Genomic DNA, 104726 nt, shown 5'->3' with positions numbered 1-104726 from the left:
GGGGGAGGATCTAGAAGCGCCGCACCAAGAAGATGCTCCCCCTCTGGGGGAGCTGTCGCGGAGCGACTGAGGGGGCCGCCGCAGGCGGCTACTTCCCTTCATCCGCGTAGATCGCCGTCCCCCTGCCCTTGCCGCTGGCCCAGCCGCGATACATGCCCGAGCTGTTCATCGGGAAGGCCACCTCGCCCTTGGCGTTCATGGTGATCATGCCGCCGTCGCCGCCGATGTCGCCGATGGACTTGATGGTCGCCGCGCCGGCGGCTTTGAGGTCCTGGCCGGCGAAGGCGATGCGGGCGCAGACCTGGTGGGCGGCGCTGGTGCGGATGAAGTATTCGCCCGAGCCGGTGGCCGACACCGCGCAGACGCCGTCCTGGGCGTAGGTTCCCGCGCCGATGATGGGTGAATCGCCGACCCGGCCCCACTTCTTGCCGGTCATGCCGCCCGTAGAGGTCGCCGCCGCCAGGTGACCCTTGGCGTCGATCGCCACCGCGCCGACCGTGCCGTAGAGGTGGGTCGGGTCCAGCGCCGCCTTTTGCCTGGCGCGCCAAGCCTCAAGCTGCTTCCAGCGCTCCTCGGTGCGGAAGTACGAGGGATCCACCTGCTCCAGGCCCTGCGCCACCGAGAAGGCGTCGGCGCCCTCGCGGGCCAGCATCACGTGCGGCGACTTCTCCATCACCGCCCGGGCCAGGCTGATCGGATGCCTGGTGCGGGTGACGCCCGCCACCGCGCCGGCCTTGAGGGTCGCGCCGTCCATGATCGAGGCGTCCAGTTCGTTCCTGCCGTCGGCGGTGAAGACCGCGCCCTTGCCGGCGTTGAACAGCGGGTTGTCCTCCAGCACCTTCACGGCCGCCTCGACGGCGTCGAGGCTGGAGCCGCCCTTTTCCAGCACCTCCGAGCCGGCCTTCAGCGCCGCCTCGAGCCCGGCGCGATAGGCCGCGTCCTTCTCGGGCGACAGGTCGCCGCGATTGATCACGCCCGCCCCGCCGTGGATGGCCAGCGACCAGTCGGCCGCCAGGGCGGCGGGGGCGGCGGCGAGCGAGGCCGCCAGGACGGCGGCGAGCAGGACGGACTTGGACATGGCGACTCTCCGGGGGATCACCGCCCCGATAAGAGCACCTTCGCCGCCCGGTTTCACTGGCGGACAAGGCGAAGCTCGTCCTAGACTCGCCGCATGCTCGAAGACGCAAGCGGCGCCGCGCCTCCCTCCGCAACATCCAGAAAGGCCGCGAAGCACCTGAGCCTGGCCGCCGTGGCGCTGGCGCTGTGGACGGCCTTCGCGCCCTATCCCTATCCCGTCGTGGTCACCCTGTGCGCCGCCGCGCCCTGGGCCGCGATCCTGATCGCGCGGGCGAGGCGGGACCTGCCGCTGCTCGGCCTGCCCGGCGAGGCCGGCCTCGGCCTGGTCTGGGCCGCGCCGTCGGCGGCGCTGTTCTGGCGGGTCTTCGATCGCCATCTGGAGGACTATGTCGGCCTGATCGTGCTGGGGGCCTTCGCGGGCGCGGGCCTGCTCGTGGCGATGCTGCGCACCGATCCCCGCGACCACGGCACCAACAGCCTGTTCGCCGCCGCCGCCGTTTCGGCGCTGTGGGGCTGGGGCGCGCTGGTCCAGGCCGACGCCGCCCTGGCCATGACCCGGTTCCAGCTGGTCGAGGGCGTCATGCTGAACGTGCACCACCGCACGGTGGTCAGGGTCCGGAACGGAGACGACGTCGTCGAGACCCTGATGGACGTCGCCATCCCCAAGGAGCGGCTGTTGAACATCCCGCTGCCGCGCAGCTACGACGCCCCCAAGCGCCCCGGCGACCCGATCTGCCTGGAAATCCATCGCGGCTTCATCGGCGCCCGCTACGTCTATCCGGTCGCCTGCCCGCTGTTCTGAGCCTCGCCGAAACGACGAAGGGCCCGGCGTCGCCGCCGGGCCCTCGCTGGCTCATCGAGGATGAACCCTACTTGCGGGTCAGCACCACCGGCTGGCCGTCGTACTCGACGGTCAGGTCGGCCGCCGCGTCGAAGTCGGTCGGCTTGGCGCCCTTGCCGATGAAGCGGACCTTGAAGACGCGCTTCTCGACCAGGCCCTTGAAGCTTCCCGAGCGGGCGCCGATGGTCACCCGGCCGCTGGCGTCGTCATAGGAGATCGGCGTGCGGGCCCAGGCGCCGCGGGCGTAGCCGTTGGACAGGCCGTCGTCTTCATAGAGCTCGTACTTGCCGTCCTTGCCGGTGAAGACCAGCAGGGTGATCGGCGCGTCGGGCTTCTCGCCGACATACTGCTGGACGTCGGTGGTCGGCACGATGGCGCCGGCCTTGACGAACAGCGGCATGCGGGCCAGCGGCGCGTCTGCCTTGACCGTCTGGCCGCCCTTGAAGGCCTTGCCGGTCTCGAAGTCGTACCATGTGCCGGCCGGCAGATAGACGCCGCGCGAGCGGGCCTTGAACGCCGTCACCGGGGCCACCAGGAAGTCGTCGCCGAACAGGTACTGGTCGTCGACCGTGCGGGCCTTGGCGTCGGTCGGATAGTCCATCACCAGGCCGCGCATCATGCTGCCGTCGCGGTGATAGGTGTCGGCCGCCAGGGTGTAGACGTAAGGCATCAGCCGGTAGCGAAGCTCGTCGTACCAGGCCAGCGACTTGTAGACGTCGCTGCCTTCGTCGGCGAGTTCGTAGATCTCGCGGAACGGCAGCTCGCCGTGGCTGCGGAACAGCGGGCTGAAGGCGCCGAACTGGAACCAGCGCAGGTTCAGCTCCTGCCACTCGGCCCAGTGGGCCGGGTCCTTGCTCTCGTAGCGCTTCTCGACCGAGAAGCCGCCGATGTCGGTGGTCCAGTTGGGAATGCCCGACATCGACAGGTTCACCCCGGCCGAGATCTGGTCGCGGAAGTCGTCCCAGCGCGCCACGACGTCGCCGCTCCACACCGCCGAGGCGTTGCGTTGCAGCCCGCCGAAGCCCGAGCGGGTCAGGATGAACGGACGGACGTCCGGGTTGTCCTTGATCTCGCCCTCATAGACGCCGCGGGTGTGCTCCAGGGCGTAGCTGTTGAAGTATTCCGCGCCCGGGCCGAGCGCCGTCGGGCTCATGCGCAGGGTGCGCTCGGGCACGTCGACGTTGGAGTGCAGGTCAGGCTCGGAGGCGTCCATCCACCAGGCGTCGACGCCATAGACCTTCAGGTTCTTCTTCACCTGGCGCCAATAGATGTCGCGGGCTTCCTGGGTGTAGGGGTCGTAGAACGAGTTCAGGTAGCCGGGGCCCACCCAGTCCAGCGCGCCCTGTTCGACATTGCGGTGGTACATGTGACCGGCCGCGTCGAGCTCCTTGTAGTTGTCCGTGGTCGGATAGAACTTCGGCCAGATCGAGATCATGAAGTGGGCGTTCAGCCCGTGGATGTCGTCGATCATCTTCTGCGGGTCGGGGAAGCGCGTCTCGTCGAACTTGTGCGTGCCCCACTCGGGGTCCTTCCAGTAGCGCCAGTCCATGACGATGTTGTCGAGCGGCAGGCCGCGCTTGCGGTACTCCTTCACCACGCCGACGATCTGGTCCTGGGTCTCGTAGCGCTGGCGCGACTGCCAGAAGCCGTAGGCCCAGCGCGGCATCATCACCGCAGACCCGGTCAGGTCGCGATAGCCGGCCACCACCTGATCCAGGTCGTCGCCGCCGACATAGTAGTAGTCGATGGCCTTGCCGACTTCCGAGGTGAACTGCAGCGAGTGGCGGTCGGCGCTCGGCATCGGATCGTTGTGCAGCAGGCCGATATAGCCGTCGTCCGGCGTCCACTCGACGCGGATCTTGTGCTTCTTGCCCGGCGTCAGCTTGGCGTCGAAGTTGTGGTACCAGGGGTTCCAGTTCTGGCGCCAGCGGTCGATGACCAGGTGACCGTCCAGCCAGACCTTGGCGTAGCTGCTGGAATAGAGCTTGAAATTGTGCTCGCCGGCCTTGTCGGTCTGGATCGCGCCTTCCCACACCACGGTCTGGCCGGGCTGGAGCTTCTTCTCGGCCGTCTGGAGTTCAGAGGGCCAATTGGGCAGGTCCTTGAGGAAGCGGTAGTCGATGTCCTTCTCGACCCGCGTCACCTTCAGTTGGCCGTTCTGGTAGTACTTGGCCGTGAAGCCGCCGGCCTTGCCGTCGGCGTCGAAGATCTTCAGGTCGCGCGAGGCGACGTCGTAGGGGATCGGGTTGCCGAACCGGGTGATCGAGTTGTTGTCCCACAGCAGGCCGTAACCGCGCGAGGACAGCAGCATCGGCACCGCGATCGCGCGGTTGTACTGCAGCAGTTCGACGTCCTGGCCATTGTAGTCCATCTGGCCGTTCTGGTGCTGGCCCAGGCCATAGAAGGCTTCGTCCGTACCCGGATTGAACTGCTGGCGGACAACGTAGAAGTCCTGACCCTCGACCTTGGTCGGGGTGAAGGCGCCGCGGTCGCGCTCGCCCAGGATCTTGCGGCCCTTGGCGTCGAGGAAGTCGACCGTGCCGTCGCTCAGCGAGACCTGCGCGGTGGCCTTGGCCGTCTTCAGCGTCAGCACCCCGCCCTTGGCGTCGACCGTGAAGCCGGTCGTGACCGGCTTGGCCGTGACCATCAGGCTGGGCGGCGCGTCCAAGGTTTCGGTCGGCGAGGCGGTGACGTGGATGATCCGCTCGCCCATCACCTGCAGCCGAACCTTCTTGGCCGGGCCCGAGGCGGGGGTGACCACCACGCCGTCGGCGGTCTTCTCGAAGGCCCCGTCGAGGGCGAAGGCGCTGGTCGAGGCCAGCAGGGAGAGGGCCAGGCCCGCATAGAGGCTGCGCATGTCTTCGTTCTTCCCTGTTCTCGTTGTCTTTTTGTGGGGTTGAACCAGCGACCTAGTAGGTCGCCAGCTTCACCTTCAGGATCTGGGGCAAGGTGGTCAGGTTCAGGCCGTAGTCGACTTGGTCGCCGTTCCAGACGCGGTCGAACACCCACTGACCCGCCGCATCGAAGTGGCCTTCCTCGACCCGCGAGACCATGAACTGCTCGCCCTTGGCCGAGCCGAAGGTCAGGCGGGCGCGGTAGCCGGTGATCAGGAACTCGTCGGGACCGAGCTGGGCGATCAGGGCGCCGGCGTCGGGGATCTCGCGGTCGGGCTGCTTCTCGGCCTTGGCCATCCACGGGGCCTCGATCGAGCCGAACTGCCATTCGCCGTAGGTGACGCGCACGTTCCAGCGGCCGCCCAGGTCGATGGTCTCGGGCTTGCCGCCCTCCTGCTCGCCCACGCCCCAGACCTTGCCCTCGAACGAGAGCTTGGCCCATTCGCGAGCCATCGGCGAGAGCAGGCGGTAGTGGACGCCGAAGTTCTCCAGCGTCTTGGCGTCGACCGTCTTGGCGCCGAGCGGGTAGTTGGAATAGCCGGTGTAGTCGAGGCCGAACGGGGCGAAGCCGATGCCCTGATGGCCCAGCACGTCGTAGATGTAGCGGGCATAGGCCTTATCGCTGCCGATCTCGGGCACGAACAGGGCGTTGTCCGGGCGACCGTACTGCTCCAGCGTCTTTCGGACCTTGTCGCTCTCGCGCATGTAGATGTCGGGGGCCAGGGCGTCGATCGACGGCGCCGCGGCCTTCCAGACATCGAGCACGTTCCAGGTCGGGCCGCCCGACGAGTAGGTGAACGGGTCCTGGTCGTGGAAGGGGTCGCGCAGGGCGGCGTTGACGTACATCGGCAGCGACAGCTCGCGCTTGCCGGCTTCCGCGATCTCATTGACGTAGCGGCCGATCGACCAGGCGTAGAAGAACTCGTCGGCGTCCTTGCCGAACACCGCCTTCCAGGTCCCGGGCTTCTTGCTCAGGGCCTTGACCAGCGCCGCGGGAACCGGCCCGTCGAAGATCTTCTGGGCGGTCGGCGAGAAGTCGCGGATGGCGCTGTAGGCCCCGACCTCGTTCTCGGGCTGGACCATGATCACGGTGTGGTCGGGGTCGGCGGCCTTCAGGTGGCGCATCAGCGCGACGAAGGCCTTCTTGTCGGCCTCGAGCGTCGCGCGGAAGTGCGGCGACAGCGAGTTCTTCATCTCGCCCTTGCCGTTGATCAGCCGGGGGAAGCGCTTGTTGTCGAGCTTGACCCATTCGGGGGCGTACTGCGGGCCGTTGTTCTTCCAGGTGGCGAACCACAGGATCACCAGCTTGGTGTCGTTCTCGCGCGCCTGCTTGAGCAGCAGGTCGACATAGGAGAAGTCGAACCTGCCCTCGACCGGCTCGATCTGCTCCCAGGCGACCGGGATCTCCAGGGTGTTGGCGTTCAGGGCCTTCACGGCCGGCCACACCTTGGGCAGTTGCGAGGGATAGTTGGCGGCGTTGTTGGCCTGGACGCCCAGCATCAGGAACGGCTTGCCGTCGACCAGCAGGGCGTGACGGCCGTTCCTGGTCACCAGCTTTGGCAGTTGGCCTTGCGCGAAGGCCGGGGCGGCCAGCGACAGGCTGAGGATCGCGCCAAGGGCGGCGAGCCCGCATCTACGGGTTCGAAACGTCACGCGAAAACCTCCTGCTGGCCGGCCGGTCGGACCTTAAGCCTGCATCGCGCGTTCGCCGCGGAAGTAAGCGCTGTCAAAGGGATTGGACATCCCCTCGCCTCCTCCCGATCCGGCGGTCGCGCGAGAGACTTCAGCCCCGCCAACTCGTTACCGCTACCATTCTTATAAATAGGACAATTAGCCGAGGCGGCCGCGATTGCAACCGGTTTTCATGCGCGCGCACGCCGGCCGCAAAACCAGCAACTGTTTGTAACAGTTGGGTAAAAGGCAAAAAAATCCGCGCATCGCCCGCAGGAGGCGATGCGCGGTTGAAAAGACTTCGCGCGAGACCGGGGAGGTGGTTCGCGCGGCGCGCTGGCAGACCTCGCAGGAGATCCGCACGGCCGAACAGTCGCTTTCGCGACCTCGGCGCCACTCGTCATATGTATAATCATACAAATGAAGACGCAAGGGAATTGATAGCGTTGTCAGCCCATTTTTTGCGGGATCACGCCTCCGCGCGGCAATGACTGGCGATGAAGGCCTCGTGGGAGGGCAAGGCCTGCGCGGTCTGGCGCACCGCCGCCTGGATCGCGCCCAGCTGGCCGCGCAGGGCCGCGCCGTCGATCAGGCTCGCCAGTGGGTCCAGGCGCTCGGGCCGCGCCCCCTGCCCTTCCAGAACCGCCAGCCAGCTGTGCTCCTTGAAGAGCTCGTTGGGCAGGACGTGGATGCGCCCATGGCCGCGATAGAGGTCGATCTTGCGCCGCAGGCTGTCGGGCAGGCTCATCGCCTGGCAGTAGCGCCACAGCTCGGTGTCGTCGCGCTCGCCGACGGCGTAGTGCAGGATTACGAAGTCGCGCGCCTCCTCGAACTCCTGCGCCGACAGCCGGTTGTACTCGTCGACCGTGGCCGGATCGAAATCGCGGTCGGGAAAGTAGCTGAACAGCCGCGTGATCGCCGTCTGGATCAGGTGGATGCTGGTCGACTCCAGCGGCTCGATGAAGCCCGACGCCAGGCCCAGGGCCAGGACGTTGCGGTTCCAGGCCTTGCGCCGGCGGCCGGGCGTGAAGCGCAGCGGACGCGGATCGGCCAGGGCCTCGCCGTCGAGCCCCGCCAGCAGGGCGGAGGCGGCCTCGTCGTCGCTGATATGGGCGCTGCAATAGACATGGCCGTTGCCGGTGCGGTGCTGCAGCGGGATGCGCCAGCGCCAGCCGGCCGCCTCGGCGGTTGATCGGGTATAGGGCGTCAGCGGGCCGGCGTTGGCGCTGGGAACCGCCAGGGCCCGGTCGCACGGCAGCCAATGGCTCCAGTCCTCGTAGCCGGTCTTCAGGGCCTGCTCGATCAGCAGCCCCCGGAATCCCGAGCAGTCGATGAAGAAGTCGCCTTCGATGCGGCGGCCGTCCTCCAGCGTCACGACCTCGACGAAACCGTCCCCGTCGCGCAGGGCGACGTCGACGATCTTGCCCTCCGTCCGCCGCGCGCCCCGCGCCTCGGCGAAGCGGCGCAGGAACTTTGCATAGAGCGAGGCGTCGAAATGGAAGGCGTAGCCAAAGGTCGAGAACACCGGCGGCGCCTGGCCGGCCGGCGGGCGCACGAAGCGGTTCAGGGCCGCGGCGCTGGCCGCCAGATTGTAGGCGTCGAGGTCATCCGCCACGCCCTCGGCCCTGGCCCGCAGCCAGGTCTGGTGGAACGGCGACAACCCCATCGGCGCGCCATAGGCCCCGAACGGGTGGAAGTAGCGCCCGCCCTTGCGGCCCCAGTCGCGAAACTCGATGCCGAGCTTGAACGCCCCCTGGGTGGCTCGGACGAAGGCGTTCTCGTCGATACCGAGCAAGGCGTGGAACAGATGCAGCGGCGGGATCGTCGCCTCCCCCACCCCGACCGTGCCGATCTCGTCGGACTCGATCACCTCGATCGCGCCGAAACGGCCGCCGACCAGCTGCGACAGGGCCGCGGCGGCCATCCAGCCGGCCGTGCCCCCGCCGACGACCACGATCTTGCGAAGGCTGCGGTCGGTGTCCTGCATGTCTCCCTCCCCCAAGGGTTCCTGCCGTTATCTCAGCCGATCGGCTCGGCCGCGCAATGCTGGGCGATGAACGCCGCCTGGGTCGGGATCGACTGGGCGGCATGGCGGATCACCGCCCGCCGGTGATCCATCAGTCGGCGCAGCTCGGCCTCGGGAATGCGGTCGGCCAGCGGATCATAGGTCTCGGGCACCACGCCCAGGCCGTTGTAGATCGAGATCCAGCTGGGCCGCGCGAAGCCGTCGCCCTCGTGGATCGCCACGTGGCCGCGCGCCTTGTAGAGCGCGATCTTGGCCCGCAGGCTGTCAGGCAGCTCGACCTCGCGGACCTGCCGCCACATCGGCTCGTCCCGCTGGTTGATGCAGTAGTGCAGGATGATGAAGTCGCGGATGCGCTCGTACTCCTGGGCCGAGACGCGGTTGAACTCGTCGGCCAGCAGCGGATCGCAGCGGCGGTCGGGGAAGAATTCCAAGAGCCGCGCGATCCCGTTCTGGATCAGGGCGATCGAGGTGGATTCCAGCGGCTCCAGGAAGCCGCCCGACAGGCCCACGGCCACGACGTTGCGATCCCAGAACTTCTTGCGGCGACCGGCCAGGAAGCGCAGCGGACGCGGATCGTCCAGGGCCGCGCCGTCGAGGTTCGACATCAGGGTATCGGCTGCCCGCTGGTCGTCGACGAAGGCGCTGGAATAGACGTAGCCGTTGCCGATGCGGTGCTGAAGCGGGATCCGCCACTGCCAGCCGGCCTCGCGGGCGGTCGAGCGGGTGTAGGGCGTCAGGCCGTCGCCGCCCAGCTTGCACGGCACGGCCAGCGCGCGGTCGCACGGCAGCCAGCGCGACCAGTCCTCGAACCCGGCCTTCAAGGTTCCTTCGATCAGCAGGGCGCGGAAGCCCGAGCAGTCGACGAAGAGGTCGCCCTCCACCCGCCGGCCGCCTTCCAGCACCACCGCCTCGACGAAGCCGTCCTCGCCGCGCAGGGCGACGTCGACGATCCTGCCCTCGGTGCGCACGACGCCGCGCGCCTCGGCGTAGCGGCGCAGGAAGGCGGCGTAGAGCCCGGCGTCGAAATGGTAGGCGTAGGAATAGTCGTGCAGCGGCGAGCGCGGATCGGGGCTGGGCGGAATGAAGCGGTTCAGCGCCGCCGCCGCCGTCGGCAGCGACCAGTCCTCCAGGCTGCTGTCGTCGCCCAGGGCCCGCAGGCGCCGCCACAGCTGGTGAGCCTGCACCTGCTCGTGGTCGGCCCCGAAGTCCCCGAAGCCGTGGAAATAGCGGTGGCCGACCCGGCCCCAGTCGCGGAAGTCGATGCCCAGCTTGAAGCTGGCCTGGGTCTGGCGGATGAACTCGACCTCGTCGAGGCCCAGCTTTTCGTTGAAGTTGCGGATGGTCGGGATGGTGGCCTCGCCGACGCCGACCGTGCCGATGGCCTCGGACTCCACGACCTCGACCTGCACCGTCGGGCCGACCAGCAGGCGGCTGAACGCGGCGGCCGTCATCCAGCCGGCGGTGCCCCCGCCCACGACGACGACCTTGCGAATAGGCTGATCCAACACGCGCCCTCCCACACGGGCGTCCTCTTGCGCGACGCCCCTCAACAAAAAAGCCCTCCGACGGCCCCGACCATAGCTGGTCCGGATCGTCGGAGGGCCCTTTTTCAGGTCAAGTCAGACCGCCTCAGAAGGCGGCGCGGACCGCGAAGGCCACGCGACGGTCGGTCTCCACCCAGTTGTAGGGGGCGACGCGTTCCGGATAGCCGACCTCGAGGACGGTGCGTTCCTTGAGGATGTTCGTGGCCTGGACGCCGACCTTGTACTGCTTGTTGATGCTGTAGAAGATCGAGCCGTCCAACTGGCCGTAGTCACGCGACCAGACCGGAGCGTTGACGTTGGCCGCCGAGCTGGTCAGCAGGTAGCGCTGACGCCAGTTGTAGGCCAGACGGGCCGAGACGCCGTACTTCTCGTACATCACGGCCACGTTGTAGCTGCGGCCCGACATGCCTTCGATCGGCAGCTTGGAGTTGGCCGCGCCGACCTGGGTGCTGTCGAACACGCTGGCCGGAGCGTTGGCGCCGCCCTCGTTGTCGATGAAGGTGTAGTTGGCCTGCACGCCGATGCCCGACAGGGCGCCCGGCAGGAAGTCGTAGAACTGCTGGTAGCCGATCTCGAAGCCCTGGACCGAACCGTCCGAACCGTTGGCGTAACGGGTGACGGCGAAGTCGATCGACTGGCCGTTCTGGACGTAGGTCTCGGTGCTGGTGGCGGTGTAGATGTAGTCTTTGATGTTCTTGCGGAACAGCGCCAGCGTCAGGCTGCCGGTCGGCGCGAAGTACCATTCGGCGCTGAGGTCGAACTGGTTGGCCTTGGTCGGGCGCAGGTTCGGGTTGCCGCCGGTGCCGGTCGCCCACAGGGTGGTCGCCGTGGTGCCGCTGGTGGCGAAGTTGAAGCCCAGGGTCGTGTAGGGCTGCAGCTGCACCATCGTCGGACGAACGACGGCCTTGGACGCGGCGAAGCGGATCTGCAGTTGCGGCGTCACGTGCCAGCGCAGGTTCAGGCTGGGCAGGACGTCGGTGTAGTCGTTGCTGGCGCCCGCGGTGGTCAGGGTGCCGGTGCCGAAGGCCACGGCGGCGTTGCAGTGCGCGAGGTCGGCGGCGATGACGCCGGTGGCGCAGCTGGTGGTCGGGGCGCTCGAAACCGCGGCGCCGGCGCCGGCGGTGGCTTCGGTCTTCACGATCCGGACGCCGATGTTGCCGTCGAGCGGCATGTTCACGCCGAACGGGGTGTCGGAACCGAAGCGCAGCAGGCCGTAGCCAGCGTAGGTCTTTTCGTTCTGATTGTTGTTGTTGGCGTCGGCGTAGCCGGTCACCGGCGACCAGCCCCAGCCGGCCGTCTCGGTCGACTTCAGCAGGTTGTAGGCGTTCTGCGAGCCGTTGGTGACGACGCTGGCGGTCGGGAACCAGGCCACGCCCGGCACCTGCACGTCGCCGCCGAAGAAGTTCTTGAAGGTGTAGAGCTCGGACAGGTTCGAGGTGGCGCTGTCGGTCAGGTAGACCGGCGTGCCGCCGCCCCAGTACTGGGCGCTCAGCAGGCTCCAGTTCCAGCTCGACTCGCGGGATTCGAATTCCTTGTCGGTGGCGCGGACGCCGAACCGGAAGGTCTTCAGCCAGCCGTCTTCCGGGAACTCGTAGGTCACGTCGAGGCGGGCGGCCTTTTCGGAGGCTTCGCTCTCGTCGATGTGGTCCATGGCCGCGGCCCAGTAGTACTGGGACTTGATGTAGGTGTTGTTGGCGCCGACCGTCGTGACCGTGGGCACGCTGGTGTTGAGGTTCCAGTTGACGTCCGGCAGGTCGCCGTCGGTGTTGGCGATGTCCTGCAGCTGGGTGAAGACGGTCAGGCTCGAGGTCTTCGAGGTCGACTTCACGTATTGCAGGTCGCCCGAGATCGTCCAGGCGTCGTTGACGAACCACTTGCCGTTCAGGGCGATGTCGCCCGTCTTCTTGTGGCCTTCGCCGGCGCGGGTGTCGGCGGTGTACTGGGCGTCATAGACGGTGCCGCCGGTGAACACGCCGTCCGAGTTGTAGGTGTAGCCGTTGGCGTTGGTCTGGCTCATCGTGTTTTCCACGAGAGCGGCGCGCTCCAGATCCTTCGGATCGGCCTTCGAGCCCATGGCCTGCAGGGTGAACTCGAACTTGTCGTTCGGGCGCCATTGGGCGGCGAAGGCCAGGGATTGGCGCTTCTGCTCCCAGTCGACCGAACGCCAGCCCATGGCCTTGGGCACATAGACGGTCTTGCCGTTGACCGTCATCGGGTCGTAGCGGTCGACCGAGATGCTGTTGGTGCGGTTGCCGACGCTGCCGTAGCTGTAGGCCAGCAGGGCGCCGAATTCGCCGATGTTGGTGTCCCAACGATCGCTGGCGATCACGTTGCCCGAGTAATAGCCCTTCTTCTGCAGCTCGCCGTAGTTGTAGTCGCCCGAGAAGGCGAACAGGCGGCCCTTCTGGTCGAACGGCGTGCGGGTGCGCAGGTTGACGGTGCCGCCGATGCCGCCTTCGATCATGTCGGCCGACGGGTTCTTGTAGACGTCGACGCCGGCCAGCAGGTCGGCCGACACGTCTTCGAAGCTCAGGCCGCGGCCGTTCTTGGCCGAGAAGATGTCACGGCCGTTGGTTTCAGAACGCACCCACGACAGGCCGCGAATGGCCACGCCGCCGCCTTCCGCGGCCATCCGGGCCGGGTCGCGCGCTTCGTTGGTGCGTTGCAGGGTGATGCCCGAGATGCGCTGCAGGGCTTCAGAGACCGAACGGTCCGGCAGGGCGCCGATGTCGACGGCGGTGATCGAGTCGACGATCACTTCGGCGTTCTGCTTGATCTTCTGGGCCGACTGGATCTGGGCCCGCTGACCGGTGACCACGATTTCTTCGACCTGGGTGTTCTCGGTGGTCGTTCCGGCGGTCTGCGCCAGCGCTGTCAACGGAGCCACGGCGCACAGCGCCACGACCGAAGCGCCGAACATGAAACGATGTGAGTTATTGAGGCGTCGCATGCCTGTTTCCTTCCCCGCGAGTGAAAGCCGCCCCGGCGTTCTTGAATCGGCGCCGGTGACGTGCGGAACAACCAGCCCCGCACAATCTGATTGATAGCTATAGTCATATAATTGTGGTCATCAAGCCAAAATTGATAGCGCTATCATTTCCGCTATAGGCGCTGCTTTTCGGCCACAGGAGCAAGCGCTACAAACCTAAACCCTTAGGCGAAACAATGGTCTGACCACACTCGCAGGAGGCTGGATCACCCTGCTGTTTGCACCGATCATTATTATATTATAAATGCCTTGCGACCCGGCGTGAAAGACTCTCGCCAGGCGCGCGTTTAGGGACGAACATGACGCAGGCTGACGACTCCGGACGGCTTCACCAGGGAAGCGCTCGAAACGGGGGAGCCTGCTGATGGTCGCGTCCGACCCTTCCATCACCATCTTCGGCGACTGGGGCACCTCGCGCCTGCGCCTCTATCTGCGCCAGGGCAAGAGCGTGCTCGACCGTCGCGACGGTCCCGGCATCGGCTCGCTGACCGCCTCGCCCGAGCAGACCTTCCTCGACCTCGTCGGCGACTGGCGTGAGGCCGGCCCGGAGACGATCCTGCTGTGCGGCATGGTCGGCTCGCGCAACGGCTGGGTCGAAGCCCCCTACGCCCCCTGCCCCGCCAACGCCGCAGCGATCACCGAGCGGCTGGTCAAGGTAGCGGCCCAGGGCCTGACCGTCTCGATCGTGCCGGGCCTGTCGTGCACCAACCCGCTGGGCGGTCCCGACGTGATGCGCGGCGAGGAGACCCAGATCCTCGGCGCCCTGGCGCTGAACCCGGAACTCAAGACCGGCCGCCATCTGCTGGCCATGCCCGGCACCCACACCAAGTGGGTCGTGGTCGAGGACGGGGCGATCACCTCGTTCCTGACCGCCCCGGTCGGCGAGGTCTTCGCCATCCTGCGCGAGCACTCGATCCTGGCCAAGGCCGCCGCCGGCGACGCGCCCGCGACGCCGGAAGGCTTCGACCTGGGCGTGTCGCGGATCACCGACAAGGGCGCGGCCCTGCTGCCCCACCTGCTGTTCGAGACCCGCAGCCGCCAGTTGATCGACGGCCTGCCCAAGGCCGACGCCATGGGCTTCCTGTCGGGCCTGCTGATCGGCGCCGACGCGGCCGGCGCGGCCGGCTGGTTCGGCCGGCTCGGCAAGGTCGCCCTGATCGGCGCCCCGGCGCTGAACGTCCTCTACGCCAAGGCCATCGCCGCCGCCGGCGGCGACAGCTTCGAGATCGACGGCGACGCCGCCGTTCTCGCCGGCCTATCCTCCCTGTCCACCTCATTGACGCGTGATGCCCATGTCCTTGCCTGACGCCCCGCCCATCGTCGCCATCCTGCGCGGTGTGAAGCCCGACGAAATCGTCGAGATCGCAGGCGCGCTCGTCGACGCCGGCATCGGCTACATCGAGATCCCGCTGAACTCGCCCGATCCGCTGATCAGCATCGGCAAGCTGTGCGAGGCCTTCGGCGACAAGGCCCTGTGCGGCGCCGGCACCGTCCTGACCCCGCAGGCGGTCGACGACGTGGCCGCGGTCGGCGGCAAGCTGATCGTCACCCCCAACATCGATCCGGACGTCATCGCCCGCGCCGTCGAGCTGGGCCTGACCGTCATGCCCGGCTTCTCCACGCCGACCGAGGCGTTCATCGCCGTGAAGGCGGGCGCCAAGGCGCTGAAGCTCTATCCGGCCGGCTCGTTCGGCCCGGGCCACCTGAAGGCCGTGCGCGACGTGCTGCCCAAGGACATCGCGGTCTATGCGGTCGGCGGCGTCGGCGCGGCCAACCTCAAGCCCTGGCTCGACATCGGCGTGGCCGGCATCGGCGTCGGCGGCGAACTCTACCGTCCGGGCTACACGGCGGCGGAAGTCGGCGAGCGCGCCCGCGCCCTGGTCGCGGCCTGGACTGCGCAGACCGGCGGCTGAGCCGTCTTACGATCATAACGAAGAGCAGCCCTAAAGGGGGGAAGCCCACGTGAACCTAGCAACCATCGATCTCGCGATCCTCGCGATCTACGCCGTGGCCATCTTCGGCCTGGCGCAGTGGGTTTCCCGCGACAAGGGCGGGCAGAAGAAGAACTCGACCGACTACTTCCTCGCGTCGAAGGCTCTTCCCTGGTGGGCGATCGGCGCCTCGCTGATCGCCGCCAACATCTCGGCCGAACAGATCATCGGCATGAGCGGCTCGGGCTACGCCATCGGCCTGGCCATCGCCTCCTACGAGTGGATGGCGGCCCTGACCCTGCTGATCGTCGGCAAGTTCTTCCTGCCGGTGTTCCTGAAGAACGGCATCGTGACGATGCCGCAGTTCCTGGAGCAGCGGTACGGCCCCAGCGTGCGGACCATCATGGCCGTGTTCTGGCTGGGCCTGTACGTCTTCGTGAACCTGACCTCGATCCTGTGGCTGGGCTCGATCGCCGTGCACACCGTGACCGGCATGGACCAGATGATGGCCCTGGCCGCCATCGGCGTCTTCGCCCTGGCCTACCAGCTGTGGGGCGGCCTCAAGGCCGTGGCCCTGACCGACATCGTCCAGGTGGCCCTGCTGGTCATGGGCGGCCTGATCATCGCCTGGCTGTCGCTCGACAAGATCGGCGGCGCGGGCGGCGTCATCGGCGGCTTCCACCACCTGACCACCCAGTTCCCCGAACACTTCGACATGATCCTCGACAAGGCCAGCCCGCACTACAAGGACCTGCCGGGCCTGTCCGTGCTGTTCGGCGGCCTGTGGATCATGAACATCAGCTACTGGGGCTTCAACCAGTACATCATCCAGCGCGCCCTCGGCGCCAAGGACCTGCCGGAAGCCCAGAAGGGCATCGCCCTGGCCGCCTATCTGAAGCTGCTGATGCCGGTCATCGTGGTGCTGCCGGGCATCGCCGCCCTGGTGCTGGTGCCGGGCTCGATCAAGCCCGACCAGGCCTATCCGGAGATGATGAAGCTGCTGCCGCCCGGCCTGCTGGGCCTGGTGTTCGCCGCCCTGGTTGCCGCGATCGTCGCGTCGCTGGCCGCCAAGATCAACTCGATCGCCACCATCTTCACTCTCGACCTCTACGCCAAGGCCAAGCCCCAGTCGTCCGAGCAGCACCTGGTGCTGGTCGGCCGCATCACCGCCGTCGTCGCGGTGGTGATCGGCATCCTGACCGCCAAGCCGCTGCTGGGCGGCGCCGAGCAGGCCTTCCAGTTCATCCAGGACTTCACCGGCTTCTTCACGCCGGGGATCGTGGTGATCTTCATGCTGGGCCTGTTCTGGAAGCGCGCGACCACGGCCTCGGCCCTGGTGGCCGCGATCGGCGGCGCGGCCCTGTCGGGCCTGTTCTTCTTCCTCAACAAGCTGGGCATGTTCGGCATGCCGTTCATGAACCGCGTGGGCCTGGTGTTCCTGCTGACCCTGGCCGCGGCCGTGATCGTCTCGCTGGTCGCCCCGCAGAAGAAGGAGGTCAACGTCGTGACCCTCGAGGGCGTCAGCTACAAGACGACCAAGGGCTTCAACATCGCCGGCGTGGGCGTGATCCTGATCCTCATCGCCCTGTACGCCACGTGGTGGTGATCTCAAGCAAGCAGCCGGCCGCGATCATCGCGGCCGGCGACGTGCTCGGCGAGGGGCCGGTGTGGGACACCGGCCGCCTGCTGTGGACCGACATCCAGAGCCGCCGCCTGCGCGCCTTCGACCCCGCCAGCGGCGCGGTCGAGACCTTCGCCGCCCCCGAGCGCATCGGCTCCATCGCCCTCCTTCCGGATGAGACCGGCCGCGTCATCGCCGCCTTCGAGACGGGCCTTGGCCTGTTCGACCTCGCCTCGGGCCAGGTCGAGTGGCTGCACCGCGTCGAGGCGCAGGCCAACGGCCGCCGCTTCAACGACGGCCGCGTCGATCGCTCGGGCCGCTTCTGGGCCGGGACCATGGTCGAGGACGAGGCCATCCGACATCTGGCCGAAGCCAGCGTCTGGCGGCTGGACCACGCCGGCGACTTCACCGCCCACTTCGGCGGCGTGCAGATCGCCAACGGCCTGGCCTTCAGCCCCGACGGCAGGACCGCCTATTTTTCCGACAGCCCGCTGCAGACCATCTTCGCCTTCGACCTCGACGAGGACGGGACCCTGAGCAACCGCCGGGTCTTCGCAGAGGTGAGCGAGGGCTATCCCGACGGCGCCACGGTCGATTCCGAAGGCTGCCTGTGGAGCGCCCGTTGGGCCGCCGGAACCGTTGTGCGCCATGCGCCCGACGGCCGCGTGCTGGAGACCCTGCACGTCCCCGCCAGCCAGCCCACCTGCGTGGCGTTCGGGGGCGACGACCTGCGTACGCTGTACGTCACTTCGGCCCGCGACGAGCTCTCGGAAGACGAATTGGTCAGACAACCGCACGCTGGCGATGTATTCGCTTATGACGTTAGCGTTCCTGGCTTGCCCGAACCACGATACACAGGGGCGATTCGTTTCGCGTCCGACGTATAGAAAAGAAGACTTTGGCGATGCGCACCCAGCCTGGACTGAGCCTCACCTACGGCCTCGTGGAATCGCTTGGTCAGGCCATCGTCACCGGCGAATACGCCGAGATCGGTTTTCCGACCGAAGGCGAACTGTCCAAGAAGTTCGGGGCCAGCCGCACGGTGACGCGCGAGGCGGTGAAGATGCTCACCGCCAAGGGCCTGCTCAGCGCCCGTCCCCGCCACGGCACGGTGGTCGAGCCGGAAGCCAACTGGAACCTGCTCGATCCCGACGTGCTGCGCTGGCTGCTGGAGCGCAAGTTCAGCCTGCGCCTGCTGTCCGACTTCACCGAGATGCGCCTGGGGATCGAGCCGGTGGCCGCGGCCCTGGCCGCCCGCAACGCCGACGAGGCGGGCCTGGACGCGATCCGCAAGGGCCTGGCCCGGATGAAGGCCGCCGGCGAGGGCGAGGACGACCCGCTGACCGCCGACATCGCCTTCCACATCGCCATCCTCAGCGCGACCAAGAACCCGTTCTACAGCGAGCTGCACGAGCTGGTGAACACGGCGCTGCGGATCTCGATCCGCTTCACCAACCGCATCAAGGGCCGCACGGCCTCGATCCCCTCGCACGAGGACGTGGCCAACGCCATCATCGCCCGCGACGCCGTGGCCGCCCAGACCGCCATGCAGGCGATCATCGTCGACGTGCTGGAGCTGATCCGCGCGGCCTCGGCGACCGAGGCGCAGGGCGCGCGCAAGGAAGCCTGACCCTTCAGCACGCGCCTTACCCCGATTTAATTCGGCGAACCCGGTTTCTCGTCTAGAAGACCCAGCTGGGACTTTGACGAAAAAGGGGCAGGTCGTGGGTTACGGGTTCAAGGGGTCTTTCGGGCGCACGACGGCGCTGGCCCTGGTTCTGACGGTTTCCACTGTCGGCCTTTCCGCCTGCGGCAAGGAAAAGAAGGCCGAGGCCAAGGGCAAGAAGCCCGTCGCCGCCCAGACGGTCAGCGTCGCGCCCGTCGCCGTGCTGCCCCTGCCCCGCGTGGTCAACGCCTCCGGCACCATCTCGGCCTGGGAAGAGGTGCCGGTCGGCGCCGAGACCGGCGGCCTGACCGCCGTGGCCGTCAACGCCGAGGAAGGCCAGTTCGTCCAGCAGGGCCAAGTGCTCGTCGCGCTCAACGATGCGCTGCTGCGCGCCCAGCTGCGCCAGCAGGAAGCCGCCGTCGCCAGCGCCCGCGCCACCCTGGCCGAAGCCGAAGCCTCGCTGCGCCGCTCGCGCGAGCTGCAGGCCAAGGGCTTCCTGTCGGCCTCCTCGCTCGACACCGCCACGGCCAAGCAGGCCACCGCCGCCGCCCAGCTGGCCTCGGCCCAGGCCTCCCAGGGCGAGACCGCCGCCCGCGTCGCCCAGGCCTCGATCCGCGCCCCGGTCTCGGGCCTGATCGTCCGCCGCAGCGTCACCAAGGGCCAGATCGTCAGCGCCGGCAGCGAGCTCTTCCGCATCGTCCGCGACGGCCGCCTGGAGCTGGACGCCGAGATCCCCGAGACCGACCTCGGCGTGGTCAAGGCCGGCATGCCCGCCCGCATCGCCTCCGAGCAGGTCGGTCAGGCCGAGGGCCGCGTGCGCATCGTCACCTCCGAGGTCGACACCCAGACCCGCCTGGGCGTGGCGCGCATCGCCCTGTCGTCGATGGGCGCCTTCCGCCCGGGGATGTTCGCCCGCGCCCAGATCCAGGCCGGCGACCAGGCCTCGCCCGTCGTGCCCAGCGCCTCGATCCTCTACCGCCAGAACCAGGCGGGGGTGTTCCTGATCGACGCCCAGCACAAGGCCCAGTTCCGCAAGGTCGCCGTCCTCGCCCGCACGGGCGAGGTCACGGCCGTCGACGGCGTGCAGGCCGGCGAGCGGGTGATCGTGCAGGGCGCCGGCTTCCTGGGCGACGGCGATGCGGTGCGGGTGTCGGGCGTGCTGCCCGCCCCCACCCTTTCCGCCGCCAAACGCTAGGGCCCGGCGATGAACACCAACAACATCTCGCGCTGGGCGATCAAGAACCCGATCCCCGTCCTGATGCTCTTCGTGATGCTGACGATCACCGGGATCTCCGGCTTCGCCAGCATGCGGATCAACAACAACCCCGACGTCGACCTGCCGCTGGTGGTGATCTCGGCCTCGCGCCCGGGCGCCGCGCCCAGCGAGCTGGAGACCCAGGTCACCCGCCTGATCGAGGACTCGGTCGCGGGCCTGGGCCAGGTGCGCCACATCACCTCGACCGTGGGCGACGGCTACTCGTCGACCATGATCGAGTTCGAGCTGGGGGTCGACCACGAGCGCGTCACCAACGACGTGCGCAACGCCATGTCCAACCTGCAGTCCGCCCTGCCGCAGGACATGCAGATCCCCAACGTCACCCGCATCGACATCTCCGGCGACCCGCTGATCACCTACGTGGTCAAGGGCCCGAACATGACGCCCGAGCAGCGCAGCTGGTTCGTCGACAACGACGTCGCCCGCACCCTGCTGGCCATCAAGGGCATCGGCGAGGTCAATCGTCTCGGGGGTGTCAGCCGCGAGATCCAGGTCGCCCTGGATCCCGACCGCCTGTCCGCGCGCGGCGTCACCGCCGCCGCCGTCAGCCAGGCCCTGGCCAGCACCAACGCCGACCTGCCCGGCGGCCGGGTGACCGTCTCGGGCTCCGAGCGCGCCATCCGCACCCTGGGCGCGGCCGGTTCGGTGGACCAGCTTCGCGAGACCCGCATCCCGCTGTCGTCGGGCGGCACCGTGCGCCTGGGTGACCTGGGCGAGGTCACCGACCGCTGGGCCGAACCGCGCAACCGCGCCCGCGCCGACAACCAGGAAGTCGTGACCTTCAACATGGTCCGCTCGCGCGGCGCCAGCGAGGTCAAGGTCGCCGAGAAGGTCCGCAAGGCCATCGAGAAGCTCGACAAGGAGCATCCCGAGCTGACGATCACCGAGCTGACCTCGAACGTGAAGTACATCGAGGAAAGCTACTGGGCCTCGATGGAGGCCCTGATCCTCGGCGCCGTGCTGGCCGTGCTGGTGGTGCTGCTGTTCCTGCGCGACTGGCGCGCCACTTTCCTGGCGGCGGTGGCCATCCCGCTTTCGCTGCTGCCGACCTTCGCGATCATGGCCCCGCTGGGCCAGTCGCTGAACGGCGTCACCCTGCTGGCCCTGTCGCTGACCGTGGGCATCCTGGTCGACGACGCCATCGTCGAGATCGAGAACATCGTCCGCCACATGCGCGGCGGCAAGTCGCCCTACAACGCGGCGATGGAGGCCGCCGACGAGATCGGCCTGGCCGTCGTCGCCACCACCTTCACCATCGTGGCGGTGTTCGCCCCGACCGGCTTCATGCCCGGGATCATCGGCCAGTTCTTCAAGGCCTTCGCCCTGGCCGCCTGCGTCTCGGTGCTGTTCTCGCTGCTGGTCGCCCGCATGCTGACGCCGCTGATGGGCGCCTACATGCTCAAGCCGCACCACAAGCCCGACACCGATCCGTTCTGGATGCCGGGCTACCTGCGCGCCCTGAACTGGTCGCTGCGCAACAAGTGGAAGGTGCTGGTCATCGGCTTCTTCAGCTTCGCCGCGTCGCTGGCCCTGATCCCGCTGCTGCCGTTCGAGTTCCAGCCGGCGGCCGACCGCGGCCGCGCGCCGTTCTCGATCGAGCTGCCGCCCGGCTCCACCCTCGACGAGACCGACGCCGTCGCCCAGCGCGTCTCGCGCGAGCTGAAGGCCCGTCCGGAAGTGAAGAGCGTCTACGCCTCGGTCGGCAACGACGGGGTCAACAAGGCGCGCGTCACCGCCGACCTGGTGCCCAAGGGCGAGCGGATGAACCAGCAGCTGTTCACGCGCCAGATGGTCGACCAGTTCAAGGCGATCCCCGGCGCCCGCATCGGCGCCGGCAGCAACAGCGGCGGCGGCCCCGGCGACGGCGGCAGCTACACCCTGCGCCTGGTGGGCGACGACGGCCCCGAACTGGAAGCCGCGGCCCGCAAGGTCGAGGCCGAGATGCGCACCGTCCCGGGCCTGGCCAACGTGGTCAACACCGCCTCGATCGCCCGTCCGGAGATCATCGTCACCCCGCGTCCCGACCAGGCCGCCCGCATGGGCGTCTCGGCCGGCGCGATCTCGCAGGCCGTGCGGGTGGCGACCATCGGCGACGTCGACCAGTCGCTGCCCAAGTACAATCTGGGCGACCGCCAGGTGCCGATCCGCCTGCGCCTGACGGAAAATGCGCTCGAGGACCTGTCGGTCCTGGAGACCCTCAAGGTGCCGTCGTCCAGCGGAGCCTCGGTGCCGCTGAACGCGGTGGCCGACATCCGCTTCGGCGCCGGTCCCTCGCAGATCAACCGCCAGGACCGCTCGCGCGTCGCCGAGATCACCGCCGAACTCGACGGCATCGTGGTCGGCGACGCCTCCAAGCGGGTGCACGCCCTGCCCTCGGTCAAGTCGCTGCCCAACGGCGTCAAGGAAGTGGCCGCCGGCGACGCCGAGTTCATCGCCGAGATGATCTCCGGCTTCGTCATGGCCCTCGTGACCGGCCTGCTGCTGATGTACGTCGTGCTGGTGCTGCTGTTCCGCAGCTTCGCCCACCCGGTGACCATCATGGCCGCCCTGCCGCTGGCCATCGGCGGCGCCTTCGCCCTCTTGAAGCTGGTCAACAGCAGCTTCTCGATGTCGAGCCTGATCGGCATCCTGATGCTGATGGGCATCGCCGCCAAGAACTCGATCCTGCTGGTCGAGTACGCGATCATGGCGATGAAGGGCGGCATGACCCGGCGCGAGGCCCTGATCGACGCGGCCCACAAGCGGGCCCGCCCGATCCTGATGACCACCGTGGCCATGGGTGCGGGCATGGTGCCGGTCGCCGTAGGCTTCGGCGCCGACGTCGAGTTCCGGGCCCCGATGGCGATCACCGTCATCGGCGGCCTGATCACCTCGACCTTCCTGTCGCTGCTCTACATCCCGGTGGTGTTCGTGTTCATGGACCAGGTGAAGAACTGGTCGAACAAGCAGATGGGGCGGTTCTTCCACCACTCGCACCACGCGCCGGCCCCGACCGGCGAAGCGGCGCCCGCCGGTCACGGGCCGCAGGGACCGCTGGTCGGCTGAGCCGGCCAAAGACGATCGAAGGGGCGGACTTCCGGGTCCGCCCCTTTTTCGTGGCTTCAGGCCAGCCGCCGCAGGGCCGAGGCCAGCACCGCCCGCTTGCCCGGCGCGCCCAGCGACAGCCGCGCGCCCTCCATGGCGATTTCTGGGGCGGCGATCCCCGGCGCGGCGAACAGGGCGGCGGGCGCCAGCGACAGCCCCTCGGGCGCGCGCGCCTCCGTCCGATCCAGCCAGACGTGCAGGCAGCCGGCCGGGCCGATCGCCCGCGGCAGGATCTCGGCGGCCAGGGCGCGGCGGGCCAGCGCCTCGGCCCGCACCCCGGCCAGGATCGCCTGAGCCGTCCCCTCGCGGATCCAGGCCGTGGCCACGGCCGCCATCAGCGGCGCGGGCATCTGGCACAGGGCGTGGCCGGCGGCGGCCAGGCGCTCGGCGGCGGCCGCGTCGGGCGCGGCGACATAGGCGATGCGCAGGCCCGGCGTCAGGGCCTTGGCCAGGGTCGCCACGTGCCAGGTCCGCTCGGGCGCCAGGCCGGCCAGGGCCGCCGGCGCGGGATCGGGCAGCCGGCCGTAGGCGTCGTCCTCGACGATGCGGACGCCGGCCCGGGCGCAGACCTCGACGATCGCCGCCCGCCGCGCGGGGCTCATCGTCGCCGTGGTCGGGTTCTGCCAGGTCGGGGTGACGACCACGAGCCGCGCGCCGCTCTCGGCCAGGCGCTCGGCCAGGACTTCGGGAACGATCCCCTCCCCGTCCATCGGACAGGCGACGGCGCGCAGGCCCCGCGCGGCCAGGGCCGCCAGCAGGCCGGGATAGGTCAGGGCCTCGACCACCACGGCGTCGCCGGGCGCGGTCTCCACCGCCAGGATCGCCGACAGCGCCGCCTGGGCCCCGGCGCAGACCACGACCCGTTCGGGATCCACGGCGCCCAGGCCCGGCGCCAGCCAGGCCGCCCCCGCCGCCCGCTGCGCCAGCGAGCCAGGACCGGCATGATAGGCCATCAGGGTCGAAGGATCGGTGCGGGCCAGCACCGCCGCCGTCGTCTCGCGCAGCAGGGCCGCCAGCGACAGGCCCTCCGGCTGCGGCGGCAGGTTCATCGACAGATCGACCCGCCCGGCCTCCTCCTCGCCCGCCCGCCGGCGCACGAAGGTGCCGCGCCCGGCCGTGCCCTCCACCAGCCCCTGCTCGCGGGCCAGGGCGTAGGCGCGGGTGACGGTGGTGAAGTCGACGCCCAGCAGGCCCGCCACCGTCCGCTGCGGCGGCAGCTGTTCGCCGGCCGACAGCTCGCCATCGGCGATCGCGCCGCGCAGGGCCTCGAACAGCCGCCGATAGATCGGCCCCTCGCCCGCGGCCACGCGCCGCAGCCAGGCCGCGCCCACCGGAAGATCCCTTGCGTCGCCCATCATTGATCCATACATTTACCGCACAATGTATGGATCAATTTTCGGATTGTAGGTAGGGGTCATGACGCCCGCTGACGAGTTTTTCGATCCGCCGCCGCCGGTGATCAGCGGCCTGCGCCAGCGCTGCCCGCGCTGCGGCGAGGGCAAGCTGTTCAAGGGTTTCCTGGCCCTGGCCCCGTCGTGCGACCGCTGCGGCCTGGACTACGGCTTCGCCGAGCCGGCCGACGGCCCGGCCTTCTTCGTGATGAGCGGCGTCGGCATCCTGGTCACCTTCGTCTTCGCCTGGGTCGAGGTCGCCTACCACCCGCCGGTCTGGGCGCACTTCGTCACCACCTTCCCGGCCCTGATCATCGGCTGCCTGGCCACCCTGCGGCCGGTGAAGGCCTGGCTGGTGGCCGCCCAGTTCGTCAACAAGGCCGAGGAAGGCAAGTTCGAGAGCGTGGGCCGCCACGACCACGATCCCAGACGGCTCTGAAGCAGGCTCTGAACGAAGCCGGCCACGGCGGCGTTTGACTGGAAAGCGCCAGGAGCCCGCCGTGGACAAATTCTTCGCCAAGTTCGCCAACGCCACAGCCCAGGTGACCGGCCGCCCGGTCACTTTCCTGGCCTGCCTGGGCCTGGTGATCCTGTGGGCGGTCTCCGGGCCGGTGTTCAAGTTCTCCGAGACCTGGCAGCTGGTGATCAACACCGGCACCACGATCATCACCTTCCTGATGGTGTTTCTGATCCAGAACACCCAGAACCGCGACAGCGAGGCGGTGCAGGCCAAGCTCGACGAGCTGATCCTGACCTCGACCGCCGACAACGACTTCGTCGGCATCGAGAAGCTGTCGGAGAAGGAGCTCGACGCCTACCACGCCCAGTGCAAGGCGGCGGCCGAGCGGGCGCACGACCGGCTGGAGAAGGTCACGGCCCTGCGCGAGAAGAAGGGCAAGACGACGCCCGCGAAGAAACCCGCGGCCAAGGCCGCGCCCCGCAAGCGAACGGCCGCGAAGGGATAGCGTATCGTCCCTCTTCCATAGGGAGAGGGAGGGGCCCGCCGCGAAGCGGTGGGAGGGTGAGGGGTTTCACCGTCGGCCGGGAAACCCCGACACGAAACCCGACCCTTGCGGGCCGAACAGAGGCCGCACGACCGCGCTCAATTCGGAGAGAGTGTAACCTCTCACCCTCCCACGCCTTCGGCGCGGGCCCCTCCCTCTCTCAAAGAGAGAGGGGTGTGAAACGCCCCTACTTCTTCTCCAGCAGCAGCGTGCCCTGCTTCTTGACCTGCCCCGTGATCTTGCTGGCGATCATCCCCAGGAAGCCCGGCAGCACGATCTCGACCAGCACCACATTGGCCGCGACGTTGAGCTTGCCGGTGATGGTCTGGCCCATGATCACGGCCGAGAAGTCCATGACGTCGTCGCGCCAGGCCTTGGTGACGTTGGCCAGGCCGCCGGGGATCTGGGCGCCCAGCTGCTCGAAGCCGCTCTCGATCCGCCGCCTGGCCTCGGCCACGCCGAGTTCGTGGGGGATGTTGATGGTGACCGGCTTCGACATGGGAACTCCAAAAGTCGTATTTCGCCCCAGACATAGGGACGACCGGGCGGTTCGGCTATACGTCCGGTTCTGACGCATCGAAGGCGCAGGTTCGGCGGCGTCCACGGAGGAAGCCATGACCGACATCGCCATGACCCAGTACTTCGACGCCCCCGTCCGCACCGCCCGCCGCACGCGCGTGGCCCGCCCGGGTCGTCCGACCGGGGTTTGGGGGTCGATCACCTATGCCGGCGTGCTGCTGGTCTGGGCCGGCCTGTTCGTGATCCGTCCGCGCCTGGCGCTGCAGGTGATGGCCCAACGCCGCGCCGACTCGCCGATCCGCCGCCGCGCCCAACCCTGAGCCTTCCGCCCCAGAGCCTCTCGCCAAACGCCTCGAACGGCGCCAAGCCAACGGCATGAGCCGTCTCGTCGCCGTCCGCCCCGTCAGCCACCCGCTCGCCGCCCCGTTCCGCATCTCGCGCGGGGTCAAGACCGCCGCCGAGGTCGTGGTGGTCGAGATCGCCGAAGGCGGCCATATCGGCCGAGGCGAGAGCGTGCCCTACGCCCGCTATGGCGAGACGGTCGCGGGCGTCGAGGCGCAGTTGGCCCCCGCCGCCCGCCTGATCGCCATGGGCGCGGACCTTTCCGAGGCCCTGGCCCTGCTGCCGGCCGGCGCCGCGCGCAACGCCCTGGACTGCGCGATCTGGGACCTGCGGGCCAAGATCTCGGGCGTGTCGGTCGCCGCCGGCACGGGCCTTGCCGTTCCGCCTTCGCTGATCACCGCCGTCACCGTCAGCCTGGATACGCCGGACGCCATGGCCGCCGCCGCCCGCAAGGTCGCCGACGCCCCGCTGATCAAGATCAAGCTGTCGGCCGAAGACCCCGCCGCGCGCCTGGCCGCGGTGGCCGACGCCGCTCCCGACGCCGCCCTGATCGTCGATCCCAACGAGGGCTGGACCTTCGACATCCTGCGCGGCCTGGAAGACCAGCTGTCGCGCCTCAACATCGCCCTGGTCGAGCAACCCCTGCCGGCCGGCGAGGACGCCGCGCTGGAAGGCTACGCTCCGCCCTTCCCGATCTGCGCCGACGAGTCGGTGCACACCGCCGCCGACCTGCCGGCCCTGCGCGCCCGCTACCAGGCCGTGAACCTCAAGCTCGACAAGTCCGGCGGCCTGACCGAGGCGCTGTCGATGCTGCGCGCGGCCAAGGCCCTTGGCTTCACCCTGATGACCGGCTGCATGGTCGCCTCGTCCCTGGCTGTCGCCCCGGCCCTGCACCTGGCCGCCGAATGCGCCTTCGCCGACCTCGACGGGCCGTGGTGGCTGAAGGAAGACCACCCGGGCGGCCTGCGCGTCGAGGCCGGGCGGATCGTGCCGCCGACGGCGGGATTCTGGGGGGATGCGATCGACGCCGAGGGGTTGTGGCTGTGAGGCGATAAGCTCCCCCTTTCCCATTTTTCTTCCCGTCATTCCCGCCCTTGTGGCGGGAAACCCTGGTTCCGCTTGCACGGGCAGAGTCAGCGGCGTGCTCAGCACGCCGCCCCTGCTGTCTTTGCGGCTGACAGAGGGTTTCCCGCCACAAGGGCGGGAATGACGGGAGTTAAAAAAGAGGCCCCCTTGACCCACCTCGCATAACACCGTGCTCTCTGCGGCATGACCGACGCCCTCGCCGCCGCGCCGCCTCCGCCCTCGCCCCCTGGCCGCAGGGACCCGCTGCAGGTCTGGTTCGGGATCTCGCTGTGGAAACGGATCCTGGCCGCCCTCGTGGTCGGGGCCGTGGTCGGCTATTTCTGGGGCGAAGGCGCCACCAGCCTCAAATGGATCGGCGAGATCTTCGTGCGGCTGATCCGCATGATGGTGGCGCCGCTGGTGTTCGTGATCATCGCCTCGGGCGTGGCCCAGCTGGGCGACGCCAAGCGGCTGGGCGGCATCGGCGTCAAGACCATCGCCATGTACGTGCTGACCACCCTGATCGCGGTGACCATCGGCCTGATCATCGCCAGCCTGCTGGGTCCCGGCGTCGGCGCCGACCTGCACAACGCCGCCCCCCAGGCGGTGGCCACGCCCAAGTCGCCGGCCGAGCTGTTCATCGGCATCGTGCCGCTCAACCCGATCAAGGCCCTGGCGGAAGGCGAGACCCTGGCGATCATCTTCTTCGCCGTGCTGGTCGGGGCCGGGGTGATCGTGGCCGGCGAGAGCGGCGAGCCCGTCGCCAAGCTGCTGGCCAGCGCCAGCGAGGTGATGCTGCGCATCGTCGGCTTCGTGATGGAGGCCGCGCCGTTCGGGGTCTTCGCCCTGATCGCCGTGGTCATGGGCACCAACGGACCCGAGACCTTCCTGCACGTGGCCAAGCTGGGGGTCTGCGTGATCATCGGCGCGGCGATCCAGACCTTCGTCACCCACGCGGCCGTGGTGCGGCTGGGGGCCTGGCTGCCGCTGGTTCCATTCTATCGCGGGTGCATGGACGCGATCCTGGTCGGCTTCTCCACCTCGTCCAGCTCGGCGACCCTGCCGGTGGCGATCCGGGTAGCCGAGGACAATCTGGGCATCAAGCCGTCGATCTCGTCGACCGTCCTGCCGCTGGGGGCGACCATCGGCATGGACGGCACGGCCATGTACGTGGCCATGCTGACCCTGTTCGCCGCCCAGGCCTTCGGCGTGCCCCTGACCCTGGCCGACTACGTCCTGGTGGCGGTGACCACCACCATCGTCGCCATGGGCGTGGCGCCGGTGCCGTCGGGCTCGCTGTTCGTGCTGGCTGCGGTGCTGGCCACGATCGGCATCGGCCCGACCCAGACGGCGATCATCGTCGGCTTCATCCTGCCTTTCGACCGCATCCTCGACATGATCCGCACCGTGCCGAACGTCACCTGCGACCTGTCGATCGCCACGGCCGTGGCCCGGTGGGAGAAGGAGATCGACGTGGAGGAGTATCTGTCGAAGAAGGATGTGTGAGGTCGGCGAAAGCCCCCTCCGGCCCTCCGGGCCACCTCCCCCAGAGGGGGAGGATCTACTCAGCGCCGCGGTTCAAGATGCTCCCCCTCTGGGGGAGCTGTCGCGGAGCGACTGAGGGGGCCGTCAGGCCGGACGCCCGATCCGCTTGATTTCCCAGTCCAGCTGGACGCCGGTCTTGGCCAGCACGTCGGCGCGGACGGTGTCGCCCAGGCCTTCCAAGTCGGCCGCGGTGGCCTCGCCGGTGTTGATCAGGAAGTTGCTGTGCAAGGGCGAGAACATCGCGCCGCCCTCCTTCCCACTTACGGAGAACAGCTTCCCCCGCCAGCCGGCCTCGTCGACCAGCTTCCACGACGAGTGGCCCGGCGGGTTCTTGAAGGTCGAGCCGCCGGTCTTTTCGCGGATCGGCTGGGTGGTCTCGCGGCGCGAGGTGATCTCGGACATGCGGGCCTTGATCGCGGCCGGCTCGTCGGCGGTCCCTTCATAGATCGCGTCGAGCACGATGACGGTCTCGCCGTCCTGCAGGGCGCTGTGGCGATAGGTGTAGTGCAGCTCTTCCACCGCCAGTTCGCGCACCTGGCCGGCGCGGTCCATGACGCGGACCGACTTGACCACGTTGACCGTCTCGGAGCCGTAGCAGCCGGCGTTCATGATCACCGCGCCGCCGATCGTGCCGGGGATGCCGGCGTAGAACTCCAGCCCGGCGATGCCGGCCTCAGCCGCCTTGCGGGCCAGGATGGCGTCGGGAACCGCCGAGCCGGCCTTGATGCGGTTGTCGCCCAGGGCCTCGACGCCGTTGAAGCCCTTGCCCAGGCGGATGATCACGCCCTCGACCCCGCCGTCGCGGACCAGCAGGTTGGAGCCGACGCCGATGGCCATGACCGGCACGGCCGGATCCAGAGCCTTCAGGAAGTCGGCCAGGTCCTGCTCGTCGGCCGGCAGGAACACCACGTCGGCCGGTCCGCCGACGCGGAACCAAGTGAACGGGGCCAGGACCTCGTCGATCAGCAGCTTGCCGCGGACGGCGGGGAGATTGGTCTTCCAGGTCATCGCTTCGTCTCCCCTTCTCCCCTTGCGGGAGAAGGTGTCGTCCGGAGGACGACGGATGAGGGGTTTCTCGGCCTCGCCGCGCGACCCCTCATCCGACCGCTACGCGGCCACCTTCTCCCGCAAGGGGAGAAGGAAGGGATCGAGCGAAAACTATTTCGCCAGCGCTTCCAGCTGGCCCGGCAGGGCGTAGGCCCAGGACGTGATGTCCCCGGCCCCCAGCAGCACGACGAGGTCGCCGCTGGTCGCCTCGGCCGCGATCAGGGCCGGCAGGGCCGCCGGGCTTTCCAGCGGCAGGGCGCGGCGGTGGCCGAACTTCTTGAGCCCCTCGACCAAGTGGTCGCGGTCGACGCCCTCGATCGGCTGCTCGCCGGCGGTGTAGACGTCGGCGACGACCACGGTGTCGGCGTCGTTGAAGCAGCTGCTGAACTCGGTCATCAGGTCGCGCAGGCGGGTGTAGCGGTGCGGCTGGACCACGGCGATCACCTTGCCCTGGCTGACCGCGCGGGCGGCTTTCAGCACGGCGGCGATCTCGACCGGGTGGTGGCCGTAGTCGTCGACCACGCGGATCCCGTTGGCGACGCCCGTGGTGGTGAAACGGCGCTTGACCCCGCCGAAGGCCGCCAGGCCGGCGCGGATGCTGTCGGCGTCGACGCCCAGCTCGCGGGCCACGGCCACGGCGGCGGTGGCGTTGAGCACGTTGTGGTGGCCGGCCATCGGCATCTTCAGGCCCTCATAGCGGACCTGATCGCCTTCCAGCGGCGAGATGACGATGTCGAAGCTGGCGCCCTCGGGGCCCATCTCGACGTTGGAGACGCGGACCTCGGCCTGCGGGTTGGTCCCGTAGGTCACCAGGCGACGGTTCTCGATCCGCGAGGTCAGGGCCTGCACTTCCGGATGGTCGGTGCAGACAGCGGCGAAGCCGTAGAACGGGATGTTCTCGATGAAGTCCTGGAAGCCGCGCTTGACCGCGTCGAAGTCGCCCCAGTGGTCCAGGTGCTCGGCGTCGATGTTGGTGACGATGGCCACGGTCGACTTCAGCTTCAGGAACGAGCCGTCGCTCTCGTCGGCCTCGACGACGATCCAGTCGCCCTCGCCGACCTTGGCGTTGGTGCCGTAGGCGTTGATGATGCCGCCGTTGACCACGGTCGGGTCCAGGCCGCCGGCGTCGAGCAGGGCCGCCACCATCGAGGTGGTGGTCGTCTTGCCGTGGGTGCCGCCCACGGCGACCGAGAACTGAAGACGCATCAGCTCGGCCAGCATCTCGGCGCGCCTGACGAGGGGAAGGCGCTTGTCGCGGCCGGCGACCATCTCGGGGTTATCGGCCTTCACCGCCGTCGAATAGACGATGGCCGAGGCGCCTTCGACATTGGCCGCGTCATGGCCGACGAAGATGCGCGCGCCGAGCTTCTCGAGCCGCTCGGTATTGGCGCTGGCTTTCGCATCGCTGCCCTGCACGGTGTAGCCGATGCGGATCATGATCTCGGCGATGCCGGACATGCCGATGCCGCCGATGCCGATGAAGTGCACGGGGCCGAGTTCGAAGGGGACGGGTCGTCGACGCTGGATCATCGGGTCGGATTAGACGATTTGACGCCCGCCGTGAACGGGGTCGATGACGCAAATCCGTCACGGCCCCTCGCGAAGCGGATCAAATGTGATAGACGCACGCGCATGAGCTCTACGCCCCTGGATAAAATCCGCAATTTCTCGATCGTGGCCCACATCGACCACGGCAAGTCGACCCTGTCCGATCGCCTGATCCAGACCACGGGCGGCCTGACCGCGCGGGAGATGAGCGCCCAGGTTCTCGACAACATGGACATCGAGAAGGAGCGCGGCATCACCATCAAGGCGCAGACCGTGCGCCTGAACTACAAGGCCAATGACGGCGAGACCTATGTCCTCAACCTGATGGACACGCCCGGGCACGTCGACTTCGCCTATGAAGTCAGCCGCTCGCTGGCCGCCTGCGAAGGTTCGATCCTGGTCGTCGACGCCTCGCAGGGCGTGGAAGCCCAGACCCTGGCCAACGTCTACCAGGCCATCGACAACAACCACGAGATCGTTCCGGTCCTCAACAAGGTCGACCTGCCGGCCGCCGACGTCGAACGGGTCAAGGCCCAGATCGAGGACGTCATCGGCCTGGACGCCTCGGACGCCGTCGAATGCTCGGCCAAGACCGGCGTCGGCATCCCCGACGTGCTGGAAGCCATCGTCAAGCGCCTGCCCGCCCCCAAGGGCGACCGCAGCGCCCCGCTGAAGGCCCTGCTGGTCGACGCCTGGTACGACGCCTATCTGGGCGTGGTCGTGCTGGTGCGGATCTTCGACGGCACGCTGAAGGCCGGCCAGCAGGTCCGCATGATGCAGACCGGCGCCACCCACCGCATCGACAAGGTCGGGGTGTTCACGCCCAAGGCCACCGACGTCGCGGAACTGGGCCCGGGCGAGGTCGGCTTCTTCACCGCCTCGATCAAGGAAGTGGCCGACGCCGCCGTCGGCGACACCATCACCGACGAGAAGAAGCAGACGGCCGAAGCCCTGAAGGGCTTCAAGGAAGTCGTGCCGGTGGTGTTCTGCGGCCTGTTCCCGGTCGACGCCGCCGACTTCGAGGATCTGCGCGCCGCCGTCGGCAAGCTGCGTCTCAACGACGCCAGCTTCACCTACGAGATGGAAAGCAGCGCGGCCCTCGGCTTCGGCTTCCGCTGCGGGTTCCTCGGCCTGCTGCACCTGGAGATCATCCAGGAGCGCCTGTCGCGCGAGTTCGACCTCGACCTGATCGCGACCGCCCCGTCGGTGGTCTACAAGATCAAGATGCGCAACGGCGAAGAGATCGAGCTGCACAACCCGGCCGACCTGCCGGACGTCATGCAGATCGAAGAGATCGCCGAGCCCTGGATCAAGGCCACGATCTTCACCCCGGACGAGTTCCTGGGCGGCGTGATCAAGCTCTGCCAGGACCGTCGCGGCATGCAGCGCGAGCTCAGCTACGTCGGCAACCGCGCCATGGTCGTCTACGACCTGCCGCTGAACGAAGTGGTGTTCGACTTCTACGATCGCCTCAAGTCGATCTCGAAGGGCTACGCCAGCTTCGACTACGCGCTGGAGGACTACCGCGCCGGCGACCTGGTGAAGATGTCGATCCTGGTCAACAGCGAGCCGGTCGACGCCCTGTCGATGCTGGTCCACCGCAGCCGCGCCGAAAGCCGCGGCCGCGGCATGTGCGAGAAGATGAAGGACCTCATCCCGCAGCACATGTTCGTCATCCCGATCCAGGCGGCCATCGGCGGCCGGATCATCGCCCGCGAGACCGTCCGCGCCCTGCGCAAGGACGTGACCGCCAAGTGCTACGGCGGCGACGCCTCGCGTAAGCGCAAACTTCTGGACAAGCAGAAGGAAGGCAAGAAGCGGATGCGCCAGTTCGGCAAGGTCGAGATCCCGCAGGAAGCCTTCATCGCCGCCCTGAAGATGGACGAGGATTGATCGGCGGAGGGCCTAGCCCTCCCAGCCCCGTGCAATGTTTCCGGACGCCGCGGCCATTCGCAAGGATGAGCCGCGGTTTTCGTTTTGAGACGTGGAGCCAGGCTTAACCGCTCGGGCTGTCTTGTTCGACGATATCGACCGCGCCGCTGCCCCCGTCGTAGATCAGGCGATATCCTCGCAAGAAAGAGCGTCCGAGGATCACGCGATGCCACTGCTCGCCCTCGTGCAGCCGGACGCCGGTGAAGGGCTGAAACAGCAACCGGTCCAGCCGCGGAATGTAGATCCTGGCCGTGTAGATGAAGGCGCGATGCCTTCCGCCTACACCGCTGATCTCGCCCTCGTCGGTGATGGGGAGCTTCAGTCGCCTGGCGAGTTCGTCGTCTATGCAGTCGCCGCCTGCGCCGGTGTCGATCAACGCCTTGACCTCTTTCTCCGGCAAGTCCGGCGTCGTCCCGGCGACGGAGCGGGATTTCAGGCCGATATCGACCCTGATCGTCGGGCCAATCCGAACGAGCAGGTCCGCCGGACTTTCTCCGGCGCGCCCCGACTTAAAGCCCGCCGGTATCGAGCGCATGCGCCGGTCGGAAGATCATGCCGCCAGGCAGTTGCACCGGACCTGCGCCGACCTGCCGAATGAGATAGGGACCGCTGTCAAAGCAATCTACGGCCATCGTCGCAGCCGCCTCGAAGTCCTCGAAGGCGTCGATGAACTCGCCGTCGCGAAACACCACCCACTCGTGAAGATGCTCGGTTTCGAGTTGAGCCTTCATACGGTCGAAGGCGGCAATGTCTTCGCTGAGATCAGCCATCTGACGACTCCCCACTTCGCCGTTGAAGCACAGGCTGCGAGTCTCCACCAATCACTTCAAGGGCTGTGGAAAACTTGTGGGCTGAATCGTCCACGCAGGGGTTAACACTGCCATCGAAGCCGAAGGATGCGCCAGCGCCCGACGGCAACCACCACGCGCACAATGTGCTAAAATTACTATTTCGCGAGCTTCGGCGAAGCCTAGGGTTCGGCCGCGCTCGATCGGGAGAACGGTCGCGCGCTCGTCAGACAAAGAGCCGGAGGAACGACCATGGCCTTCCCTACCGCCGTCAACAGCCAGATCACCGACGCCGTCACCCAGGCCAACGTCAACGTGCTGGGCGACGCCCCGGCCATCGCCATGGGCAACCTCTTCCAGGCCACCGCCCAGGCCCTGGCCAATGCGGCCCACAACGCCACCAACGCCCAGCAGCAGAGCTATGTGACCGCACAGGCGGCCACCACCCAGGGCGTGGCCACGCTCTACTCGCTCGACACCGCCTCGACCGGTATCGCGACGCAGCGGATCTTCGCCGCCGACGCCAAGACCGGCGGCTGAGGAGCGCGACCATGGCTTACCCGACCGCCATCAACAGCCAGATCACCGACGCGATCACCCAGACCTCGGTGCAGAACCTCGGCTCGGCCACGGCCCTGTCGTTCGGACAGTTCGCCCAGTCCACCGCCCACGCCCTCAGCCTGGCGGCGCACAACGCCACCCTCGGCCAGCAGCACCTGGCCATCCTCAGCCAGGCCGTGATCGCCCAGGGCGTGGCCCTGATCTATGCCGGCCAGAGGCGCCTCGATGTCTAGGCCTCCGTCCAGCAAGGCGCCCGCCCGGACGCCGCCCGCCTCGGACGTCGAGTCGGCCGCTCCGCCGAGCGACCCCGTCATCGACCCGGCCATCGCAGCCGCCCTCGCAACCACCCAGGCGGAGATGGAGCAGGCCGCCGCAGCCGCGGAAGCGGCCATGGCCGCCGCCGAGGGGGCCATCACCGGCAGCCTCTCGCAGCCGCCCGCCCTCGAAGCGCCCGCTTCGGAAGGCGCCGCGGAGGTCGCGGCCGAACCGCTGCTGAAGCAGGCCCGGCCGTCGCCCCATCCTCAATCGGCGGCGACCTCGACGGTCAACAGCCAGATCCTCGACGCCGTCGCCGAGGCGGCCCGGACGCCGGAGGCCGCGCCGGTCCTCGCCGCCGCCCTGCTGAAGGTGGCCGGCGCGCAGAGCCTGGGCCTGGCGATGCACAACGCCGTGGCCCGCCAGCAGGCCGACCGGGTGGTGGGCCAGGCCGCCATCGCCGCCGCCTGCGCCAGGATCCTCGAACACGCCGGCGGCGTGCTCGTCACGCCCAAGCCCGAACCTCAGCCCGAGGGGACAAGCGCATGAACGCCGAAACGCCCTTCCCGGAAGACGTGGTCGCCTCGCTCAACGACGCCGGCCGACGCCTGATGGATGTCGACACCGGCGGCCTGACGGGCGCCGGCAAGGCCTATGAGATGGTGGCCCAGTCGGCCGCCCTGGCCTTGCAGGACGCCGTGGACAGCCTGCGCAATGTCAGCCTGCTGGCCGACACCGCCGCGGGCGTGGCCCTGTCGCAGTTGCTGGCCACCGGCGACGCGCGCTACGCGACCGTCCTGACCGCCACCCAGCAGATGAAGGCCTCTGCCGCCGACGCCTTCGGCAAGATCTCGGCCGTCGCCGCCAATGCGGTGGAGACCTTCCCGAAGGTCTAGGATCAGCACCCGGCCTTGGGCAGCGACAGCCTCGGGTCGGTGACGAACCGCTCGTCGGTCAGGGTGTGCAGGAAGGCGACGAGGCCTTCGATCTCGTCGTCGCCCAGCCCCATCGCCGCGCGGTGTCGGCGGATCGCCTGCTCCAGGGTGCGGGCCGAGCCGTCGTGCAGGTAGGGATCGCTCAGCGCCACGTTGCGAAGCGACGGCGTGCGGAAGCGGCCCTTGTCGGCCGCCCTGCCGGTGACGTCGGCCAGGCCCTGGTCGCCGCTGAGCGGGGCGTCGATGCGGTGGAAGCGGGGCCTGTCGGCGTCGGTGAACAGCGGGCCGGCGTGGCAGCCGGCGCAGCGGCTCTTGAACAGCCGCTCGCCGCGCAGGGTTTCGGGCGAGACCGCCACCGCCTCGCCACGCTTGCGGCGGTCATAGGGGCTGTCGAACGAGACGAGCGTGCGTTCGAAGGCGGCCAGGGCCTTGCCGATCGTCGCCATGCTCACCGCCCCGCCCTCGTCCGGGAACGCGTCGGCGAACATCCGGCGATAGCAGACCTGCCCGGAGAGGCGGGCAGTCAGCACCGCTTCCTGGCCCGCGAAGCCCATCTCGACCGGCTTGGTCCCGGCGATCGGGATCAGCGCCTGGTCCTCCAGGCGCTTCACGCCGGCGTCGCCCCAGGTCAGGGCGCGGAACCAGCCGACATTGGCCAGGGTCTGGATGTTGCGCCGACCCGGATCGCCGTGAACGCCCGGGTGGGTCGCATTGCCGTCGGTGAAGCCGCGCCGCTGCTCATGGCAGGTGGCGCACGACATGGTGCCGTCGATCGACAGGTCGGCGTCGTAGAACAGCTTCCGGCCAAGGGCGACCTTGGCGTCCGACATGGGATTGTCGGCCGGGACCGGCGGCGGGGTGACGCCCGCCGGCAACTTCCAGTCGAAGGCCGACAGGACGGGCGGGGCAAAGGCGGCGGTCAGCAGCAGGCCGGCCGCGAGGGCCAGGGCCTTGCCGTAGAGATCCAGCGGCACGCCCTCTCCTTCCGGTCAGGGCTTGCGCGCGACGAGGATCGGCAAGGTCGCCTCGGCGTTGGCCGAGATCTGCACCACGTAGTCGCCGGGCGTCAGGTCGAAGGTCACCATCTTGCGCACGGTCGAGCAGGCCGGGCCGCGGCCGTGGGCGGTCGAGCGCTGGGCCGCGCCGTCCTTCAACACGTCGATCCAGGCGCCGGCGCCCAGAGCGACGACGTAGGATCCCGCCGTCTCGATCTTCAGCGAGAAGAGGCCGCCCTTGCTGACCGTGCCGCCCGGCTTTTCCGGCTGGACGACATAGGCCACCTCCGGCGTCGGCGACAGGGTCGCGGCATAGGCCTGGCCGGGGACCAGCAGCGCCTTGGGCAGATCGGCGGCCGAGGTCGCCGCCGTCAGCGGAACTTTGGCCGACCAGGCGGCCAGATCCGCCGGCAGGTCGGCGTCGCGGGCGGCGCAGACCGGCTCGGCAGGCGTCTGGGCGAAGGCGGCGGGACCGACGAGGGCCAGGCCGGCCGCCAGGAGAACGACAAATCGCATGGCTCTGCTCCCTAGAACCGGACGCGCAGGTCGGCACGGAAATTGCGGCCTTCCTCGGGGAAGCCGTCGACCAGCTGGTACTTCTGGTCCAGCAGGTTGCGGGCCCCGACCACCACGTCGATCTTCGGCGTCACGCTCACCTGGGCCGTCAGGTTGGCCAGGATGTAGTCGCCGGTGCGGTAGTAGCGGGCCGGGCTGACCAGCGAGCTCGACGTCACCGTCCAGCGCTTGGACGCCGCCTCGACGCTGGGCGTCACGGTCAAGCGGTCGCTGACGCTCCAGTCGGCGTAGAGAAACAGCTTGTGGGTCGGCACGCCCGTAGGACGGAAGGCGGCGTTGGTCGGGTCGGTCAGCTCGCGGTGCAGGTAGGTGTAGTTGCCGCCGAAGGTGAGCTTGTCGCCCGCCTTGAAGGTCGCCCCGCCTTCCAGGCCGTAATACTCGCCGTCGCCGGCGTTCCTGGTCTGGTTGACCGTGCCGAAGGGCGCGCCCAGGGCCACCGGAATCAGGATCAGAGCGTCGCGCACGTCGCTGTAGAACACCGCCCCCTCGATCTTCAGCAGCGGCGTGAAGTCGACGGCCGCGCCCAGTTCGTAGTTCACCGCCCGCTCAGCCTTGATGTCCGGGTTGGGCGCCACCATGCCGAACCGCGAGCTGTAGCGCTCGAACAGGGTCGGGAAGCGGGCGCGCGACGAGACGCTGCCGTGCAGCTGAACGTCGGCGATCGGCCGCCAGACCAGGGCCGCCTGGCCGTTCCAGGCCACGTCGTCGGTCAGCGGGTAGAAGACGAAGGCGCCCGAATTGTAGTCCTGGGCCTGTTTCAGGTCGCGGCGATCGCGCGAGACGCCAACCACCAGGTCGACCTTGTCGCCGAACCGCTGGGTGTCCTCCAGAGCCAGCGAGGTGGTGTCTTCGATCACCGTCTGGCGGGGCTCGGTCGAGGCAGGGCTGAAGCTCTGCTGCCACTCCACATGCTTGTCGCGGCGATAGAAGGCAGCGGCCTTGAGGGTGTTGGACGCGGTGACGTCGACGTCCAGCTCCAGGTTCCCGCCATAGGCCAGGTCGTCATAGTACGAACGGAAGGCGCGCCCCAGGGTCTGGCTGTTCTGGCGGGCGTTGTCCCACGAGTAGAGGGCGTTCTCGAAGCTGTTGCGGTAGAAGCGCGTCTTCAGCCAGGCGTTGTCGGCGATCCTGGTCCGGGTCAGCAGGGCGAGGCTGTCGAGGTTCCAGTAGGGCCAGCTCCAGTAACGCGTGCTGGCCGTGTCGGTGACGTGATAGGGCGCGTTCTTCTCGCCCTCCTGGCGGGTGTAGGTGATCGAGTATTCGTCGGTGGCGTTGGGCGTGAAGCCGGCCTTCAGATTGACCCGCCAGTCCTCGCTTTCCGAGTGATCGCGGTTGCCGCCGTTCTCCAGCGTGGTGGCCGTGTAGTCGTCCGGCAGCTTCCAGTGGGTACGCTCGCTGCGCGCGCCGCTGACCTGGGCGTAGAACCGGTCGCCGCGCCCGCCGATGCGGCCCGACACCGTGTTTCCGTTCAGCGAGCCGTCGCCGTCGAGGCCCACGCCCACCCGCACCTCGCCCTCGAAGGGCGCCGAGGGCTTGCGGGTCACTAGGTTGATCGCCCCGCCCAGGCCGCCCGGCCCGTCGAGAACCGAGACATAGCCCTTGGAGACCTGAACCTCGGAAAGGTCGGCGGTCAGGAAACGCGCGAAGTCGATGCGGTTGTCGGCCGGCAGGAACACCCGCACGCCGTCGATCGACAGGGTCGTCTGGAAGCGGTCGAAGCCGCGGATGAAAACGAGGCGCTCGTTGCGCGAGCCGCCGCTGTTTCCCGCCGCCGCGCCGGGGATCAGGTCCAGCGCCTGATCGACGCTGGCCTTGTCGAACTTGCGCAAGTCTTCGCCCGAAACCGTCGCTCCGCCGATCGTCTCGCCGGCCGCGTTGCGTGCTGTCACCTGCACCTCGCCCAGGGCGTAGACATCCGATCCTTGGGCATGGGCGACGCCGGCCAGCAGCGTGCCGGCGAGAAGCGCGGTTCGAAACAGCATTGAGACCCCTCGTTATGTAGTGATGGTACATATCGATTCGAACTCGTCTTGACCTTGCAGATTTTCTTCCAGACGCCCCTTCGGTCGAAATGCTACCCATCGCAGCGCCGACGGAGGCCCGCATGCTCGAGATCCCCCATGCTTAAGATATTGGGCCGCACCTCGTCGCTGAACGTGCGCAAGGTGCTGTGGACCTGCGACGAGCTCGCCCTGCCCTACGACCGCGAGGACTGGGGAACGGGCTACGCCTCGACGCATGACCCCGCCTTCCTGGCGCTCAATCCCAACGCCCTGGTGCCGGTGATCCTCGACGAGCACGGGCCGCTGTGGGAGTCGAACACCATCTGCCGCTACCTGGCCTCGCGCCACGACATCGGCCAGGCCCTGCTGCCGGCGGAGCCGCGCGCCCGGGCCGGGGTCGAGCAGTGGATGGACTGGCAGGCCACCGAGCTCAACACCGCCTGGCGCTACGCCTTCGCCGGCCTGGTGCGGCGCATGCCCGGCTTCGACGACCCTGAGCAGATCGCCGCCAGCATCCGCGCCTGGAACGCCGCCATGACCGTGCTGGAACGCCAGCTGGAGCGCACCGGCGCCTTCGCGGCCGGCGAGACCTTCACCCTGGCCGACATCGTCCTGGGCGTCTCCGTCCACCGCTGGGCCGCCTCGCCCATCGACCGCGACATGCTTCCGGCCGTCGCCGCCTACTACATCCGCCTGCGCGGCCGCCCCGCCTTCCAGCCCTGGGCGCTGGACGAGGTGCCTTGAGAAGCCCGAGAAACGTTGCGGCGATCGCCTCGAAAGACTATCTTTTCACGCAAATGGACTGGGGTTTCTCGGTCGGCGTCGGGCTCCTGGGATTTCTCGGGGGCCCTTCTGCTTTCAGGGAAAAGTCTTCAGGCCTCCGAACGCAAGTTTCGGTCGAAGGACCTCGAACGCGCGGTTCTCCTGCATCGGACGCAAGACCTTCAATCCGATCGGCCTGGCCATCATGTCCGCAAGCTGCAGGCCCGACGAGTTGCTCTTCTTGTCGACGAAGAGCGGCTCCCAGCGGATTTGCCTGAAATCGGGTCGGCGATAACCCCAGCGCACTTCGTTGGCGACAATACGCCGGAAGTGCAGCTCCAAAGCTGCATCCTCCTTCCGCCCACGGCCTTCGAAGACGACGTGTACGAGCAGCCCGGCTTGGCCCAGTGCGAGAAGGCGCTCCAGCAACTTCTCCAGGCAAAAGTGCAGCGCGAGCTCGTAGGGGCTCCAAGGCTCAGCATAGCGGTCAACCAGCCGGACCTTGTCGATCACCGCCGCGACGATCTCGAAATCACTCGTCGCCACGATCTCGTTGATGCGCTCGATAAAAGTCTCTCGCTTTTCCACGCTCGTCTGCAGAAAGGCGAAGGCGTTCTGCTGACGCCGGATATCGCGTTCATGCAAGATCAGCTGATCGTGGCCGACGAAGTCGAACTTAAGCCGCTGCAGGCAAGGTACGATCGTTTCCGCATAGGCCTTCTTGCCGACTAAGACGGCATTCAGGACGAACAGCGGAAAGGTTGGGTCCGGATTGTCCAGGACCGGTGACCCACTCTCGTCGGCGAACACGATGTAGTCCGCGAAGCTCAAGATCAACTCCCGCCCAACGGGAATGAACTTAACCAAGGCGAGCCGCCGCTTCTACCCCTGCCCGTTTCCTGCGCAGCCCGATCGTCCGAACGCTGCGGAACGGTGGTCCGCGAAGGCTTCCGCTCGCCTGGTGAACAAAGTGGAGAGCCGACGCGGCGACGCGCCTGCTTAGCTCGGTCCCGTCAGGCCGCCCGGTCGCGGGCGGCGGCGAAGGGGATAGGGCCGTACATATGCCAGAGGGCGTCCGCTTACCGACCAGACGACAACTGCTGACCGCCATCGCCCAAGTGGGCGGAACGGCGGCGCTTTACCAGGCGATGACCAGCCTCGGCCACGCGGCCGAGACCCAGTTCCACGGACCTCCGAACCTCGCCGGCGCCCGGCCGGGGGCGTCGGTGGTGGTGCTGGGCGCGGGTCTGGCCGGCATGCTTGCGGCCTATGAGCTGACCCAGGCCGGCTACAAGGTGCGGGTCCTCGAATACCAGAACCGCCCCGGCGGCCGGAACTGGAGCCTGCGCGGCGGCGACACCTATACGGAGTTGGGCGGCGCAACCCAGAAGATCGGCTTTTCGCCCGGCAACTACCTCAACCCCGGCCCGTGGCGGATCCCCCACCATCACCGCACCCTGCTGCACTACTGCAGGCAGTTCGGCGTGGCGCTGGAGCCGTTCATCCAGTTCAACCACAACACCTGGATCCACTCCTCGACGGCGTTCGGCGGCAAGCCGGTGCGCTTCAAGGCCGCGGCGGCCGACTTCGAGGGCAATGTCGCCGAACTGCTGGCCAAGTCGATCAACACCAAGGCCCTGGACGAGACCGTCACGCTCGAGGATCGCGAGAAGCTGCTGGAGGCCCTGAAGGGCTGGGGCATGCTCGACAAGGACTACCGCTACGCCAAGAACCTGCGCAGCGCCTCGCACCGAGGCTACGACCGCCCGCCCGGCGGCGGCATAGACGGCGCGCCGATCCCGTCGGATCTCTACGCCCTGCACGACGTGCTCGACCCGCAGGTCTGGACCTCGATGGCCTTCTTCATGGGCCACGAGATGCAGACCACCATGTTCCAGCCGGTGGGCGGCATGGACATGATCGGCAAGGGCTTCGCCAAGCAGGTCGAGGGGCTGATCACCTACAACGCCAAGGTCAGCAAGATCGCCCAGGACGACAAGGGCGTGGCCGTCACCTTCGCCGACACCGCCACGGGCAAGGTCGAGACGACCAAGGCAGACTGGTGCGTTTGCACGATCCCGCTGTCGATCCTGGGCCAGATCGAAAGCGAGATCAGCGACGACCTGGCCGCGGCCATCAAGGCCGTGCCCTACTCCGGCCAGGTGAAGATCGGCCTGGAGATGAAGCGGCGGTTCTGGGAGGAGGACGACTCCATCTACGGCGGCCACAGCTTCACAGACCAGGAGATCGCCCTGATCTCCTATCCCAACAACAATCTCTTCGGGAACGGGCCGGCCGTGCTGCTGGGGGCCTTCGCCCGCGAGATGGGGGCCTATCGCCTGGCCGGCATGACGCCGGAGCAGCGGATCGAGGTCGCCCTGCAGCAGGGCTCCGTCCTGCACCCCGGCAGCTACCGCAAGGAGTTCGCCAGCGGCGCCTCGGTGGCCTGGAGCCGCGTGCCCTGGACGCTGGGCTGCTGCGCCCGTTGGACCGAGGAGACCCGCAAGCAGCACTACCAGACCCTGGTGGCCATGGACCGCCGCGTCGTGCTGGCCGGCGAGCACGCTTCTTACGTCGGCTGCTGGATGGAGGGCGCCCTGCTCTCGTCGCTGGACGCCATCACCCGCCTGCACAAGCGCGCCCTGGAGGCCTGAGCATGACCCGCCTTACCCTCATCGCGGCGTCCGGCCTGGCCGCCGCCCTCGCCTGCGCGATCCCCGCCGTCGCCCAGGCCCCTGCCGGCGGAGACACCGGCGGCGGCGTGGTCCGCGTCGCCAAGCCCGTCACCGGTCAGCAGGTCTATGAAGCCGTCTGCCAGGCCTGCCACATGGCCGATGCAAAAGGGGGGAGCGGCGCGGGGACCATCCCCGCCCTCGCCGCCAATCCGAAGATGGCCGCGGCCGCCTACCCGACCATGATCGTCGTGCGCGGCCAGGGCGGCATGCCCAGCTTCGCCGGAACCCTCGACGACGCCCAGATCGCCGAGGTCGTCACCTATGTCCGCACCCGCTTCGGCAACGCCTACGCCAAGCCGGTGACGGCGGCCGACGTGGCGAAGATCCCCCATCCGGACCTCTCCGGCGGGCACTAATCGGGGACGCGGGGCGTCGCGGCGTGCTAAAGGCGGCCGATGACCGACGAGACCGACGCCCCGCCGCCGAACGAAACCCCGATGCAGCGCGCCCTGCGCCTGAAGAAGGCCGCGCAGGGCCGCCATGGCCACGGCCCCAAGGCCTCCAGCGGCAAGGTCGATCGGGCCGACGCCGTCGCCCCGACCGGCAAGTCCCGGCCCTGGATGACGCGCTAGGACCACAAAGGGAGATCAGGGCCCATGACTATCCGCCCCGAACGCCCGGAAGACATCGCCGCCATCCGCGCCGTGACCACGGCCGCCTTCGAGGGCCGGCCCTACAGCAGCCAGACCGAGGCCCTGATCGTCGACGCCCTGCGCGCGGCCGGCGCCCTGTCGCTGTCGCTGGTGGCGCAGGCCGACGACGGCCAGGTCGTCGGCCACATCGCCTTCTCGCCGGTCGACATCGAGATCTCGGACGGCGCCTGGTATGGCCTGGGCCCCGTCTCGGTGGCGCCCGACCGCCAGAAGGAAGGCCACGGCCAGGCCCTGATCCGCGAGGGCCTGGAGCGCCTGAAGGCCATGGGCGCGACCGGCTGCGTGCTGCTGGGCTCGCCGCTCTACTACGCCCGCTTCGGCTTCGAGACCGACGAGGCCCTGACCTACGGCGGCGAGACTTCGCCTTACCTGCAGCGCCTGGTGTTCAAGGGCCGGTCGCCGCGCGGGGCGGTGACCTATCACATGGCGTTCGGGGCTTAAGAGCTCCCCCCTTAAACTCCCGTCATTCCCGCCCTTGTGGCGGGAATGACGGGAGGATTGGGAGGCAGCGCCCTCTCCCTACTTCCCCGAGAACCACGCCTTCAGCCGCGCCACCTCGGCCGGGCTGACCGGGATCACCGCCCCGTGCTTGGGGCTCTGAAAGTTGGTCGCCTTCATCGGCGAGCCGGGGTCGTTGAAGCGGCCGAGGTTCCTGTAGTGGATGAAGTCGGTCGTCTCGGAGAAGCCCATGTTGTTCGGCTTGGCCCCGAACACGTCGTACATCAGGACGTAGGTCTCGGTTCCCGTCCGCCGCCACAGGGTCGGGGCCTCGGCGGCCACGGCTTCGGGATCGATCTTGCCGGGTTCGTAGACATAGCCGCCGGTCAGGCTCTTCGACGTGGCGTGGCGGATGCCGGCCGGATTGTCGTAGCCGACCGCGAACAGGTGATAGGTGTCGCCCACCTTGGTGATGTCGCCGTCGATCAGGCTCTGGGCCGGATCCGGATGGGCCAGCAGCGGCTTGGGCTCGGTGGTCAGGGTGGTGAAGGCGTCATCAGCGTAGGCGTAGACTAGGGAGTTGCGGCCGGCGCCGATGCGGGTCGTGAAATAGACCATCATCGCCTTGCGGGCCGGATCGTAGATCGTCTCCGGCGCCCAGCCGCAGCCGATGTCGCCCATCTGCGGAAACAGCTTGTCGACCCGGGCGATCGAATGCGTCCAGTGGACCAGGTCGTACGACTTCATCAGGATCAGGCCGCGGTTGTTGCCCCAGCCATAGCCGTTCTCCGGCCGCTCCCATTTGTCTGAGCGAAGCCCCTTCTCCTGGGCGAAGATGTGCAGGTCGGTCATCGCCAGATAGAAGGCCCCGTCCGGGCCACGGGCGATGTGCGGGTCGCGCAGGCCCTTCTGCTCGGCCACGCCCCGCCCCTCCAGCACCGGCGCACCGTCGTTGACGTCGGTGAAGCTGTAGCCGTCGGACGAGACGGCGAAGTGCAGGGAATGGGTCTCGTCCTTGAAATAGGCCAGCAGATAGGCGGTCTGGTCCTTTACCGCCGGGGCCTTGCCGGGCTTCAGGCGCTTGACGATCTCGACCTGTTTCGCGGGCGCGGCCCAGGCGGGCGCGGCGCCCAGCAGGCCCAGCGCCAGAACCGATGCGCAGGCCCCGAGCGAGCGGCGGCGCCAGGCGTTGAAGCCCATCTGAAGTCCTCCCGTCACGCGTGGACGTTCCCACGGTGACGGGTATTTGTCTGACTTATTCCGGGAAGTGCAAGAGGGACCGCGACGCTCGCACATTGTGGCCAGGCCCCGCGAGGACTAGCAAGGACGCAGCCTTTCGTAGGAGTCGGCTTTGCGCCTCACCCTTTGCCTCGCCCTGCTGCTCGTCGCGACGGGCTGCACGACCATCACCTACAACTGCAACGTCCCAGGCGCCTGCCCGGGCGTCGATAAGCCCGGCGTCTCGGTCTCGGTGATCAACAAGCCGGCCCGGCCGTAAGGCCGGCCTAGGGCGGATCGACATTCGGCGTTTGAGACGAAAACCTCGTCCTTCGACAAGCTCAGGATGAGGTTTTTCTGCTGCCTGGGCCTGTAAATGGTCCTCATCCTGAGCTTGTCGAAGGACGAGGACCACGCACCGAGCCTGAATGTCGATTGGCCCTAGACCATCCCCACCGTCTTCAGGCGGGCGCGGGGGTGGATCTCGTTCTGGCTCATCACCACGGTCTGGCCGCGGAAGCGCTCGATGATCGAGCGCACATAGGGGCGGATGGCCGGGCTGGTCAGCAGCACCGGCGACTCGCCCTGCAGGGCGGCCCGCTCGAAGGTGTCGCGCACGCCGCGGATGAAGTCCTGCAGGCGCGACGGGGCCAGGGCCAGCTGCTTGTCGTCGCCGGGGCCGATCAGGGCGTCGGCGAAGGCCTGCTCCCAATCGGCCGACAGGGTGATGATCGGCAGGGCGCCGTCGTCGCCGCGATTGGCCCAGCACAGCTGGCGGGCCAGGCGGGCGCGGACCTGCTCGACCAGCTGGGTGACCGAGCTGGTGTGCGGAGCGGCCTCGCCGATGCCTTCCAGGATCTGCGGCAGGTCGCGGATCGAGACGCGCTCCTTGAGCAGGGCCTGCAGCACGCGCTGGATCGTGGCGGCGTTGACCACGCCGGGGATCAGGTCGTCGACGAGCTTCTTCTGGTTCTCCGGCAGCTCCTTCAGGAGCTTCTGCACCTCGGCGTAGGAGAGCAGGTCGGCCATGTTCTCCTTGAGAATCTCGGTCAGGTGCGTGGTCAGCACGGTGGCCGGATCGACGACGGTGTAGCCGCGGAACGTCGCCTCTTCGCGCAGGTCGTCGGCGACCCAGGTGGCGGGCAGGCCGAAGGCGGGTTCGCGCACGTGCTCGCCGGGCAGCTCCACCTGGCCGCCGCGCGGGTCCATGGCCATCAGGTGGCCCAGGCGCACCTCGCCGAGGCCCGCCTCCATCTCCTTGATACGGATCGCGTAGCCCTGGTTGGCCAGGCGCATGTTGTCGAGGATACGCACGGGCGGCATGACGAAGCCGAACTCGGTGGCCAGGGTCTTGCGCAGGGCGCGGATCTGGTCGGTCAGGCGGCGGCCTTCCAGGTCGTTGATCAGGGTCAGCAGGCCGTAGCCCAGCTCGATCTTGACGTCGTCGATGGCCAGGGCCGCGCTGATCGGCTCCTCTTCCGGCTCGGCCGGCGCGTCGGCGGCGGCCTTGGCCGCTGCCTCTGCGGCCTCCCTGGCGGGAGCCAGCTTGGCCTGCTGGGCGCGGCGATAGGCCAGCAGGCCCGCGCCGACCGCCAGGCCCGCGAACGGAATGATCGGCATGCCCGGGATCAGGGCGATGACGCCCGACGAGGCCGAGACCATGCCCAGCGCGACCGGGTTCATGGCCAGCTGGGTGGTCAGGGCCTTGTCGGCGCTGCCCTCGACGCCGGCCTTCGACACCACCAGACCGGCGGCGATCGAGATGACCAGGGCCGGGATCTGGCTGACAAGGCCGTCGCCGATGGTCATCAGGGTGTAGGTCGAGGCGGCCTCGCCGATCGGCACCTTGTGCTGGACGACGCCGATCAGGATGCCGCCGACGATGTTGATGGCGGTGATGATCAGGCCGGCGACGGCGTCGCCCTTCACGAACTTGCTGGCGCCGTCCATGGCGCCGAAGAAGGTGCTTTCCTGCTCCAGCTCCTTGCGGCGGATCTTGGCGGTGTCCTGGTCGATCAGGCCGGTCGACAGGTCGGCGTCGATAGCCATCTGCTTGCCGGGCATGGCGTCCAGGGTGAAGCGGGCGGCCACTTCGGCGATCCGGCCCGAACCCTTGGTCACGACCATGAAGTTCACCACCACCAGGATGATGAACACGATCACGCCGATGACGAAGTTGCCCTGCATCATCAGGTTGCCGAAGGCGGCGATGACCGCGCCGGCCCCGTGGCCGCCCTCGTGACCGTTGCCCAGGATCAGGCGGGTCGAGGCGATGTTGAGGCCCAGGCGGTAGAGCGTCGCGACCAGCAGCACGGTCGGGAACGAGGTGAATTCCAGCGGCTTCTTGATCAGCACCGCGGTCATCAGGATCAGCACCGAGCCGGTCAGCGACACGGCCAGCAGCACGTCCAGCAGGAACGGCGGCACGGGCAGGATCAGCAGCACGATGATGCCGACGACGCCCAGGGCCAGACCCATCTCACCGCGCAGGATCCCTTCCCACAGCGATTTGGCGCTGGGGATCGAGCTTGCGGCCTTGGGGGCGGCGGCGTCAGCCATGGAAAGCCTTGCTGCTGTGTCTAGGATCGGACCGTCCCGCTTGGAGCGATTTGGAGCGGCCCGCCATCTCCTTAATCGAAATTAGCCATGTTCGGCGCCGGACCGATCGTCGCGGGCGCCGAACGGCGTTCCATACTCCAGGTTTAGGCCGCCGCGCCCACGCCGCCCTGCGGGGGCGGAACGCTGACGCCGGCGTCGCCGTATTCCTTGAGCTTGTTGCGCAGGGTGCGGATCGAGATGCCCAGGATGTTGGCCGCGTGGGTGCGGTTGCCCAGGCAGTGCTCGAGCGTGTCGATGATCAGGGTCTGCTCCATCTCGGCGACCGTCTGGCCGACGAAATTGCGGGTGGCCGCCGAAGCCACGGCCTCGGCCGCCGCCATCGAGGCGCCGCGGGCCACGGCCGCGTCGGGGGCCGGGGCCAGGGGCTGGCCGTCCGGCAGGCGGATGGCGAACTCCTCGATCTCCGGACCGGTCGACAGCAGCACCGCGCGGTGCATGGCGTTTTCCAGCTCGCGAACGTTGCCCGGCCAGCGGTGGGCGATCAGGCGGCGCTTGGCCTCGGCCGAGATCGGCTTCAGGTCGATGCCGTTGGCGGCCGAGTACTTCTTCACGAAGTGCTCGCACAGATTGATGATGTCGCCCGGGCGTTCGCGCAGCGGCGGCAGGGCCAGGTTCACGACGTTCAGGCGGTAGAGCAGGTCTTCGCGGAACACGCCTTCCTTGACCGCCTCGGCCAGGTTGCGGTTGCTGGTCGCGAGGATGCGGATGTCGACCTTCACCGGCTTGGTGCCGCCGACGCGGTCGATCTCGCGCTCCTGGATGGCGCGCAGCAGCTTGGCCTGCAGGCGCACGTCCATTTCCGAGATTTCGTCCAGCAGCAGGGTGCCGCCGTTGGCTTCCTCGAACTTGCCGATGCGGCGGGCCAGGGCGCCGGTGAAGGCCCCCTTCTCGTGGCCGAACAGCTCGCTTTCCAGCAGGTTCTCGGGGATGGCGGCGCAGTTGACGCTGATGAACGGCGCCTTGGCCCGACGCGACTTGGCGTGGACGTGGCGGGCCATCACCTCCTTGCCCGAGCCGCTTTCGCCGGTGATCAGGATCGAGGCGTCCGACGGCGCGACCTGGTCGGCCAGCTTGATCACCTGCTCCATGTTGGGGTCGCGGGCGATCATCGGGCGGTTGTCGTCGGTCACCGCGGCCAGGACGGCGGCGATCAGCTCGGCGTCCGGCGGCAGCGGGATGAATTCCTTGGCCCCGGCCTTGATGGCCCCGGCCGCGCGCATCGGGTCGGCGTCGACGCCGCAAGCCACGACCGGCACCCGGATCCGCTCGCTCTCGTTGGCGGCGATAAGGCCGGCGATGTCGAGACCGTAGTCGACCATCATCAGGTCGGCGCCCTGACCGGCCCGCAGCGCGTTGGTCGCCTGCTCCGTGGTCTCGACGTGCGAGACCTTGGCGCCCGCGTTCATCGCCATCTTCACGGCGACCGAGAGCTGACCGTTCAGTTTTCCAACGACCAAGAGGCGCATTGTCTTCTCTCCGGGCGGCCCTTCCGGACCGATCTTCTACTGCTTCGCCCTGTTTTCGAAGGGCGCGGACTACTGGGGACTTTCGAAACCGAGGCTTAGCCCGCGGCGTCGCCGTCCTTGATGATTTCCGTCATGGTCACGCCCAGGCGCTCGTCGACGACGACGACCTCGCCCCGGGCGACCAGGCGGTTGTTGACGTAGATGTCGATCGCCTCGCCGACCTTGCGGTCGAGCTCGAGGATCGAGCCGGCCTGCAGCTGCAGCAGCTGGGCGACCGACATGTTGGAGCGGCCGAGCACCGCCGAGATGTTGACGGGGACATCGAACACCGGCGCCAGGTCGGAGGCGATCTTGTCGCTCAGCTCGACCGGGATCTCCGAGGCGAGCATGCCGCCGTTGAAATCGTTGAGGGTCAGGTCGTCGGACATGGCGGTCAGCCTTCGCTAGGAAGCAGGGGTTCGGCGTGCAGCCCTTCGGCCGCGATGGCGGCTTCGAGGGCCTGGGCGACGCGTTGCGCCGCCTCGTCCGGATTGAATTCCGCCCGGCCGTCGCCCCAGTCGAGGACGAAGGCGGCGGGCGGTTGGGCCGCATCGGCCCGGGCGATGATCGCGCCAGGGAAACCGACCGCGTGGGCGGTCTGTTCCAAGGCGGCCTGGGTGCGCTCGACCAGATGCGGCGCGACCCGGACGGAAAGCTTGGGCTGGGCCTCGACCTCGCGGGCCAGGGCCAGCAGGGCGGCCGAGGCCGGAGCCTCGGGGAACTGGTCCAGGGCCGCGTCGGCGATCTTGTTGGCGCAGGCCAGGGCCAGGCGCGCCGAGCTTTCGCGGTGCTCGTGGGCGACGGCGGCCAGGGTCGACATCGCGCCGTGCACGGCGTGGGCGATGGCGTTCATGGCCTGGGCGGCTTCCTGCTCGGCGCGGGCCACGGCCGAACGCTCGCCCTGCGCGAAGGCCTCGGCCTTGGCGGCCTCGACTTCCTCGGGCGTGAAGCTCTTCTTCACCTTGGGGGCCTCGTAGGCCACCCCGCCACGGTCGTCGAAGACCGTGTCGAAGGCGAAGCGCTGATAGGTTCCGTTGGTCATCCCGCGCGCCTCAGTAGATCAGTTCGTCGTCGCTGCCCGAACCGGCCAGCATGATCTCGCCCTTGGCGGCGAGGTCCTTGGCGATCTGGACCATGGCGACCTGGGCCTGGTCGACGTCCTTCAGACGCACCGGACCCATGCTTTCCATGTCTTCGCGCATGATCTTCGAGGCGCGTTCGGACATGTTGGAGAAGAACATCTCGCGCAGCTTGTCCGAGGCGCCCTTCAGGGCCAGGGCCAGCTGTTCCTTGCCGGTGGCGCGCAGCAGGGTCTGCACGCCGCCCGGATCCAGCTTCGACAGGTCCTCGAACACGAACATCAGGGCCCGGATGCGCTCGGCCGCCTCGCGGTTGCGCTCTTCCAGGGCGGCGATGAAGCGGGCCTCGGTCTGGCGATCGAAGTTGTTGAAGATCTCGGCCATCATCTCGTGGCTGTCGCGCTTGGAGGTGCGCGCCAGGTTCGACATGAACTCGATCCGCAGGGTCTGCTCGATCTTGTCGAGGATCTCGCGCTGCACCGGCTCCATGCGCAGCATGCGGGTGACGCATTCCAGCGCGAAGTCTTCCGGCAGGCAGGCCAGCACGCGGGCGGCGTGGTCGCTCTTCACCTTCGACAGCACGACGGCGACGGTCTGCGGGTATTCGTTCTTCAGGTAGTTGGCGAGCACGGCCTCGTTCACGTTGCCGAGCTTGTCCCACATGGTTCGACCCGCCGGACCGCGGATCTCCTCCATCAGGGCGTCGACCTTCTCGGGCGGCATGAACGACTGCAGCAGGCGCTGGGTCTGCTCGTACGAGCCCATGATCGCGCCGGTCGAGCTCATGCCCGAGACAAACTCGACCAGCAGCTCTTCCACGACGCTGGCCGAGACCGTGCCGAGGCTGGCCATGGCCTGCGAGACTTCCTTGATCTCCTCGTCGTCCAGAGCTTCCCAGATCTTGGTGTGCTCTTCGCCCAGGGCGAGCAGGACGATGGCCGCCTTTTCAGGCCCGGCCAGCTTGGAGATGTCGTTGACGGCCGCCTTCATTCCGTCACTCCGACTCGTGCAGCCAGTTGCGCAGGATCGCGACCGACTCTTCGGGGTGCTTCTCGACGAACTCCGAGACGCGCTTGATCGACGAAGCCTTCACCTGGCCTTCGATCTTGGCGATGTCGATGCGCTGATCGATGTCGCTGGTCGGGCCGGCGATGGCGATCGGCTCGCCCGACTGGTCGACGACGACCTGCTGGGTGGAGCCGTCCGACAGGGTGATCAGGCGGGTCACGGGCTGACCCTCCTGGCCCAGGGCCATCTGGATCGGGTGGGTGGCCGGCTGGCTCAGGCTCTTCAGGAACGGACGCACCGCGAACAGCAGGATCAGCAGGGCGACGACCGCCAGGACGCCGATCTCGGCGATGCGCATCAGGTCGTCCTTGTCGAAGCCCGACATCAGGCCGCCTTCGGTCAGGCCCTGGTCCTCGGCCGTGGGGAAGCGGATGTTGGTGACCTTCACCTGGTCGCCGCGGGCGGCGTCGTAACCGATGGCGGTCTTCACCAGCTCTTCGATCTGGGCGATCTCCTCGGCGGAGCGCGGGGTGTAGGCGCCCGCCTTGCCGTCCTTGCCCGGGGCGGCGGTGACGCCGTCCACGGCCACGGCCACGGCCAGCTTCTTCATGGCGCCCGGCTCGACGACCTCGGTGCGGACCGACTCGGAGATCTCGTAGTTGGTGGTGGTCTCGTTGCCGCCCGAGGTCGAGCCGACGGGCTGAGCGCCGCCAGGCTGGCCGCCCGGGATGTTCTGGGTGGCGGTGACGCCGCTGTTGTCTTCGTTCTTGGTCTCGGAGGCGTTGTTGGCGCTGGTGCTTTCCGAGCGCACGACCTGGCCGTCCGGATCGTACTTCTTTTCCTGGGTGGTGACGCGGTTCAGGTCGATGTCGGCGGTGACCGTGACGCGGGCCTTGCCCGGGCCGAGGACGCCGTCGAGCATTTCCTTGACGCTCTTGCCGATGCGGGCCTCGGCTTCCGACTTGCGGTCCTGGGCCAGCTTGCCGGCCAGGCTCTCGTCGCCGCCGGCCGACAGGGTCTTGCCGCGCTCGTCGATGACGTTGACGCGCTCGCCCTTCATGCCCGGGACCGAGCCCGAGATCAGGTTCTGGATGGCCGAGACCATGTCGGCCGAGGCTTCGCGGCCCGCGGTGCCGATGGTGACGGCGGCCGACGGCTGCTCGGCGTCTTCCTCGAACAGCTGGCGCTTGGGCAGCACCAGGTGGACGCGGACGTCGCGGACGCCCTGCCAGCCGCGGATGGTGCGCTCCAGCTCGCCCTGCAGGGCGCGCTGGCGGTTCAGCTGCTGAACGAAGTCGGTCTGGCCGATGGCGTTGGAATTGTCGAAGATCTCGTAGCCGATCGAGCCCGAGGTCACGAGGCCCTTGCCCGAAACCAGCAGGCGGGCGGAATTGACCTTGTCGCGGGCGACCATGATGGTCGAGCCGTCGCCCTTGGTCTCGTACTTGATGCCGGCCTGGTCCAGCGCCTGGGTGACCGACGAAGCTTCCTTGAGGTCGAGGTTCGAATACAGCAGCTCGTTCGGCTGCTTGCCCAGCATCATGACGACCGCGGCGAGCACGGCGATGGAGCCGACGGCGACGCCCGCCAGGGCGGCCAGACGACCGACGCCGAATCTCTGAATCGCGCTCAGGAATTTATCCACTGGGCCTGTCCCTCAAACTGCGTCCGAACGGGGCGCAAACGAGACGGATGGAAGTCCGCCGTCGCTAGGCAGGATTTACCCAGTCGATGGTTAACGCCGCATTTAGATCCAGGGCGGGAAGCGGACGTCGAAGGCGCCAAATGGTCGCGGCCGCGTCCTGGGGGACGCGGCCGCTGAACAGACCGTTCGGGCGCTTTGTGGAGCATAACTCCTCGCGCCCTTTCAGTTTTTCCGCCGTTTAGCGGTACTGCTGAAGCCGGGTGGTCCGAAGACCCGCCAGGCCGTGCCGGTCGATAGACTGCTGCCAGGCGAGGAATTCCTCGTTGGTCAGCTTGTAACGATCGCACGCCTCGTCGAGCGAGAGGAGACCACCGCGAACGGCGGCCACCACCTCAGCCTTACGCCGGATCACCCAACGCTGGGTTTCCGGAGGCGGCAAATCCGACAGGGTAAGAGGCGCACCGGTCGGACCGATGACGTACTTTTCACCCCGGCTGTTCGTGCGCTGCTGCTGCAACATGGCTTTACGCCTTTCCCACAACCATCACTGTTGATGAGGAATATAGGCGCCGGGAAATAACAGCGGCTTAATTCCAGTAGTAAAGAAAGACCTAAACACGGGACTTCCTCCAGCGATCAGAGTGTATCGATGTGACACACTCTGATTAAAACCAGTTAATACCTATGATCAGCGCTTAATGCTCAGAAGTTCTTCCAGCATCTGATCGGCGGTGGTGATGATTTTCGACGACGCCGAGTAGGCGCGTTGCGTAGTGATGAGGCCGGTGAACTCAGTCGACAGGTCGACAGTCGAAGCTTCCAGCGTCGAAGGAGCCAGAGAACCGGCGCCGCCCGAGCCCGGGGTCTTCAGGCTGTAGGTGCCGCTTTCATTGGTGACGCGATAAGCGTTGCCGTTGACGCCCTTCAATCCGTTCGGATTCGAGAAGGTCGCGACCGCCACCTGGGCGATGCGGCGGGTGACGCCGTTGTCGAAGATGGCCGAGACGTAGCCGTCCTCGTCGACCTCGATGTTGGTCAGGTTGCCGAACGCCGTACCGTTGGTGTTCACCGACTGCACGACCGACTGGCTGTTGTACTGGGTCAGGCCGCCGGCGGCGTTGGCCAGGTCGATCTGCACCGACTGGCTGTCGATGCCCAGGCTGTCGGCCCAGCGCGGACCCGTGCCGGTCGCGGCCGGGTCGGACGCGGCGATGGTGATCGAGGTCGGATCGGTGCCGCCGAACAGGTTGCCGACCGAAGACAGCTTGCCGTCGGTGGTGAAGGTGATCTTGCCCGAGCTGATCAGGCCGTTGGCGTTGTTGTCCAGGTCGCCCGGCTTGGCGCGCAGTTCGGCGTACCACTCGTTCGGGCCGGGGCCCTTGAGCAGCGACAGGGTGACGTTGCGCTGGCCGCCCTTGGAGTCCGAGATCGGAACCTGGATCTCGAAGTCCGGCTTCACGCCGGTGGTGCTGTCGAGCGCGTAGTCCGACATCGAGTTGCTGGTCGGGTCATAGACGCCGCCGGCCGCCACTTCGGTCTTGGTGTTGACGCCCAGCGAGGCGAAGGAGACCGTCGTGCCGCCGCCGATGTCGATGGCCGCCGACGGGGTCGTCGTGCCGCTCGGGGTGTAGGTGGTCAGGGCGCCGGTGGTCGGGTCGTAGGCGGCCGTGCCGGTCGAGACCAGGTTCGTGCCTTCGTACAGCTTGACGTCATAGGTGTCGCCCGCGCCCGTCGGGGAATAGGCGACCGTGTAGTTGTGCGAGGCGCCGGCGCTGTCGGTCACGGTCTTGACGCCCGTGGTGAAGTTGGCCGAGGCCGAGACCGGCTGTTCCGACCGCAGGTTGGCGTTGACGCCGACGCGGGTGGTCTTCTCGGCGGTGCCGCCGACGCTGCCGACGTTGATCGACGACAGCTGGGTCAGGTCCGACGGGTCGGGCGTGATGGAGCCGGTGACCGGATCGGCCAGCCAGCCCTGCAGGTAGAGACCGGCGTCGTTCTTCAGGTAGCCGAGGTTGTCCAGCTGGAACGAACCGGCGCGGGTGAACGAGCGGGTGTCGGTGGCCGTCAGGCCTTCCGGCTTCTCGGTGGTGACGAAGAAGCCCGAACCCGAGATCGACAGGTCGAGGTTCGAGGTCGTCGACTGGGTCAGGCCCTGCTGGCTGATGAACTGGTGCGTCAGCGCCTTCACGCCGCCGGCGCTGTAGGTGCTGTTCTTGCTCTGCGAGGTGACCAGGGTCGAGAAGTTGGCCGACGAACGCTTGTAGCCGACGGTGTTGACGTTGGCGATGTTGTCCGAGATCGCGGCCAGGGCCGAGGAGTTGGCGACCAGGCCGGAGACGCCGGCGAGCATGGCGCTGTTGATGGACATGACTGAATTCCTGCTCGTGAAGTTTGTGTCGAGGGGTTCAGCGCTGTTTGCGTTTGGGTCCGGGTCGGCCGTCTGGCTCGGGGGGACCGCGTCGGCGTCTTTCTGACGCCCGGTTCATTCGGTAGAGGCCGGCGGGGCCTTAGCTGGTGGTGGTCGCCGGCGGGTTGGTGACGCCGATCACCGAACTGATCGGGACCTTGACCCCGCCGATGGTGACCATGTTCTGGCCGCTCTCGTTGGTCACCGCGGTCACGATGCCTTCGATCCGGCCCTTGGAGCTGGTGACGATCTTCGCGCCGTCCGCGTTGGTGGCGGTGATCTTCAGGGTGTATTCGCCGCCCTCGGCCTGGGCCGTGCCGTTGTCGGACTTGCCGTCCCAGGTGAAGGTGTGGTCGCCCTTGGACATGTCGTCCGGGTACTTGGTGGCGATGGTGGCGCCGTACTTGTCGAGGACCTCGATCTTCACCGCGGTGCCGGCCTGGGCCTGGGTGTAGCTCCAGTCGGCCTTGCCGTTCTTGATGGTGGCCTTGTCGGTCTCGGCCGTGGCCAGCTTGTCCATCATGCCCAGGGCGTTGGTCAGGCCGCCGTCGTTCATGCCGACCAGGGCCGCCAGCAGGTCGTTGGTGACCAGCTGCTGCTCGACGCCCGTCATCTGCACGATCTGGCCGGTGAAGGCGTTGGAATCCATCGGCGACAACGGGTCCTGGTTCTTCATCTGGGTGGTCAGCAGCTTCAGGAAGGTCTCTTCGCTGCTGGCGAGCGAGTTCCTGGAGTTGTTGATCTTGTCGAGCACCGAAGTGCTGCTGGACGTCGCGGTCGTGGTGGCCATGACGCTTGCTCCTAGATCTTGACGTCGACGCCGCTGGCTTCCGCGAGGCGGTAGCCAGGGATCAGCGACGCAGCTGAAACGGTGGGGATGTCCTCGACGGCGGCGCCCGCGAAGGCGCGGCCGGCGAAGGCGCGGCGGCCGTGGTCGCCGCCCTGGAAGTCGAAGAAGGCGTTCTGCTGCTGGCCCTGGCCGCTGTTGCCGCCCTGGCTCGACACGTCGAACTTCAGGGCGCCGTCGGCGACGTCGAAGCCGGCCTGGCTGAGGGCCTGGCGCAGCTCGCCGGCGCGGTGGCGCAGGTCGGCGGCGGCTTGCGGATTGTCGAAGGCCAGGGTCGCGGTCAGCTTGCCCTCGGCGCCGATGCGCACCTGCACGTCGACCTTGCCCAGGCCTTCCGGCGTCAGGACGATGTCGAAGCGGGTCGACTTGGCCTCGAGCTTCTTGCTGATCTCGGCCGACAGGGCCGCGACCGTCTCGGGCGAGCCGCGGACGATGGTCTCGGCCGGAGCCTGGGCCGTTTGCGCGGCCTGGGTCTGGACGGTCGGGGTGAAGGTCGCGTCGATCTTGGCGGCCGGCGCGTCGCTGGGGGCGGTGTCGGTCGCCATCTTGGCGAAGGCGTCGGCGCCGCTCTTGTCGCCGTCGCTGTTGGTCGCGGCGTCATGGGCGGCCTGGTCGGCGGCGACAGCCTGGGCGGTGACCACGGCCTCGCCCTTGGCGGCGACCTCGGTCTTGCCGGCCTGCGGCGCGGGCGTCGCGACCTCGGCCGGCTTGGCGGCCTGGGCCTGGGCGGCCGGAACGGCGGCTTCGGCGGTGTCGGTGACGACGGCCTGAGCGTCGGCCACGGCGGTCGCCGCGTCCTCGGCCGAGGTCTGCACGGCGGTCAGGCTGGCGATCTCGTCGCCCAGCGAGGCGGCGGCCGGCTGGGCGGCGTCGGTCGCCGACCTGGCGGCTTCGGGCGCGGCGGACTTGTCGGTCGTCTTGCCGGCGGTCTTACTGGTCTGGGCGGCCAGGGCGGCCTGCTCGGCCAGCTTGGTCATGTCGGCGGAGGCCGGCCCCTGCTCGCTCGGCGACAGGGCCTGCAGCGCCGACAGGTCGACGGTCGCGACCGGGGCGGCCTCGCCTTCCGTCGCCGGAGCGGCGGCGACAGCGTCGGACGTCAGGTCGGCGGCGGCGGCGACCGCCGTGGCCGCGGCGGCGACGGGAGCCGCGCCGGCCAGCTTGGCGACGTCGGCGACGGTCTCGGCCACGTCGCCGACCAGGTCGGCGGCCTTGGCCAGCAGGCCTCCGCCCGCCGCTGCGGTCTGGGACGCGGCTTGGGCGGCGGCCTGGGCGTCGGCTTGAGCGCCGGCCTGAGCCGAAGCCTCGGCGGCGGCGGCGGCGGCCGTGGCGTCGTCGCCCTGGGCCGGCTTGGCCGGTTGTTTCTGAACGGTCATGGCGGCGACCACGGCCGCGCCCACCTGGGCGGCGGCGGCGTCCTGGCCGGCGGTCTGGCCCGAGGTCTGGTCGGCGTCCTTGCGGTCGCTGTCGGCCTTGGTCGCCGGCTTGGCCTGCGACTTGCCGCCGGCGGCCGGACGGGCTTCGGCCTGCTCGGCGCCGCCTTCATCGCCCGACGCGGCCAGCAGCGCGCCGAACACGTCGCCGGCGCCGGAAGCGTCGGAAACGCCGGCGGCGCCCGGGGCGGGCGTCGGAAGCGGAAGAGAGGCGGCGATCGCGGTCATGCGGGTCGGTACGCTCGGGCTGGATGACGGCTCGGATGGAGCACGCCTTGATCCGCCGTTCCCTGAGCAATCGCCGGGCCAACCCGGAAATTTCTTACAAGCCTTTGATTTTAAATATTTTAACTCCTGATTTACCCTTTTATTTCGGCAGCTTGCGGCGCTTTTTGCCGAGCGGAAACGGAAAGAATGACCCCTCGTTTGCCGCGTCGGCGCGCCGCAGCCCGGCCAGGACCGGGGTTGGCGCCATCCTTGCGCTCACCTTTTCATCGTCCGCACGGCGCATGGAACCCAACGCCTTGTATTTCAACGGTTTGCACATCGGTAACGAGACGCACTCGACCCGGACCCGGCAAGTTTCGCCGGGCAAGGTCGCGTCGCGTGGTCCGTGCTTTGCCGGGCGGACAGGAGACTTCTGATGTCCCTCAACACCATCCTGAACACCGCGACTTCGGGGATGATGGCCGCCCAGACGGGCCTGCGCGTCGTCTCCGACAACATCGCCAACGTCAACACCGCCGGCTACGTCCGCAAGACCGTCAGCCAGTCGAACCTCGTGTCGAACGGCATGGGGGTGGGCGTCAACATCGACGCGATCAAGCGCGCGACCGACCGCTTCCTGCAGTCGGCCAGCCTGAACGCCGCCTCGGACTCGGGTCGGGCGTCGGCCTTGGCCAGCGCGCTCGACAACGCCCAGAAGCTGTTCGGCGACCCCAGCGCCAGCACCAACTTCTTCTCGATGCTCGACAGCGTGTACTCGGCCTTCTCGCAGGCCGCGGACGAGCCGTCCTCGTCGCTGCTGCGCACCCAGGCCCTGACCAAGGTCGAGGACTTCCTCGGCGAGTCGAGCCGCATCACCGCCGGCCTGTCGAACCTGGGCAAGGACGCCGACACCAAGATCTCGGCCGATGTCGACCGGGTGAACGTCCTGCTCAAGCAGATCGACGAGCTGAACACCGACATCACCCGCGCCAAGACCACCGGCGTCGACTCGACCGGCTCGGAGAACATCCAGGGCGGCCTGATCGACGAACTGTCGGGCCTGATGAACGTGCAGGTCAGCCAGCGCGCCAACGGCGGCGTGCTGATCCGCTCGACCGAGGGCCTGAGCCTGGCCGGCGACGGCGCGGCCACCGTCAAGTACGAGCAGTCGCCCACCGCCAACGGCTACCTGACCGTCACCCTGCCCAACAGCGGCGGCCAGCCCAGCCCGCTCTACATCAGCAGCGGCGAGCTGAAGGGCCTGATGGAGCTGCGCAACACCGAGCTGCCGGCCCTGTCCGACCAGCTGGGCGAGTTCGTCACCCGCGCCACCGAAGAGCTGAACCGCGCCTCCAACGCCAACTCGTCGGTCCCCGCCCCCGCCAGCATGACCGGCCGCGACACCGGCCTGGACGCCACGACCGCCTTCTCGGGCTTCACCGGCAAGACGACGATCGCCCTGACCGACTCCAGCGGCGTCATCCAGCGCCGCATCGACGTCGACTTCAGCGCCGGCTCGATGACGGTCGACGGCGTCGCCGGCCCGGCCTTCACGCCCGGCAACTTCCTGACCCAGCTGAACAGCGCCCTGGGAACCGACGGCCAGGCGACCTTCTCGAACGGCGCGCTCAGCCTGTCGGCCAACGGCGGCCTGGGCGTGGCCATCGCCGACGACGCGACCACCCCGTCCACCAAGGCCGGCAAGGGCTTCAGCCAGTTCTTCGGCATGAACGACATCGTCCGCTCGACCGGCTACTCGCCGTACGAGACGGGGATGACCACGGCCTCGCAGCACGGCTTCACCGCCGGCGACACGATCACCCTGCGCCTGACCGACGTCGAGGGCGGCCGCATCCGCGACGTGAAGGTCACCGTCCCGACGGGCGGCACGATGCAGGACCTGCTGACCGCCATGAACTCGCGCAGCGACGGCGCGGGCCAGTACGGGACCTTCGCGCTCGACTCCAAGGGCGCGCTGAACTTCAGCTCCAACAACGCCGCCCCGGTCACCCTGTCGGTGGTCGAGGACAACACCGAGCGCGGCACCGGCGGCCCCACGCTGAGCCAGCTGTTCGGCCTGGGCCCGTCCGAGCGCAGCACCCGCGCTTCGAGCTACTCGGTCGATGCGACCCTGGAGCAGAACCCCAGCCGCCTGGCCTTCGCCAAGCTGGACCTGACCGCCGCGGCCGGCACCCCCGCGCTGGCGGTCGGCGACGCCCGCGGCGCCCTGGCCCTGGCCAAGGCCGGCGACAGCACGGTCAACTTCTCGTCCGCCGGCGGCGTCGGCGCCTCGACCAGCAGCGTGCTGCGCTACGCCGCCGACTTCTCCGGTTCGATCGGCCGCAAGGCCGCCGCCGCCGAGTCCAGGAAGGACGCCACCGCTTCGGTCAAGACCGAGGTCGACACCCAGCGCCAGTCGCAGGAAGGCGTCAATCTCGACGAAGAACTCATCAATCTGACGACGTACCAGCAGGCGTTCAACGCCTCGGCCCGCCTGATCCAGGCGAGCAAAGACATGTACGACGTTCTGACCAACCTCATCTGAGGCCGCCCATGACCCGCGTCTCCACCTCCAGCAACTACGGCGTGATGACCTCCAATCTGATGCTGGCGCAGGTGCGCCAGAACCAGATCGGCGAGCAGGTCTCCAGCCAGAAGATCGCCAGCGACCTGAAGGGCTACGCCACCAACGCCGAGATGCTGACGGCGATGAAGAGCGCCCAGGCCAAGATCGACGGCTTCCTCGACCAGACCAAGCTGGTCTCCAACCGGCTGGACATGCAGGACACCGGCATCGGCCAGGTGGCCGACGCGGCCGGCGACGCCCGCGAGGCGATCGCCAACGCCCTGGCGGCCGGCAACGCCACCACCCTGATGGAGCAGCTGCAGAACGCCTTCGGCGACTCGGTGCGGGGCCTCAACACCAAGTCCAACGGCTACTACGTGTTCTCGGGCGCCAAGACCGACACGCCGACGACCACGGCCACCAGCATGGCCGACCTTACGTCCGCACCCAGCACGGCCTCGCTGTTCCAGAACGACCAGTACATCACCACCAACCGCATCGACGAGTCGACGACGGTGAAGACCGGCGTGCTGGGCGACGCCCTGGGCACGGGCCTGTTCGACGCCTTCAAGCAGATCCAGGCCTATGTCGACGCCAACGGCCCGTTCACCGGCAACCTGACCGAGGCCCAGACCACCTTCCTCAAAGGCGCCCTGCCCTCGTTCGACACCGCCCAGAAGAACCTGACCACGGCCCAGGGCAAGAACGGCCTGAACCAGAGCCGCTTCGAAGACGCCCAGACCGCGCTGCAGAACCAGTCCGACAGCCTGACGGTGATGATCGGCGGCGTCGTCGACGTCGACATGGCCGAGGCCGTCACCCGCCTCCAGGCCGCCCAGCTGGCGGTCCAGGCCTCGGCCCAGGTGTTCTCGTCGCTGCAGAGCTCGTCGCTGCTGAACGTGCTGAAGTAAGGTCTCGCCTAGGCGTCGGGACTTGGGATGACCGCCGTGTGCAGGCGGCCCTCGAACCGCCAGCCGAGCGCCTCGTAGAGCGCCCGCCCTTCGACCGTGGCGGCCAGGACGCCCTCCTCCGCCCCGCGGGCGACAGCCTCGGCGCCGAGGCGCGTCATCACGGCCCGGCCGAGACCTCGCCTCTGGTGGGCCGGATCGGTGACGATCTTGTCGAACACCGCGAACGGTCCGGTCAGCGCCGCGCGCCCGGACGCCGCAAGCGTCCCGTCCGGAGCCGTCGCGGCGATGACCAGGACCGCGCCTTCGAGGGCCGTCGACAGGTGGTATGCGGGATCGGGCTCGGCCGCCGGGGCGCCGTCCAGGGCCGTCGCCATCAGGTCGGCGAAGCTTTCCAGCCGCCAGCGCTCGTCGAGCGCCGCGATCAGCGCCTCGGGCGGACAGAACGCCTTCAGGAACACGCCCGGCTGATCGATCCCCCGCCCCAGACGGCGAAGCGCGGCCGCATCGAGCGCGGGAAAGACGTAGCGGGCCAGATGCCCCGGCTCGCCCACCGTCAGGTGGAAGCCGCCCGCGATCCGCGCGGGGCGCGCCACGCCGCGCGACAGCGCCCAGCCGTCGACCCAGGCCTCGACCAGTCTCGGATCCGCCATGTGATCGTCCGCCGCCATCGCCTCTCCCCTGGCCCGAACGCCGCGGATACCCCGCCCCGCCGCCGCTATTTGTCAGCATGATTGCAGGCCGGCTCGACCTGCGACGCTGCTCAGCCTCGCAAAACCGTCGCTCAGGGCCTAAATAGCCGCGATGGACGCCGACCTCGCCCGTTTCGACCCCGCCCACGCCCCCGTCGCCGAGGGCGACGCCCTGATCGCGCAGGCCGCGCAGGCGGTGAAGCAGGCCGTCGGTCTTCCCGAGGGAACCCGGATCGTGGCGGCCATGTCCGGCGGCGTGGATTCGACCGTCACCGCCGCCCTGCTGGCCCGCGCGGGCTATGACGTGGTGGGCGTGACACTGCAGCTCTACGACCACGGCGCGGCGATCTCGAAGAAGGGCGCCTGCTGCGCCGGCCAGGACATCATGGACGCCCGCATGGCGGCCGAGCGGATCGGCATCCCGCACTACGTGCTGGACTACGAAAGCCGCTTCAAGGAACAGGTCATCGAGGAGTTCGCCGACGCCTATCTGCGCGGCGAGACGCCGATCCCCTGCGTGCGCTGCAACCAGACCGTCAAGTTCCGCGACCTGCTGGACGTGGCCCGCGACCTCGGCGCCGAGGCCATGGCGACCGGCCACTATGTGCAGCGCGGCTTTGTCAGCGGCGGCAACCGTCCGCAGCTGCGCCGCGCGGCCGACCCGGGCAAGGACCAGTCCTACTTCCTGTTCGCCACCACGCGCGAGCAGCTCGACTTCCTGCGCTTCCCGCTGGGCGGCTTCGCCAAGCCTCAGGTGCGCGCCGTCGCGGCCGCCCTGGGCCTTTCGGTGGCCGACAAGCCCGACAGCCAGGACATCTGCTTCGTGCCCGAGGGCAAGTACACCACGGTGATCGACCGCATCCGCCCGCAGGGGGCGGAAGCCGGCGACATCGTGCACCTGGACGGCAAGGTGCTGGGCCGCCACGAGGGCGTCACCCGCTACACCATCGGCCAGCGACGCGGCCTCAATGTCGGCGGCGGCACGGGCGAGCCGCTGTTCGTGGTCCGCATCGACGCCGAAAAGCGCCACGTCGTGGTCGGCCCGCGCGAGGCGCTGCTGACCAAGTCGCTGACCCTGAAGGAAGACAACTGGCTGGGCGGCGAGGACGACCTGATCGAGGCCGCCAAGGCCCACGCGCCGGTCCTGGCCCGCGTCCGCTCGACCCGCGAGCCGGTCGCCGGCCGCCTGTCGCTGGAAGACGGCGGCGTGCGGCTGGTGTTCGACGGCCTGGAAGAAGGCGTCGCCCCCGGCCAGGCCTGCGTGCTCTACGACCCCGCGGATCCGGAGCGCGTGCTCGGCGGCGGGTTCATCGCGACGACGGTCAGGGTGATGGACTGAGCGAATCCCTCTCCCCTTGCGGGAGAGGGTGGCCTCCCGGAGGGAGGTCGGGTGAGGGGTCGCACCTACAGAAACGCCGCGAAAGCCGATCAGCTTTCGCGGCGTTTTGCGTCTGAGAAACCCCTCATCCGTCGGCTTCGCCGACACCTTCTCCCGCAAGGGGAGAAGGACCAGGGGGCTTAGTCCAGCGCGCCGATGTACGGCAGGCCGCGGCTCTTGCCTTCGTCGTCCAGGCCGTAGCCGACGAGGTAGCGGGCCGGGGCTTCCCAGGCCACGAAATCGGGCTCCATGCCGCGCGAGGTCGGCCAGGGCTTGCGGGCGAAGACGGCGGTCAGCACTTCGCTGGCGCCGGCGTCCTTCACCAGGCGGGCGGCTTCCGACAGCGACAGGCCGGTGTCGAACACGTCGTCGACCACCAGGGCGCGACGGCCGACCAGCGGGCGCTGGAGGTCGGCGCGCACTTCGCAGCGGCCGGTGCTCTTGCGCTCGTCATGGTACGAGGCCAGCCACAGGGCGTCGAAGCGGACGTTGCGGCCGGCCTTCCACAGGGCGCGGGTCAGGTCGGCGGCGAACCACAGGCCGCCGGTCAGCAGGCAGACGGCGACGGTGTCGTCGTCGATGCGCGGCGCGATCTGACGGGCCAGGGCCTCGACCCGCTCGGCGATTTCTTGCTCTGAAATGAGCACTTCGGGGCGGGCGGGATCGGTCATGTCAGGGGATCTTGGTCAATGATGCTCGGCAGGAGCCGCTTCGGCCGCTCCGGTCTCATGACCAGGGGCGTCGTGTCCAGCCCCTTCGGCCGCGGAATCCTCCGTATGCCCCTCGGCGGCGGCATGATCCTGCGTCGGCGTGTCCTGGGCGCCGCGCAGTTCCGGCTCGCCGTGGCCGGCCTCGGCCGCGTGCAGGCCGGTCTTCACGGCATGGCCCGCGCCCTTCTCGACCGCGAAGGCGATCTCCAGCACCTGGGCGCTGGACGGCGGGTTCAGCAGGACGACCGAGAAGTGGCGGGTCTGGCCCGGCGGGATCATCGGGTCGGCGGCGGCGGCCAGCTGGCCGGCCACGCGCTTCTGGGCCTTGTTGAGCAGGGCGATGCGCAGCGGCGGCGCCTCGACCGGCTTTTCGGTGATGTTGCGGATCACGCCGGTGATGGTCAGGGCGGCGTGGCCGTCCTGCATCGTGGGCTCGGCGCGGATGCTGTTTTCCTCGACGATCAGGCCGATGGTGTTGATCGGCGCGCCGACCATGGCGTAGGCGCCGGCAGTGCTCGGCCAGAGCTTGCCGATGTTGAGGCGGAACACCCCGGCCCCGACCAGCACCACCACCATCACCGCGACCATGCCGCCCCAGACGATGCCGGTGGTCTTGGCCTCGCGCAGGCGGCGTTCGGCGTCGGCGCGGGCGCGGAACACCTTGGGCAGCTCTTCGCCCGGCAGGGCGCTGACCGGCGGCTCGGGTTCGGGCGTGTCGTCGAGGGCGTGCAAGGGGTCCAGCGCCGCGGCCGCGGCGGCCCCGTCGTTGGCCGCTCCGGGGGGCGTCCCGGCGGCCGACGGCGCATCGAACAGCTCTTCGTCGGCGGCGTTTTCGTTACGCGCGGTCCAGCGCGCGCCGCACGAGGCGCAACGCACGACACGACCGGTCGAACCGACCTTGGCGTCGTCGACGAAATAGCGGCTGGCGCACTCCGGACAGGTCAGTATCATGGCCGCGAATCGGTCATCCCCGCTTTACAGCATTGGAGGTCGCCGATTTTAACCCTGATGTCCAGAAACCCCATCGACACACCCGTGCGGACCGGCGCAGATCAGGACCTCGACGCCGTTCCCGTGGTCCGTTTCGAAGGCGTCTCGATGCGCTACGGACGGGGTCCCGAAACCCTGCGCGACGTCGGGTTTTCCCTTGCCCCGGGGTCGTTTCACTTCCTCACCGGCGCCTCGGGCGCGGGCAAGAGCTCGCTGCTCAAGCTGATCTATCTGGCCCATCGTGCGTCACGGGGTCGCGTCGAGCTGTTCGGGCGCGACATCAGCCTGGTCCACGCCGGCGACCTGCCCTTCCTGCGCCGCCGCATCGGCGTGGTGTTCCAGGAATTCCGGCTGCTCGAGCACCTGTCGGTGTTCGACAACGCCGCCCTGCCCCTGCGCATCGCCGGCCGCAAGCCGGCTGCCTATCGCGACGACGTCGCCGAGCTGCTGCACTGGGTGGGCCTGGGCGAGCGCATGCACGCCCTGCCGGCCACCCTGTCGGGCGGCGAGAAGCAGCGCCTGGCCATCGCCCGCGCCGTGGTCGACCGGCCCGACGTGCTGCTGGCCGACGAACCGACCGGCAATGTCGACCCGGCGATGTCGCTGCGCCTGCTGCGCCTCTTCGTCGAACTCAACCGCCTGGGCACCACGGTGCTGATCGCCACCCACGACGAGGAGCTGGTCGCCCGCGCCGCCCGCCCGGTGCTGCACCTGGAGCACGGCCGCCTGATCGAGCCGGGCGAGGCGTGATGAGCGGTCCCTTCGACATCAACCGCTGGAAGCCCGGCCCGCTGCTGCCGCCGCGCGACGCCCGCGACGGAGCGCTGGTCTTCGTCGTGGCCGTGCTGTGCTTCCTGGCCTGCCTGACCGCCCTGGCCGCCCTGGCCGCCAACCGCGCCGCCGAGGGCTGGAGCGCCCAGCTGACCGGCTCGGCCACCGTCGTGGTGCGCGCCAAGGCCGGCGAGACGCCCGACAGCGCCGCCGCCCGCGCCGCCGAGACCCTGGCCGGGGTCAAGGGCGTGACCCAGGCCCAGGCGCTGACCAAGGACAAGGCCGAGGCCCTGCTGGAGCCGTGGATCGGCCGCGACGCCCTGGTCGCCGACCTGCCGACCCCGCGCCTGGTGACCCTCGACCTCGACCCCAAGGCTCCGGCTACCGCCGACGCCCTGACCAAGGCCCTGCGCGAGGCCGCGGTCGACGCCATAGTCGACGACCACAGCCGCTGGATCTCCGACATCGAGCGCGGCGCGGGCCTGGCCCGCTGGGCGGCGCTGGGCGTCTTCGCCCTGATCGCCGCCGCCGCCGCCGCCGTCATCACCTTTGCGACACGGGCAGGCCTGGCCGCCCGTCACGAGGTGATCGAGGTGCTGCACCTTTCCGGAGCCGAGGCCGGCTTCATCGCCAGGCTGTTCCAGAACCGTTTCGCGGCCATGGCCGCCAGCGCGGGCTTGCTCGGCGGCGCGGCCGCGGTCATCGTCGGGGTGACGGCGCGGCTGGCGGGGGGCGGCACGGGCCTCACGCCGGTGTTGCCGCTGGCGTGGATCGACCTTCTGGCGCCCCTGCCCTGCCCGCTGATCGCCGCCCTGGTCGCGGGGCTGGCCGCGCGCGCCGCGGCCCTCCGCCTGCTGAAGGACATGCCGTGAAGAGCATCGCCGCCTTTCTGATCGTGGTGATGATCTGGACCCTGGGCCTTCTGGCCTTCACCTCGCGGGTGGAGCGCTCGACCCCGGCGGCCGATCCCCCCGTCTCTGACGGCGTCGTGGTGCTGACCGGCGCCTCGAACCTGCGCCTGGAGGCGGCCACCAAGCTGCTGGAGGCCGGCAAGGGCAAGCGCCTGCTGATCTCGGGCGTCAACAAAGAGGCCACCCGCGCCGACGTCCAGGACGTCACCAAGGCCGTCAAGCCGATCTACGACTGCTGCGTGGACTTAGGGTTCGCCGCCGCCGACACCGTCGGCAACGCCCGCGAGACGGCCGAGTGGGCCAAGGCCCGCGGCTATGAGAGCCTGATCGTCGTCACCGCCGACTACCACATGCCGCGCTCGATGCTGGAGCTGCACGCCACCATGCCGGACGTGACCCTGCACGCCTATCCGGTGGCCACCGAAAGCCTCAACGCCCGCCGCTGGTGGAAGCGCAGCCACACCGCCCGCCGGATGATCGTGGAATACTGCAAGTACCTGGCGATCCTGGGACGCGAGGCGTTCCTGAACCTGGGTCCGAAGGAAAAACCCGCCGAGACCTCGGCAAAAGGGAAAGACTCTTGATCTACCTGCGCTCGTTCCTGTTCCAGCTGTTCTTCTGGCTGTGGTCGGCCACCCTGGCCACGCTGATGCTGGTGACCCTGCTGATGCCGCGCGCGGCCAACCGCGCCGTGCTGCGCTTCTGGTCCCAGGGCGTGATCCTGGCCCTGCGCGTGCTGGCGGGGGTGAAGGTCGAGGTGCGCGGCAAGGAATACGTTCCCGCCGGCCCGGCGCTGGTGGCCGCCAAGCACCAGTCGATGTTCGACGTCTTCAGCCAGTTCGCCATCCTGCCCGACGCCTGCTTCGTGATGAAGAAGGAGCTCTTGATGGTGCCGCTGTTCGGGTGGCACGGCCTGAAGGCCAAGATGATCGTCGTCGACCGCAAGGGCCACTCGACGGCCCTGAAGAAGTTGGTCCGCGACTCCATCGACCGCATGAAGGAGACCCGCCAGGTCGTGATCTTCCCGGAAGGCACCCGCGGCAAGGTCGGCGAGCCCGGCGACTACAAGCCCGGCATCGCCGCGCTCTATCGCGAACTGGAGCTGCCGGTGACCCCGCTGGCCCTGAACTGCGGCCAGCACTGGAAGCACAAGAGCCTGCTGGTCGAGCCCGGCGTCATCGTCTTCGAATACCTCCCGCCCATCCCCGCCGGCCTCAAGCGCGGCGAGTTCATGCGCGAGCTGCAGATGCGGATCGACACGGCGACCAAGGCGCTGGAGGATGAGGGGATCTGACGCCTGCGGCGTCCCCCTCAGTCGCTCCGCGACAGCTCCCCCAGAGGGGGAGCATCTAACGCGCCAAGATCCTCCCCCTCTGGGGGAGGTGGCCCGGAGGGCCGGAGGGGGCCGCCCGCCAGGGCGGCTCAGCCCTCCCTAGCCTCCACCATCTTCAGCAACGCCTCCATCGCGTGATCCCGCACCCCATCCTCGCGCAGGTGCATCACCAGATCCCGCAGATAGTCGATGTTCGGCCCCGACAATCCTCGCGCACCCGCGATCAGCTCGGCCTGCTGCTCCAGGGTCAGCGCCCCCGCCCACTGGCCGTGCTTGCGGTCCGACAGGAACACCAGGGCCGGAACCTCGCCGTTTCCGTCGATCTTCAGCTTCGACCAGGCCTCGAAATAGGTCTCGGTCGGCTGCTCGCGTTCGCGCAAGTAAGCGTAGACCTCGGGCCAAGCCCTTTCCGCCACGCGATAGGCCACACCGCGCACCGCCCCGCCGGGGGCCAGGCCCAGCACCAGGCCGGGCCGCTCATAGGTCCCCCGGTGATGCACCGAATAGATGCAGAAGGCGCGCCTGCGCCCATGGAGGACCGCCGTTCTTCGGTCTATGAACGGGAACCCGGGCCGCCACATCAGCGATCCGTAACCGAACACCCAACGATCGCCGCCCCGCGGCTGCTCGCTCGACACGCCTGACACCCTCACCGACCGGAACAGCCCCTTCGCCCATGACCCATAGCGACCCGACGCCGTCCCGCAAGCCCCGCCGTCGCGGCCTCGCCTTGCCTTTCGTCCTCGCGGCCCTGGTCTGCATCGTCTGGAGCGTCGGCTGGTTCTGGCTGCGCAACGAGATGGTGACGCGGATGGACGCCACCGCCGCCCACCTGAAGGCCGAGGGCTACGACCTGTCGTGGACCAGGCGCGAGGTCACCGGCTTTCCGTTCCGCCTCGACGTGCGGCTGGAGAACGCCCGCGTCGCCGAACCCTCGGGCTGGGCCGTCCGCGCGCCGCAGCTGAAGGGCGAGGCGATGATCTACGGCGTCGGCCACTGGATGATCGTCGCCCCCGCCGGCGTGGTGCTGACCCGTCCCGAAAAGGGCGATGTGGTCGTCACCGGCGACGCCCTGCGCGCCAGCCTGGCCGGCTTCGACCAGTATCCGCCGCGCATCTCGGTCGAGGGCGCCAAGCTGGTGTTCACCACCGCCGCCGACGTCGAGCCCTTCCCGATCAGCTCGACTGACGCCCTGCAACTGCACCTGCGGGCCGGGCCGGACGACCAGGCCGCGATCCTGTTCAAGGCCGACGGCGCCAAGGTGGCCTTCACCGGCCTGCTCGGCCGCATCGCCCAGGACCGCACGGCGTCGCTCTATTGGGACTCGCGCCTGTCGAAGGCCTCGACCCTGCGCGGTGAAAACTGGACCGACGCGGTGCGCGACTGGACGGCCGCCGGCGGCGCCATCAGCGTCGAGAGCGGCAAGCTGACCGCCGGCGACGCCCTGATCGAGGCCAAGTCCGGCGCCCTGACCGTCGATCCGGACGGCCGCCTGCGCGGCGCCCTCGACGTCACCGTGCGCGAAAAGCCCAGCCCGGCGGAGGCGATCACCGACGCCCGCTCGGCCGCCGCCGCGATCGCCGCGGCCGCCGGCCAGGACCCGACGCTGAGCGCCACCCTGGACTTCCAGAACGGCCGCACGCGCCTGGGGCCGTTCGACACGGGGCCCTCGCCGCAGGTTTATGTGCCGCGCTGATTTCCCTTTCCTCCCGTCATTCCCGCCCTTGTGGCGGGAAACCCTCTGTCAGCCGCAAGGGCGAGAGGGGCGGATCGCCGGCGATCCGCTTGCATCTCACGCGTCAGCGGAACCAGGGGTTCCCGCCACAAGGGCGGGAATGACGGGAGTAGGAGTGAGGCGCGGAAGGTTTCGGCGCCGGCGCGCCTGTCCCGCGACCACCAGCCCTCGTCGAACGGCGCAATTTCCTTCCCCCGCGATGCGGCTATTGCGCCCTTCGCGGCAAAGTCTATGTTCCGGCCTCCTATTTTCGGGGATGGATCATGGGTCGCGACGCGGACGAGACGCCGCCCTCGCTGGACGAGGTCCGATGGCGGATCGACGCCATCGACGGTGAATTGCTGAAGCTGATCGACGAGCGGGCCGGCCTGTCGCGCGCCGTCGCCACGGCCAAGCGCGCCGCCGGCGACACCGGCTTTGGCCTGCGCCCCGGCCGCGAGGCCCTGATCGTCCGCAAGCTGCTGGCCGCCGAACGCAACGACGCCTCCGACGCCCTGCTGATCCGCATCTGGCGCGAACTGATGGCCGACAGCCTGTCGCGCCAGGGCCCGTTCCACCTGACCGTCTGGGGCGACGGCCGCACGGTCGAGCTGGCCCGCCTGCGCTTCGGCGCCGCCCCGCCGATGGCCGTGGTCGCCGCCGAGAAGGACGCCCTGGCCGCCGCCAAGACGCCGTGGGGCGTCGCGGTGCTAAGCCTGCAACCGGGCAGCGCCTGGTGGGGCCGCCTGCTGGCCGAGCCGAAGCTGAACATCTTCGCCGCCCTGCCCTGCCTGACCCGCTGGGGTCCGCAGGCCGCCTTCGCGGTGGCCGAAGTCGAGGTCGAGCCGACCGGCGGCGACCAGACCTTCTGGGTGACGGATAGCCCCAAGAGCGCGGCCGCGATCGTCGAGGCCCTGGGCGCCGACGGCGTCGCCGCCGAGCCGGTGGCCGAGGCCGGCGGGCTGAAGCTCTTCTCGCTGTCGGGCTTCTACCAACGCGACGACGAGCGCCTGGCCCGCGCACCGGGCCAGTTGTCGGGCGTGGTCGGGGCTGCCCCCGTTCCCTTCGACGTGTAAGAAGGCCCGGCCTTTCCAAGGCTCCCCGCCGAGACCCCGTGATGACCGCTTCCGACCGCTCCGCCTCGCCCCATCCGCTGCCCAAGCCGGGGATCCTCGACATCGCCGCCTATGTGGGCGGCAAGTCGAAGATCGAGGGGATCGCCCATCCGGTGAAGCTGTCGAGCAACGAGAACGTGCTGGGCTGCAGCGATCAGGCCAAGGCCGCCTATCGCGACGCCGCCGACCGCCTGCACGTCTATCCGGACGGCAAGGCCAGCGGTCTGCGCGCGGCTGTCGCTCAGCGCTACGATCTGGAGCCCGAGCGCCTGACCTTCGGCGACGGCAGCGACGAGATCTTCGCCCTGCTGTGCCAGGCCTATCTCGAGCCCGGCGACAACATCGTCCAGGGCGAGCACGGCTTCGCCGCCTACGCGATCGGCGCGCGCGCCTGCCAGGCGCAGGTGCGCTTCGCCGCCGAGCCCAACCGTCGCATCGACATCGACGAGACGCTGAAGCAGGTCGACGCGCGCACCCGCATCGTCTTCGTGGCCAATCCGGCTAACCCCACCGGCACGTGGCTGACCGGCGAGGAGATCCGCGACCTGCACGCGGCCCTGCCGCCGTCGGTGATCCTGGTGCTGGACGGCGCCTATGCCGAGTTCTGCACCGATCCGCGCTTCGAGGACGGCCTGGCCCTGGCCCGCGAGGCCCGGAACGTCGTCGTCACCCGCACCTTCTCCAAGATCCACGGCCTGGCCGCCCTGAGGGTCGGCTGGGGCTATGCGGACGCCGACATCATCGATCCGATCGAGCGCATCCGCCCGCCGTTCAACACCTCGATCCCGGCGCAAGAGGCAGCCATCGCCGCCCTGGCCGACCGTGACTTCGAGGCCGCTTCGGTGGCCCTGGTCGAGCAGTGGCGTCCCTGGCTGGCCCAGCAGCTGGGCGGCCTTGGCCTGGCCGTCACGCCGTCGGCCGCCAATTTCGTGCTGGTCGACTTCCCCACGACGCCGGGCAAGACCGCCCTCGACGCCGAGGCCTTCCTGGCGAGCAAGGGCTATCTGGTCCGCGCCGTCGCCAACTACGGCCTGCCCAATTCACTGCGCATCACCATCGGCCGCGAGGAACACAATCGCGCGGTCGTGGATCTTCTGGCCCAGTTCGTGGGGCGGTAGCGCCCTTCCCCATCCACAATCCACCTCACCCTGAGCTTGTCGAAGGGCGAGGTGGACGCTCAGCGGAGCCGCCCTCGTCCTTCGACACGCTCAGGATGAGGGCTATTGAGACGCCCGCGCTTTCGATACGAAGATCAGAACCATGTCACCCACCGGCCTGCTCTATCCCAAGATGACCGTCGTCGGCGCCGGCCTGATCGGCGGCTCGGTGATCCTGGCCGCGCGCGCCCACGGCGTGGTCGGCGAGGTCACCATCGTCGACGCCAGCGAGGCCCACCGCGCCCGCGCCATCGAGATCGGCCTGGCCGACCACGTCACCGGCGACCTAGCCGAGGCCGTGAAGGACGCCGACCTGGTGGTCATCGCCACGCCGGTGCTGTCGATCGGCGAGGTGGCCGCCGCCGTCGCCCCGCATCTCAAAGCCGGCGCCACCCTGACCGACGTCGGCTCGACCAAGGCCACCATCGCCGAAGCCTTCCGTGCGCCCGAGCTGGCCAAGGTGTTCCCGATCCCCGGCCACCCGATCGCCGGCACCGAGCAGTCGGGCCCCGACGCCGGCTTCGCCGAGCTGTTCGAAGGCCGCTGGACCATCCTGACGCCGCTGGCCGATCGCGACGACGAGGCCTACGCCGCCGCCGTCGCCAAGCTGTCGGCCTTCTGGCGCTCGTTCGGCGCCCAGGTCGAGCTGATGGAGGAGAAGCACCACGACCTGGTGCTGGCCGTCGTCTCCCACCTGCCCCACCTGATCGCCTACACCATCGTCGGCAGCGCGGCCGACCTGGAGAACGTTACCGAGAACGAGGTCATCAAGTACTCGGCTTCGGGCTTCCGCGACTTCACTCGCATCGCCGCCAGCGACCCGACCATGTGGCGCGACATCTTCGTGGCCAACAAGGACGCGGTGCTGGAGATGCTGGGCCGCTTCACCGAAGACCTGCAGGCCATGAGCCGCGCCATCCGCTGGGGCGACGCCGACACCCTGCACGCCCACTTCACCCGCACCCGGGCGATCCGTCGGGGCATCGTGGCGGCGGGCCAGGAAAGCGCCGAGCCGAACTTCGGGCGCGATCGCGGCAAGCACTAGCTTCCCCGAACTCCGGTCAGCCCCGGCCGGCGAGCTTCAGCGGGGCGCGCGCTTCACCATGGCGACGGTGAACTTGCGGTATTCCTCCCACGAGACCTTCTTGTCCTTGTTCTCGTCGTAGTCGGCGATCCAGAGGTCCTTGCCGCCGGTCTCGGACATGGTCTGGCCGTTCTTGGTCTTGGTGACGCGCTTTTCCGGCGCCTCGCTGTAGTCGATGAAGCCGTCTCCGTTCTTGTCGCTGCGCTGGAAGCTCTCCTTCAGGAACTTGTCCAGGGCCTCGGGGGACAGCGACTTCAGGTCGATGCGGCGCGGCGTTGCGGGCGTGGCGCCCTCGGGCTGGGCCAGCGCCGCCGTGAACGGAGCGAGCGTCAGGACGGCGGCCAGGATCGAAGCGACGGGTTTGGACATGGGCGAACTCCTGTGGGTTGGCGTCAGGTGCGGCCGGCGGGGCGGCCGCCCAGGGTGCGGGTAAGACCGATGTAGAAGGTGGTGCCGGGGTCGCTGCGGACCGTGCGGTCGCGCAGCACGTCGGAGGTGGTGCGCGAGGTCCACTTCTGCTGCAGAAGCGGGTTCTGCAGGCTCGCGCTCAGCGCCCAGCGCGGCGCGAGTTCACGCCGGTAGGACAGGCTGCTGATGATGATCGGCCGAACCTCTTCCTCGCGCGTCAGCCGCTTGCCCTGCGAGGAGATGAACAGCGACAGCGAGCTCTTGCGGTCCAGGCGGTAGGAGGCGTTGATCTTGTATTCGGCGACCAGGGCCGAGCGCTCGAACGCGCCGGAGAGGTTCGACGAGCGGATCTTCGCCTCGTAGATCGTCGTCGACAGGTTCAGCGACACCGACCGGATGGGCCGCAGCCCCAGCGAGGCCTCGAGGCCCAGCGACGTCATCGAGCCCTGATTGTCCTTCGTGGTCAGCACGATGGTGTCGTCGATGATCTGGCTGACGTTGGCGATCAGGTCGCTGGTCCGGCGGTAGAAGGCCCGCAGGGCGTAGTTGGTCTGCCCCTTGCCGTATTCGTAGCCCGCCTCGAAGCCGTGGCTGATCTGCGGCTCCAGATCGCTGGCGCCGGAGGTCCAGTTCTGGGCGTCGCGATAGACGATGAACGGGTTCAGGTCCTGCGGCTTGGGGCGCTCGATGCGCTTGGCGTAGGAGAAGCGCCAGCGGGCGTCCGGCGAGACCACATAGGTGAAGTGCAGGCTGGGAAAGAGGTTGGCGTAGTCGTCGGAGCGCGTGACCCCGGTGGTGGTCTGGCGCAGGTCGAGGTCGGTTCCCTCCGCGCGCAGGCCGGCCATCATCAGCCACTTGTCGCCCAGCGGCCGCTCGTAGGTGACGTAGCCGGCGCCGACGGTCTGGGTGTAGTCGAAGCGGTTCGAGAGCGCGGTGTTCAGCGTCGGCGCGCCGCTCGACGGATCCAGCCCGTAGAACCGCGTCTCCAGCTGGCCGTCCTCCCGCTGGATCGACCAGCCGGTCTTCAGTTCGCCCAGGCCGACGACCTGGGTGTAGTCGCCGGTGAAGCCCAGGATCTCGATTTCGTTGTCGCGGTAGTTGCGGTTGGACGACGGGAGGCGACCGACGGGCAGGCTGTAGGTCGAGACATAGGCCTGCTCGTTGTCGTCCAGGCTGCGGCTGAAGGTCAGGTTGATCTTCAGGCCCTCGCCGGTCAGGTCGCCCTTCAGGTCCCAGTAGAGGGCGGCCGAGAGGTCGCGCCGCGCGGTGTGGCTGCGCGAGACCCGGTCGTAGCGGCTGGCGAGCACGTCGCCCGCGCCGTAGACGCTGGTGTCGCCGTCGATCGCGAAATCGACCTGGCGGCGGGCCAGGGTGAATTCGCCGCCGAGCGTGCCGGTGTCGGAATAGCGGACGTCGGCGCCGCCGGTCACGGTGAAGCTCTCGATGTCGGCGCTGTTGCGGTTGCGGCTGGCCAGGCGCGTGACGGCGCCCGTCAAGGCGTTGATGTTGTTGCGGTCCGAGCTGCTGTCGGTGTCGTTGCCGCTGCGCTGGGCGTTGGCCGTCAGGTTATAAGTCACCGCGCCGGTGTTGTAGGAGCCGACCAGGGCGGTGTTGTAGCGGCCTTCCTCGCCGAGGTTCAGGCGCACCGAGCCGCCGCCGCCCAGCGGCGCGTCGCGACGGGTGACGATGTTGATGATGCCGCCGGACCCGTCCGCGCCGAACTGCGCCGACGGATTGGTCATGACCTCGATCGAGCTGATGGCCGCGCCGCTCATGCTCTGCAGCGTCAGGGCCCGGTTCTCGCCCTTGACCATCGCCGTCTCGCGGCCGTTGATCAGCACCTTGACGTTGCTGTCGCCGCGCAGGGAAATCCCGCCCTCGGAATTGACCGATACGCCGGGAATCTTGTTCAGCGCATCCGCCGCCGTGCCGTTCTGCGCGTCCTGGTCGTTTCTGACGTCATAGGTCTGCCGGTCGGCGCGATTGGCCGGCGGCTTGGCGGCCTCGACCACCAGGCCGGAGACCGCGGGGGCGTCCGCCTGCGCCGGCTTGGCCGGCTTGGCCGGCGGGCTCGGCGCCTGGGCGTGGGCCGCCGTGGCCAGAGCGATATTGGCCGCGACCAGGCCGCAAGCCGAGACGCACAGCACGCGCGAACGTCCATGCAGCGACATGTAAAGACCCCAACTTTTACGCGACTACCGTGATCTTAGATTGTGTTCCAATTAGAGCAAAAGCGTCCCGAACGGCTCTATCCGGCTATGCGATCGCCATAGCCACCCACCGTTACTTCATCAGATAAGTCTATGTACGTTCTCACTATTTCACTTACGCGAGACACGAACTCCGCCCACGAGCCACGAAATATAAGATTACTCATTCTTTCAGACATTTCACCTTCGAACAGAATGATCACCGACGAGATCGCCAGGGGCGCTCCATCGTCGTCATCGGTCTGAAGCATGGCCGCGAAGAGCTGGCGCGCCGTGCGGCCGTTCTCATCCTCGTAGGGATGGATCAGCAGGAACAGCGCGTAGGAATAGATCGCCGTCAGCAGCCACGAGCGCGCGCGATTACGAGCGATGAAGGCGCTCAGCTCCTTTAGGCGCTCAGGGATCGCCCTGGCCGGAGCGCAGGCGATCCCGCCCTTCGGTCCCCTTTCCAGCACCCTGACCCGGCGAGCGCGCAGCGCGCCCAGCTCCGGCGCGAGGGCCTCCAGCCGGTGCAGGTTGGCGCGCAGGCGCGCCTGCTCGACCCGACGCCTGGAAAGCGGCGCGGCCCGGCTTTGCGCCTTCGCCCGCGAGTCCGGCATGGGCGCGGTTCGAAGGGGCGGCCTGGTCTCGACGGACGCCTTGGCCAGCCGCGCCTCGAGGTCGTCGGGCGCGTGCAGGCGCGAAAGGGCCTGGAGCCGCCCCGGCAGGTCGCCGAGATAGATCTCCAGGTCCAGGTCCACGTCCAGGGTCGCGATCCGCGGATCGAGGCACCAGCCGTCCCGTTCGCGCACGAAGGCGCCGATGGGCGAGGAAAGCAGCATCAGACGATCGGCTTGCAGTCCTCGCACTCGGCCTTGTCTTCTTCCTTGCGGCCGTTCTTGGACAGGAACTTCACCTTCGCCAGGTACTCGTCCCAGCTGACCTTCTGGTCCTTGTCCTTGTCGAAGCGGCCGATCCAGACCTGCGGGCCGGTGTCGGTGTTGACCACCTCGCCGTTCTTCTTCTTCGTGACGCGCGCCTTGGGCGCCTCGCTCACCTCGATGAAGCCGTCCTTGTTGCGGTCGGTCATCACGAAGCTGGTCTTGGCGAACTCCAGGACCTGGGTCTCGTTCATCTTGGTGAGGTTCTTGCGGGTGTCCTTGGCCGACGGCTTGATGGCCACGCCCTTGTCCATGGTCGTGAGGGCCCACACCCCTCCCCCGCCCAGGCAGAGCAGAACGGCGCCAGCGGCGATCAGGTTACGCACAGCCTTCTTCATTGCCTTATCTCCTGGTGTTTACGCTTTGACCGCCGCGGCGGCGACGGGCATGGGTTTGGCGAGCCGTTTCAGCCCCCCGGCCTCCAAGACCAGCACCCTGTCCATCAAGGTCAGGATGCCGGGGCGGTGTCCGACGTAGACGATGGTCGGAATGACCTCGCAGAGCGCCTGCATCGTCTTGGCCTCGGTGTCGGCGTCCAGGTGCGAGGTGCTTTCGTCCATCACCAGCAGCTTGGGACGCAGATAGATCGCGCGGGCCAGGGGCAGCCGCTGCAGCTGGCCCGAAGACAACGGCCCGCGCGGCGAGACCACCGTCTCCAGCTTGAGCGGCAGGCCCTGGACCACGGCGCGCAGGCCGATCTTGTCCAGAGCCTCCCAGGCCCGGGCCTCGTCGGCCTCGGCGGCGAAGTTGGTGACGTTCTCGAGGATCGAACCCTTGAAGACGGCCATTTCCTGGAACAGGAACAGGGCCTCCTTCTCGCCGACCTCGGCGGCGCGCCCGACCCGGCCCTGGTCGGCCGGATAGAGCCCCGCGAGCATCTTCACCAGGGTGCTCTTGCCCGCGCCCGAGCGTCCGACGATGGCGATCCGCTCGCCCTTGCGCACAGCCAGGTCCAGGTTCTCGAAGATCGGGCGCGCGCCGCGATTGCGCCGGAACGACACCCCCTCCAGGCTCAGGGCGACCTCGGAATCCTCGGGCTGGCCAAACTGGCCGGAGGCCTTCCTGGCCGCCTCGACCGAAGCGGGGAACAGCGTGTCGAGCGCCAGGTTGTCGCGCTCGATCCGCGCCAGTTCGGCCCGCGCCGCCGTCAGCCTGACCACCGCGTCGAACAGGACATGGAACAGGGCCGCGACCGAAATCATCACCGGCCAGCCGTAGACGCCCCGCACCACGGCGAAGACGTTGAAGAACGAAAAGCCCAGATAGGCCGCCGCCCGGATCAGCTCGGCCAGCTGCTCGACGCCCTCGCGCTTGATGGCGCCGTCCATCTGGAGCACCCGGAAATGGTCGTCCCGCCCTCTCCAGAGGCTGAAGCGCTGCGCGCCCGTGCCGGAAGACCGCAGCGTGTCGGCATGGCGCAGGTTCTCCTGCAGGACGGCCTGGGCCCAGCCCGTGACCGACTTGGCGTAGTTGGCGTCCATCTCCTGGCGACGCTGCAGGAACAGGCGTGTGGCGGCGGTGACGATCGAGGCGCCGACGGCGATCACCGCCAGGACGGGACTGAAATAGACCAGGGCCGCCAGCACCACGGCGATCAGGAACAGCGAGACGGGCTGATCCATCCGCAGCCGCAGCACGCGGTCGACATTGGCCAGCCGCTTGGACAGCACGCCGGCGACCTCGTCGCCCTCGGCGCCCTCGGCGACGTGGAACGGAATCTGCTCGAAGCGCTCGGTGATCCGGGCCCGTTCGCGACGACCCGCGGCGTCGGCCGCGCGGGCCAGCATGCCGGCGATCATCTGCGCGCAGAGATAGCGGATGAACGCCACGCCGGCGAAGGCTGCGACCACCAGCACGGCGATGATCTCGATCGCGCTGGCGTTCAGGAAGCGGAACAGCAGGCCCGGAAAGGCCGCCAGCAGCACGGTCAGCAGCGAAACGGCGGCCGACAGCGCGAACGTGGGCAGGACCACCAGATCGGGAAGACCCAGCCGCGGGGGGGTCGGCGTCCACGACGCCTTGGCCGGCTTGTCGGGGAACACCAGGCAGTAGCCGGTGAAGGAGGCCGAGAACTGCTCGGCGTCGAGCCGCATGCGCCCGACCGCCGGATCGAAGATCACGTAGCGGTCGCCGATCTCCAGCAGGACGACGTAGTGGTTGAAGTTCCAGTGCAGCACGGCCGGCAGCGGCAGCTTGGCCAGTTCGTCCAGTTCGACGAAGTGGGCCTGGCAGGTCATGCCCTCGGCCTCGGCCATCCGCTTGATGTCGAGCAGGGTGCTGCCCTCGGCCGAGATCAGCCGCTCATAGCGGGCCCGGTTGAGGAAACCCGAAACGCCCCGCGCGGCCAGCACCGCGTTGAGGCAGGCCACGCCGCATTCGCCGGCGTTGAGCTGATTGACGTAGATCGCGTCGCGTCCCATGCCCCTACCCCGCCTCCGTTCCGGAAATCAGTCGCGCCAGGATGTTCGTCGGGGGCGCGCCCGTTTCGATGATCGCCGGCGTGAACGGCGCCTTCAGGCAGACGTCCTTCGGCGACAGGCGCACCATGTCGCCGTCCAGCTCCACGCTCGCCATGAAGAACTTGCGGCTCGACGGCCCGGGCGCCACCCGAACCACCTGCGCCTGACTGATCAGCGGCTTGATCCCCGGATCGGCCTTGAAGGCCAGCGCCACGCCGCACGGCTGCTCGTTGCGCCCGAAGAAGAAGATGTCGATCGTGTTCTCGGGCTTGCCGATCGTCAAAGCGCGCGGATCGGCGGCGTCGACCGGCAGCACCACCTGGTTGGAGGTCGCGATGCCGGTGAGCAGAAACCCGACCAGGGCGGCGGTGACGCCCACGGCGAGGGGCGCGCGCCAGTCGAACGACGGCAAGCGCGCCGTCCGGTCCCATCTGCCGCGCCGCCCCAGCAGGGCCGCTTCCCGATACTTCACCAAAGCTCAGCCCCCCAGCATCCGCTTCAAAGCGTTCAAATAGGCCGCGACCCGTTCCTTCTCGATCGGCAGCCCCCGCGCGAGATCGATCGCGAGGACGTCGTCGTCGACGGAAGGCGGACGCTCGGCGGTCGCCCGATCCAATAGCTGCCACTCAACCCACGTGCGATCAACCTGACCGACAGCGGCGAAGTTGGCGAAGGTCGCCATCGGCTCCAGGCGGAAGGTCGGATCGTCCATCAGCGCCCAGCGCTTGGTCAGTTGCATGCAGCGATCGCTCCCGAAGAACGCCCGCCACGGACCAAGCCCCCCGAGGAAGACGCCGCCGGTCTGGCAGCGCCGCGCCAGGACAGCGTCCAGCACGTCCTGGCGATCGGCCGGGACAACCACGCGCGGCCCGCGCCCATCCGTCGGGAACCCCGCCGAGTCGGACAACCGAAGGAAATCCTCGGCGCCGATCCAGTCGCGTCCTTCGTGCAGGTCGAAGACATCCAGGCTGGCCGGAAGCAGGGCGCGCCTGAGTTCCGCCAGTTCAAGCCGGTCGTCGACCGCATCGGAAAGAAATACTCGTACAACATCGAAACTCAGGCTTTCCGGGCCGGGCTGCCGGTTCACGGCGCCCCGAAGGGCGCCGTGAACCTTTGCATCAGCCTCGATCAAGAGACCAAAGCAAACCCAGCTGTTAGCAGGGGCCGATGAAGTAGTAGCATTCGGTGTAGCACCAGAATTCATAGTACGAGCTACCATCTTCGAACTCGATGTAGTACTCTTCGCAGTAGGTCCAGCAGTCTTCATAGTAGCAAGTGCTGGTATCGTAACCGCCGCTGACTTCCGAAAGCAGCGCATCGCTCAGCAAGGACATTAGAACAACCCCCTAGTTGAGTACACTGGGACAACCCCAGCTTGCTTTCGGTAGCGCAACAACCCTGCGTATGACAAGTGTTAGTTGTATGTTTATATGTCTCAACCTCATAGGAAAGCGTATTTTGCGGAAAATCTGACCGCCCCAGCGACGGCCGCGCAGGGCTCCAGAGAGCGTTTCAGGCGTCTGGGCGCATCGCCCCGAAAGCCGTCGAACCTGCAGTTGCCTGACAAAATCACCAGCAAAACAATCGGATAGATTGCATTGCTACGCCACCCAACGATGACGATCGCGCTTGACGCCTGGGCACTCCGGGACCGCCGCCGGCTGCGCCGAACGCAATGGTGAGTTGAGCATTTTTTTCGCACCCCTGCCTCGTCGCGAGCCTCCGGCGGGCGCCGCGGCGGCCGGACGACTCTCAATGAGGTGGACGGATCTGGCCCGACGGGCCTGAGGTCGATCGCCACCCGGCTCGCCCCCTCGACTCGACGCCATGCTGTTCGCATCGAGAACGGCGGCGGATTTCGGTAGCGGCGCGCGGCCAAGCGCCCGCTGGACTATTTTACGGTCGTATAGCAACCTCTCCTCCAGACGCCTCCTGGGGAGAGAGACGATGACCGACACCCGCGACGCCGTGATCATCGGCGGGGGCCACAACGGCCTCGTCTGCGCCTTCTACCTGGCCAGGGCCGGGATGAAGGTCACCGTCTGCGAGGCGCGGGGCGTGGTCGGCGGGGCGGCGGTGACGGAGGAATTCCATCCGGGTTTTCGCAACTCGGTGGCCAGCTACACGGTCAGCCTGCTCAATCCGCGGGTCATCGCCGACATGGACCTGCACGGGCTGGGCCTGACCTTCCTGGAGCGGCCGATCTCCAACTTCCTGCCGATCAGTGACGACAAGCACCTGAAGCTCGGCGGGGGTCTCGAACGCACACAGGAGCAGTTCCGCAAGTTCAGCCGCCGCGACGCCGAGGTGCTGCCGGCCTACTACGCCATGCTCGACGAGATCGGCGACGTGCTGCGCGACCTGGCCCAGGAGACCCCGCCCAATCTCGGCGACGGCCTGCCCGGGATCCTGCGGGCCCTGCGCCAGGGCGGGCGGCTGGCGATGCTGTCGCGTGAGAGGAAACGCGACCTGCTCGACCTGTTCACCAAGAGCGCCCGGGATTTCCTGAACGGCTGGTTCGAGAGCGAGCCGGTCAAGGCCGCCTTCGGCTTCGACGCCGTGGTCGGCAACTACGCCAGCCCCGACACGCCGGGCTCGGCCTATGTGCTGCTGCACCACACCTTCGGCGAGGTGAACGGCAAGAAGGGCGCCTGGGGCCATGCGGTGGGCGGCATGGGCGCGATCACCCAATGCATGGCGAAAGCCTGCGAGAAGGCCGGGGTCGAGATCCTGCTGAACGCCCCCGTCGAGGGCGTGCACGTCGACGGTGGAAAAGCCGTGGGCGTGCAGCTGGTCGACGGCCGCCAGATCATGGCCCCGATCGTCAGCGCCAACGTCAACCCGACCCTGCTCTACAAGAAGCTCGTCGCCCCCTCGGCCCTGCCGGCCGACTTCCGCAAGGCGATCGACGGCTACAAGAACGGCTCGGGCACCTTCCGGATGAACGTGGCGCTGTCGGAGCTGCCGGATTTCACGTCCCTGCCCGGCAAGGCCGTCGCCGAGCATCACCAGAGCGGCGTCGTCATCGCCCCCAGCCTCGACTACATGGACGCCGCCTATCGCGACGCCAAGGCCGACGGCATGAGCAAGGCGCCGATCGTCGAGATGCTGATCCCCTCGACGCTGGACACCAGCCTCGCCCCGCCCGGCCAGCACGTGGCCAGCCTGTTCTGCCAGCAGTTCGCGCCGACGCTTCCCGACGAGCGGTCCTGGGACGCCGAGCGCGAGGCGGCCGCCGACCTGATCATCGACACGGTCGATCGCTGGGCCCCCAATTTCAAGGCCTCGGTGCTGGGCCGGATGATCCTGTCGCCGCTGGACCTGGAGCGGAAGTTCGGCCTGGTCGGCGGCGACATCATGCACGGCAACATGTCGCTGGATCAGCTGTGGGCCGCCCGCCCGCTGCTGGGCCACGCCAGCCACCGGGCGCCGATCAAGGGCCTCTACATGTGCGGCGCGGGCACGCATCCCGGCGGCGGGGTGTCGGGCAATCCGGGCCGCAACGCCGCCCGCGAGATCCTGCGCGACAGGGATTTCACCACGGCGGTGAAGCTGTCCGTGGTGGGGCGGTGAGCGAGATGCCTTCGGCCCTCTTCCTGGCCAACCAAATCCCGCCTTCCTCGCCCTTGTGGCGAGGACCCATCGTTCAGCCGCTCAGACAGCGCGAACAAGGGCAAGGCAGAGGCGGCTGCGCCATGGGTCCTCGCCACAGGGGCGAGGAAGGCGATCTATTTTGCGAAGGGGGAATTGGCGAATGACCGCCCTCCCCAACCACGACCCCCAATCCGACTGGGGCCTGCCCGGCTGGATCTACGGCTCGGAGCGGTTCTTCCGCGAGGAGCAGGACAAGGTCTTCCGGCCGTCGTGGCAGATCGTCTGCCATCTCAACGACATCCCCAAGGCCGGCGACTTCCACACCTTCGACTTCGTGGGCGAGAGCCTGGTGGTGGTGCGCGGCAAGGACGGCGGGGCCAAGGCCTTCGCCAACGTCTGCCGGCACCGGGGCGCGCGGCTGCTGGACGGGCCGACCGGCCGCTGCGGCCGCATCGTCTGCCCCTATCACGCCTGGACCTACGACCTGGACGGCCGGCTGATCGGCGTGCCGATGCGCGACGACTATCAGGCGCTGGAGATGGACAGGCAGGGCCTGGCCAGGCTGGACCTGGAGATCTGGCGCGGCTTCGTCTTCGTGCGGCTGGAAGGAGATGGCCCCAGCGTCGCCGACATGATGGCCCCCTACGAAGCCGAGGTCGCCCACTACCGGTTCGAGGAGCTGCAGCCGTTCGGCCGCGTCACCCTGCGGCCGCGCGACGTCAACTGGAAGAACATCAGCGACAACTACTCCGACGGCCTGCACATCCCGATCGCCCATCCGGGCCTGACCCGGCTGTTCGGCAAGGGCTACGGCGTGGAGGCCGAGGCTTGGGTCGACAAGATGTGGGGCCAGTTGATCGACGAGCCGTCGAACACGCCGTCCGAACGCCTCTACCAGGATCTGCTTCCCGACGTTCCGCACCTGCCCGACGATCGCAAGCGCCTCTGGACCTATTTCAAGCTCTGGCCGAACTTCGCGTTCGACATCTATCCCGACCAGGTGGACTTCATGCAGTTCATCCCCGTCTCGGCCACGACCACCATGATCCGCGAGATCGCCTACGCCCTGCCCGACGACCGGCGCGAGATGAAGGCGGCGCGCTATCTGAACTGGCGCATCAACCGCCAGGTCAACGCCGAGGACACCGAGCTGGTGGCGCGGGTCCAGCAGGGCATGGCGTCCCGGACCTTCACGGCCGGCCCGCTGGCGACCAGCGAGGTGTCGCTGAGGAGCTTTGGCCGCAAGCTGCGGGCGCTGATCCCGCAGAGCCGCCTGCCGCGGCCGCCGGAGGGGTGGTGAAGACCCCCTCCCCAAACCAGGTTCGTCATCCCGGCCGCAGCGCAGCGAAGAGCCGGGACCCAGGGGCCGCCGCATCGCGTCGGCGACCGGGAAGGCGGCCAACCCAACCTCGGCGCCCAGTCCCCTGGGTCCCGGATAGCCGCTGCGCGGCTTCCGGGATGACGAGCGTTTTTAGGTCTTGAGACAATGACCCGCGCCCCCTTCACCCGCGAAGCCGCCGACGTCCGCCGCCAGGCCCTGGTCGCAGCCGCCGAGGCCGTGCTGGCCCGCGAGGGGGTGGCCGGAACCTCGGTTCGGACCATCTGCGCCGAGGCCGGCGTGTCTCCCGGCCTGCTGCGGCACTATTTCGAGGGCGTGGACGAGGTGATCGCCGCCGCCTACGAGGCGGTGGACCAGCGGATCGACGCGGCGCTGGAGGCGGCCGTGGCGGCGGCCGATCGCGATCCGCGCGCGCGGCTATCGGCCTATCTGGGCGCCAGCTTCGCCCCGCCGGTGCTCGACGCCAGCCTGCTGGCCGCCTGGATCGGCTTCTGGAGCCTGGTCAAGACCAAGCCCCGCATCGCCGCCATCCACGCGGCCTCCTACGCCGCCTATCGGGCGCGGCTGGAGACCCTGCTGGCCGATTGCGGCGCGCGCGAGCGCAGGCTGGCGGCGATCGGCCTGACGGCGATGGTCGACGGGCTATGGCTGGAGCTTTGCCTGGACCCCAGCACCTTCAGCGCGGACGAGGCGGTGCGGGCGCTGGAGACGGCGGCGGGGGCTTGGCTAGGCTGAAGAAAGCGCGTTGACCCAGCTCCTCCCCCGTAGCGAAGCGTGCGGGGGAGGTGGCGCGCTGCGGATACGCAGCGTGACGGAGGGGGCGAGTGACAGAGCTCGGCGCCCAGTCTCGCCCCCTCCACCGCTTCGTGGTCCCCCTCCCCCGTTTCGCTTCGCTACTCGGGGGAGGAGCCAAGTCCAGAAACGAAAACGGGCCCGGAGGTTTCCCTCCGGGCCCGTCTCGTAAGGTCATGAAGACCAGATCCGCGCCTTAAGCGACGCGGAACCGGATTACTTCACTTGGACCTTGGCGCCGGCTTCGGTCAGCTTCTTGGCGACTTCGTCGGCCTGCTGCTTCGAAACGTTTTCGACGACGTTCTGCGGAACGCCTTCGACCAGGTCCTTGGCTTCCTTCAGGCCGAGGTCCGGACGGACGCCGCGGACTTCCTTGATGACGTTGATCTTCTTGTCGCCACCGTCCAGCAGGACGACGGTGAATTCGGTTTGCTCTTCAGCGGCTTCAACCGGAGCGGCCGGACCACCAGCGGCGGCGACGGCGACCGGAGCGGCGGCCGAGACGCCCCACTTTTCTTCCAGCAGCTTCGAGAGTTCAGCGGCTTCCAGCACCGACAGGGTGGACAGTTCTTCGACCAGCTTTTCGAGCTTCGACATGTGTCAGTTCCTTAGAGAGATTGGGATAGATTGCGGGGATGACCGTTACGCGGCGTCTTTGGTCGCGTAGGCGTTGAAGACGCGAGCCAGCTGGGCAGCCGGGGCCTGCAGGACGCCAGCGATCTTGGTCGCCGGAGCCTGGATGAGGCCGATGAGCTTGCCACGCAGTTCGTCCAGCGACGGCAGGGTCGCCAGAGCGCGCACGCCGGCTTCGTCGAGCACGTTGGTCTGGTCCAGAACGCCACCGACAATCTTGAGCTTGTCGTTTTCTTTGGCGAACTGCACCGCGATCTTCGCGGCCGAGACGGCGTCCGGGCCGAAGGCGATGGCGACCGGACCGGTGAAGAGCGTGTCGCCCTTTTCACCGAGCTTGCCGTCGAGAGCCTTCAGAGCCAGGGTGTTCTTCACAACCTTGATCGCGGCGCCTTCCTTGCGGAGGCGAAGACGAAGGTCGGTCATTTCCGCAACGGTCAGACCCGTATAGTGGGTCACGACGACAGCGCCGGCATCGGCGAAGACGCTTTTCAGCGACTCGATCGATTCCTGCTTTTGAGCGCGGTCCATTGCGGTCTCCTACTCAGTTGCAGGCGGCCGGACCATTCCGGCAGCCAGATGCTCGTCCCATGCGGAATTGCTCCCGCGCGCGAGTTGCATCAGCCTGTTCCAAGGAAAGTCGGCCGCGCACCTGACTCGGACTGACGTCACGAGAAGGAGATCTTGGCGTCTCTATCCCTGTCTCCCGACGGCGAGGAAGGGCTCTTCCTCGATTATGGCGCTGGTGACCCCGCGCCCCGCAGTTCTCAAACAGGTTCGCCGCCGAACCGGAGTCCAGCGGAGAGGCGCGCCGTATAGAGGATTTGCCGAAGGAGCGCAACCGCCCCTGGGAAGGTTGAAGCGGGATATGGCTAAAGCCGCCTGAGCCGCCGCCAGCATGGACCCTCGCCACAAGGGCGAGGGAGGCCGTGAAGGAATACGAAGCCCTATCCCGCCAGCCGCTCCTCCGCCGCCCGGGCGGCCGCGACGCCGGTGGCGAAGCAGGCCTGCAGCAGGTAGCCGCCGGTGGGGGCTTCCCAGTCCAGCATCTCGCCGGCCAGGAAGACGTCGGGCCGAGACCGCAGCGCCAGGCCTTCCAGGCTCTCGAAGGCGACGCCGCCGGCCGCCGAGATCGCCCGCTCCAGCGGCCGGGCCGCGGTCAGCCGGATCGACGCGGCCTTGATCGCCGCCGCCAGGCGCGACGGCTCGGACGGCAGGTCCAGGCCATGGGCCTCGCGCAGCAGATTGACCTCGACCGGCGACAGCTTCAGGGCCTTGCGCAGGTGATTGGCCAGGGACTGCCCGCCCCGCGCGCCGGACAGGCGCCGCTCGAGCGTATCGACCGGCAGGTCGGGCCGCAGGTCGATGGTCAACAGCGCCGCGCCGTCGCGGGCGATCGCCTCGCGCGGAGCCGGGCCCAGGGCGTAGACCGCCCCGCCCTCGATCCCGTAGCCGGCGACCATGGCGTCGCCTCGCGACTGCCGACCGTCGCAGCTCAGGCGGACGTTCTTCAGCGGCTCGCCGGCGAAACGGTCTCGGAAGATATGGCTCCAGGAAACCTCGAAGCCGCAATTGGCCGGGGCGAAGGGCGCGACGTTGGCCCCCTGCCCTTCCAGCGCCTCCGTCCACGCCGCGTCGGAACCGAGCCTGGGCCAGCTGGCGCCGCCGAGGGCCAGGATCGTGGCGCGCGGCCGCCAGGCCTCGCGGCCGTCGGGACCGTCGACCAGCAGCGCGCCGTCCTCGCCCCAGCCGGCCCAGGCGCTGCGAGTGCGCAGGGAAACGCCCAGGCTCTCCAGCCGCGCCAGCCAGGCGCGCAGCAGCGGCGAGGCCTTCATCGCCTTCGGGAAAACGCGGCCGCTGGCGCCGACAAAGGTCTCCTGGCCGAGGTCCTTGGCCCAGGCGACGATATCGGCCGGCGTGAACGCCTCCAGCATCGGTCGAAGCGCGGCTTCGCGCGCGCCGTAGCGGGCGGCGAAGTGTTCGAAGTCCTCGGAATGGGTCAGGTTCAGGCCGCCGCGGCCGGCCATCAGGAACTTGCGCCCGAAGGTCGGCATCTTCTCGAACACCACGACGCAGCGACCGGCCTGGGCCAGGCGCTGGGCGGCGATCAGTCCGGCGGGTCCGCCGCCGACCACGGCGACGTCGATGATCCTGGAAGCGTCGCCTTTTGAAGTGTCAGACGTCACGCGGCCTCGATGTCGGTCAGGGAAAAGTCGCCACCCTTGTAGAGCAGCGGAACGCCATGAACCTTGGCGCAGGCGTAGGCGAAACAGTCGCCCATGTTGAGCTTGGCGGGATGGACGCCCTTGCCGAAGCGGGCGTGGGCTTCGAGGGCGAGGACGCCTTCAGCCGCGCCGATCTCGACGATCTGCACGTTCAGGCTCGTCTGGAAGCTGAACAGGCGCGCACTGGCCTCGCTCACCCCATCCTCGGTTTCCCGCACAAGGGCGCGGACCGTCTCCCAGTTGGCGATTGAAGACGTCAGGATGACATCGGCGGCGACCAAGGCCGCGACCAGCCGATCTCGTTCCGGCTCGTTCAGCGAGACGGCCGTCCAGGCCGAGGCGTCGACGAACATCAGTCGCCGTTGATCATGTCGAAGAACGCCTTGTCCGCCTTGAGGCCCGTCCGAGGCACGGCGTCGAACTCCGCCAGGATGGCTTCGACCTTGGCCAGCTTTTCCGCCTGCGCCTTCTCGCGCGCCGCCAAGGCTTCCGAAGCGGCCAGCTTTACGGCCTCGGTGATGCCCAGGCGCGTCTTCTCGGCCAGTTCGCGGACCAGGGCGTCGGTTTCGGGATCTCGGACATGGAACGCCATGGATCACCTCCGTCTAGACGAAAGATAACATCGGCTAGCCGCGCCGCCAAATGCGGACCCCCAAACGCAAGACGGGCGCTGGATCGCTCCAGCGCCCGTCTCCGAAGTCAAAAGCTTCGATCGGCCGTTAGGCGGTGATCGAGGCGATGTCGACCTTCACGCCCGGACCCATCGTCGAGGACAGGCCGACCTTCTTGACGAAGATGCCCTTGGCGCCCGACGGCTTGGCCTTGTTCAGGGCGTCGATCAGAGCCTTGACGTTGACCAGCAGGGCTTCGTCGGTGAACGAGGCCTTGCCGATGCCGGCGTGAACGATACCGGCCTTTTCGACGCGGAACTCGACGGCGCCGCCCTTGGCGTCCTTCACGGCTTGGCCGACGTTCGGGGTCACGGTGCCGACCTTCGGGTTCGGCATCAGGCCGCGCGGGCCCAGCACCTTACCGAGACGACCCACCAGGGCCATCATGTCCGGGGTGGCGATGACGCGGTCGAAGTCCATGAAGCCGTTCTGGATCTTTTCGACCAGGTCTTCGGCGCCGACCACTTCGGCGCCGGCCGCGGTGGCTTCGGCGGCCTTGGCGTCCTTGGCGAAGACGGCGACGCGGACGTCACGGCCGGTGCCCGACGGCAGCTGAACGACGCCACGGACCTGCTGGTCGGCGTGGCGCGGATCGACGCCGAGGTTCACCGAGATTTCGATGGTCTCGTCGAACTTGGCCTTGGCGTTGGCCTTGACCAGGGCGATGGCGTCGGCGACGGCCAGGGTGGCGTCACGGTCGCCGGTCCAGGCCTTGATGCGCTTGGGTTGGTTAGCCATTGGATTAGGCCTCCACGATCTTCAGGCCCATGGCCTTGGCGGAGCCTTCGATGATCTTGGCCGCGGCCTCGATGTCGTTGGCGTTCAGATCCTTCATCTTCTTTTCGGCGATCTCGCGCAGTTGGGCGCGCGTGACTTCGCCGACGGTCTCACGACCGGTCAGCTTCGCGCCGGACTTCAGGCCGGTGATCTGCTTCAGGTAGTGGGTCGCCGGAGGCGTCTTGGTGACGAAGGTGAACGACTTGTCCTGGTAGACCGTGATGACGGTCGGCAGGGGGGTGCCCTTTTCGACGTTCTCGGTGCGCGCGTTGAACTCCTTACAGAAGCCCATGATGTTGACGCCGCGCTGACCCAGAGCCGGGCCGATGGGGGGCGAAGGCGTGGCCGAACCAGCCTTCACCTGGAGCTTGATGTAGCCCAGGATCTTCTTAGCCATAGTGTCCTCTCGTGAGGGCCGGAGCCCTCGCTGGTGAGCCGTGGTGCGGGCTTGGCGGCCCTTCCACGGATTTGAGTTCGCCCGAACGGCGAACACGCCCCGGGACCGGGTCCAGGAGCGAGGCGGCGCATGTAGCAGGCGGGCGGAGCGGAGTCCAGCCGAAGCCCCGGTATACGATCACGCCCGCCCTGTTGCCGCCATGCCACGCCGCTTCCCGCCACGTCCACGCCCCAATTCAACCTGGGCTACCCGCGCTTAAACAAGAACGACACTACATCGTCATCAAACCATCAAATTCCACCAAGAACAGCGCAACGCGACAACACTCGTTCCCATCACAGCGATATGGCGCAACAAACGTGCCTCAATCCCGGAAATCGCGCCGAATTTGAGAAAAGAAACGACGCCATTCGTCGTCGCCATTCGCGAACCCCGTTTCGCAGAACGTCGTCGGGAATACCCGGCGAACACTGGGGACTATGTAATGGCTAGAAATACCTACCTGCTGGGCGCGTCCGCGCTCGTCATCGCCGCGACGGCCGCCCCCATGCTGGCGCAGGCCCAGACGAACGACGAACCGGCCGCCATCGAGGAAGTGGTCGTCACCGGCTCGCGCATCGCCCGCCGTGACTACGTATCCAACAGCCCGATCATGACGATGGACCAGGCCGCGATCGAGAAGACCGGCTCGGTCACCGTCGACACCCTGCTCAATCAGATGCCGCAGTTCGTGCCGTCGGTCTCGTCGACCTCGAACAACCCGTCGAACGGCGGCCAGGCCAATATCGACCTGCGGGGCCTGGGCACCGCCCGCACCATGGTGCTGATCGACGGCCACCGCGTCGTGCCGTCGAACTCGGACGGCACGGTCGACGTCAACATCGTCCCCTCGGCCCTGATCCAGAACATCGAAGTGATCTCGGGCGGCGCCTCGGCGACCTACGGCTCGGACGCCATGGCCGGCGTCGTGAACTTCAAGCTCAACAACAAGTTCGAAGGCCTGATGGTCGACGGCCAGTACGGCCTGACCCAGCGCGGCGACGGCAAGGAAGGCTCGCTGGCGATCACCGGCGGCACGAAGTTCGCCGACGGCCGCGGCCACGTGACCGCCTCGTTCGGCTACAGCAAGCGCGGCGCGGTCTACAACGCCGCCCGCGACTTCTCGAAGGTCAGCGGCCTGTCGAGCACCACGCCCTACGGCAGCTACGTCGTCGACGCCACCAACGCCCCGTCGCAGACCGCGGTCAATTCGGTGTTCTCGCAATACGGCGTCGCCGACGGCACGGTGAGCGCCACGAACGCTCGCTACGGCTTCAACAACGACGGCACGCTGTTCACCAACGGCGTCAACTACACCGGCTCGACGGCGATCGACTATTCGACGCTGACGTCCAGCAACTCGTACAACACCGGCGCGCTGAACCTGCTGCAGCTGCCGATGACCCGCTACTCGTTCTACACGGCGGGAACCTTCGACCTCACCGACCACGCCCAGCTCTACGGGTCGCTCAACTACAGCCACTACAAGTCGCGCACCGTGCTGGCCCCGGCCCCTGGCACCGGCTTCAGCGTGCCGGTGACCAACCCCTTCATCAGCGACGACCTGGCCACCCTGCTGGCCAGCCGCGCCGATCCGGACGCCGACTTCACCCTGAACAAGCGCTTCACCGACGTGGGCGCCCGGATCTCCAACACCACCTTCGACGTGGTGCAGGCGGCCGGCGGCGTGCGCGGCGACACCGGCTTCAAGGACTGGACCTATGACGTCTACGCGTCGTTCGGCCGTTCCAAGCAGAAGGAAGTGCAGTCGGGCAACGTCAGCCGCACGGCGGTCGAGACCCTGCTCGACGCGGCCGACGGCGGCGCCAGCCTGTGCGAAGGCGGCTACGACCCGTTCGGCAACAACACCATCTCGGACGCGTGCAAGACCTACATCTCGCGCACGACCCGCAACACCACGATCGCCGACCAGGCGGTCCTGGAAGCCAACTTCAGCGGCGGCCTCTTCGACCTGCCGGCCGGCGAGCTGCGCGGCGCCTTCGGGGCCGACTACAAGTACGACAGCTACAAGTACAATCCCGACGCCCTGCTGCTGAGCGGCGACGTCGTCGGCTTCAACGCCGCCGGCTCGGTCGACGCCTCGACCCACGTGTCGGAAGTCTACGGCGAACTGCTGGTCCCGGTGCTGAAGGACCTGCCGCTGATCAAGGCCCTGAACCTCGACCTCGGCTACCGCTACTCGAACTACGCCACGGTCGGCGGCGTCTCGGCCTACAAGGTCGACGGCGACTGGGAGCTGGTCGACGGCTTCCGCCTGCGCGGCGGCTACCAGCGCGCCGTCCGGGCCCCGAGCCTGGGCGAGCTCTACTCGCCGCAGAACCAGGGCTTCTATTCGCTGAGCGAAGACCCCTGCTCGGTCAGCAGCACCTACCGCACCGACAGCGCCACCGCGGCCACCGTCCGCAGCGCCTGCCTGGCGCAAGGCCTGCCCAGCTCGATCATCGACAGCTACACCTACAGCAACACCCAGATCGAAGGCACCAGCGGCGGCAATCCCGACCTGACCGAGGAAACCGCCGACACCTACAACTTCGGCTTCGTCTGGACCCCGCGATTCGACAACTCGCTGTTCGAGAAGGTCTCGGTTTCGGTCGACTACTATTCGATCGACGTGAAGAACGCGATCGGCACCATCGACGTCTCGACGGCGCTGGAGAAGTGCTACACGGGCGGCAGCAGCAGCGCCTACTACTGCAACCTGTTCACCCGCTCGAGCACGACGGGCGAGATCACCAACGTCACCCTGACCAACCTGAACCTGGGCGAATACAAGACCTCGGGCGTCGACTTCCAGCTCGACTGGGGCTTCGGCCTGGGCGCGGTGGGCCTCGACGACAAGTACGGCTCGATCAAGGTCAACGTCGTCGGCAACTACCTGGAGAGCTTCAAGATCCAGAGCCTGCCGGGCGAGGAGTTCGTCGAGCTGAAGGGCACGATCGGCAACACCCAGATCAGCGGCACGGCCGTCTCGCACCCCGAATGGAAGTACGCCACCTCGGTGGACTACGCCTTCGGTCCGTTCAGCGTCGGCGCGCGCTGGCGGCACATCGGCGACATGGTCGACGCCTACTATCCGGACGAGAAGATCGGCGCGGTCGACTATTTCGACCTGAACGGCAGCTGGTCGATCAACGACACCTACTCGCTGCGCGGCGGGGTCACCAACCTCACTGACAAGCAGCCGCCGTACTTCTCCTCCTACGTCCAGGCCAACACCGACCCGTCGACCTACGACGTGCTCGGCCGCCGCTTCTACGTGGGCTTCAAGGCGAAGTTCTAAACCTCGGCTGACCTAGGCTGAACTGGGGGCGGATCTCTTCGGGGGTCCGCCCTTTTTGTTTGGCGGTGGAAGCGACCGTAGTGACGCTCCACAAAGGGTGGTGAGCCGACAACAGGCTCTGCAAGTAGAATGGTAAGTCGCGCCAGGAGCTGCCGTTGGCTTGCCTCCAAGAATACGACATTCATGAGCCAAGCGTGCCGGGAGGATTGCCTCGTATGAGCTACATTCCAGGCAAACGCCATTGCTCGCCAAAGCCAGTGTCAATCTTCGGTCTGAGCGCCGGGTCGAAAATATGGGCTTTTAGCCGATCAACATCCTGGAACTCGTGCAAAACACGGCTAGCGTAGCCGCCGGACCGGGGTCGAAAAGAGAAGGCGATCGTAATCCTGCTGGAAACGCGACCGATCCGCTGAAACGGCAGCGACCGCCGTTTCTGTCGCCTGCGTGCCTCTGCGCGGGGACCGCGCTTCCGACCAAATGCTACTCGACATACACTTCCCCCTAGTTTCACAGCCAGGAGGATAGTCACGAGCCGTCACGATGACGATAGCGGCCCAAAAAAAGAAGCGCCCGCAACAAGCGCGCTCAAGCTCGTCAAGGCCGTTGCTATCAGAAGGCAGGCCTTCCCCATGTCAGCGAAAAGTCATTGCACGACAGATGGTGGGGCTTGGCAGGAGGCCCAGCCTAGCCCCTCCCCGCACAACAAAAAACCCCGCGTCGGCCGACGCGGGGTTCTTCGTATTGGCGCTGATCCGAAGGGATCAGGCGATCTTTTCGACCTGGCTGTATTCCAGCTCGACCGGGGTGGCGCGGCCGAAGATCGAGACGGTGACCCGCAGGCGGGCCTTCTCTTCGTCGACCTGCTCGACCGAGCCGTTGAAGCTGGCGAACGGGCCGTCGATGACGCGGACATTCTCGCCGACTTCGTACAGCACGACGGTCTTCGGCTTCTCGACGCCCTCTTCGATGGCGCCGACGATGCGCTGGACTTCCTTTTCGGAGACCGGCGTCGGCTTGGAGCCGCTGCCCAGGAAGCCCGTGACCTTCGGGGTGTTCTTGATCAGGTGATAGGCTTCGTCCGAGAGGTTCATCTTCACCAGGACGTAGCCCGGGAAGAACTTGCGCTCGGCGTTGACCTTGCGGCCACGGCGGATCTCGACGACGTCCTCGGTGGGCACCAGGATCTCGGAGAAGCTGTCTTCCAGGCCCTGGGCCTTGGCTTGCTCACGGATGCTCTCGGCCACCTTCTTCTCGAAGTTCGAGTAGGCGTGGACGATGTACCACTTGTGGTTCGGGTTCGAGGCGGTTTCGGTGCTCATGGTCTTCTTATGACTTATCCGGCCGCGAACTTCAGCAGCAGATTGGCGCCGGCTCCGAGAAGCCAGTCGACCAGGAGGAAGAACAGCGAGGCGACGATCACCATGATGAAGACCATCACCGAGGTGATCCAGGTCTCCTTGCGGGTCGTCCAGGTGATCTTGCGGGCCTCGGCGCGCACTTCACGGAAGAACTGCACCGGGTTGAAGGGCTTCTTGGGCGCCGCGGCGGCGGCGGCGGACGGAGCCTGACCGGCAGGGGCCAGCGCCGCAGCCGTACGGGCGGCGCGGTTCTTGATCGCTGACGGGCTGGATCCCGGTTTCCTGGCCATGGTTTCAGAGGCTCGCGTATCTGACAGGCTGGACCGAACGCCGGGCCGGCCGATGACATATAGTGGCAGGAGTGGAGGGACTCGAACCCCCGGCCCTCGGTTTTGGAGACCGATGCTCTACCAGCTGAGCTACACTCCTGCAGAAACTCCGGTCCTTGAAGTACCGGACCGCAGCCTTGGCGACGGTTCGGCCGGAGGGCCGCGAGCGGCGCCGCCGACGCTTCCCAGCGCCAGAGCGGCGTCGTGTAGCAGGGTCGTTTGCGCCGGGCAAGCGGATCAGGTCGCGTCAACCGCGCGTTATTGCGCAAGTCCCGGGTCTGACGGCGCCTTTTCACAGGTTTCTTGGTCCGGCCCCCCCTGTGACGCGCCTTGGATGCGCCTGAGAAAGGATCCGCGATGGCTGAAAACAGCGGCGAACGCCCCTCCAACCGAGAGGTCGAGCACGAGAATCAGCGACCGAATCCCGTTGGCGACGGCAAGCCTCCCCGCCCGGCCACGGAACCCGCGGGCGCCGAGGACAGCGTCGACACGCCGAAGACCCGCACGGATCCAGGCTCCGGCGAAGGCTGAAGCGCAACCTCGCCGGAGCCGAACCTGTGGGTCGGCTTTCGTCAGCCGGCCTTCTTGGCCTCCGCCTCGCCCGCCGCGCTCGGCAGGGCCGCGGCGCACTGGACGTTCAGGTAGGACCATTTGACGTCGGTCAGCTCACGACCGCATTCGGTGTTCTTGCCTTGGTCACGTCCGCGCAGCGAAACGCCGACCCCCTTTCCGGGGTCAGGCGCCGGACTGGCGCTGGAAACGTCGTAATAGCCGCCGTTGGGGCCGCGCACGACGAGGCACTTGGTGTTTTCGACCGGCCGTACGCAGCCGCTCGCCGTCACCGACTTGCCTTCCAGAGTGACTTGTTGAGCCTTGGCGGTCTTGGTTTGGGCGCCGCCTTCACAACCCGCTACGCCTAACGCTAACAGACTGGCCGCCGCGGCGGCCATTACGAACCTCACCCGCATACGTTCCTCCGTATCGTTGGCTCCGCGAACGAAGCAAAAGGAACTCTGCGCCCCGTTTCGGCGACCGGCAATCACATTTTTGACACAGTCTGAAAAAGCGAACGGCGGTATTTTGAGCGGTCTGTAGAATTTTTTCTCTAGCCGCCTTCAGAGAGCAAAAGTTGACATCCGCTCTCAACTTCTCACATGAGACGCGGGTCGCCTTCAGGGCCGGAGCGACGCCCGACTTTTCTTATGCGCGCTGCTGTTATTCAGACGGGCGCGAACAGGATCGAAACCACAGACCATGACGGCCGAGACCGCCACCGCCGCCCCTGCTCCCGCCAAGGAGTCCCCGCACAACCTCGAGACCGTTCTCTGGGTCAAGCACTGGACCGACCGGCTGTTCAGCTTCGCCATCACCCGTCCGGCCAGCTTCCGCTTCCGCTCGGGCGAGTTCGTGATGATCGGCCTGCCGCCCCGCGAGGAGCTGGGCGAGAAGAAGCCGATCCTGCGCGCCTATTCGATCGGCTCGCCCTCGTTCGCCGAGGAACTGGAGTTCTTCTCGATCAAGGTCCCGGACGGCCCGCTGACCTCGCGCCTGCAGCAGATCAAGGCCGGCGACCAGGTCCTTCTCGGCAAGAAGCCGACCGGCACCCTGGTGCTGGACGCGGTGAAGCCGGGCAAGCGCCTGTTCCTGTTCGGCACCGGCACGGGCCTGGCGCCCTGGCTGTCGGTCGCCCGCGATCCGGACGCCTACAGCCGCTTCGAGAAGGTGATCGTCGCCCACGGCGTGCGCGAAGTGCAGGAACTGGCCTATCGCGATCTCTTCACCAGCGAGATCCACGATGATCCGCTGGTCGGCGACGAGGCCAAGGCCCAGCTCGTCTACTATCCCACCGTCACCCGCGAGCCGTTCGAGCGCCAGGGCCGGTTCACCGACCTGATCGAGAGCGGCAAGCTGTTCGCCGACCTGGGCCTGGAAGGCGGCAAGTTCGATCCCGAGCACGACCGCGCCATGCTGTGCGGCTCGATGGCCATGATCAAGGACACCGCCGCCCTGCTGGAAGCCCACGGCCTGGTCGAGGGCTCCAACGCCGAGCCGGGCGACTTCGTCATCGAGCGCGCCTTCGTCGGCTGATCCGGCGAGACGTTTCGGACACTGAAAAGGCCAGCCGCGAGGCTGGCCTTTTTCTTTTGGCTAGGCCGCGCCGGTCGCCGCGCGCAGGGTCGGTTCGAAGGCGCTGACCGCGCCGTTGTCGGTATTGGTCAGCAGCACCACGTCGACCCCCTTCTCGGGGAAGTGCAGGACGATGCTGTTGAAGCCCGGCAAGCCGCCGCTGTGCCAGATCACCGGCGTATCGAAGATGCGCGCCACCTCCAGCCCGTAACCGTAGTCGGCCTGCTGCACGAACGCCGGCGGCTTGCCCGGGTTCATGCCCTTGGGCGTGAAGTGAGCCGATCCGACGGGCGTTCCGTCCGTAGTCCGTGCGGCCCGGGTCATGCGCCTGACGCCCGCCAGCGAGACGACCTTGCCGCCGAACAGGGCCTGGTTCCAGGTCAGAATGTCGCCGACCGTCGAGCGCAACCCGCCCTCGGCGACGGGCAGGCCGCCGTCGGCAACCTTGCGGAAGGCCTTGGGCGCGCCGCCGTCCAGGCTGTAGCCGACGGCGCGACGCGGCACGACGTCGGCATAGGCGTCGAGGGCGGTCGCGTTCAGACCGGCTGGGGCCAGGACGTTCTTGGCCAGAAAGTCGCCGTAGGCCTGTCCCGACACGCGCTCGATAATCGCGCCGAGCAGGACGTAGTTGCTGTTGGAATACCCCCACAGCGCACCCGGCTCGAAGTCGTAGAGCGGCGCCAGCCGGGCCATCAGCCGCCAGCGTTCGGGGTCGTTGCGCCAATCGCTTCCGGCGTCGGCCGGCAGGCCGCCCATGACGTAGTCGTGGATCCCCGCGGTGTGGGTCAGCAACTGTTCGACGGTGGGGATGCGTCCGCCGGGCGAGGCTGGAAAGCCGGGGAAGACCCGATCCAGCGGCGCATCGAGCGCCAGGGCCCGGCGCTCGCTCAGCAGCACGACGGCGGCGGCGGTGAACTGCTTGGTGCAGGAGGCGATGCGGAACACGGTATCGGAGACGACTGGCGTCGCCGCTTCGAGGTCGGCGGCGCCGAGGCCGAAGACGGCCGGCGGGCCGCCGAACCGCCGCACGCCCAGGGCAAAGCCGGCGGTCTGGCCGTCCGTCACGCTCCTGGCGGCGATGAGCCGCAAGCGCGGCGCCAGATCATCCTTGGCCGGCCCGGCCCGCGCGCCGTCGGCGCAGACCGCCGCCGACACGGCCAGAAGCATCGCTTCGCGTCGCGTCTTCGTCATCGCCCCCCCAGATCGCGTAACGTCGGGCGGCAAGCTATGCGGGCCTCGGCGGCGGCGCAATTCGCCAGGCACTCAGGTCCAGGTTTCGATTGACCCGGACTGCGCCGTGCGACAGCCATGCGGCGCCGCAGACAGGGACCGACGATCCGTGAGCCAAGCCCTGAAGAACCTGACCGTCGAGGACGCCCGCGGCCGCATGCTGGACCGCGCCGCGCGCCTGGGCGTCGAGACCGTGGCCCTGCCGGACGCGATCGGCCGGGTGCTGGCGACGGGGATCGTCGCCGACCGCCATCAGCCGCCCTTCGACGCCTCGGCCATGGACGGCTGGGCGATCCGTCGGGCCGACTACGGCGTCATCGACGCCTTCACGATCGTCGGCGAAAGCGCAGCGGGCCGGGCCTATCCGGCGACGCTGGAAGCGGGCCAGACGGTGCGGATCTTCACCGGCGCGCCCGTACCGGCCGGCGCCGACCTCGTGGTCATCCAGGAAGAGGCGACCCGCGAGGGCGAGGTCGTGCGCTTCGCCGCCGGCGATGATCCCAAGTCCAACATCCGCCCGGCCGGCGGCGATTTCCGGTCCGGCGAGCGCCTGCTGGAGGCCGGGTCGCGGATCGATCCCTGGCGGCTGTCACTGGCCGCCGCCACCGGCCGCGACCACCTGGAGGTGGCCCGCCGGCCGAAGGTGGCGATCCTGGCCACCGGCGACGAACTGGTTCCGCCCGGCGGCGCGCCCGCCCCCGACCAGATCTTCGAATCTGGCTCGTTCAGCCTGGCGGCGCTGATCACCGCCTGGGGCGGCGAGGCGGTGAAGCTGGCCCCCGCCGCCGACTCCGTCGAAGCCATCGCCGACGCCGTACGCGACGCGGCCGTCGATCTGGTGGTCACCATCGGCGGGGCCTCGGTGGGCGACTACGACCTGGTCAAGCCGGCGATGGCGCAGCTGGGCCTGGACCTGCGGGTGCAGACCATCGCCGTGCGTCCAGGCAAGCCGACCTGGTTCGGATACCTCGCCGACGGCCGCCGGGTGCTGGGCCTGCCGGGCAATCCGGCCTCGGCCCTGGTCTGCGCCGAGCTTTTCCTGCGCCCGCTGCTGGCGGCCCTGGCCGGCGCCGAGACCGCCCTGCCCTTCACGCCGGCCCGCCTGGCCGCCCCCCTGCCCGCCAACGGCCCGCGCGAGCACTGGATGCGCGCCGCCCGCGCCGTCGACGCCGAGGGCCAGCTGCTGGTCACGCCCTTTCCCGACCAGGACTCGTCGCTGGTCGGGGTGTTCGCCCGGGCCGACGCCCTGCTGATGCGACCGGCCGGGGCGCCGCCGGCCGCCGCCGGCGACCTCGTGACCGTCCTGCCGCTGGCTCGCGGCTGAATCCGCCCTGAATCGGCGACGGGGCGCGAGGAGCGTGCTAAGCCGCCCAGGTTGAACAGTTCCGACGCGTAGGGAGTTCGGGCATCCATGGGTCGCGCCGGCAAGATCGCAGCGCACGTGTTCCTGGCCTTCCTGGCCCTGCTGATCGGGCAGGTCCTGGCCGCGGGCCTCGACATCGATCGCCCCGGCCTGCTGGCCCACGCCGGGCTCTACGCCCTGTCGGCCCTGCTGGTGGAGTTGCTGTTCCAGCTGGAGCGAGCGCCCTGGCGGTTCGTGGCCGCCGGTGATTTGCTGCGCATCGTCCGCTCGGCGGTGCTGACGGCCCTGACCTTCTCGCTACTGGCCTTCTTCCTGCTGCCCGACCTTGATGGCGGCGGCCGCACGATCGTGGCGGCGCTGGTGGTGCAGACCGGCCTGCTGGCCGCCCTGCGCGTCGGTCGCCGGGCCCTGCACGAGGGCGTGCTGGCCGACGCCCTGCTGCGCCTGCGCCCCGCGCCGGCCTCGCCCGCCCTGCCCCGCCTGCTGATCGTCGGCCAGGCGAGCCAGGCCGAGGCCTTCCTGCGCGCCCCCGACGGCCTGGCCCAGCGCTACGCCGTGGTCGGGGTGCTGACCCCCGAGGCCCGCGAGACCGGCGACGAGATCCGCGGGGTCTGCGTGCTGGGCGAGATCGGCCAGTTCGACCGGGTGATGCGCCAGCTGCGTGACGGCGGCCTGTCGCCGGCCGCGGTGCTGTTCCTGGCCGAGGCCCCGCTGGGCGCCTTCGGGGCCGAACGCCTGGGCCGGCTGAAGAGCGAGGGCGTGCGCCTGCTGCGCCGCCAGGGCGTGGTCGAGATGGGCGACGGCCCCACCAACGCCGCCCTGCGCGAGATCAGCCTGGAAGAACTGCTCAGCCGTCCGCCCGTGCGGCTCGATCCCGCGCCGGTGCAGGCCCTGGTCAGCGGCCGGCGGGTGCTGGTCACCGGCGCCGGCGGCAGCATCGGCTCGGAGCTGTGCCGCCAGATCGCCGCCAGCGGCGCGGCACACCTGACCCTGGTCGACGCCTCGGAGGCCAACCTCTTCCTGATCGACCGCGAACTGGCCGAGGCTTGGCCGCAGTTGCCGCGCCGCGAGGCCCTGTGCGACGTGCGCGACGCCGATCGCGTCTCGCGGCTGATGGCGTCCGAGCAGCCGGACATCGTCTTCCACGCCGCCGCCCTCAAGCACGTGCCGATGGTCGAGAACCATCCGTGCGAGGGCGTGCGCACCAACGTGCTGGGCACGCGCAACGTGGCGGCCGCGGCCAAGGCCGCCGGCGCGGCCCACTTCGCCCTGATCTCGACCGACAAGGCCGTGGCGCCGGCCAGCGTCATGGGCGCCACCAAGCGCGCGGCCGAGGCGCTGGCCCGCCAGTTCGGCGGCGGCGGCGACATGCGGGTGGGCGTCGTGCGGTTCGGCAACGTGCTGGGCTCGGCCGGATCGGTGGTGCCGGTGTTCCGCCACCAGATCGCCCGCGGCGGCCCGGTCACCCTGACCGACGCCGAGGTCGAGCGCTATTTCATGACCATCCCCGAGGCGGTGTCGCTGGTGCTGCGGGCCGTGGCCCAGTCGGCCGCCGAGAGCGCCCCGCCGGCCGGGGTGCTGACCCTGGAGATGGGCGAGCCGGTGAAGATCATCGACTTGGCCCGCCGGATGATCGAGCTGCAGGGTCTGGTTCCCGACAAGGACATCGAGATCCGCATCACCGGCCTGCGCCCCGGCGAAAAGCTCACCGAGGCCCTGGTCGACGTCAACGAGACCGCCGCCCCGAAAACCGACGGCGTGATCGAGGCGACCCCGCTGGTCCCGCCGCCGCGCATCGAGGACGCCGTGCTGGCGAGCCTGGAGGCCGCCGCCCTGGCCGGCGACGAGTTCGGCGTGCGCGCGCAGCTGTTCGCGCTGGTCGAGCGGTTGCGGGCGACGACGGTGGAAAAGGCGGCGGTTTGATCCTGAAGTAACCTCCCCCTGTGGGGGAGGCGGCCGAAGGCCGGTGGGGGGCTGTTTTCAGCTTCCGAGACGCCGGCTGATCGCTTCGTCACTCCCCCCACCGATCGCTACGCGATCGCCTCCCCCACAGGGGGAGGTTTCTTGTGCTCAGTGAAAATCCCGGCTCCGCAGCAGCCGGCCCGACACCTTCTGCCGCACGCGCGGGGCCGGTGCCCCGGGTTCGTCCCTTAGCGTCGAGAGTTCGGCCGAGAGGTCGGTGAAGCCTTCGGCGACGATGTGGATGACCCCTTCGGCCGCCTGCACCCGTCCGTGCACGACCAGGAAGGAGGCCGTCATCACCACGTTGCGATCGGCCTCGAAGCGGTCCTTCCAGACGACGGCGTTGGCGACGCCCGTCTCGTCCTCCAGGGTCACGAACACCACGCCCTTGGCCGTGCCCGGCCGCTGGCGGATCAGCACCAGGCCGCCGACCGACACCTTCTGGCCGTTGCGGAACTTCGGCAGCTGGTCGGCGGTGACAGCGCCCATCTTAGTCAGCATCGGACGGTAGAAGCCGCACGGATGGGCCTTCAGGGAAAGACTGGTGGTGCGATAGTCCTCGGCCACCTCCTGCGGCTTGCCCATGGCCGGCAGGGCCACCTGGTCCTCGAACAGCGGCAGGCCGGCCAGCAGCGGGGCCTGGACCGGCGCCTTGTGCTCGCTCTTCAGCCCCTTGACCGCCCACAGCGCGTCGCGCCGCGCAAGACCGGTGGAGGCGAAGGCGTCGGCCTCGGCCAGCAGCTCCAGCGCCCGCTGCGGCACGCCACCCTGGGCGAACTCCGCCGGCGTACGGGCGCCTTCGTCGCGGGCCTTCATCAGGGTCAGCGCATCGACTTCCTTCAGGCCCTTGATCTGGCGCAGGCCCAGGCGCAGCGCCTTCCAGCGGGGGCGGGTGTCTTCGCACGACACTTTGCGGGGGTCGCGACGCTCCTCCCCCGAGAAACGGGGGAGGTGGCGCGGTGCGGATACGCACCGTGACGGAGGGGGCGAGGGACAGAGCGCCGTGCGCGCCGCCGCCCCCTCCACCGCTTCGCGGTCCCCCTCCCCCACTGACGCGGGGGAGGAGCGGGTTTCCAGCGTACAGTCCCAGTCGCTGCGCATCACGTCCGGCGCCCGCACCTCGACGCCGTGCTCGCGCGCGTCGCGCACCAGCTGGGACGGCTGGTAGAAGCCCATCGGCTGGGAATTGATCAGGGCCGCGCAGAACACGTCCGGCCAAGCCCATTTGATCCAGGCCGAGATGTAGACCAGCTTGGCGAAGCTGGCCGCGTGGCTTTCCGGAAAGCCGTAGTGGCCGAAGCCCTCGATCTGCTTGAAGCAGCGCTCGGCGAAGTCGCGCTGGTAGCCGCGCCGCACCATGCCCTCGACGAACTTCTCGCGGTATTCGGCCGGCGTGCCGAGGTTGCGGAAGGTGGCCATGGCCTTGCGCAGGCCGTCGGCCTCGTCGGGCGTGAACTTGGCCGCCTCGATGGCCAGGCTCATGGCCTGCTCCTGAAACAGCGGCACGCCGTAGGTGTTGCCGAGGATCTCCTCCAGCTCGTTCTCCGGACCGTGCTCGGGCGACGGACACGGCCAGTCCACCGGCTCGATCCCGTTCCGACGCTTCAGGTACGGATGGACCATGTCGCCCTGGATCGGTCCCGGGCGGACAATCGCCACCTCGATGACCAGGTCGTAGAACCTGCGCGGCTTCAGGCGCGGCAGCATCGACATCTGCGCCCGGCTCTCGACCTGGAAGACGCCGATGCTGTCGGCCACGCACAGCATGTCGTAGACGCCGGCCACCTCCTTGGGCACGTCGGCCAGGTCGACGATCGGCTCGCCGTGATCGGCCCGCAGCATGCCGAAAGCCCGCTGGATAGCCGTCAGCATGCCCAGGGCCAGCACGTCGACCTTCATCAGGCCCAGGCTGTCGATGTCGTCCTTGTCCCACTCGATGAAGGTGCGGTCCTTCATGGCAGCGTTGCCGATCGGCACGGTCTCGTCCAGCCGGCGCTTGGTCAGGACGAAGCCGCCGACGTGCTGCGACAGGTGGCGGGGAAAACCCATCAGCTCGGTGGCCAGGGCCACGGCGCGGGCGATCTCCGGGGCCTTGGGATCCAGGCCGGCGTTGGTCAGGTGCTCCTCGGGCAAGCCGTCGCCCCAGCTGCCCCAGACCGTGCCGGCCAGCAGGCTGGTCACGTCCTCGGTCAGGCCCAGGGCCTTGCCGACGTCGCGGATGGCGCTGCGCGGGCGGTAGTGGATCACCGTGCCGCAGATGGCCGCGTATTCCCGGCCATAGCGCTTGTAGACGTACTGCATCACCTCCTCGCGCCGCTCGTGCTCGAAGTCGACGTCGATGTCGGGCGGCTCGCCGCGGTTCTCTGAGATGAACCGGGTGAACAGCAAGCGGTGCTCGGTGGGGTCGATGGCCGTCACCCCCAGGCAGTAGCAGACCGAGGAATTGGCGGCCGAGCCGCGCCCCTGGCACAGGATTCCCATCGACCGCGCCTGGCGCACGATGTCGTGCACGGTGATGAAGTAGTTGGGGTAGTCCATCTTGGCGATCAGCCGCAGCTCTTCGGTCAGCTGGGCCTGGACCTTCGGCGGCACGCCGGCGGGATAGCGCCAGGCCGCGCCCTGCCAGGTCAGGTCGGTCAGGTGCTGCATCGCCGTCTTGCCGGGCGGCACGGGCTCGTCGGGATATTCCTCATGCAGGTCGCCGAGGTCGAAGCCGATGCGCGCGACGATCTCGACGGTGCGGGCGATCGCGCGGGGCCAGCGCTCGAAAAGCCGCGCCATCTCGGCCGGGGTCTTGATGTGGCGCTCGGCGTTGGCCTCCAGCCGGAAGCCGGCCTCCTGGATCGTGCAATGCTCGCGCACGCAGGTGATGACGTCCTGCAGCGGCCGCCGCTCGGGACCGTGATAGAGCACGTCGTTGGTGGCCACCATCGGCGCCCCGGCCGCCTCGCCCAAGGCGTCCAGGCGTGAGAGGCGCTTGAGATCCTGGGCGGCGTAGGCGCGGCTGGCGGCCAGCCAGACACGGCCCTTCAGCGCGCCGGCGATGCGGGCGAGGTCGGCCTCGAAGGCGGCGTCCAGCTTTTCCGGCGGGACGACCAGCACCAGCTGCCCCTCGGCGTGGGCGGCGAAGTCGGCCCAGGAGAGGATGCACTCGCCCTTGCCCGCCCGCCGCTGGCCCAGCGTCAGCAGACGCGTCAGCCGGGCGAAGGCCTCGCGATCGGAGGGATAGCAGAGCAGGCTGGGCGTTCCGTCGGCGAAGTCGAGGCGACAGCCGGCCAGGGCCCGGACCTTCAGTTTCTTCGCGGCCGTCCAGGCGCGCACGACGCCCGCCAGGCTGTTGCGGTCGACCACCCCGACGGCGGACAGGCCCAGGGCCTCGGCGGTCAGCATCAGCTCCTCGGCGCGGGAGGCCCCGTGCAGGAAGGAGAAGTTGGTGGTGGCCTGGAGTTCGGCATAGGCGGTCATGGTGAAGTCGCCTCTCCGAGACAACTCCCCGCTCCTCCCCCGTGTAACGGGGGAGGTGGCGCGCTGCGGATACGCAGCGTGACGGAGGGGGCGAGTTCAAGCTCGGCGCCCAGTCTCGGGGG

93 protein-coding genes and 1 tRNA gene are annotated in these 104726 nt (G+C 68.4%); 43 read left to right on the top strand and 51 right to left on the bottom strand.

Annotated features, from left to right (window positions below; all coding sequences use genetic code 11):
• Positions 1-88: 88 nt before the first annotated feature.
• A complete protein-coding gene (locus tag AC07N1_RS16495) occupies positions 89-1078 on the bottom strand; it encodes an isoaspartyl peptidase/L-asparaginase family protein (protein ID WP_494672787.1) in 990 nt (329 codons plus the stop codon).
• Positions 1079-1171: 93 nt separating this feature from the next.
• On the opposite strand from AC07N1_RS16495, the gene AC07N1_RS16490 reads away from it, so the two are divergent.
• A complete protein-coding gene (locus AC07N1_RS16490; RefSeq protein WP_494672786.1) occupies positions 1172-1879 on the top strand; it encodes a hypothetical protein in 708 nt (235 codons plus the stop codon).
• Positions 1880-1946: 67 nt separating this feature from the next.
• Here the strand turns inward: AC07N1_RS16490 and AC07N1_RS16485 are convergent, their stop codons facing one another.
• From AC07N1_RS16485 to AC07N1_RS16465, 5 genes are all read right to left on the bottom strand, one after another.
• Complete coding sequence (locus AC07N1_RS16485) at positions 1947-4775, bottom strand: glycoside hydrolase family 31 protein (RefSeq protein WP_494672785.1); 2829 nt, start codon at positions 4773-4775, stop codon at positions 1947-1949.
• Positions 4776-4827: 52 nt separating this feature from the next.
• Positions 4828-6465, bottom strand: a complete 1638-nt coding sequence (locus tag AC07N1_RS16480) for a DUF5597 domain-containing protein (RefSeq protein ID WP_494672784.1) — start codon at positions 6463-6465, stop codon at positions 4828-4830.
• A 487-nt stretch (positions 6466-6952) separates the two neighbouring features.
• Complete coding sequence (locus tag AC07N1_RS16475) at positions 6953-8470, bottom strand: tryptophan halogenase family protein (protein ID WP_494672783.1); 1518 nt, start codon at positions 8468-8470, stop codon at positions 6953-6955.
• 32 nt (positions 8471-8502) lie between these two features.
• A complete protein-coding gene (locus AC07N1_RS16470) occupies positions 8503-10017 on the bottom strand; it encodes a tryptophan halogenase family protein (RefSeq protein WP_494672782.1) in 1515 nt (504 codons plus the stop codon).
• A gap of 121 nt (positions 10018-10138) precedes the next feature.
• Positions 10139-13003 (bottom strand): TonB-dependent receptor, encoded by a 2865-nt coding sequence (locus AC07N1_RS16465; RefSeq protein WP_494672781.1) that lies wholly within the window; start codon positions 13001-13003, stop codon positions 10139-10141.
• Positions 13004-13406: 403 nt separating this feature from the next.
• Here AC07N1_RS16465 and AC07N1_RS16460 point away from each other — a divergent pair, with 403 nt between their 5' ends.
• The 7 genes from AC07N1_RS16460 to AC07N1_RS16430 all read left to right on the top strand — a co-directional run bounded on the left by AC07N1_RS16460 (position 13407) and on the right by AC07N1_RS16430 (position 22581).
• Positions 13407-14348: a 2-dehydro-3-deoxygalactonokinase gene (locus tag AC07N1_RS16460; protein ID WP_494672780.1), complete on the top strand. Its 942-nt coding sequence runs from the start codon at positions 13407-13409 to the stop codon at positions 14346-14348.
• A complete protein-coding gene (locus AC07N1_RS16455) occupies positions 14335-14955 on the top strand; it encodes a 2-dehydro-3-deoxy-6-phosphogalactonate aldolase (protein ID WP_494672779.1) in 621 nt (206 codons plus the stop codon). Before AC07N1_RS16460 ends, AC07N1_RS16455 begins: the two co-directional genes overlap by 14 nt.
• Before the next feature lie 49 nt (positions 14956-15004).
• On the top strand, positions 15005-16579 hold the full coding sequence (locus AC07N1_RS16450; protein WP_494672778.1) for a sodium/sugar symporter: 1575 nt from the start codon (positions 15005-15007) through the stop codon (positions 16577-16579).
• Positions 16576-17481, top strand: coding sequence for an SMP-30/gluconolactonase/LRE family protein (locus AC07N1_RS16445; protein ID WP_494672777.1), 906 nt, complete (start codon positions 16576-16578; stop codon positions 17479-17481). Before AC07N1_RS16450 ends, AC07N1_RS16445 begins: the two co-directional genes overlap by 4 nt.
• Before the next feature lie 17 nt (positions 17482-17498).
• On the top strand, positions 17499-18224 hold the full coding sequence (locus AC07N1_RS16440) for a FadR/GntR family transcriptional regulator (RefSeq protein WP_494672776.1): 726 nt from the start codon (positions 17499-17501) through the stop codon (positions 18222-18224).
• Between the two features lie 94 nt (positions 18225-18318).
• Positions 18319-19455: an efflux RND transporter periplasmic adaptor subunit gene (locus AC07N1_RS16435; protein ID WP_494672775.1), complete on the top strand. Its 1137-nt coding sequence runs from the start codon at positions 18319-18321 to the stop codon at positions 19453-19455.
• A gap of 9 nt (positions 19456-19464) precedes the next feature.
• Complete coding sequence (locus AC07N1_RS16430; RefSeq protein WP_494672774.1) at positions 19465-22581, top strand: efflux RND transporter permease subunit; 3117 nt, start codon at positions 19465-19467, stop codon at positions 22579-22581.
• Positions 22582-22637: 56 nt separating this feature from the next.
• Here the strand turns inward: AC07N1_RS16430 and AC07N1_RS16425 are convergent, their stop codons facing one another.
• Positions 22638-23975 (bottom strand): aminotransferase-like domain-containing protein, encoded by a 1338-nt coding sequence (locus AC07N1_RS16425; protein ID WP_494672773.1) that lies wholly within the window; start codon positions 23973-23975, stop codon positions 22638-22640.
• 61 nt (positions 23976-24036) lie between these two features.
• On the opposite strand from AC07N1_RS16425, the gene AC07N1_RS16420 reads away from it, so the two are divergent.
• Together AC07N1_RS16420 and AC07N1_RS16415 are read left to right on the top strand one after the other, a co-directional pair.
• Positions 24037-24450 carry a DUF983 domain-containing protein gene (locus tag AC07N1_RS16420; protein ID WP_494672772.1) on the top strand — a complete coding sequence of 138 codons (414 nt, stop codon included), beginning with the start codon at positions 24037-24039 and terminating at the stop codon, positions 24448-24450.
• Positions 24451-24511: 61 nt separating this feature from the next.
• Positions 24512-24976, top strand: coding sequence for a low affinity iron permease family protein (locus AC07N1_RS16415; RefSeq protein WP_494672771.1), 465 nt, complete (start codon positions 24512-24514; stop codon positions 24974-24976).
• 226 nt (positions 24977-25202) lie between these two features.
• Here the strand turns inward: AC07N1_RS16415 and AC07N1_RS16410 are convergent, their stop codons facing one another.
• Positions 25203-25514, bottom strand: coding sequence for a polyhydroxyalkanoic acid system family protein (locus AC07N1_RS16410; RefSeq protein WP_494672770.1), 312 nt, complete (start codon positions 25512-25514; stop codon positions 25203-25205).
• A gap of 115 nt (positions 25515-25629) precedes the next feature.
• On the opposite strand from AC07N1_RS16410, the gene didA reads away from it, so the two are divergent.
• The 3 genes from didA to AC07N1_RS16395 all read left to right on the top strand — a co-directional run bounded on the left by didA (position 25630) and on the right by AC07N1_RS16395 (position 28447).
• Complete coding sequence (gene didA / locus AC07N1_RS16405) at positions 25630-25854, top strand: DNA damage-induced SOS-independent cell division inhibitor A (RefSeq protein ID WP_494672769.1); 225 nt, start codon at positions 25630-25632, stop codon at positions 25852-25854.
• 55 nt (positions 25855-25909) lie between these two features.
• On the top strand, positions 25910-26923 hold the full coding sequence (dgcA, locus tag AC07N1_RS16400) for an N-acetyl-D-Glu racemase DgcA (protein ID WP_494672768.1): 1014 nt from the start codon (positions 25910-25912) through the stop codon (positions 26921-26923).
• A 222-nt stretch (positions 26924-27145) separates the two neighbouring features.
• Positions 27146-28447, top strand: a complete 1302-nt coding sequence (locus tag AC07N1_RS16395) for a dicarboxylate/amino acid:cation symporter (protein WP_494672767.1) — start codon at positions 27146-27148, stop codon at positions 28445-28447.
• 123 nt (positions 28448-28570) lie between these two features.
• On the opposite strand, the gene murB is transcribed toward AC07N1_RS16395, so the two are convergent.
• Entirely contained in the window at positions 28571-29494 is a 924-nt protein-coding gene (gene murB / locus AC07N1_RS16390; RefSeq protein ID WP_494672766.1) for a UDP-N-acetylmuramate dehydrogenase, read from the bottom strand.
• 150 nt (positions 29495-29644) lie between these two features.
• The gene (murC, locus tag AC07N1_RS16385) at positions 29645-31063 is read right to left on the bottom strand and encodes a UDP-N-acetylmuramate--L-alanine ligase (RefSeq protein WP_494672765.1); all 1419 of its coding nucleotides are present in this window, start codon (positions 31061-31063) and stop codon (positions 29645-29647) included.
• A gap of 102 nt (positions 31064-31165) precedes the next feature.
• Here murC and lepA point away from each other — a divergent pair, with 102 nt between their 5' ends.
• A complete protein-coding gene (gene lepA, locus AC07N1_RS16380) occupies positions 31166-32974 on the top strand; it encodes a translation elongation factor 4 (protein ID WP_494672764.1) in 1809 nt (602 codons plus the stop codon).
• 103 nt (positions 32975-33077) lie between these two features.
• Here the strand turns inward: lepA and AC07N1_RS16375 are convergent, their stop codons facing one another.
• Positions 33078-33548 carry a retroviral-like aspartic protease family protein gene (locus tag AC07N1_RS16375; RefSeq protein WP_494672763.1) on the bottom strand — a complete coding sequence of 157 codons (471 nt, stop codon included), beginning with the start codon at positions 33546-33548 and terminating at the stop codon, positions 33078-33080.
• A complete protein-coding gene (locus AC07N1_RS16370) occupies positions 33523-33783 on the bottom strand; it encodes a hypothetical protein (protein ID WP_494672762.1) in 261 nt (86 codons plus the stop codon). Before AC07N1_RS16370 ends, AC07N1_RS16375 begins: the two co-directional genes overlap by 26 nt.
• A gap of 270 nt (positions 33784-34053) precedes the next feature.
• Between AC07N1_RS16370 and AC07N1_RS16365 the strand changes: the two genes are divergently transcribed.
• The 4 genes from AC07N1_RS16365 to AC07N1_RS16350 are packed head-to-tail and all read left to right on the top strand — an operon-like array spanning position 34054 to position 35513.
• Positions 34054-34341, top strand: a complete 288-nt coding sequence (locus AC07N1_RS16365) for a RebB family R body protein (RefSeq protein WP_494672761.1) — start codon at positions 34054-34056, stop codon at positions 34339-34341.
• An 11-nt stretch (positions 34342-34352) separates the two neighbouring features.
• Positions 34353-34595, top strand: coding sequence for a RebB family R body protein (locus AC07N1_RS16360; protein WP_494604601.1), 243 nt, complete (start codon positions 34353-34355; stop codon positions 34593-34595).
• Positions 34588-35166, top strand: a complete 579-nt coding sequence (locus AC07N1_RS16355; protein WP_494672760.1) for a RebB family R body protein — start codon at positions 34588-34590, stop codon at positions 35164-35166. The genes AC07N1_RS16360 and AC07N1_RS16355 overlap by 8 nt, the downstream gene beginning before the upstream one ends.
• Positions 35163-35513 (top strand): hypothetical protein, encoded by a 351-nt coding sequence (locus AC07N1_RS16350; RefSeq protein WP_494672759.1) that lies wholly within the window; start codon positions 35163-35165, stop codon positions 35511-35513. The genes AC07N1_RS16355 and AC07N1_RS16350 overlap by 4 nt, the downstream gene beginning before the upstream one ends.
• 2 nt (positions 35514-35515) lie before the next feature.
• Here the strand turns inward: AC07N1_RS16350 and AC07N1_RS16345 are convergent, their stop codons facing one another.
• The 3 genes from AC07N1_RS16345 to AC07N1_RS16335 are packed head-to-tail and all read right to left on the bottom strand — an operon-like array spanning position 35516 to position 39105.
• Positions 35516-36526, bottom strand: coding sequence for a cytochrome-c peroxidase (locus tag AC07N1_RS16345; protein ID WP_494672758.1), 1011 nt, complete (start codon positions 36524-36526; stop codon positions 35516-35518).
• A 15-nt stretch (positions 36527-36541) separates the two neighbouring features.
• Positions 36542-37063: a homogentisate 1,2-dioxygenase gene (locus AC07N1_RS16340; protein ID WP_494672757.1), complete on the bottom strand. Its 522-nt coding sequence runs from the start codon at positions 37061-37063 to the stop codon at positions 36542-36544.
• Positions 37064-37074: 11 nt separating this feature from the next.
• Complete coding sequence (locus AC07N1_RS16335) at positions 37075-39105, bottom strand: TonB-dependent receptor plug domain-containing protein (protein WP_494672756.1); 2031 nt, start codon at positions 39103-39105, stop codon at positions 37075-37077.
• Positions 39106-39243: 138 nt separating this feature from the next.
• On the opposite strand from AC07N1_RS16335, the gene AC07N1_RS16330 reads away from it, so the two are divergent.
• Complete coding sequence (locus AC07N1_RS16330) at positions 39244-39870, top strand: glutathione S-transferase family protein (RefSeq protein WP_494672755.1); 627 nt, start codon at positions 39244-39246, stop codon at positions 39868-39870.
• Between the two features lie 114 nt (positions 39871-39984).
• Here AC07N1_RS16330 and AC07N1_RS16325 read toward each other — a convergent pair whose 3' ends face one another.
• On the bottom strand, positions 39985-40719 hold the full coding sequence (locus AC07N1_RS16325) for a DUF3800 domain-containing protein (RefSeq protein ID WP_494672754.1): 735 nt from the start codon (positions 40717-40719) through the stop codon (positions 39985-39987).
• A 230-nt stretch (positions 40720-40949) separates the two neighbouring features.
• Between AC07N1_RS16325 and AC07N1_RS16320 the strand changes: the two genes are divergently transcribed.
• The 4 genes from AC07N1_RS16320 to AC07N1_RS16305 are packed head-to-tail and all read left to right on the top strand — an operon-like array spanning position 40950 to position 43717.
• A complete protein-coding gene (locus AC07N1_RS16320) occupies positions 40950-42542 on the top strand; it encodes a flavin monoamine oxidase family protein (protein WP_494672753.1) in 1593 nt (530 codons plus the stop codon).
• Positions 42543-42544: 2 nt separating this feature from the next.
• A complete protein-coding gene (locus AC07N1_RS16315) occupies positions 42545-42979 on the top strand; it encodes a c-type cytochrome (RefSeq protein ID WP_494672752.1) in 435 nt (144 codons plus the stop codon).
• Positions 42980-43018: 39 nt separating this feature from the next.
• A complete protein-coding gene (locus AC07N1_RS16310) occupies positions 43019-43195 on the top strand; it encodes a hypothetical protein (RefSeq protein WP_487287760.1) in 177 nt (58 codons plus the stop codon).
• A 24-nt stretch (positions 43196-43219) separates the two neighbouring features.
• Positions 43220-43717 (top strand): GNAT family N-acetyltransferase, encoded by a 498-nt coding sequence (locus AC07N1_RS16305; RefSeq protein ID WP_494672751.1) that lies wholly within the window; start codon positions 43220-43222, stop codon positions 43715-43717.
• A gap of 78 nt (positions 43718-43795) precedes the next feature.
• Here AC07N1_RS16305 and AC07N1_RS16300 read toward each other — a convergent pair whose 3' ends face one another.
• Positions 43796-44932: a glycoside hydrolase family 43 protein gene (locus AC07N1_RS16300; RefSeq protein WP_494672750.1), complete on the bottom strand. Its 1137-nt coding sequence runs from the start codon at positions 44930-44932 to the stop codon at positions 43796-43798.
• Between the two features lie 133 nt (positions 44933-45065).
• Between AC07N1_RS16300 and AC07N1_RS16295 the strand changes: the two genes are divergently transcribed.
• Positions 45066-45212 (top strand): hypothetical protein, encoded by a 147-nt coding sequence (locus tag AC07N1_RS16295; RefSeq protein ID WP_494672749.1) that lies wholly within the window; start codon positions 45066-45068, stop codon positions 45210-45212.
• A 161-nt stretch (positions 45213-45373) separates the two neighbouring features.
• On the opposite strand, the gene flhA is transcribed toward AC07N1_RS16295, so the two are convergent.
• The 10 genes from flhA to AC07N1_RS16245 all read right to left on the bottom strand — a co-directional run bounded on the left by flhA (position 45374) and on the right by AC07N1_RS16245 (position 57700).
• Positions 45374-47491: a flagellar biosynthesis protein FlhA gene (gene flhA / locus AC07N1_RS16290; protein ID WP_494672748.1), complete on the bottom strand. Its 2118-nt coding sequence runs from the start codon at positions 47489-47491 to the stop codon at positions 45374-45376.
• Between the two features lie 143 nt (positions 47492-47634).
• A complete protein-coding gene (gene flbD, locus AC07N1_RS16285; protein WP_110133308.1) occupies positions 47635-49017 on the bottom strand; it encodes a sigma-54-dependent transcriptional regulator FlbD in 1383 nt (460 codons plus the stop codon).
• A gap of 95 nt (positions 49018-49112) precedes the next feature.
• Complete coding sequence (fliN, locus tag AC07N1_RS16280; protein WP_058346608.1) at positions 49113-49445, bottom strand: flagellar motor switch protein FliN; 333 nt, start codon at positions 49443-49445, stop codon at positions 49113-49115.
• 5 nt (positions 49446-49450) lie between these two features.
• The gene (locus AC07N1_RS16275) at positions 49451-50098 is read right to left on the bottom strand and encodes a FliH/SctL family protein (RefSeq protein ID WP_494672747.1); all 648 of its coding nucleotides are present in this window, start codon (positions 50096-50098) and stop codon (positions 49451-49453) included.
• Positions 50099-50108: 10 nt separating this feature from the next.
• Positions 50109-51125, bottom strand: a complete 1017-nt coding sequence (gene fliG / locus AC07N1_RS16270; RefSeq protein ID WP_487287764.1) for a flagellar motor switch protein FliG — start codon at positions 51123-51125, stop codon at positions 50109-50111.
• 4 nt (positions 51126-51129) lie between these two features.
• Positions 51130-52788: a flagellar basal-body MS-ring/collar protein FliF gene (gene fliF / locus AC07N1_RS16265; RefSeq protein WP_494672746.1), complete on the bottom strand. Its 1659-nt coding sequence runs from the start codon at positions 52786-52788 to the stop codon at positions 51130-51132.
• Between the two features lie 238 nt (positions 52789-53026).
• Complete coding sequence (gene sciP / locus AC07N1_RS16260) at positions 53027-53308, bottom strand: CtrA inhibitor SciP (RefSeq protein WP_007675208.1); 282 nt, start codon at positions 53306-53308, stop codon at positions 53027-53029.
• Positions 53309-53476: 168 nt separating this feature from the next.
• Positions 53477-55156, bottom strand: coding sequence for a flagellar hook protein FlgE (flgE, locus tag AC07N1_RS16255; RefSeq protein WP_494672745.1), 1680 nt, complete (start codon positions 55154-55156; stop codon positions 53477-53479).
• Between the two features lie 139 nt (positions 55157-55295).
• Positions 55296-55985, bottom strand: a complete 690-nt coding sequence (locus AC07N1_RS16250; protein WP_494672744.1) for a flagellar hook assembly protein FlgD — start codon at positions 55983-55985, stop codon at positions 55296-55298.
• Between the two features lie 11 nt (positions 55986-55996).
• A complete protein-coding gene (locus AC07N1_RS16245) occupies positions 55997-57700 on the bottom strand; it encodes a flagellar hook-length control protein FliK (RefSeq protein WP_494672743.1) in 1704 nt (567 codons plus the stop codon).
• A 47-nt stretch (positions 57701-57747) separates the two neighbouring features.
• On the opposite strand from AC07N1_RS16245, the gene AC07N1_RS16240 reads away from it, so the two are divergent.
• The 3 genes from AC07N1_RS16240 to AC07N1_RS16230 are packed head-to-tail and all read left to right on the top strand — an operon-like array spanning position 57748 to position 61156.
• Positions 57748-58116 (top strand): hypothetical protein, encoded by a 369-nt coding sequence (locus tag AC07N1_RS16240; RefSeq protein WP_494672742.1) that lies wholly within the window; start codon positions 57748-57750, stop codon positions 58114-58116.
• Positions 58116-60224, top strand: a complete 2109-nt coding sequence (gene flgK, locus AC07N1_RS16235) for a flagellar hook-associated protein FlgK (RefSeq protein WP_494672741.1) — start codon at positions 58116-58118, stop codon at positions 60222-60224. Before AC07N1_RS16240 ends, flgK begins: the two co-directional genes overlap by 1 nt.
• An 8-nt stretch (positions 60225-60232) precedes the next feature.
• Positions 60233-61156 (top strand): flagellin, encoded by a 924-nt coding sequence (locus tag AC07N1_RS16230; RefSeq protein WP_494672740.1) that lies wholly within the window; start codon positions 60233-60235, stop codon positions 61154-61156.
• 8 nt (positions 61157-61164) lie between these two features.
• Here the strand turns inward: AC07N1_RS16230 and AC07N1_RS16225 are convergent, their stop codons facing one another.
• Complete coding sequence (locus AC07N1_RS16225; protein ID WP_494672739.1) at positions 61165-61824, bottom strand: GNAT family N-acetyltransferase; 660 nt, start codon at positions 61822-61824, stop codon at positions 61165-61167.
• Between the two features lie 133 nt (positions 61825-61957).
• On the opposite strand from AC07N1_RS16225, the gene mnmA reads away from it, so the two are divergent.
• Positions 61958-63184 carry a tRNA 2-thiouridine(34) synthase MnmA gene (gene mnmA / locus AC07N1_RS16220; protein ID WP_494672738.1) on the top strand — a complete coding sequence of 409 codons (1227 nt, stop codon included), beginning with the start codon at positions 61958-61960 and terminating at the stop codon, positions 63182-63184.
• 179 nt (positions 63185-63363) lie between these two features.
• Here mnmA and AC07N1_RS16215 read toward each other — a convergent pair whose 3' ends face one another.
• Positions 63364-63894, bottom strand: a complete 531-nt coding sequence (locus tag AC07N1_RS16215) for a phosphoribosyltransferase (protein ID WP_110118024.1) — start codon at positions 63892-63894, stop codon at positions 63364-63366.
• A 15-nt stretch (positions 63895-63909) separates the two neighbouring features.
• A complete protein-coding gene (locus tag AC07N1_RS16210; protein ID WP_494672737.1) occupies positions 63910-64884 on the bottom strand; it encodes an MJ0042-type zinc finger domain-containing protein in 975 nt (324 codons plus the stop codon).
• Positions 64885-64941: 57 nt separating this feature from the next.
• Here AC07N1_RS16210 and ftsE point away from each other — a divergent pair, with 57 nt between their 5' ends.
• The 4 genes from ftsE to AC07N1_RS16190 are packed head-to-tail and all read left to right on the top strand — an operon-like array spanning position 64942 to position 67899.
• On the top strand, positions 64942-65673 hold the full coding sequence (gene ftsE / locus AC07N1_RS16205) for a cell division ATP-binding protein FtsE (RefSeq protein WP_494672736.1): 732 nt from the start codon (positions 64942-64944) through the stop codon (positions 65671-65673).
• On the top strand, positions 65673-66566 hold the full coding sequence (locus tag AC07N1_RS16200; RefSeq protein WP_494672735.1) for a cell division protein FtsX: 894 nt from the start codon (positions 65673-65675) through the stop codon (positions 66564-66566). The genes ftsE and AC07N1_RS16200 overlap by 1 nt, the downstream gene beginning before the upstream one ends.
• Positions 66563-67189, top strand: coding sequence for a YdcF family protein (locus AC07N1_RS16195; protein ID WP_494672734.1), 627 nt, complete (start codon positions 66563-66565; stop codon positions 67187-67189). The genes AC07N1_RS16200 and AC07N1_RS16195 overlap by 4 nt, the downstream gene beginning before the upstream one ends.
• The gene (locus AC07N1_RS16190) at positions 67186-67899 is read left to right on the top strand and encodes a lysophospholipid acyltransferase family protein (RefSeq protein ID WP_494672733.1); all 714 of its coding nucleotides are present in this window, start codon (positions 67186-67188) and stop codon (positions 67897-67899) included. The genes AC07N1_RS16195 and AC07N1_RS16190 overlap by 4 nt, the downstream gene beginning before the upstream one ends.
• A gap of 128 nt (positions 67900-68027) precedes the next feature.
• Here AC07N1_RS16190 and AC07N1_RS16185 read toward each other — a convergent pair whose 3' ends face one another.
• Positions 68028-68576 carry a gamma-glutamylcyclotransferase gene (locus tag AC07N1_RS16185; protein ID WP_494672732.1) on the bottom strand — a complete coding sequence of 183 codons (549 nt, stop codon included), beginning with the start codon at positions 68574-68576 and terminating at the stop codon, positions 68028-68030.
• Positions 68577-68614: 38 nt separating this feature from the next.
• On the opposite strand from AC07N1_RS16185, the gene AC07N1_RS16180 reads away from it, so the two are divergent.
• From AC07N1_RS16180 to AC07N1_RS16165, 4 genes are all read left to right on the top strand, one after another.
• Positions 68615-69634 (top strand): DUF2125 domain-containing protein, encoded by a 1020-nt coding sequence (locus tag AC07N1_RS16180; protein WP_494672731.1) that lies wholly within the window; start codon positions 68615-68617, stop codon positions 69632-69634.
• A 302-nt stretch (positions 69635-69936) separates the two neighbouring features.
• Entirely contained in the window at positions 69937-70728 is a 792-nt protein-coding gene (locus tag AC07N1_RS16175; RefSeq protein ID WP_494672730.1) for a chorismate mutase, read from the top strand.
• Positions 70729-70769: 41 nt separating this feature from the next.
• On the top strand, positions 70770-71885 hold the full coding sequence (hisC, locus tag AC07N1_RS16170; RefSeq protein ID WP_494672729.1) for a histidinol-phosphate transaminase: 1116 nt from the start codon (positions 70770-70772) through the stop codon (positions 71883-71885).
• Between the two features lie 142 nt (positions 71886-72027).
• The gene (locus AC07N1_RS16165) at positions 72028-72969 is read left to right on the top strand and encodes a prephenate/arogenate dehydrogenase family protein (RefSeq protein WP_494672728.1); all 942 of its coding nucleotides are present in this window, start codon (positions 72028-72030) and stop codon (positions 72967-72969) included.
• A gap of 36 nt (positions 72970-73005) precedes the next feature.
• On the opposite strand, the gene AC07N1_RS16160 is transcribed toward AC07N1_RS16165, so the two are convergent.
• The 7 genes from AC07N1_RS16160 to AC07N1_RS16130 form a co-directional block, all read right to left on the bottom strand.
• Positions 73006-73377 carry an EF-hand domain-containing protein gene (locus AC07N1_RS16160; RefSeq protein WP_494672727.1) on the bottom strand — a complete coding sequence of 124 codons (372 nt, stop codon included), beginning with the start codon at positions 73375-73377 and terminating at the stop codon, positions 73006-73008.
• A gap of 23 nt (positions 73378-73400) precedes the next feature.
• Positions 73401-75587 carry a TonB-dependent receptor domain-containing protein gene (locus AC07N1_RS16155; protein WP_494672726.1) on the bottom strand — a complete coding sequence of 729 codons (2187 nt, stop codon included), beginning with the start codon at positions 75585-75587 and terminating at the stop codon, positions 73401-73403.
• Between the two features lie 77 nt (positions 75588-75664).
• On the bottom strand, positions 75665-76447 hold the full coding sequence (locus AC07N1_RS16150) for a Fic family protein (protein WP_494672725.1): 783 nt from the start codon (positions 76445-76447) through the stop codon (positions 75665-75667).
• The gene (locus tag AC07N1_RS16145) at positions 76447-76884 is read right to left on the bottom strand and encodes an EF-hand domain-containing protein (RefSeq protein ID WP_494672724.1); all 438 of its coding nucleotides are present in this window, start codon (positions 76882-76884) and stop codon (positions 76447-76449) included. Before AC07N1_RS16145 ends, AC07N1_RS16150 begins: the two co-directional genes overlap by 1 nt.
• 18 nt (positions 76885-76902) lie before the next feature.
• Positions 76903-78966, bottom strand: a complete 2064-nt coding sequence (locus AC07N1_RS16140; RefSeq protein ID WP_494672723.1) for a peptidase domain-containing ABC transporter — start codon at positions 78964-78966, stop codon at positions 76903-76905.
• 4 nt (positions 78967-78970) lie between these two features.
• Positions 78971-79477 (bottom strand): hypothetical protein, encoded by a 507-nt coding sequence (locus AC07N1_RS16135; RefSeq protein ID WP_494672722.1) that lies wholly within the window; start codon positions 79475-79477, stop codon positions 78971-78973.
• A 6-nt stretch (positions 79478-79483) separates the two neighbouring features.
• Entirely contained in the window at positions 79484-80092 is a 609-nt protein-coding gene (locus AC07N1_RS16130) for a hypothetical protein (RefSeq protein WP_494672721.1), read from the bottom strand.
• Positions 80093-80952: 860 nt separating this feature from the next.
• Here AC07N1_RS16130 and AC07N1_RS16125 point away from each other — a divergent pair.
• The 3 genes from AC07N1_RS16125 (at position 80953) to AC07N1_RS16115 (ending at position 84673) form a co-directional block, all read left to right on the top strand.
• Positions 80953-82578 (top strand): phytoene desaturase family protein, encoded by a 1626-nt coding sequence (locus AC07N1_RS16125; RefSeq protein WP_494672720.1) that lies wholly within the window; start codon positions 80953-80955, stop codon positions 82576-82578.
• 181 nt (positions 82579-82759) lie between these two features.
• Positions 82760-83899: an aromatic ring-hydroxylating oxygenase subunit alpha gene (locus AC07N1_RS16120; RefSeq protein WP_494672719.1), complete on the top strand. Its 1140-nt coding sequence runs from the start codon at positions 82760-82762 to the stop codon at positions 83897-83899.
• Positions 83900-84085: 186 nt separating this feature from the next.
• Positions 84086-84673: a TetR family transcriptional regulator C-terminal domain-containing protein gene (locus AC07N1_RS16115; protein WP_494672718.1), complete on the top strand. Its 588-nt coding sequence runs from the start codon at positions 84086-84088 to the stop codon at positions 84671-84673.
• 273 nt (positions 84674-84946) lie between these two features.
• Here AC07N1_RS16115 and rplL read toward each other — a convergent pair whose 3' ends face one another.
• The 7 genes from rplL to rplK form a co-directional block, all read right to left on the bottom strand.
• Positions 84947-85327 carry a 50S ribosomal protein L7/L12 gene (gene rplL, locus AC07N1_RS16110; RefSeq protein WP_487292085.1) on the bottom strand — a complete coding sequence of 127 codons (381 nt, stop codon included), beginning with the start codon at positions 85325-85327 and terminating at the stop codon, positions 84947-84949.
• A gap of 45 nt (positions 85328-85372) precedes the next feature.
• The gene (gene rplJ / locus AC07N1_RS16105; protein WP_110117853.1) at positions 85373-85891 is read right to left on the bottom strand and encodes a 50S ribosomal protein L10; all 519 of its coding nucleotides are present in this window, start codon (positions 85889-85891) and stop codon (positions 85373-85375) included.
• Positions 85892-86307: 416 nt separating this feature from the next.
• The gene (locus AC07N1_RS16100) at positions 86308-87546 is read right to left on the bottom strand and encodes a TIGR03862 family flavoprotein (RefSeq protein WP_494672717.1); all 1239 of its coding nucleotides are present in this window, start codon (positions 87544-87546) and stop codon (positions 86308-86310) included.
• Positions 87543-87938, bottom strand: coding sequence for a type II toxin-antitoxin system VapC family toxin (locus AC07N1_RS16095; protein ID WP_494672716.1), 396 nt, complete (start codon positions 87936-87938; stop codon positions 87543-87545). Before AC07N1_RS16095 ends, AC07N1_RS16100 begins: the two co-directional genes overlap by 4 nt.
• The gene (locus AC07N1_RS16090; RefSeq protein ID WP_494672715.1) at positions 87938-88177 is read right to left on the bottom strand and encodes a type II toxin-antitoxin system VapB family antitoxin; all 240 of its coding nucleotides are present in this window, start codon (positions 88175-88177) and stop codon (positions 87938-87940) included. Before AC07N1_RS16090 ends, AC07N1_RS16095 begins: the two co-directional genes overlap by 1 nt.
• 127 nt (positions 88178-88304) lie before the next feature.
• A complete protein-coding gene (gene rplA / locus AC07N1_RS16085; RefSeq protein WP_198574548.1) occupies positions 88305-88994 on the bottom strand; it encodes a 50S ribosomal protein L1 in 690 nt (229 codons plus the stop codon).
• Positions 88995-88998: 4 nt separating this feature from the next.
• Complete coding sequence (gene rplK / locus AC07N1_RS16080) at positions 88999-89430, bottom strand: 50S ribosomal protein L11 (RefSeq protein WP_494672714.1); 432 nt, start codon at positions 89428-89430, stop codon at positions 88999-89001.
• A 484-nt stretch (positions 89431-89914) separates the two neighbouring features.
• Here rplK and AC07N1_RS16075 point away from each other — a divergent pair, with 484 nt between their 5' ends.
• Positions 89915-92770 carry a TonB-dependent receptor domain-containing protein gene (locus AC07N1_RS16075; RefSeq protein WP_494672713.1) on the top strand — a complete coding sequence of 952 codons (2856 nt, stop codon included), beginning with the start codon at positions 89915-89917 and terminating at the stop codon, positions 92768-92770.
• Between the two features lie 761 nt (positions 92771-93531).
• On the opposite strand, the gene nusG is transcribed toward AC07N1_RS16075, so the two are convergent.
• The 4 genes from nusG to AC07N1_RS16055 form a co-directional block, all read right to left on the bottom strand.
• A complete protein-coding gene (gene nusG / locus AC07N1_RS16070) occupies positions 93532-94089 on the bottom strand; it encodes a transcription termination/antitermination protein NusG (protein ID WP_110117861.1) in 558 nt (185 codons plus the stop codon).
• Positions 94090-94103: 14 nt separating this feature from the next.
• Positions 94104-94418, bottom strand: coding sequence for a preprotein translocase subunit SecE (gene secE / locus AC07N1_RS16065; protein ID WP_110117862.1), 315 nt, complete (start codon positions 94416-94418; stop codon positions 94104-94106).
• Between the two features lie 63 nt (positions 94419-94481).
• Positions 94482-94557: transfer RNA gene (locus AC07N1_RS16060), tRNA-Trp, on the bottom strand.
• 472 nt (positions 94558-95029) lie between these two features.
• Positions 95030-95407 carry a hypothetical protein gene (locus tag AC07N1_RS16055; RefSeq protein ID WP_494672712.1) on the bottom strand — a complete coding sequence of 126 codons (378 nt, stop codon included), beginning with the start codon at positions 95405-95407 and terminating at the stop codon, positions 95030-95032.
• A 304-nt stretch (positions 95408-95711) separates the two neighbouring features.
• Here AC07N1_RS16055 and AC07N1_RS16050 point away from each other — a divergent pair, with 304 nt between their 5' ends.
• Positions 95712-96545 (top strand): ferredoxin--NADP reductase, encoded by an 834-nt coding sequence (locus tag AC07N1_RS16050; protein ID WP_494672711.1) that lies wholly within the window; start codon positions 95712-95714, stop codon positions 96543-96545.
• A 60-nt stretch (positions 96546-96605) separates the two neighbouring features.
• Here the strand turns inward: AC07N1_RS16050 and AC07N1_RS16045 are convergent, their stop codons facing one another.
• Complete coding sequence (locus AC07N1_RS16045) at positions 96606-97775, bottom strand: serine hydrolase domain-containing protein (protein ID WP_494672710.1); 1170 nt, start codon at positions 97773-97775, stop codon at positions 96606-96608.
• A 148-nt stretch (positions 97776-97923) separates the two neighbouring features.
• On the opposite strand from AC07N1_RS16045, the gene AC07N1_RS16040 reads away from it, so the two are divergent.
• Together AC07N1_RS16040 and AC07N1_RS16035 are read left to right on the top strand one after the other, a co-directional pair.
• Positions 97924-99138: a molybdopterin molybdotransferase MoeA gene (locus tag AC07N1_RS16040; RefSeq protein ID WP_494672709.1), complete on the top strand. Its 1215-nt coding sequence runs from the start codon at positions 97924-97926 to the stop codon at positions 99136-99138.
• 87 nt (positions 99139-99225) lie between these two features.
• Positions 99226-101100, top strand: a complete 1875-nt coding sequence (locus tag AC07N1_RS16035) for a polysaccharide biosynthesis protein (RefSeq protein ID WP_494672708.1) — start codon at positions 99226-99228, stop codon at positions 101098-101100.
• Between the two features lie 147 nt (positions 101101-101247).
• Here the strand turns inward: AC07N1_RS16035 and AC07N1_RS16030 are convergent, their stop codons facing one another.
• Positions 101248-104604: an error-prone DNA polymerase gene (locus AC07N1_RS16030; RefSeq protein ID WP_494672707.1), complete on the bottom strand. Its 3357-nt coding sequence runs from the start codon at positions 104602-104604 to the stop codon at positions 101248-101250.
• Positions 104605-104726 lie beyond the last annotated feature (122 nt).

It is taken from the genome of Caulobacter sp. GW821-FHT09B11, from assembly GCF_059418205.1.
The sequence above is the reverse complement of the archived record's forward strand: the minus strand, read 5'-3'. Positions and strand labels throughout refer to the sequence as shown.

Bases quoted from the DNA above. Each gene is read 5' to 3' on its own strand.
- AC07N1_RS16495 (WP_494672787.1), bottom strand. From the start codon at position 1,078: ATGTCCAAGTCCGTCCTGCTCGCCGCCGTCCTGGCGGCCTCGCTCGCC.
- AC07N1_RS16490 (WP_494672786.1), top strand. From the start codon at position 1,172: ATGCTCGAAGACGCAAGCGGCGCCGCGCCTCCCTCCGCAACATCCAGA.
- AC07N1_RS16485 (WP_494672785.1), bottom strand. From the start codon at position 4,775: ATGCGCAGCCTCTATGCGGGCCTGGCCCTCTCCCTGCTGGCCTCGACC.
- AC07N1_RS16475 (WP_494672783.1), bottom strand. From the start codon at position 8,470: ATGCAGGACACCGACCGCAGCCTTCGCAAGATCGTGGTCGTCGGCGGG.
- AC07N1_RS16465 (WP_494672781.1), bottom strand. From the start codon at position 13,003: ATGCGACGCCTCAATAACTCACATCGTTTCATGTTCGGCGCTTCGGTC.
- AC07N1_RS16460 (WP_494672780.1), top strand. From the start codon at position 13,407: ATGGTCGCGTCCGACCCTTCCATCACCATCTTCGGCGACTGGGGCACC.
- AC07N1_RS16455 (WP_494672779.1), top strand. From the start codon at position 14,335: ATGTCCTTGCCTGACGCCCCGCCCATCGTCGCCATCCTGCGCGGTGTG.
- AC07N1_RS16440 (WP_494672776.1), top strand. From the start codon at position 17,499: ATGCGCACCCAGCCTGGACTGAGCCTCACCTACGGCCTCGTGGAATCG.
- AC07N1_RS16430 (WP_494672774.1), top strand. From the start codon at position 19,465: ATGAACACCAACAACATCTCGCGCTGGGCGATCAAGAACCCGATCCCC.
- AC07N1_RS16425 (WP_494672773.1), bottom strand. From the start codon at position 23,975: ATGGGCGACGCAAGGGATCTTCCGGTGGGCGCGGCCTGGCTGCGGCGC.
- AC07N1_RS16420 (WP_494672772.1), top strand. From the start codon at position 24,037: ATGACGCCCGCTGACGAGTTTTTCGATCCGCCGCCGCCGGTGATCAGC.
- AC07N1_RS16410 (WP_494672770.1), bottom strand. From the start codon at position 25,514: ATGTCGAAGCCGGTCACCATCAACATCCCCCACGAACTCGGCGTGGCC.
- didA (WP_494672769.1), top strand. From the start codon at position 25,630: ATGACCGACATCGCCATGACCCAGTACTTCGACGCCCCCGTCCGCACC.
- dgcA (WP_494672768.1), top strand. From the start codon at position 25,910: ATGAGCCGTCTCGTCGCCGTCCGCCCCGTCAGCCACCCGCTCGCCGCC.
- AC07N1_RS16395 (WP_494672767.1), top strand. From the start codon at position 27,146: ATGACCGACGCCCTCGCCGCCGCGCCGCCTCCGCCCTCGCCCCCTGGC.
- murB (WP_494672766.1), bottom strand. From the start codon at position 29,494: ATGACCTGGAAGACCAATCTCCCCGCCGTCCGCGGCAAGCTGCTGATC.
- murC (WP_494672765.1), bottom strand. From the start codon at position 31,063: ATGATCCAGCGTCGACGACCCGTCCCCTTCGAACTCGGCCCCGTGCAC.
- lepA (WP_494672764.1), top strand. From the start codon at position 31,166: ATGAGCTCTACGCCCCTGGATAAAATCCGCAATTTCTCGATCGTGGCC.
- AC07N1_RS16375 (WP_494672763.1), bottom strand. From the start codon at position 33,548: ATGCGCTCGATACCGGCGGGCTTTAAGTCGGGGCGCGCCGGAGAAAGT.
- AC07N1_RS16370 (WP_494672762.1), bottom strand. From the start codon at position 33,783: ATGGCTGATCTCAGCGAAGACATTGCCGCCTTCGACCGTATGAAGGCT.
- AC07N1_RS16365 (WP_494672761.1), top strand. From the start codon at position 34,054: ATGGCCTTCCCTACCGCCGTCAACAGCCAGATCACCGACGCCGTCACC.
- AC07N1_RS16360 (WP_494604601.1), top strand. From the start codon at position 34,353: ATGGCTTACCCGACCGCCATCAACAGCCAGATCACCGACGCGATCACC.
- AC07N1_RS16355 (WP_494672760.1), top strand. From the start codon at position 34,588: ATGTCTAGGCCTCCGTCCAGCAAGGCGCCCGCCCGGACGCCGCCCGCC.
- AC07N1_RS16350 (WP_494672759.1), top strand. From the start codon at position 35,163: ATGAACGCCGAAACGCCCTTCCCGGAAGACGTGGTCGCCTCGCTCAAC.
- AC07N1_RS16340 (WP_494672757.1), bottom strand. From the start codon at position 37,063: ATGCGATTTGTCGTTCTCCTGGCGGCCGGCCTGGCCCTCGTCGGTCCC.
- AC07N1_RS16335 (WP_494672756.1), bottom strand. From the start codon at position 39,105: ATGCTGTTTCGAACCGCGCTTCTCGCCGGCACGCTGCTGGCCGGCGTC.
- AC07N1_RS16330 (WP_494672755.1), top strand. From the start codon at position 39,244: ATGCTTAAGATATTGGGCCGCACCTCGTCGCTGAACGTGCGCAAGGTG.
- AC07N1_RS16320 (WP_494672753.1), top strand. From the start codon at position 40,950: ATGCCAGAGGGCGTCCGCTTACCGACCAGACGACAACTGCTGACCGCC.
- AC07N1_RS16315 (WP_494672752.1), top strand. From the start codon at position 42,545: ATGACCCGCCTTACCCTCATCGCGGCGTCCGGCCTGGCCGCCGCCCTC.
- AC07N1_RS16310 (WP_487287760.1), top strand. From the start codon at position 43,019: ATGACCGACGAGACCGACGCCCCGCCGCCGAACGAAACCCCGATGCAG.
- AC07N1_RS16305 (WP_494672751.1), top strand. From the start codon at position 43,220: ATGACTATCCGCCCCGAACGCCCGGAAGACATCGCCGCCATCCGCGCC.
- flhA (WP_494672748.1), bottom strand. From the start codon at position 47,491: ATGGCTGACGCCGCCGCCCCCAAGGCCGCAAGCTCGATCCCCAGCGCC.
- flbD (WP_110133308.1), bottom strand. From the start codon at position 49,017: ATGCGCCTCTTGGTCGTTGGAAAACTGAACGGTCAGCTCTCGGTCGCC.
- fliN (WP_058346608.1), bottom strand. From the start codon at position 49,445: ATGTCCGACGACCTGACCCTCAACGATTTCAACGGCGGCATGCTCGCC.
- AC07N1_RS16275 (WP_494672747.1), bottom strand. From the start codon at position 50,098: ATGACCAACGGAACCTATCAGCGCTTCGCCTTCGACACGGTCTTCGAC.
- fliG (WP_487287764.1), bottom strand. From the start codon at position 51,125: ATGAAGGCGGCCGTCAACGACATCTCCAAGCTGGCCGGGCCTGAAAAG.
- sciP (WP_007675208.1), bottom strand. From the start codon at position 53,308: ATGTTGCAGCAGCAGCGCACGAACAGCCGGGGTGAAAAGTACGTCATC.
- flgE (WP_494672745.1), bottom strand. From the start codon at position 55,156: ATGTCCATCAACAGCGCCATGCTCGCCGGCGTCTCCGGCCTGGTCGCC.
- AC07N1_RS16250 (WP_494672744.1), bottom strand. From the start codon at position 55,985: ATGGCCACCACGACCGCGACGTCCAGCAGCACTTCGGTGCTCGACAAG.
- AC07N1_RS16245 (WP_494672743.1), bottom strand. From the start codon at position 57,700: ATGACCGCGATCGCCGCCTCTCTTCCGCTTCCGACGCCCGCCCCGGGC.
- flgK (WP_494672741.1), top strand. From the start codon at position 58,116: ATGTCCCTCAACACCATCCTGAACACCGCGACTTCGGGGATGATGGCC.
- AC07N1_RS16230 (WP_494672740.1), top strand. From the start codon at position 60,233: ATGACCCGCGTCTCCACCTCCAGCAACTACGGCGTGATGACCTCCAAT.
- AC07N1_RS16225 (WP_494672739.1), bottom strand. From the start codon at position 61,824: ATGGCGGCGGACGATCACATGGCGGATCCGAGACTGGTCGAGGCCTGG.
- mnmA (WP_494672738.1), top strand. From the start codon at position 61,958: ATGGACGCCGACCTCGCCCGTTTCGACCCCGCCCACGCCCCCGTCGCC.
- AC07N1_RS16215 (WP_110118024.1), bottom strand. From the start codon at position 63,894: ATGACCGATCCCGCCCGCCCCGAAGTGCTCATTTCAGAGCAAGAAATC.
- AC07N1_RS16210 (WP_494672737.1), bottom strand. From the start codon at position 64,884: ATGATACTGACCTGTCCGGAGTGCGCCAGCCGCTATTTCGTCGACGAC.
- ftsE (WP_494672736.1), top strand. From the start codon at position 64,942: ATGTCCAGAAACCCCATCGACACACCCGTGCGGACCGGCGCAGATCAG.
- AC07N1_RS16200 (WP_494672735.1), top strand. From the start codon at position 65,673: ATGAGCGGTCCCTTCGACATCAACCGCTGGAAGCCCGGCCCGCTGCTG.
- AC07N1_RS16180 (WP_494672731.1), top strand. From the start codon at position 68,615: ATGACCCATAGCGACCCGACGCCGTCCCGCAAGCCCCGCCGTCGCGGC.
- AC07N1_RS16175 (WP_494672730.1), top strand. From the start codon at position 69,937: ATGGGTCGCGACGCGGACGAGACGCCGCCCTCGCTGGACGAGGTCCGA.
- hisC (WP_494672729.1), top strand. From the start codon at position 70,770: ATGACCGCTTCCGACCGCTCCGCCTCGCCCCATCCGCTGCCCAAGCCG.
- AC07N1_RS16165 (WP_494672728.1), top strand. From the start codon at position 72,028: ATGTCACCCACCGGCCTGCTCTATCCCAAGATGACCGTCGTCGGCGCC.
- AC07N1_RS16160 (WP_494672727.1), bottom strand. From the start codon at position 73,377: ATGTCCAAACCCGTCGCTTCGATCCTGGCCGCCGTCCTGACGCTCGCT.
- AC07N1_RS16155 (WP_494672726.1), bottom strand. From the start codon at position 75,587: ATGTCGCTGCATGGACGTTCGCGCGTGCTGTGCGTCTCGGCTTGCGGC.
- AC07N1_RS16150 (WP_494672725.1), bottom strand. From the start codon at position 76,447: ATGCTGCTTTCCTCGCCCATCGGCGCCTTCGTGCGCGAACGGGACGGC.
- AC07N1_RS16145 (WP_494672724.1), bottom strand. From the start codon at position 76,884: ATGAAGAAGGCTGTGCGTAACCTGATCGCCGCTGGCGCCGTTCTGCTC.
- AC07N1_RS16140 (WP_494672723.1), bottom strand. From the start codon at position 78,966: ATGGGACGCGACGCGATCTACGTCAATCAGCTCAACGCCGGCGAATGC.
- AC07N1_RS16125 (WP_494672720.1), top strand. From the start codon at position 80,953: ATGACCGACACCCGCGACGCCGTGATCATCGGCGGGGGCCACAACGGC.
- AC07N1_RS16120 (WP_494672719.1), top strand. From the start codon at position 82,760: ATGACCGCCCTCCCCAACCACGACCCCCAATCCGACTGGGGCCTGCCC.
- AC07N1_RS16115 (WP_494672718.1), top strand. From the start codon at position 84,086: ATGACCCGCGCCCCCTTCACCCGCGAAGCCGCCGACGTCCGCCGCCAG.
- rplL (WP_487292085.1), bottom strand. From the start codon at position 85,327: ATGTCGAAGCTCGAAAAGCTGGTCGAAGAACTGTCCACCCTGTCGGTG.
- rplJ (WP_110117853.1), bottom strand. From the start codon at position 85,891: ATGGACCGCGCTCAAAAGCAGGAATCGATCGAGTCGCTGAAAAGCGTC.
- AC07N1_RS16095 (WP_494672716.1), bottom strand. From the start codon at position 87,938: ATGTTCGTCGACGCCTCGGCCTGGACGGCCGTCTCGCTGAACGAGCCG.
- AC07N1_RS16090 (WP_494672715.1), bottom strand. From the start codon at position 88,177: ATGGCGTTCCATGTCCGAGATCCCGAAACCGACGCCCTGGTCCGCGAA.
- rplA (WP_198574548.1), bottom strand. From the start codon at position 88,994: ATGGCTAACCAACCCAAGCGCATCAAGGCCTGGACCGGCGACCGTGAC.
- rplK (WP_494672714.1), bottom strand. From the start codon at position 89,430: ATGGCTAAGAAGATCCTGGGCTACATCAAGCTCCAGGTGAAGGCTGGT.
- AC07N1_RS16075 (WP_494672713.1), top strand. From the start codon at position 89,915: ATGGCTAGAAATACCTACCTGCTGGGCGCGTCCGCGCTCGTCATCGCC.
- nusG (WP_110117861.1), bottom strand. From the start codon at position 94,089: ATGAGCACCGAAACCGCCTCGAACCCGAACCACAAGTGGTACATCGTC.
- secE (WP_110117862.1), bottom strand. From the start codon at position 94,418: ATGGCCAGGAAACCGGGATCCAGCCCGTCAGCGATCAAGAACCGCGCC.
- AC07N1_RS16055 (WP_494672712.1), bottom strand. From the start codon at position 95,407: ATGGCCGCCGCGGCGGCCAGTCTGTTAGCGTTAGGCGTAGCGGGTTGT.
- AC07N1_RS16050 (WP_494672711.1), top strand. From the start codon at position 95,712: ATGACGGCCGAGACCGCCACCGCCGCCCCTGCTCCCGCCAAGGAGTCC.
- AC07N1_RS16045 (WP_494672710.1), bottom strand. From the start codon at position 97,775: ATGACGAAGACGCGACGCGAAGCGATGCTTCTGGCCGTGTCGGCGGCG.
- AC07N1_RS16035 (WP_494672708.1), top strand. From the start codon at position 99,226: ATGGGTCGCGCCGGCAAGATCGCAGCGCACGTGTTCCTGGCCTTCCTG.
- AC07N1_RS16030 (WP_494672707.1), bottom strand. From the start codon at position 104,604: ATGACCGCCTATGCCGAACTCCAGGCCACCACCAACTTCTCCTTCCTG.